This window comes from Rothia sp. LK2588 (assembly GCF_040946465.1).
In the GTDB taxonomy this organism is placed as follows: Bacteria; Actinomycetota; Actinomycetes; order Actinomycetales; family Micrococcaceae; genus Rothia.
In genome coordinates this window covers 230,338-344,390 of sequence record NZ_JAYWLS010000002.1, presented here as the reverse complement: position 1 = coordinate 344,390, position 114,053 = coordinate 230,338, and the positions used below count along the sequence as shown (strand labels likewise).

Genomic DNA, 114,053 nt, shown 5'->3' with positions numbered 1-114,053 from the left:
GAGCGGAGGGAAGACCTGGCCGGTGTAGGAGAACAGGTACAGCGGCACACCCCAGTCGCCGATGTGGAACAGGGTGATGTAGTTCTGCCCCTCGGGCAGAATCTCGGAGAGACCGCGGAAGGCGTCGGTCATGAGCGCGGCCGGGATGGCTGCGCCGACCCACATGTTCGCGCCCAGGCGCTTTGCGGCGGTGGCACCGATCATGATGGGCATGAAGTTCAGCACCGACAGCGCGGCGGCCAGCAGCAGGAACCAGAACGGGAACTGCATGCGCCACTGGTTGAGCATGTCGGCGTTGGCAGCGGCGTCACCGAGCTTGGGGCCGTTGACGAGGTCTTTGTTGACGATTTCGCCGGCGAAGTTGGTGTACTCACCGAAGAAGTGAAGCTGCTGCAACAGCACGATGAGGGTCAGGATCATGGACGAGCCGAGCAACGCCCACAGGATCGGACGGAACGAGTCGGAGAGGACGTCGAACATGCGGGTCAGCGGGCTGGCCTTTTTCTCCTCGGTGGCGACGGCCGCGTTGCGGCCTGCACCCTTGGCGGCGGAGCTTTCGCCCACGTTCTCCATGCCGGGCAGCTTGACCATTTCGTTGTAGACCGACTCGACCTTGTCGCCGAGCACCACCTGGGTCTGACCGGACTGTTCGAGGATGGAGAGAACGCCGGGGGTCTTCTCGATCTTCTCTTTGTCAATGGCGGCGCGGGACTTCGGGGTCACACGCAAGCGGGTTGCGCAGTGAGTGAAGTGCGAGATGTTCTCGGGGCCACCCAGACCCTCGAGGATGCTCTCGCCCATAGCTTTATTGCTCATGGCTTTCCATTTCTGAGTTTGCGGTGGATCGCGCCCGGTCTTTTAACACGAAAAAAGACCCGAGATGCACGTTCTCCCGAGACCCACCCGTTATACAGGTGTGCCAATGTCCACCCGGTGGGGTGTTCGGGTGCCTCAGGGGAATCCGCCGGGGCTTTCGCCACGGTCAGGCCCTGCGGCCGTGTACCTCAGGTCTTGCCTGCTGACCAGTAACAATCCTGTGTGTAACTTCGGCGTCTCACACTCACCTCGGGGGGCGAGGGCTCAACGCGTTCGGCTCACACTATACTCCGCGCGATCGCGTGTGCGCAACAGGCCGCTAAGAGGGGCTGCACCGGGGCGCCTCGCACTCTGTCGAGGCGTCCTTGGCGCGCCGGTTAACGGGCCGCCGCAGCCGCCGCGACCACCTCGGGGTGGCGGCGGGTCATCCAGCGGTTGTGCAGGTGAAGGTTAATCTCCAAGGCGATGATTCCGGCCAGCCCCAGACCCAGCGCCCAGAGCCCCAGCGAACCGGTGGGTAGCTGGAAGCGGTGGTAGTCGGCCAGGAGGGGCACGAAGAGGGAGACCACCAGACCCGCGTACATCAGCGCGATCAGACCCAGGCGGTAGGGCTTGAGGGGGCGGATGACGGTGGTGATGTTGTAGACACCCATCAGCACCAGCGTGATGAAGGTGGCGGCCTGCACCTGCTCGTCCGTCACAGAGCCGCCCAGGGAGCGTCCTACAAAGTTCACCGCGACCAGTGCCGCAACAATGAGCGCCGCCGCCGGGATCGCGTAGTGCAGCGCCCTCGAGAGGAACCCGGAGACGTACTTGCGGGTGTTGGGGAACATCGTGATGAAGAAGGCAGGGCCGCCGACGATCAGCAGGTCTGCGGTGGAGTACTGACGCGGCAGGAAGGGGAACTTCCAGCACAGCACACCCAGGATCACGCCGAGCATGATCGCGAAGGCGGTCTTGGTGAGGAAGAGGTTGGTCACCCGCTCGATGTTGGCGATGATCTTGCGGCCCTCGGCCAGCACCGAGGGCAGGCGGTCGAAGCGACCGTCCAACAGCACCAGACGGGAGACGGCCTTGGTGGCCGGCGCCGCGTTGCCCATTGCGATGCCGAGGTCTGCGTGCTTGAGCGCCAGGGCGTCGTTGATGCCGTCACCGGTCATCGCCACGGTCTTGCCGTGTTCCTGCAGAGCCTGCACCATGCTCTTCTTCTGCTGCGGGTTCACGCGGCCGAACACCGAGTGGGCCAGTACCGCCTCGGTGAGCTCGGGGCCTTCGTCGGGCAGTTGAGAGGCATCGATAGCGGTGGCGTGCTCACCCATACCCGCCTGCTTGGCGGCGGCGGCCACGGTCTGCGGGTTGTCACCCGAGATCACCTTGGTTTCGATGCCCTGAGAGTGGAAGTATCCGATGGTCTCGGGGGCCTCGGCGCGCACCTGTTCGCGGAAGGTCACCAGGCACTGCGCGGTGGCGTGGGAGGGCAGACCGGGCAACACCGCGCCGGAGGCATCGCGGTTCAGGCCGGGAGCGTGGCTGATCACCATGGTGCGCAGGCCGGACGCCGCCAGCGACTGGGCGCGCGCGAACTCGGCGCTGTCGCGGGGTAGCAGGGCCTCGGGGGCGCCGAGAATCCACGCACCGGAGTCGGCGAACTCCACAGCGGAGAAACGCGCCGCCGAGTTGAAGGGCACCTGCCCGGTGGGCTGCGCCTCGGGTGCGCGGTCGAAACCGTGGGCCAGGGCCGCGGCGGTGGGATTGGCGTTGGCGTCTGTGCCGAACCAGGCCAGCGCGGCTTCACCGGCGGGGCTAAGGCCGGCGTCCTGATCGGCCTCGTTCAGCGGCATGAGGCCGTTGAAGCGCACCCCGCCCTCGGTCAGCGTGCCGGTCTTGTCGAAGCAGATCACGTCGACGCGGGCCAGCACCTCGACGGCGGGTTGCTCCTGAATGAGCACCTCGTCTTGGGCGAGCTTCACGGCGGCCGCGGCGAAGGAGAGCGTGGTCATTAGCGCCAGACCCTGCGGGATCATCGAGGCGATGGAGGAGACCGCCACGAGCATCGCCGACTGCCAGTGGTTGTTCTGCAACGCGTAGGCCCAGCCACCGGCGGCGACCATCTGGCCGTTGAGCACGATCGCGATGATCGGGATTAACGCCCAGGTGATCCAGGTGACCACGCGGTCCAGGGCCGCGCGTAGCTCCGAGTTGATGGTGGAGAATTTCTTGGCTTCGCGGGAGAGCTTGGCCGCCCGAGACTTCGCGCCGACGTGGGTGAGGCGGGCCCGACCGGTGCCGCCGACCACCGAGCTGGCCGAGAACAACTGATCACCGGGGGCTTTGGCCACCGGGTCGTTTTCACCGGTCAGCAGGGACTCGTCCAGATCGAGTCCGTCGGAGGTCAGCACGGTGGCATCGGCGGGCACCTGATCCCCGCGGCGCAGCTCGACGACGTCGTCTTGCACGAGCTTGTCGATGCCGAGCTGGGTGCGGGCGCCGTCACGGATGACGGTGATGGGGTCGCGGCGAAGCAGAGCAATCTGGTCGAGCTTCTTCTTCGCCGAGTACTCCTGCACGAAGCCGACCACCACGTTGGCGACGGCGGCCAGCAAGAACAACAGGTCCATCCAGCTACCGATGATGATGACCACCACGCCGCAGAGCCCGAGTACCAGGTTGAACAGGGTAAACAGGTGGGTGCGGATGATGGTCAGCGTGGAGCGAGAGGTCGAGTCGTCTTGCACATTGGCTAACCCGAGCCGGGCACGATCTTCGGCCTCGGCAGTAGACAGCCCGGTTTCGGCCTCAGTGGCGATGCGTGACGGTGATGCAGTATTCACGGCGTGGCTCCAGGGGGTCGGTGCGGGCTGTTCTATTTTTCTAGGCTAGTGGGAGGCGTGGGGGAGTACCTCATACCACGGGACGATTCCGCCCCACCGCCCGGATGAGATCCGGGCTCAGTGGGGCGGCGAGGGGGTTACTTTTCGTCGAGGACGTCGTCGATATCGTTGGCTGCTGCGGCCACCTTACGGCGTTCCTTCACGATCTCGAAAATCACCGGAAGCACCGAGACGAACACGATCACGATGACGATCGCCTCGACGTTATCGCGGATGAAGGGGATTGACCCGAGAAAGACGCCGGCGAAAGTCAGGATCAGCACCCACGACAGGGCGCCGGTGATGTTCCACTTGGCGAAGTCGCGGTAACGGTACTGGGCGATGCCTGCCGCGAGCGGAACGAAGGTGCGCACCACGGGGACGAAGCGGGCCAGCACCAGCGCCTTGCCGCCGTACTTGGCGAAGAATTTCTCGGCGGCGGCGAGGTTCTGGGTGTTGAGGACGCGCCCGGTCGGCTTGAAGAAGCGGCGGCCGAACTTGTGGCCGAGAAAGTAACCGACCTGGTCGCCAAGCACCGCGGCGATGCACAGGCATAGGAGCATGATCCAGAGGTTCAGGTGCAACTGCTGATGCAAGAGGCCGAGGGTGAAGAGCAGGGAGTCACCGGGCAGGAAGGGGAAGAGTACACCGGACTCGATGAATACCATCAGGGAGACGACGCCCAGGGCCCAGGGGCCGGCATTGTGGAGCAACTCTTCGAGGTTGATGCCGAGGAGTGCAACGGGGGTGTGGACGAGGTCTAACTGGGTAGACAAGCTCAACAGGTCGCTCATGAATGCCTTTTCGCTGGGATTTCATCGATGGAGGGCGGGTTCTTGGAACCCGTATAGTCTGAGGCGATTCTACCCGCCGCCGACTGAAGCTTTGCTGAAAGGGAAAGGCTGAACAGCTGTGGGTTTGACTACGGTACTGTCGCTGTTGCCCACATAGACTGGTGAGCATGAGCAACACCGAGACCCAACACCTGCACACCGAAGCCCAGGAGCTTTTGGGCAAACTCACCGGCAACCCCGCCGCGCAGTTTCACCCCGGTCAGTTCGAGGCCATCGAGGCCTTGGTGGCCCAGCGCCGCCGGGCCCTGGTGATCCAGCGCACCGGCTGGGGCAAATCCGCCGTCTACTTCTTGGCGGCTTTGCTCATGCGCCGCCGCGGGGCTGGGCCGGCGCTGATCGTCTCGCCTCTGCTGGCGCTCATGCGCGATCAGGTGGAGGCCGCCGCCCGCGCCGGGGTGCGCGCGGCGATGGTCAATTCCGCCAACGTCACCGATTGGAACGAGATCAAGACCCAGATCGATCACGGCCAGCTCGACGTGTTGCTCGTGGGCCCTGAACGCCTCAACAACCCCACCTTCCGCGACGAATGGTTGCCGCAGATCATGCGGGATCTCGGCCTGCTCGTGGTCGACGAAGCCCACTGCATCTCCGACTGGGGCCACGACTTCCGCCCCGACTACCGCCGCATCCGCTCCATCATCGCCTCACTGCCCGCCAGCGTTCCGGTGCTGGCCACCACCGCCACCGCCAACGAGCGGGTGGTGCATGACGTCACCGAGCAGCTGGGTGTGAGCGATAATGGCGCACCTGCCCAGGAGGTGTTCGTACTGCGCGGCCCGCTGTCCCGCTCGTCGCTACGGCTGGGAGTCCTGAAACTTCGGGGCGCGCAGACGCGGTTGGCCTGGCTCATCGAGCACCTCAATACCCTGCAGGGTTCGGGGATCATCTACACCCTGACGGTCTCCGCCGCTCAAGACACCGCCGCGGCGCTACGCGAGGCCGGGTACAACGTGTTGCCCTACACCGGTGGCACCGACGCTGAAGAACGCCGCGAGGCCGAAACAGCCCTCAAAGAAAACCGGGTCAAGGCGCTGGTGGCCACGAGCGCCCTCGGCATGGGCTTCGACAAACCCGACCTCGGGTTCGTGGTGCACCTGGGCGCGCCGTCCTCGGCCGTGGCTTACTACCAGCAGGTCGGCCGTGCCGGACGCGGTGCCATCGACGCCGACGTCCTCTTGCTACCCGGCGCCGAAGACCGCGATATCTGGGAATACTTCGCCACCGCCTCGATGCCTACCGAAGAGAACACCGGCCAGTTGCTGAACGCGCTACGGGAAGCCACCGAGGCCGGGCAGAGCCTCTCGGTGGCCGCGCTGGAGACCCGGGTGGACGTCCGCCGCTCCTCGATCGAGCTCCTGCTCAAGGTGCTGGCTGTGGAGGGCGCGGTGGAACGCGTTGACCGCGGCTGGGTGGCCACCGGCGCGCATTTTACCTACGACGCCCCGCGCTACGAGCGAGTGGCCGCCGCCCGCGTTCACGAACAAGAGGCGATGTTGGCCTACGAGACCACTGACGACTGCCGCATGGTCTTTCTCGCCCGCGAACTCGACGACACCACCGCCACCGCCTGCGGACACTGCGATAACTGCGCCGGCCCCTGGTACCCGAGCCAGGTCAGTGAGAACGCCGCCAGCGCCGCCCACCAGAAACTACAGCAGGCCGGGGTGCCGATCGACCCGCGCAAGATGTGGCCCACCGGCCTCGACCGCTTGGGAATCACCGAAAACGGCAAGAAGCTACCCGCCCGCATCCCCGCCGAGGAACAGGCCGCGCCCGGGCGGGCCCTCGCGCGTCTCTCCGACCTCGGCTGGGGCAACCGCCTGCGCGAAATCTTCGCCGCCGATAAAGCCGGCAACCCGCGCGACGGCGCGATTCCCGCCGATCTCGGCAAGGCCTGTGTACAGGTGCTGGGTGCGTGGGACTGGAGCGAACGCCCGGTAGCGGTGATCTCGATACCCTCCCCGGTGCGGCCTCGGTTGACCTCATCATTGGCCCGCGGCCTGGCGCAGGTGGGTCAACTACACGACCTGGGGGAGTTGCAGATGCAGGCCGAACCCACGCACTTCGGCGGCAACTCGGCCTTCCGCTGCGCCGGGGTGTTTCACGCCTTTGCCCTGACCGATCAGCAACGCGAGTACCTTTCCGCCACCCCCGGCCCGGTACTGCTGGTCAGCGAGGAGGTCGACTCCCGCTGGACGTTCACCGTCACGGCCCGCCAGCTTCGCCAGGCGGGGGCGACCGCGGTGTTGCCCTTCGCGCTCGCCGCACGGTAGGGGGTAGAGATGGAATTTCCGAACTACCGTCGCACGAGTACTCCGGTGAACCCCGTTCACGAGCAGTGGATGGATCTCGCCCTCGAGCAGGCGCGGCGTGCCTTACCTGCCGGGGACGTCCCCATCGGGGCCGTCGTGGTGGACGCCGCCGGTCAGGTGATTAGCGCCGGCTTCAACCGCCGGGAGGCCGACGCCGACCCGACGGCCCATGCCGAGGTGCTGGCCATCCGGCAGGCGGCAGCCGCCCGGGGGAGCTGGCGGTTGGACGACTGCACCCTGGTGGTCACGCTGGAACCGTGCATCATGTGCGCAGGGTCGATCTTGCTGGCCCGCCTGCCGCGGGTGATTTTCGGTGCCTGGGAGGAGAAAACCGGGGCGGCCGGTAGCCTCTATGACGTGCTGCGCGACCGTCGCTATCCGCACGAGGTCGAGGTGATCACCGGCGTGCGGGTGGAGGAATCGGTGCGATTACTTCGCGAGTTCTTCGCCGCTCACCGGGGAGAGTGACCGGGGCATGGGGTATCTTTTTATCTAGTTCGGTGCGTCTACCCGCTAGGCTGAGGGTGCGCACATTGCCCACGAATGTCACCGGAGATCTGCTAACCCATGACCGAGCCTCGCGAGCCTGCGGCAGCCGCCGACGCTTACGCCTACCCTGAGCCCGCAGTCGGCGCCAGAACGCGCCGTCCTGGCCGCACGAACAAGACCCAGTTCAAGCTCTTTCAGGCCGCGCTGGAGATCATGAGCGAGAAGGGGCCCACGGCAACCACCGTCGAAGAGGTCGCGGTGAAGGCCGGGGTGTCGAAGGGCACCGTCTACTACAACTTCGGGTCGAAGAAGACGATGGTCGACCAATTGCTGCAGTACGGCGCCAAGCTACTCCGTGACGAGATTCGGGCCGGGGCGCAGAAGACGGATCCCCGCGAGGCCCTGCGCGGTGGCGTCTATGCGGCCTTTAAGTACCTCGAGGAACACCCGGGTTTCGCACGACTGTGGATCGCCGAGGTGTGGAAGGGCCCGGAGTCGTGGAGCGAGAGCATGGTGGGTGTGCGCCGCGACCTGATGCACGAGGTGGAGTCGATGGTGAACGCCATTCCCTCCCGCTACACCGTGGACACCGCGCAGGACCCGGCGGCGATCGCGGTGGCTATCTTCGGCGCCACGTTCATGCTGAGTATGGACCGGGAGGTTCACCAGGCAAAGCGCTCCGCCGAGGACGCCACGCGTGCGGTGATGCTCACAGTTGACGCTTACATCGCTCGATAGATTTGAGAACTGGCGTGCGAGCCGGTAAAGTAACTGCAGTTGGTGACGTGTCCGAGCGGCCGAAGGTGCAACACTCGAAATGTTGTGTACGGTAACCCCGTACCGAGGGTTCAAATCCCTCCGTCACCGCCACTGCTAAAAGACCCCGGTTTCCGGGGTCTTTTTCTTTGCCCAGAACAGACCCGCCGTCAACTGTGGTGCGGCAGTTGCGCTCTGGGAAGCTGGCCGCGTGACAGGGTGAAACTAGTGGTAGCTTGAAGGTATGCGTACTACTGTTCTTAACCACCCCCTGGTGGACCACAAAGTATCCGTCCTGCGTCAGAAGGACACCCCCTCGCCCATCTTCCGCCAGCTGGTCGGTGAGCTCGTCTCCCTCCTCTCCTATGAGGCCACGCGCACCATCCGCACCGAGGAACGAGAAATCGAGACCCCGGTGGCTAAGACCACCGGCAAGATGCTGACCAACCCGCGCCCGCTGGTAGTTCCGATCCTGCGTGCCGGTTTGGGCATGCTCGAGGGCATGACCCAGCTGATCCCCACCGCCGAGGTGGGTTTCTTGGGCATGGCTCGTAACGAAGAGACCCTGGACATCGTCACCTATGCGGAGCGTCTTCCCGAGGACCTCACGGGTCGCCAGGTGTATGTGCTGGATCCGATGTTGGCCACCGGCGGCACCCTGATCGAGGCCATTAAGTTCCTGCGCAAGCGCGGTGCCGAGCACATCACCTGCCTGTGCATCATCGCGGCTCCGGAAGGCATCAAGGCCCTGGAGGCCGGCGTGGAAGGCATGGACAACGTGGACCTCTTCTTGTGCGCCAAGGATGAGCGACTCAACGAGAAGTCGTACATCGTGCCCGGTCTGGGCGACGCGGGCGACCGCCTCTACGGTTTAGCCGACTAAGAATGTAGAAAATCCCCTCGACACCCCTTAATAACTGACAAAGTGCTCTGACACATATTCGTCATCATCAACCTCTGTAGGTTGTACGCGGCGGAAACCGTGTCGAGCGCGGGGCGTCGAGGGGATTCTTTTGCAATTTTTTAGAAAAGCGATGGTGTGGCTGTGACGAGGCGACACGTGGTGATCCAGCTAAAAGAGCCGGAAATTCTTGACTTTAAAAATTCTCCTGTTCTTTTCAGCGAATATCCGGACAAAATGTATATTCAATACGCTATATGAAGCTCTGCTTCTGAATAACTCTGCAAAATGTGAATACTTATTCATCATTTAATGAGACGCCCGAGGTGTCTCAGGCCATATTGTTGAGCAATCGGCGCGCCGAAAACTGCAAAAAGTCGTAATTGTTACTTGATTTATGTGGCGATTCAGATAACGATTAAAGGTGTACATAGATACAATCTCCATCGTGAGAAATCAAATCTCACACTGATAAAAAATTTATCAGCGGGGTTACACACACAAGCGGAAGAACAGGTAACAAAATGTCCGGTGCTCCTGGATATGTGCATATCTCGCAGCGTAAGAGTTCTGTTGCTCAGCGCTCGTTGGCTCAATCTGTCTCCGCTCAAAGCTCCCACGGCGTCAAACACCCCGCCAACCTGCGTCCGATGACCATGGCCAACGATTCCACGCAGAAGCGTAGCGGGGCCCACGAAAGCGAAGCCCGCGGGTTCGTTCTCTACGTCGGCCTCTCCGAAGAGGCCGCCGCGGCCAACGGCACCTCGCTGGTGCGCATCGTCCAAGACCTGCGCGCCTACGCCCACAACCTGGTGCCGGAGGTAGACTCCTACGCCGCCGTCGCGCTGGCACCGGCAGATGCAGAAGGCACCGACCTTGAGGTTGTTCGCAATGCTCTGGGCGATCCGACCGCCGTGCATCATCAGCCCGAGACGATGACCGCATCGCGTAGCTCCTCCGAGTCGAAGCCGGCTCACACCGTGGGCGTGCTGATCGACCTCTCGCGCCGCGAGGTCTTCCTCGACGGTGAGATCCTCAACCTGACCTACAAAGAGTTCGAGTTGCTGAACTACCTCGTCGAGAACGGCTCCCGCACCGTCAACCGCGAAGAACTTCTCGATAGCCTGTGGCGCGATGCCGAGGAGATCCCGAACGAGCGCACCATCGACGTGCACATCCGCCGCCTTCGCTCGAAACTGGGTCGCCTCTCCAACACCGTGCGCACCGTGCGCGGCCAGGGCTACCGATTCTACGAGCACCCCGAGGTCGTTGTGTGGGCGGCCCCCGAGTACTCCATCTAAATCTCTCCGGCCTCACCGGAACCGTCGGTTATGGCTTTAGTATGCTGAGGTTATGACTCAGCTGACCACCGAAACCGTCGGTACCGGCCCGCGCCGCGTAGCGTTCCTCCACGGGCTCATGGGCCGCGGCAAAAACTTTACGACCGTAGCCAAAGCCATCGGCGACGACTTCACCAGCCTGCTCGTCGATCTGCCCAATCACGGTTCCTCGCCCTGGACCGAGACCTTCGACTACGACGAGATGGCAGAGATGGTGGCGCAGACCCTGCAGGCCGACTTCGCGGCGTCCGGCCCTGTGGACGTCATCGGGCACTCCATGGGTGGCAAGGTGGCCATGCGATTGGCTCTCCACCACCCCGACCTCGTGCGCCGTTTGATCGTGCTGGACATCGCGCCCTCGTCCTCCCGCGGCAACTTCGACCACCTCTTGGGCAGCATGCTCGCGCTCCCGCTTAACGAGATCTCCACCCGCGGGGAAGCGTCCAAGGCTCTGGCCGAGGCGGTACCCAACGAGGGCGTGCGCGGGTTCTTGTTGCAGAACCTGAAGAAGACCGACGAGGGGTTCGCCTGGCAACCCAACCTCACACTGCTCTACGACTCGCTCGGCACCGTCATGGGGTGGGAAGAAACCCACGAGAGTTTCACCGGGCCGGTGCTGTGGGTGGCCGGTGAGAAGTCCACGTACATCACCGAGGCTGACCTGCCGGTCATGCGGGCCCTGTTCCCGCGCGTGCGCAAGCTGACGCTCAAAGGCGCCGGGCACTGGGTGCATTCGGAGAAACCCGCCGAAACCGAACAACTCATCCGCGTTTTTCTAGGATCCGAGGAGGGCAACAATGGCCGCTAACGTGCAACGACATGACGCCAAGACCCTGATCATCATGCGCCACGCGGAGGCAGACTGGGGCATGGACGACTTCAACCGCCCTCTGACCAAACGTGGGGCGGACCAGGCCTCGGCGGCGGGGCAATGGTTGTTGACCAGCGGGAACGTGCCCGAGATGATCGCCTCATCCGCGGCGTTACGCACCCGCCAAACCACCACGTGGGTCTCCCACGCGCTGGGGGAGAAAGCGGCCACGGCATCCCTCGACGAGCGGCTCTACAACGCGCCGGCGTCCGCGATCACCACCGCGATCAACCACGCACCGAACACGGTCAACTCGCTCATGGTCGTCGCGCATCTGCCGGGCGTGCAGGACGCCGCGATGCAACTCATGCACCCCGATTCCGACTACGAGGCGGTCATGGATATCTCCTACGGATTCCCGCCCGCCTCGATCGCGGTGTTCGAGGTGCTCTCGGACTGGGACGAACTTGTCGACGGTCAGGCTCGTCTGATCGCTTTCAAGACCTTCTAGAGGTACTTCTTCGCGAAGCGCTCGACCTGCGCCGGAGGACCGCTGTAGAGAATCGTGCTGTCGGCATCCACGTCGATGACCTCGGGCAGGCGGTGCCAGGTACCGGAACCGTCTTTGTACGAGGTGATCGAGACGTTGAAGCGGTCGAAGATCTCCTGCGGGGTGAGCTTCTGCCCGACCAGCACCTCTGGGGCCGTGGACATCACGATCACGTTATTGCTATCGATCTGGATGTATTCCTTCAGACCGCCCTGCAGCAGGTGAGCTACGCGGCGGCCCATATCTTTCTCAGGGTAGATCACGCGAGAGACGCCCAGCTGCTGCAGGATCACGCCGTGCTGATCCGAAACAGCCTTCGCCCACAGGTTCTCCACGCCCTGGCGCACGAGCCACGAGGTGGTGAGAATGCTGGACTCCAGGTGGGTTCCGATGGCCACGACGATCTGGTCGAAGTCGAGGATGTCGAGCTGTTCGAGCACCTCCGGGTTGGTGGCGTCGGCGGCCACCACGTGGCTGAGCTGATCGTTGAAGGCCTGAACGATCTTCGGGTTGGAGTCGATGCCCAGCACCTCGGCGCCGTCCGACATCAGCTCCAGTGCGATGGACTGGCCGAAACGACCCAGGCCGATCACAGCCACCGACTTTGCGGTGGAGACGTTCTCGGAGTCGAACAGATGCAGTCTTTTCTTCTTAACCAATGATCGGCCTTTCTTTGGGAAGTTCGTAGAGTACCGGCTTGCGGCGGTGGGCGAGGGCGGCGGCGACGGTGATGGGGCCGACGCGTCCTAAGATCATCAAGATGATGAGCGCGATTTTGGCGGCCTCGGGCAGAGCCGCGGTGATACCGGTGCTCAGACCCACGGTCGCGAACGCCGAGACCACTTCGAAGATGACTTGGTCAGTGGTGAAGTTGGTGAGCACCATGAGTACGAAGGTGCTGCAGAAGATCAACGCCACGCTCAACAACACGAGCGTGATGGCCTCGCGGTGGACGCCGCGGTCGAGTCGCTTGCCGAAAACGTTCACCGCGCCTTCACCGCGGATCTCGGTGAGGGCGATGAAAAACAACACAGCGAAGGTGGTGATCTTGATGCCGCCGGCGGTACCTGCGGGGCCGCCGCCGATGTACATCAGCACGTCGATGATCATCAGCGTGGCCGGGTGCAGGTGGGCCATATCGATGTTGTTGAAACCGGAGGTTCGGGTGGCCGCCGACTGGGCGAAGCTGTTGAGGATCTTCGTGGCGGGGTCCATGGCACCGAGGGTGTGCGGGTTGTTCCACTCCATACCGGCGATCGCTAGGGTGCCCAGCGGGAGCAACACCGCGGTGCCGACGAGAACAAGTTTGACGCCCATGCTCCAACGCCGCGGAATGCGCCAGTATTTACGGAGCTGCACGAGCACGGGAAAACCGAGGCCTCCGATGATGGTCAGCAGGCTCAGCGGGATAAGGATGAAAGGGTCGTCATGGAAACCCATGAGGTTGTCGCTGTAGAGCGCGAAACCGGCGTTGTTGAAGGACGACACCGAGTGGAAAACACCGTGCCAGAGGGCGCGGAGGGGGTCGTAGTGGTAACGGATCATGAAGCGCGCGGTGAGGATGATGGCCCCTGCGAGCTCGAAGAGGAGCGAGGTCTTGATAATTCCAAAGACCGCGGCGCGGATATTGAAGATTCCGTTGCCGCGGACCTCGGCGGAGGTCTTGAGCTTGGTGTTCAATGAGAGGTTCTGCAACAGCGAGGCGCCGATTGCGGTGGCCAGCGTCATCACGCCGAGGCCGCCGATCTGAATGAGAACCATGATGATGAAGAGGCCGAACGGGGACCAATAATTGGGGGTATCCACCGTGGAGAGACCGGTGACGCAGGTCGCTGAGACTGCAACAAAAAGGTCGTCGAGCAGATTGTTCGACGACGGGACTTGATGCGAGAAAGGCAACAAGAGCAAAATCGTTCCGCACAGTATCACGACGGAAAACCCGGCAAAAACACTGAGCTGCGGATTTACTTTTTTCACAGAGAACAATCTAATTTTGTTCGACACCTTAAGCAATTGCACCTGCGGTGTGTGGCGTCACGTGTCACATTGACGAGGTGACTGCGCGCTCGCGGTTATTGTTCTCGCGACGGTTGTTATCAGTCTGTTATCACCAAATGAAAAAGACCCCCTGTTTCTCCTAGTCAACTAGAAGAAACAGGGGTCTTTATGCGGCGGAGACGGGGGGATTTGAACCCCCGGTCGAGTTTAATCCCGACCCTTCATTAGCAGTGAAGTCCATTCGGCCGCTCTGGCACGTCTCCAAACCCTGTGCGACGGTAGCTCGTCAACAGGCGCTACAGCCAACACAGTATTCACCATACTAGCGGCTCGGCGAGGGCAGGTCAAAGCGTTGGCACGGGGAGGGTGGTGCTTTGTCCACCTATTTTTTCCTGCCTCCGCTCACTCTTTTACTTACCATGCGTCACGTCCCTACCCCCATCGAGGGATAGGGGTGCCGTTCAAAAACTCAAGTGCAGCCCAGTCAAATGATGTGAAATTTCGTTCTGAACGCTTGTGCTGATAGCGCCTTTTGCTCTACTCTGTAATACAAACTTGTGGGGCGCGTCACTGATGTTGCGTCCTGGCTCGGCTCAAAAGGGCGGGTACACACAGATATGACCTGATAACTCCAGGAGGTAAATGGGCATGGCGTCGTCATCTCGTACAGTAAAGGCCGAAGGGCCTTTTCTGGATCGCATTGGAATCCCCGGTGTACTCAAGTGGGGCTTTTTAGGCCTGTTGATTTTTCAAATTGGCCTCGGTGTGGAGGCTAACTTCATTACCCCGCATCTAGTGAAGGTGCTGGGTAGTACTGAAGCCACTGTTTCATTCATCATTACCGCGTACTCTCTGGCTGCTCTCATTGCCAGCTATCTCTCCGGTGTACTTTCCGACTTGATGGGGCCGAAGAAAGTTATGATGATCGGCTTCGTGATGTGGGCGATTTTCCAGGTAGCCTTCCTTCTTTCTCTGGGCACGGGGAGCTACTGGCTTGTTGCACTCACCTATTTCTTCCGCGGTTTTGCATACCCACTCTTCTCCTTCTCCTTCTTGGTGTGGGTCAATATCACCGCACTGCCATCAATGGCGGGGACCTCTGTAGGGTGGTTCTACGTGATGTTTACCGGCGGTCTACCCACTATTGGCTCACTGGTGGCGATTGCCTCGATTTCTGCATTCGGTGGTGGCACTGCAGGAGAATATGGCGCCATGTGGGTCGCGCTGGCTTTGGCTGTGATCGGTGCGCTGATGGTCTTTCTCGGATGTCGTGCAGAGAACGGATCGCGTCGTATCGCCCCAGCTGACGAGTCCACTTCGCAGGTACTGTTCTCTGGGGTGCGTTTACTCTTCTCGAACAGCAAAGTGCTTCAGGGGTTCTTGATTCGCCTGATCAACACTGCTCCTCAGTTCGGTATGTTCGTGATTTTGCCCGTTGTAATTGCCGATGAATTGGGCTGGGGGCAGTCGCGCTGGTTGCTTATGACCACCTTCATCTTTGCTGGCAACATCCTCTTCAACGCGTTCTTTGGCAATGTGGGTGACCGCATCGGCTGGGTCAACACCGTACGCTGGTTTGGCATCTTTGCCTCTGCTTGTGGCCTGTTGCTCTGGTGGTATGTGCCGCATATGGTTCCAGCCGGTTCAACCTGGGGTTACGTAGTCTCAGTGATTGCCGGCGTCGTCTTCGGTATCTGTCTGGCAGGTTTTGTGCCTATGGGCGCGATCATGCCGGCAAACGCGCCTGATCACCGCGGTGCTGCCATGGCTATGTACACTACCGCCGCGGGTGGAGCAGCGTTCCTTGGTACTTCGGTGGTCTCTATCGTGCTGTCGATTACTGGCGCGTTGGGCATGAGCGCCTTTGCGCAAAAGTCAGCCGTCATTTGGGTCTTTGTGGCACTGTACGCTAGCGCGTTCGTTATGGTTGGAAACCTGCGCACCGAACAGGATGACCCGGTGAAGCGACAACAGATGCGTGAGGCTGACACTCAGGCGTTGGCGATTCAAGCGGCCAACGAGCGTCGGGTTCACATTAACAATCAATAATCAAATATGAAAGGCTCGTATGTAATAGCATACGAGCCTTTCATATTTGCGTGGGTGAACTCCCGTTATGAACCTATCCGTTCTAATACCGCATGTGCTGTATGTTCATCGGTGACGAGTGCATTCAAAATCCCAATTTTGGCGGCAGTTATGATTGGGTGCACCTTTTCGTTACCGACTGCCACTGCCACCACGTGGGGGATGCGCCGTAGATCCCCTAGAGGTATGCGAATGGTCCGGTCTGAACCGGGGAAAGCGAGACTTTCACCATCGGCATCGAAGAAGTGTAGGCAGATATCGCATTCGGCTTCATGGAGTGCCTGCTTAGGGATTGCAGATGCGAGAGACGTGCGCCCAGAGGTCCGTGATCCGATCCCGACCAGTACGCCGGTGGCCGTGGACCACAAGTGTTGTACCTGTTGGTAGGAGACATCATTCTGTAGAGCTTCATACAGTGAGGTTGAAGGCATGACACCCGCAAAGAGTGGGATGTAAGTGCTCCCTGTGTTTTGGGCGAAGGCGCGCGCTATCTCTGAAGTTTGATACCAAGCTTCGGGCTCAGCGAGGCCACCCACTGCCGGGGATACCACCACCCCGGGTAGCTGTGGCAGTTTCATTCGGGAAACGTTGTACATTGCTACGCCTGAGGAAATGACTAACCCGTCTCCGACCGATAAGTTCATATCGCTTATTGCTTGAGAAACCATGGGCTCTAATCCGGCGCCCAGCTTGCTCTGCGAGTTTGCGGTCTGTAAACCCGGGGCTATGTAACAACGTTGTACCCCTAGAGCTTCCGCCAGGCGGGTAGAGAGTTGATTGGCTGGGCCGGAGCTTGGGTGGATTACCTCGATTTTAACAATTCCAACCTCGCGAGCTTGGGAGAGCATTCGAGAAACCGTAGGGCGGGATACTCCGAGGTGAGTGGCAATTTCAGACTGGCCCTGATCTTCTTCGTAGTAGAGGCGCGCGGCGGCGTAAAGATTCTCTGGGTCGTAAATGTCTTTGATGGGACTCATTGAAACAGCAATTCTAGGCGGAGGAGTATTCAGATCTAAGAATAACTGCACTGACACCCATTCTGTTGTGAACATACGTGCTTGACAGATGTTCTGGTGTGACGCAGAATAAATTCAAACACTGACATTGAACCTAAGGAGCGTCCCCATGAATGCCGCACTACCTGCTGAAATGCAAGCCGTCGTCGTCAAAGGCCCCGAGAACTATGTTCTGGAGACCGTACCTACCCCAACACCCGGTGAAACCGACATGATCATCAAGATCGATGCCGTGGGTATCTGCGCCTCCGACCTCAAGTGCTACCACGGTGCGGCCAAGTTCTGGGGCGATGAAAACCGTCCGCAATGGGCCGAGAGCGAGCGCATCGCCGGCCACGAAATTGCCGGTACCATCGTCACTGCCAACGAGGAGAGTCTCGCTGCCCATAGCGAAGGTAAGCCCTATCAGCTGGCCGTGGGCGATCGCATCGTCATCGAGCAAATTGCCCCCTGTGGCACATGCCGATACTGCATTCGAGGCGAATACTGGATGTGTGGGCCCCACGATATGTTTGGCTTCAAGAAATGGGACGGTGGCATGGCCGAATACATGCTGGTTCCCTCGCTGGCCCGCGTTCATAAGATCTCCAAGGACGTCCCGCCGCAGCACGCGGCTTTTGCCGAGCCTCTCTCGTGTGCGCTCCATGCGGTAGAACGCGGCAACATCAAATTCGAGGACGTCGTCGTGATCGCCGGTGCCGGACCGATCGGTTTGTCGGCACTGATCGGTGTCCGCCAGAAGAACCCTCTGAAGATCGTCGCCTTGGATATGTCTGATGACAAGCTTGCGCTCGCTAAGAAACTCGGTGCCGACGAGGTCATCAACATTAAGAACGAAGACGCGGTACAGAAGATCAAAGATATGACCGACGGCTACGGTGCCGATGTTTACATCGAGTGCACCGGTCACCCCTCGGCCGTCCCGCAGGGGTTGAACCTTTTGCGCAAACTCGGTACCTACGTCGAGTACTCCGTCTTCGGTTCCGATGTCACTGTTGACTGGTCGATCATCTCTGATGACAAAGAACTCAATGTGTTGGGTGCGCACTTGGGACCGCACACCTGGCCGACCGCGGTGAAGATTATCGAATCGGGTGTGTTGCCGTTGGATGAGATCTGCACCCATCAGTTCCCCCTGGATCAGTTCCAGGCTGGTCTGGACACTGTCGCCGATTCTCAAGGCGATTCCATTAAGTGCAGTATCGTCCCCGGGCTGACCGAAGCTGTCAACCAGCTCGCTAAGTAATCCGCGATCCCACACTGTCGAGAGGTACACCTGTTATGACCAAGCTGTTCAACGATCCTGCCGAGTTTGCTGAAGACCAGCTCGAGGGATTTCTGGATCTCTATTCAGACCGACTGGTGGGTGTGCCCGGAGGTGTTATTTCCTTGCCACCGAAAGAACCGCAGGTTGCCGTCATCGTCGGCGGCGGTTCAGGGCATTACCCCGCTTTCGCGGGACTCGTCGGCCCGGGGTTTGCCTCGGGCGCGGTGGTAGGAAATATCTTCACCTCACCTTCAGCCGCGCACGTTTACTCGGTGGCCAAGGCGGCAGACCAGGGCAAAGGCGTGGTCCTTACTTTCGGCAATTACCAGGGCGATAACATCAACTTCGGTATTGCCGCGAAGATGCTCAATAACGAGGGCATCGATACCCGCATTGTCGTTGTCAAAGACGATATTGCCTCCGCCCCCGAGTTCGACAAGCGCCGGGGCATCGCCGGTGACTTCACCGTTTTTAAAGCGATGGGAGCGGCTGCCGCGGCGGGAAAATCCCTGGATGAAGTTGAGCGCATCGGTAACCTCGCCAACGAGCGAACCCGCACCCTCGGGGTGGCCTTCTCTGGATGCACCATGCCCGGTGCGGCCGACCCTCTCTTTAGCGTAGCCGAGGGGCAGATGGGCGTGGGCTTGGGCATTCACGGTGAACCCGGCATTCGCGATGAAGCGCGTACGTCCGCGGATCAGCTGGGCACAATGCTCACCAAAGCGGTGTTAGCAGATGCACCAGAGGACGCCGGCGCCCGGGTAGGTGTTATCATCAACGGCCTGGGTACCACGAAGTACGAAGAGCTTTTCTTGCTCTACCGAACTATCGCGCGTCAGCTTCGCGAAGCGGGATACGAGATTGTCGATCCTGAAGTGGGAGAACTGGTGACCTCTCTCGACATGGGCGGTGTCTCGTTGACCGTGTTCTGGTTGGACGATGAGTTGGAGACTGCGTGGAAGGCACCCGCTTACACCTGCGCCTACCGTAAAGATCCCCGCCCCCTTGGGACGCAATCGAGTTACACCGCGAAATCCGCCACCGTGGCTGAGGAAGACCTCGTCGCGGCCTCGCCTGCGGCTGCGGCGCTGGCAGAAAAGGTTCGAAAAGCCGCCGCCGACGTCGCCGCGTTAATGCGTGAACAGGAACAATACCTGGGCGAGATTGATGCCTATGCCGGCGACGGTGACCATGGACGTGGCATGGTGCGGGGCGCTGAAGCCGCCGTAGAAGCTATCGAACAGGCTCCTCAAGATGCCGGTCCTTCTCAGTTGCTCAAGCTGGCAGGCCGTGCTTGGGCCATGATGGCCGGTGGCACCTCCGGTGTGCTGTGGGGTGCTTCACTCGAAGCTGCTGCCAACACCTTGGACGATGCCGCGGAACGCTTGGCCCCCGAGCAGGCAATTGTAGCTGTGCAAGCCTTCACCGACTCGATGGTCACTTTGGGTGGAGCGGAAATAGGAGATAAAACGCTCCTCGACTCACTCTTACCCTTCGCCCAGTCACTAGCAAATGCTCAGGACGACTTGCCTGTTGCTTGGAAACAAGCTGCTGAGGTGGCCGTACAGAAGGCTGAGGAAACCGCTGCCCTCAGCCCTAAGAAAGGTCGCGCGCGCCCGCTGGCCGAGAAGTCAGTGGGGCATCCCGATCCGGGTGCAACCTCGATGGGCATGATTCTTCGCCAACTAGGTACCTACTTTTCCTAAAAATTTATCGCTGAAAGGAAGAACAATGGCCGATGGACTCCGTTTGATTGTGGGCTGCGATGACGCTGGTTTGACCTATAAAACCGCTATCAAAGAACAGCTTGAAGTAGACGACCGCGTGGCATCTGTACAAGACGTGGGGGTCGGTGCCGATGAGCATACCCCCTATCCTTCCGTAGCCATCGCAGCGGCTGAAAAGGTTGCCGCAGGAGAAGCCGATCGCGCCATCTTGGTGTGCGGTACCGGACTCGGTGTGGCGATTTCGGCGAATAAGGTCAAGGGTATTCGTGCAGTTACCGCACACGACTCTTTCTCCGTGGAGCGTTCTATCCTGTCTAACAACGCACATATCCTCTGTATGGGTGAGCGCGTTATCGGCAAGCAATTAGCGTTGCGCCTGGCCGACGAATGGATCGGTTACCACTTCGATGAGACCAGTGCCTCGGCGGACAAAGTCAAGGTTCTTACCGAGTACGAAGGTTGCTAGAAACAATCCTGAAAGGACCGAGCATCATGGTCAAACTCAACCAAGCTAATCTCCAAACCATTAAGGATGAAGGACGCGTCTCTTCGATCCCCACCTACGACCGCGCCTCGCTGAAGCCCTCTATCGTGCACTTTGGCGTAGGTAGCTTTCACCGCGCTCACCAGGCGCGATACCTGGATGAGCTGCTCAACACCGGTGAGACTGACTTCGCGATTGCCGGGATGGGCATCATGCCGCATGATCAAAAGATGCGGGACGTGTTGCAGGAACAAGATTATTTGTACACGCTCATTTCCCGTGATTCTGAGGGTAATGAGGACGTACGAGTGATCGGTTCGATTGTCGATTACATCTGGACCCCGGAAGACCCCGTAGCGGCTGTTGAGTATCTGGCCCAGGAAGCCATCAAGATTGTCTCTTTGACGGTCACCGAGGGAGGTTACAACTTCAACCAGGTGACCCACGAGTACGACCTGACCACACCCGCGGTGGTCGAAGATCTGAAAGACCCGGAGCATCCCCGTACCGTATTCGGGCTCGTTGTGGCGGCGCTGAAGTTGCGACGTGAGCGAGGCATTCCGCCGTTCACCGTCATGAGCTGTGACAATATCCAGGCAAACGGCGAGTTGGCCGCGAAGATGTTTACCGCGCATGCCCGTGAGCTGGACCCCGAGTTGGCCGGGTGGATCGAGCAGAACGTCTTTTTCCCTAACTCCATGGTCGATCGCATTACCCCGGCCACTACCGATGAGGATCGTAGTTACGTTGCCACGCATCTGGGCATTGAAGACGGCTGGCCGGTAGTGACCGAAGATTTCATCCAGTGGGTGTTGGAAGATCGTTTTGTCGATGGGCGTCCCTCCTACGAGAAAGTGGGGGTTCAGGTCGTAGACAACGTCGAACCGTACGAGAAGCTCAAGTTGCGCATGCTCAATTCTTCGCATCAGGGCTTGTGCTACTTCGGTTACCTGGCCGGTTACCACTACGTGCACGATGCCGTAAACAACCCGCTCATCCAAGAGCTTCTGTTGCGCTATATGCGTGAAGAAGCGATGCCGACTCTCGATGAGTTGCCGGACACCGACGTAGAACAGTACGCGCAAACCCTCATCGAGCGTTTTACGAACGAGGCCGTCAAAGACACCGTGCCCCGCCTCTGCGCTGAGTCTTCTGATCGCATTCCCAAGTGGCTCATGCCAGTTGTACTCGACAACCTCAAAGACGGTGGCAAAGTCGCGCTTTCTGCCGCGATTGTGGCGTCATGGGCACGCTACGCCGAGGCTAAAGACGAGCAGGGTGAGCCGATCGATATCGTTGACAACGCAAAAGAAAAGGTGCTCGTTGCGGCCCAGGCGCAACTGGGAGATGACGAGCTTGCCTTCCTACGCGACAGGGATTTCTTCGGCGACGTGGTTAACGACGAACGTTTCACAGCCCCGTATCTAGAGACCCTCCGCTCCTTGCACGAGGTAGGTAGCATCAAGACCCTCGAGAAGATCCTGGGTAAGTAAGTATGGCTGAGTTTGTTCTAGGCGTAGACTCATCCACACAGTCCTGCAAGGCCCTCTTGGTCGATGCGGCAACGGGGGAGATCGTGGACGAACGCCGCGCCGTTCACCCGTCCGGTACGGAGGTCGACCCTAGTGCCTGGGTGCAGGCGCTAGACGAGGTCACCGAAGAATTGTTGCCCCGTGCTAGCGCTGTGTCTATAGCGGGTCAGCAACATGGCATGGTACTACTGGACGAAGACAACCAGGTAGTGCGTGACGCCCTCCTGTGGAACGATACGCGTTCTGCAACCGAAGCTAAGGAGCTGACAGCCTTCTTGGGTGGCCCGCAACGCGCAGCTGAACTGATTGGGAGCGTCCCGCTGGCCTCCTATACGGCGACGAAAGTGCTGTGGGTACGCAAGAATGAACCTGAGAACGCCGCTCGAGCTACCAAAATTGCGTTGCCCCACGACTACCTCACCCTGCAACTGAACACCTCCCAAGAGCTCTACACCGACCACGGTGAGGCCTCCGGGACGGCGTACTACAACACCGCACGACGGCAGTGGGAGAGCTCCATCGCGGCGTGGGCCATCGGTCATAGCGTGGAGTTGCCTCGGTTGGCTGAACCTGCCGAGGCGGTCGGGAAAACCGCTACAGGTGCGCTGATCGCTCCCGGCACCGGTGACAATATGGGCGCGGCCCTCGGGCTTGACCTGCGCGATGGCGACGCCGTGGTTTCTATGGGCACCTCGGCCGTAGCAATGATGTTATCGGATTCCGCCCCGGCCGATTATAAGAACAACGTTTCCGGTTTCGCCGATGCCACCGGTAGGTACCTACCGTTGGCGTGCACCCTCAACGGTGCGCCCGTCATGGACTTCGCCGCAGCCACCTTAGGGGTCGACCATGACGAGCTAGCGGAGCTAGTGCTCTCAGCGTCACCGGGTGCTCAGGGCGCCGTCTTTTTGCCGTATCTGAACGGTGAACGTACTCCTAACCTGCCGCACGCCCGTTCCCACCTGGGAAATATTGGTATCGGCATCCAACGCCGGGACGTAGCTCGTGCGATGGTGGAAGGTTTGGCCTGCTCCGTGCGGGAGGGGCTGGAGAAGATCGTCGCTCAACGGGGAGCCGAACCGCGTAGGATCATCTTGATCGGCGGGGGAGCGAAGTCTCGGGCTTTCCGCGAGGTTCTGGCGCAAGTGCTGGGAATCGACATTTATGTTCCAGAACCGGCCGAGTTTGTGGCATTGGGCGCCGCTCGCCAAGCGGCCTGGGTCCTTTCGGGCCAGACGAATCCTCCGCGCTGGCGTCAGCCCGAGATGATGAAGGTATCGGCTGAGAAGCGGCCCTCGATCTATCGAAACTACATTAATTACCGCAACAAGCTTTACCCAGAGGTGGCTTCATGAGCATAGACGAGAAGAAGATAGCAATCATTACCGGGGCCGCCTCGGGGATTGGTCTAGCTATAGCCCACTATCTTGCCCAGCGTGACGTTGTGGTTGCCGGCGTCGACCTGTCAGATTCGGTTCACGAGGCGATGGGGGAGCTACCCGGCGAGGGACATCGGGGGATCGTTGCAGATCTTACGGAGGAGGGCACGGCATCGCAGGTAGTGGAGGAGGTCGAGAAATCTCTCGGCCACCCCCATATCCTCGTTAATTCTGCCGGTGTGGTTTTTCTCGCGCCTTCCGAGGAAATATCGAGTGAAAGCTGGAATAAGACCATCGCGGTTAACCTGACGGCGTCTTTCTTCATGGCTCAGGCAGTAGGTCGCTCCATGTTGGAACGCGGATATGGGCGGATCGTCAATATGGCATCCCAAGCGGCTGTGATCGGACTCGACCAACACGTTGCGTATTGCGCATCGAAGGCGGGGATCTTAGGTATGACGCGCGCTCTGTCGTTGGAGTGGGCACCGCGAGGAATTACCGTGAATGCGGTTTCACCGACTGTAGTGGAGACTCCCCTGGGTAAGAAGGCTTGGGCTGGAGAGAAAGGTGAAAAGGCCAGAGCGGAGATCCCGGTCGGTCGATTCGCGCAGCCTGAAGAGGTCGCGGCTCTGGTGGGCTTCCTTGTCAGTGACGACGCGGCGATGATCACCGGTTCGAACTACCTGATAGACGGTGGTTTCACCGCAATTTAGCTTGAGAGCAGGATGAAAAGAAGAGAGGGGGTGCATGCCCCCTCTCTTTTCGCTACGGCTGCAACGCCCGCAACCGGTGCTGGATCTCCTGCGTCGAGACATAAAGCTCGCGGTAACACGAGTACAACTCCTCGTAGACCGGCAGTTCGCGGGGTTCGATCGTAGTGGCGACCGGGTTCCATTCCTCCAGCGAGCTCACCGCGCCCAAGGTCTGCGCTACCATGAACGCGTCTCCGTACGAGGCGCCGACCGTTTCGCGGCGGAGCTGCTGGGCGCGTCCGGTGACATCCGAGACGATCTGGGGCCACAGATCCGAGGTCACCCCGCCGCCGGCGGCCGAGATGGACTCGATGCGCGCTCCGGCCGACTCCATGACCTCGATGTTGTGCCGCACGGCGAAGGCCGTGGCTTCCAAAAGCGAACGGTACATATGGCCCCGGCCGTGATGCAGGCTGAGCCCGACCATCACCCCGCGGGCGTCGGGATCTTGAATCGGCGTGCGTTCCCCGGCGAAGTACGGCAGGGTCAGCAACCCCTCCGAACCGGCCGGGACGCTGCGCGCGGCGTCCACGAGCGTGCCGTAGTCGCGCTCGCCCGAGATGTCCCGGAACCAATTCGTCAGCGCGCCGGAGGTCGCCAACCCACCGGCCATGTTGAACGTGCCGCGGCGGGTGCCTGTGGTGCCCCACATCGAGGCGTGCCGGGTGCGCTCGGGGGAGTTTGCGATGAGAAACAGGGTGGTTCCGTACATGAGAAACAGCTGGTTGTTCTCGATGGCACCCACCGACTCCTGCTCAGCCCAGGCGTCGATCGTGCCGAAAATAACGGGGATGCCCGCCTGCAACTCGGGCAGCTCGGGCACGGTGACGGTCTCCCCGCAGATCTCGTGGCTGAACCCCAACCGGGGGAGCTCGGTGCCGGGTGCGAGGCTCTCGACCATCGCGGCGTCCCATTCGAGGGTGGCGGGATCGTAGAGCGGGGTGCACTGGCTGGCCGAGTGACGGTCGAGCACGTACTCGCCGGTGATCTTGCGGATGATCCACGAGGCCGGCATGTAGAAGCGCGTCCCGGTCTCGAAGACTGCACGGTGACGCCGCGCGAACCAGGCCAGTTTGGGCCCACCCGCCTGGCTGGTCAGCTGCGAGTCGTACCGTTGCAACAGCGCGTCTTGACCGTAATCCTCGGCGAGTTCGGCGATCTCCTCGCGGGCGCGGTAGTCGATGCCGTAGAGGGCCGCGGGGCCCACCGGGTTATCGTGGACGTCCGTCACGCCGATGCAGGGCCCCATCCCCGAGACGCCGATTCCCCTGATGTTCACCTCGTTGCGGCGGAAGAGCTCGGCGTACAGAGTCTTGAACTCCTGCCACCAGATGCCCATATCCATCTCGACCCGGCCTTCGGCCCCGCGAACGACCTTATGTTCGTGAGTTGCCGAGTCGAGGACGGTCCCGTCTTCGGTTACCAACACCGCCTTGGTGCTGGAAGTGCCGACGTCGAGTCCGAAAAAAGCTGTAGTTCCCATACCTTCCATTGTGCCCCAAAGCACATCGTGGCGGGGGCGGCATAGAAAAATCCCCGGGCTGAGTAAAGCCCGGGGACCGTAGCGCGGATGGTAAGGGATTTGAACCCTTGAGACGGGGTTACCGCCTACTGGTTTTCAAGACCAGCTCCTTCGGCCGCTCGGACAACCATCCAACTCGACTTACTTTACTGGATTTTCGGGGTCTAAACCAAATTATTCACCGTCAACTCGCCCCTCGTTGAGCCCGAAATAACGCGCCAGCATTGCGTGCACTGCGGCGGTGAACAGACAATGGGGAGAGGTATTAACGATCAAGGAGTTGACATGCGCGCAGTAGTTGAAAACGAACACGGTGGCCCCGAGGTGCTCGAGGTGACCGACCAGCCGCGCCCCACTCCGGGGCCGGGTCAGGTGCTCATCAAGGTTGCCGCAGCCGGTCTGAATCGGGCCGACGCGATGCAACGCCGCGGCATGTACCCCACCCCGCCGGGGGCGTCCACCATCTACGGCCTCGAGGTGGCAGGCACCGTGGAGGAGCTCGGCCCGCATGCCCCCGCTGAGCTGCTCGGCCAACAGCGCGTGGCGCTCTTGGCAGGCGGGGGATACGCCCAGTACGTCACCGTGGACGCCCGCCACACCCTGCCGGTGCCCCGCGGGCTGAGCCTGGAGCAGGCGGGCGGGCTCATCGAGGTGGCCGCCACCGTCTACTCCAATCTCGTGACCACCTGCGGTCTGTCGACCAACCTGGCCGACAACCAGGGCAAGACCGCGCTCGTGCACGGCGGCGGGGGTGGCATCGGCCTGCATGCGATCCAGCTGTTGCAGAACCTGGGCATCAAGGTCTTCACCACCGCCTCCAGCCCGGAGACCTGCGCCTACCTGCAATCACTCGGCGCCGAGGCGATCAACTACCGCGCTCAAGACTTCGAAGAGGCCGTCAAGCAGATCGCGTCCGAGGGTGTGAACTACATTCTGGACGTTGTCGGCGGTTCCTACCTGCAACGCAACCTCTCGACGCTGGCAGACGGCGGGCACCTGACCATCATCGGCCTGCAAGGTGGAGCCCGCGCCGAGGTGGATCTGGGTCAGATGCTCACCCGGCGACTGAGCCTGCACGCTACGGCTCTGCGCTCGCGGACGGCCGAGGATAAAGCGAATATTATCGCCGGTGTGACCGATGTGGTCTGGCCATTAATTGAAAAGGGCCTGATTGACGCTCACCTGGATCGAACTTTCGACCTCGAAGAGGTGCGCGAAGCCCACGAGTACTTCGATTCGGGCCAGCATCGCGGCAAAGTGGTGTTGTCTGTATCACACTAAATTAGTCGCAGGTGGCGCGGGGCACGGCGGCTATTAATCTTTGATAAATTGTGAATCACATTACCTATGTAATGCGATGCACATTTTACACATTCAAAGGATTTCCCCATGAGCAGCGTAGTCTCCGGGAACTCTGAGCCGCTCACCCCGCACGACCGGCGGTTGCCCTCAGAAGACTCCCACCCCGACCGTCCTGCAGCGTACGTCGACCCCGCGACGTTGGACGCCGAACACAAGAAGTGGACCCCCAAGAAGATCGCCATCTGGATCGCTATCGCTCTGCTGGGCGGGTTCAGCTGGGTGATGGTTGCGCTCGTGCGCGGAGAGACCGTCAACGGTATCTGGTTCGTCTTTGCCGCGGTCTGCTCCTACCTCATCGGTTACCGTTTCTACTCGCGGTTCATCGAAGCCAAGCTGGCCCAGCCCGATGATCGCCGCGCCACCCCCGCAGAGTACGACGCCGACGGCAAGGACTACGCACCCACCGACCGCCGCGTGCTCTTCGGCCACCACTTCGCCGCCATCGCCGGCGCCGGCCCGCTGGTGGGCCCCGTGCTGGCGGCACAGATGGGATACCTGCCGGGCACCATCTGGATCATCGTCGGCGTGATCTTCGCCGGCGCGGTACAGGACTACCTGGTTCTCTTCTTCTCGATGCGCCGCGGTGGACGCTCGCTGGGGCAGATGGCCAAAGAGGAACTGGGCACCGTGGGCGGGTACGCCGCCATCCTGGCTACCCTCGCCATCATGATCATCATTACCGCGATCCTCGCCCTGGTGGTCGTCAACGCTCTGGGCGAATCCCCCTGGGGTGTTTTCTCCGTCGGCATGACCATCCCGATCGCGCTCTTCATGGGTATCTACCTGCGTTACCTTCGCCCCGGTAAGGTCGGCGAGGTCTCCATCATCGGTTTCGTACTGCTCATGGCCGCCATCATCGCCGGCGGTTGGGTCGCCGAGACCGATTGGGGTGTGCAGTACTTGACCCTGGATCGCGTGACCCTGGCCTGGGCCGTCATTATCTACGGTTTCATCGCCGCAGTGCTGCCGGTCTGGTTGCTCCTGGCGCCGCGCGACTACCTCTCGACCTTCATGAAGGTCGGCACCATCGTCCTGTTGGCCGTGGGCATCGTAGTGGTTCGCCCCGAGATTTCCGTGCCGGCTGTCTCTGAGTTCGCCGGTCGTGCCGACGGCCCCGTGTGGTCCGGTTCGCTCTTCCCCTTCCTCTTCGTGACCATCGCCTGTGGCGCGCTCTCGGGTTTCCATGCCCTGATCGCCTCCGGCACCACCCCGAAGATGGTGGAGAAAGAGCGCCAGACCCGCTTCATCGGTTACGGCGGCATGCTTATGGAATCCTTCGTGGCTATCATGGCGCTGGTCGCGGCCATCACCGTTGACCGCGGCATCTACTTCGCGATGAACGCCGGCACCGGTGCCACCCAGGGCACTGTCGAAGGCGCGGTCGCGTTCGTGAACTCGCTGGGCCTGACCGGTGTGAACCTCACCCCCGAACTGCTCAACGATACCGCCGCTCACGTGGGTGAACACTCGATCGTCTCCCGCGCCGGCGGTGCGCCGACCCTGGCGGTGGGCATGGCCGGCATTATGCACAGCATGATGCCCAGCCTCGACCTGATGAGCTTCTGGTACCACTTCGCGATCATGTTCGAGGCGCTGTTCATCCTCACCGCCGTGGACGCCGGTACCCGCGTGGCTCGCTTCATGCTCTCGGACACCCTGGGCAACTTCTTCCCCAAGTTCCGCGACCACAACTGGCGCGTGGGAGCCTGGCTGACCACCGCGATCATGGTCGCCGGCTGGGGCGGCATCCTGCTGCTGGGCGTGACCGACCCGCTGGGCGGAATCAACACCTTCTACCCGCTCTTCGGTATCGCCAACCAGTTGCTGGCCGCCGTGGCGTTGGCTGTCTGCCTGGCCATCGCCGCCAAGCAGGGCAAGTTCAAGTACCTGTGGATCATCGCGATCCCGCTGGCCTTCGACCTGGTCGTGACCGTGGTCGGCTCCTGGCAGAAGATCTTCAGCAGCAACCCCAAGGTGGGTTACTGGGCCAACCACAACGCCTTCAAGAACGCGCTGGAATCCGGTGCCGATCACTTCGGTACCGCCAAGAGCGTGGAGGCGATGGAGGCGGTCGTGCGCAACACCTTCGTGCAGGGCACCCTCTCGATCGTGTTCGTCGTGCTGACCCTCATCGTGGTGGTGACAGCGATCATCGAGGTGTTCCGCGCCAAGGGTGGACGCCACCACGTCTCGAACGAGAACCCCTACGTGGAGTCTCGACTCTACGCCCCGGCCGGCATGCTCGAGACCCCCTCCGAGAAGGCCCTGGAGAAAGAGTGGCAGCGCTTCTACCGCGAGCACCCCGATCAGCTCGTCGGCTCCGCCAGCCACAGCGGCCACTAACCTGAACACACCTCGCCCCGTGCGGGGTGCGCCAGAGCTGCAGCGGGCGTCCTGTATAGTCAGGGCGCCCGCCGCGCTATACTGTCCACGACGAAAGGTCAACGATGCAGACCATCAAAGAACTCTTCGGCAAGTTCGTCTGGTTCGCCAACGGTGTGCTGGGCGCAGACCGGTACCAGAAGTACCTTGCCTATCACCGTCAGTCGGGGTGCGACCATGCGCCGATGACCGAGAAGGAATTCTGGCGCGATTACACCGACCGCATGGAAAAGAACCCCGGGTCGCGCTGCTGTTAGCGCCACCCAAAACGAGGGAGATACGTGGGACTGAAGGACTTTCTGCAGAGCCGCCGCGACGACGCCGAGCTCGGCCGCGGCGTGTGGCGGCGCGCCAACGACCGCTTCAACCGGGGCATCGACCGGTTCCACCAGATCCTGCAGCAGCTGCCCGATGACCGCTCGCTAGAGCTTGTGGTTCCCGAGGCGAATCGGTTGGCCGACATGATCGAGGAAGTCCGCACTATTTGCCGGCGCGCGCAAACCATCGCACCCAGCGCCGGCACCGATATGCCCTATTCACCCACAGGGGTTTACTCCGACCTTCACCGCAGCCTGTCGAAGGCGGGCAACGCGGTGGCGCTGTGCGCCGAGGCGCTCGCGATGACCCGCGTGGCTTCGGACGACGCCGCCCAGCAGTCCCGGCAGGCGGTCATGACCCAGCGCGTGGATCGCGTGGCCGAACATCTTGAGGACGCTGAGCGGCTGGTCTCTGCCGCGGAGAAACAGCACGGTGGCGCTCACTAGGTAGCCCACGCAGACCGCCCATAAGGGGACAGAAACTAACCGGTTTTCGGTTGTTTGGCAATGGTAGATTCGATTGCTATGGGTGCACTGTGCGCTTTTTCAGCGCCCGGTGCAAAGAAGTCACCGCACGAACTATCGAACCATCGCACCGCCAGGGTATAAAAATCTATGAATCGCTACGCACACATCGACGCACTGCGCGCCTTCGCCGTTTTGCTCGTCGTTTTTTCGCACGCCGGCCTGACCTTCGTGCCGGGCGGCTCGGGCGTAACCATATTCTTCGTGATTTCCGGTTTTATCATCACCCTGTTGCTCTTGCGTGAGCGCGAGAAGACCGGCGGGTTCGACATCGGCGGGTTCTACATGCGCCGATTGATCAAGATCGTGCCGCCGCTGGTGTTGGCGTTGATCGTGCCCACCGTGATCTATATGCTTCTCGGCGGCGAGGTCAACATCGTCGACTTCCTGGGCCAGATTTTCTTCTTCTTCAACTGGCGCTACCTCGATTCCACGGTCACCGTTTTGCCCGGTTCGCACGTGACGTGGTCGCTGGCGATCGAGGAGCAGTTCTACCTGGTCTTCGCGCTGATCTGGCTTTTTGCGGTGAAGTCCGAGCACTACCTGAAGATCGTGACCGGCATCAGCGCGGTGACCGTGGTGTACTCGATGCTGGCTCGCCTCTTCTTGAGCCTGGACGGTGTGAGCGTCGACCGCATCTACTTCGGCACCGATACCCGCGTTGAGGCGATTGCGGTGGGCACCCTGATCTCGGTGTGGTTCTTCAAGAACCGCGACTCCCACCACGTGTTGGGGCAGCAGTTGCGCGGCTCCCGCTTCGCCGATAGCCGCAACTCGGTGGAAGGACGCGCGGTTCCGCTCCTCGGCCGCGACTGGGTGCTGGTGGCCGCGGTGCTGCTGTACCTGATCTCGTTGGTGATCCGCGATGAGTTCTTCCGCGATACCATCCGTTACACGATGCAGGCCGGGGCGGCCGCGGTGCTCGTGCTGTGGGGTCAGGTGGCGGCCCGCCAACCCCTAGGTAACTTCGTGATGAATGTGATGCGCTGGCGTTTTCTGCAGGTTCTGGGCCTGGCCAGCTACTCGATCTACCTGTGCCACGATGTTCTCTACAAAATCATCGAACACTCGGTGGGCGAGATGCTTCCGCGCCCGGTGGCGGTCGCGGTGATGGTGGTGCTGGGCACCGGCCTGGGTATTGCCATCTGGAAGTGGGTCGAACTACCCGCCCTGGCGTTTAAGGATCGTCACTTCGCTTCGGCCAATACCCGCGCCGAGCTGGCGAAGAAGGAGTTCGGCAACCCCGAGGAACGGGACCCGATGCCCGCCGGCGAACCGGTGGAGATCGAAAACCTCTCCGATGTGCAGGCCGAGGAGATCGAAGAGATCGAGTTGCGCCGCGCCGAGTAGGCTCGGACGGCTCAGACCAGACCCATCTGCCGTGCCTTCGAGATAGCACCGGTGCGGTTCTCTACACCCAGTTTGGCGTAGATGTGTACCAGGTGGGTTTTGACGGTGGCCTCCGAGATAAACAGCTGCTTGGCCAGCTGGCGGTTGGTCGCGCCGGTGGCCAGTGCCGTCAGGAGTTCTTTTTCGCGCGGGCTGAGGTCCACCGCGGGCGTGCGCATGCGGTCTAAGAGGGCGGTGGTGATCTCGGGGGAGAGCGTCCGCTTACCAGCCACCGTGTTTTGCACCGCCGCGCGCACCTGCTCGGGCGGGGCGTCCTTTAACAGGTAACCCATCGCGCCGGCCTCTACGGCGGCGACGATGTCGTTGGGCGTATCGAAGGTAGTCAGCACGAGCACGGGCGGGCCGCCGGCGGCGGTGATCGCGCCGGTGGCTTCGATGCCGTTCATCGGTTTCATCTGGATGTCCATGATGACGGCGTCGGGTGCGTTGCCTGCGGCGGTGAGTTCGCCGAGCACCTCCAACGCCTGGGAGCCATCGGACGCCTCGGCGATCACCGACATGTCGTCGAAGGCGTCGAAAACCGCGCGGAGCCCGGCCCGAACGATGGGGTGGTCGTCGACCAATAAGAGATTAATGCTCATGCTGTTCCTTCGTGGCTGGGGCCGGGGTCGCGGGGATGGAGACGTTGATGACGGTTCCCTCCCCGGGGGCGGAGTCGATGCTGAGCGTGCCACCGAGTGCGGTGGCCCGTTCGCGGAGCGAGGTGAACCCGTAGCCTCCCGTTTCGCCGGCGGCCTCGAGCTTGGCTGGGTCGAACCCGCGCCCGTCGTCGAAAATATCGAGGGTGGTTTGCTCTTCCCACAGTCCCAACGTGAGCACCGCCGAGTGTGCCTGGGCATGGGCGCGGACGTTGGCCAGAGCCCCCTGGGCGATCCGCGCCAGCGCCTGGGCGATCTCGTCGGAGGGCTCGTGGGTGGTGGAGTCGGCACCGAACGGCGCCTCGGGGCCGTCTAGCTGGAAGGTGCAGGTCAGCTCGCGGCCACGGGCGCGCTCTAACTCCTGGGTCTCCTCGCACAACCGGCGCAGGGCCGGGGCCAGGGAGCTGGTCAGCGAGGGGGAGGAGAGATCGCGGATGAAGCGGCGTGCCTCGGCGAGGTTTTCGGTGGCCACCTGGTGGATCACGCCGAGCTGCTGGGCGGCCTGTTCGGTGTGGTGCGCGGCGAGGTTCGCTTCGGTGGCGCGGGAGATCAGCACGATGGAGGAGAGACCCTGGGCTAAGGTGTCGTGGATTTCGCGGGCCAGCCGTTCTCGCTCTTCGATGCGGCCCGACTCGTGTTCGCGCAGGGCCAGTTCGGCTTGGGTGGCGCGCAGTTTCTCGGCGGTGCGCTGATAGGTGCGGGCGTCTTCGTGCAGGGCGCGGTAGGCCAGGGAGACGATGATCGCCAGCATCGCACCCAGGATGGGGCCGATGATCGCGCCGGGGGAGAGGTGAGCGGTCGTGGTGGCGGGTACCGCGATAGATATCGCGGTCAGCGCTACCGTGACCGCCAAGGCGATCACCAGCGGCAGCAGGTGGATGGCCAAAAAGACGATCGGGAACATCAGCCAGGTGAAGCTGAGGTGCTGTACTAACAGCAGGGCCCACAGCAGGGTGATGACTCCCAGCCATAGTTGCGCCAGGTGGGGACGGGCGTCCATCAGGTTGGCCCCCTCGTAACCGCCGAAGCGGCCGGGGGCGAAGCGGTTCTCGGCGACCGTACCGGCCAGGTAACACAGCCCCAGCGCGGTAGCCGGCAACAGGATCGTGCTGGCTGGGCCACCGTCGCGTAGGGCCATGACGGTGCCGATCAGCAACAACAGCGCGAACATCACGTGCAAGCTGATCCTCAGTACCTGCAACACGGACGATCCGTTGCGGCCGATTCCGATGCGTGGGTTGCCCATGTGCCTCCTGAGCTGCCGTGGCGCCCGCCCGCAGGTCAGGCGGGGCGAAAATATAGCCATGCTAGCGCATTCTCTACGCGGTGTCTGCGGGGGTACATCAACCTTTCGGTTGATTCGGGTTCAACCTTTTACGCGATGTGCTTCGGGGCCCGTTTCAGAAGAATTGATAGTGACGCAAATTCTTGACGACATCTTCTTCTGAAAGGCAGAGACCGTGTTTCTTGGGATCAGAGATATTTTCTTCGCGAAGGGGCGCTTCGCCCTGATCGCCTCGGTGGTGGGGTTGTTGACCCTGTTGCTGGTGATGCTCACCGGACTGACCGGTGGCCTGGGCAACCAGAACACCGCCGCTCTCAAGTCGCTCAATGCCGATCGGATCGTCTTCGGTGCAACAGGCTCGGGCGAGCCCGAGGTTTCCTACACCTCGTCGGTCATCACGGAAGGGGAACTGAAGCAGTGGCGCGAGGACGCCGCCATGAAGAAGGTCGAGCCGGTGGGCATCTCGCAGACCAAGATCGAAACCACCGACCATGCCGGTTCGGTCGCCGTCTTCGGTGTTCCCTCCGATAGCGGCCTGGTCGAGCAGACCGCCGGGGGCGTGGTGGCCGGTACGGCGACCCCCGCCGACGACGAGGTGGTGCTGGCGTCCTCGACCGCCGAGGACCTCAAGCTCTCCACCGGGGACAAGGTCAACGTGGGTGGCACGGACTTCACCGTGGCCGGTATCGTGCGCGACACCTACTACTCGCACACCCCCGTGATCTTCGCTAATACCGCCGGCTGGACCAAGCTCAGCCACCAGGCCCCGCGGGACGGCGGCGCCGACCAGCAGGTTGTGGGCACCGTGCTCGCGGTGCAGGCCCCGGAGGCCACCGACGATCAGTTCACCCACCGTGCCGACGCCACCGACACCCGTGCGACCACCGTGAAGGAATCTTTCGATGGCCTGGCCGCCTACAAGTCGGAGCAGGGTTCGTTGAAGGCGATGCAGGGCTTCCTCTACGGCATCTCGGCGCTGGTGACTATCTCCTTCTTGACGGTCTGGACGATCCAGCGCACCCGTGACCTGGCGGTGCTGCGTGCCCTGGGCTCGACCACCGGGTACCTGTTGCGTGACGCGCTGATTCAGGCCGCCATCGTCCTGGCGGCAGGCGCCATCGCCGGTGCGCTGATCGGCTGGGGCCTGGGCGCGCTGGCCAGCGGAACCGTGCCCTTCGCGCTCACCCCGCTGACCGTGATCGGCCCCGCCGCCGGCATCTGGGTGCTGGGCATCCTCGGTTCGCTGATCGCGACCGCTCGTGTGACAAAGATCGACCCCATGATCGCTCTGGGAGGCAACTAATCATGAACGACGTTTTGAAATTACAAGAAGTTACCCTCGAATACCCTGATGGTGTGGACGCCGCCGGCAACCCCGCCGTCCTCAAAGCCCTCGATGAGGTCACCTTCACCGCACAGCGCGGAACCATGACGGCGATCGTCGGCGCCTCGGGCTCGGGTAAGTCGTCGCTGTTGTCGGTGGCGGCCTCGCTGATCACCCCGACCTCGGGTACCGTGGTCGTGGACGGCACCGAGATCCAGTCCATGAGTAACAAGCAGCGGGCGGCCCTGCGTGCCGAGAAGATCGGCATCATCTTTCAGCAGCCTAACCTGTTGCCCTCGCTGACCGTGGTCGAACAGCTGACCATGGTGGCGCATATGAACGGCCTGCGCGGAGCCAAGCTCAAGCAAGCTAAGAACCGCGCGATGGAGTTGCTGGACCTGGTGGGGCTCGAAGCCGCCGCCAACCATAAGGCGCACCAACTTTCGGGCGGGCAGCGTCAGCGGGTCAACATTGCCCGCGCTCTGATGGGAACCCCCTCACTGCTACTGGCCGACGAGCCAACCTCGGCGCTGGACGCCGAACGCTCGGCCTCTATCGTGGCCCTGTTGGCGCGGATCACCGGCGAGTTCGACCTCGCCACTGTCATGGTCACCCACGACCTCGAGATGACCGACTCTGTGGATGCCGTGGTCCAAATGGCCGACGGACGCGCCACGATCCTGAAATAGGGCACGCCGGCTACCGAGCGACCCTCCCCATGCACGACCGCCCGCCGCTGAAAATAGCGGCGGGCGGTCGTTTTATGGAAAGTTTTGGGCCTACGACCCCGCACCATTGGGGATGGGGAAGACGCCGCCTACGGGGGTGTAACAGCGGCGGGCGGGGTCGGGTATCTAGCCTGAGTAGGAAGAATTCTGTCGTGTTCCTACTAATGCGGCCCAAAACCAAGCGGTAATGGCGGTGAGAGCAACCGTACCTAGCACGGATGCGTCATCTTGAAACAGTGAGCGGTAGAAGAGCCATAGTCCTGCCGAGGGGATAAGCAACAAGACATACAGAACCATGAATGAGGGGCTGAATCCGGTTTCTGATGAGACAGGGGGAAGGTCTGAGTACTCCTCAGGCATGGGGAGATCCTCCAAAGGCGATGTGCGAATTTTTTGCGAGAGTGATTTCAGGATAACGACAAACGGCCCACAACCGTGGCCTTACTCGCCGTAAACTGAGAAAATTCTGGGTAAATTTAAACAAAAATCCGTCCACCGCAACTGCGGTGGACGGATCACGCTGAGCCCCCAGTCGGATTTGAACCGACGACCTTTTCTTTACGAGGGAAATGCTCTACCCCTGAGCTATGGAGGCGCACGCGCTGGGCGCGAACGAAAGACACTGTACCAGAACTGCCCGCGCGCGGGCTACTTCACCACCGCAGTCCGGGATAAGACCCCCCCGATGAATGGCTACCCTCCTGACGAATCGTGCCCAAGACTCTCGGCACCGGTGTGGAACTATTAAAGGTGAATACGACCGACCGGAACCTCGAGAGAACCCTTTATGAATAACCAGCTCACCCGCCGCTCCGCCCTCACCGTCACCGCCGCCGCAGCAGCGTTCGTCCTCGCCGCGTGTAGCGAGAACAAGAATCCGGACGCCGGAGGGTCTTCGAGTTCCGCTTCGTCCACCGCCTCGGCATCTTCGGCAAGCTCCGCGTCCGCCAGCGCCCCTGCCAACGAAGTCCCCGCCGCCCAGCTCGAAACTAAGCTCCGCGACCAAGACGGTTACCACCTGAATAAAAAGCTGGAGGGTGCACCCACCGTGACCCTCTACACCGACTTCCAATGCCCCTACTGCAAGAAGGGCGAACCCGCCTATGAGCGTGCCGCCCGCGAACTGGAGGGCACCATGAACGTGACCGTCAAGCACTTCCCGCTACCCAGCCACCAGTACGCCGTGCCCGCGGCCTGCGCGGTGCAGGCCGCCGAGGCGCAGGGCAAGCACATGGCGATGTCGCAATTGGTCTTCGCCCGGCAAGACGAATGGAAGAACGCCTCCGACGACAAAGCCGTCTTCGCCGAGCACTTCGCTCAATACGCCCAACAACTGGGGCTAGACGAGGCGAAATTCCGGAAGGACTACTATTCCGATCAGAATTTTGAGACGATCAAGAAAGACTTCGAGACCGGTCAGAAGCTGGGAGTGAACGGAACCCCCAGCTTCGTGGTGAACGGTAAAGTACTCGCTCACGTCGAGTCCTCTACCCCCACCGAGACCATGGTCGAGGAGTTTAAGAAGGCCGCAGGCCTCTAACTGGGCGCTCGCCGGACGGGCGCCTCGGCCAACGGCCTCACTACGCCGTAGACGGGAATGCCCCGTCGCCGAAGAAGGAGGGCACCGTGAAGATTGCGCTGGGACAAATACTCGCCACTCGCGACGTCGAAGAGAACCTGGCGATGCTAGACGCTGCCGCCGAACAGGCCGCGGCCGGGAACGCGAGCGCCGTGGTGTTCCCCGAAGCCTCGATGCTTAGCCTCGACGGCTCGCTCCTGGAACTGACCGCCGCCCATCACGAGGAGTGGGAGACCGGGTTGGCCCAGATCGCCACCCGGCACCAGATCACCGTGATCGCCGGTGGCTTCGCCCCCGCAGATGGTCTGGCCTCTGAGGAGTCCGCCGAGCCCGAGGACGACGACGATCGTGACGCCACCCCGCGCGTCGTCAACCAGATCCGCGTGGTGCGCCCCGGCGGCGAGCACAGCTCCTACACCAAGATCCACCTCTACGACGCGTTCGGCTTCCAAGAGTCCCGCACCGTCGCCCCCGGAGATGCGCTGGGACTGGTCGATATCGACGGCGTGCGCGTGGGGCTGACCTGCTGTTACGACGTGCGCTTCCCCAAGCTCTTCGCCGAGCTCTCCCGTGCCGGCGCGCAGGTGATCCTGGTTCCGGCGTCCTGGGCTGGCGGGGAAGGGAAGGTCAACCAGTGGCAGTTGCTGACCTCCGCCCGCGCCCTGGATTCCAATACTTTCGTGGTCGCCGTCGACCAGGCCGACCCGCGCACCTTGAACTCGGACGCCGACTGGACCCGTCCGCTGGGCGTGGGGCACTCGCGGGTGGTCTCGCCCTTCGGCGAGACCGTCGCCGAACTGGGTGCCGCCGCGCGCCTTGAAATCGTTGAGATCGATCTCGACCAGGTGGAGCGCGCCCGCACCGCGATCCCCGTATTAGACAACGCCAAGCTTGGATACTAGGAGAAGAACCATGGCAAACATCGTTATCATCGGCGGACACGGCAAGGTCGCGCTCCTCTCGGAGCCCCTGTTGGTACGGGCCGGTCACCAGGTGACCGCGGTGATCCGCAACCAGGAGCAGTTCCCTAGCGTGGAGTCCACCGGCGCCAAGCCGGTGTTGCTGAACATTCACTCGGCCTCCACCGCGCAGCTCAAGCAGGTCTTCGAAGAGGCCAACGCAGACACCATCGTGTGGACCGCGGGCGCCGGTGGCGGCGACGCGTCCCGCACGCTGGGCGTGGACCTGCACGCGGCCGTCCGTTCCATCGACGCCGCGACCGAGGCCGGCGTGAAGCGCTACGTGATGGTCTCATACCTGGGTTCGGGCGCGGGACACCGCGTGGACGAAGACCACAGCTTCTACGCCTACGAGACCGCTAAGGCCGTGGCCGACGCCTACCTGCGCGACTCGGATCTGCAGTACACGATTCTGGGTCCCGGCACCCTGCTGGAAGAGGACTTCGACGGCATCGAGGTGAACCTGAACCCCGAGAACGCCGGCACCTCCCGCCAGCTGGTGGCCGAGGTGATCGCCGCCTGCATCGCCGACGATTCCACGATCGGCAAGGCGATCCCGTTCAGCAACGGCTCGGACGAGGTCGTCGCCGCGGTGGCAGCTGCACCGCAACGCTCCAACTTTCGCAAGTAAGGAATGATGATGGGACTTTTCTCCCGCGACAGTAACCCTCGAGGTAGCCAACCGCACGGTGCGGGGCAAACCCCCGACGCGCAGCTGAACGCCGTGGTGCACGGGCACGTGCAGGGCGTGGGCTTTCGCTACTGGACCAAGGGCGAGGCCACCCCGCTGGGCCTGACCGGTTACGCCAAGAACCTCGACGACGGCACCGTGGAGGTGCTCGCCCAGGGAACCCGCGAGGCTTGCCAGCAGCTGCTGGACGCCTTGAACTCGGGTAACACGGCCGGCCGCGTGGATCACGTGGACGCCGAGATCGTCGAGCCCGGCGAGACTCGCGGCGGTTTCGAAACCCTCTAACTTCCTTGATAATGGTGCGTCGGCGTCTGCAGAGGCGCCGGCGCACACCCATGTTCTGATCGGCGATAACCCCATGCACTCACGCACCGTCCAGCTCTCTTTTTCTGGCCTGCCCGCGCGCATCTGCCCCGACGGTTTCTCGGCCTCGGGCCACATTCTCGAGATCGGCGGGGCCGAACAGTCACACGTGGACCTGGCCGACCCGACCCTGATCTTCTACGAGTACCTGCGCCGCATCGGGCACGTGGTAGACCTGGTCGGCGCACCGGGGGAGCCGATCACCGCCGCCCACCTGGGCGCGGGAGCACTCACGCTGGCGCGCTATATTCAGGCCACCCGCCCCGGCTCCGAGCAGGTCGCGGTAGATATCGAACGCGAGTTGCCGACCCTGGTGACCGACCACCTGCCTCTGCCCACCGGCACCCGCCTGCAGGTACTCATCGACGACGCCCGCGCGGCGGTGCCTCAACTGGCCCCGGCGCTGGGTGGACGTGCCCCGCAGGTGATCATCCTTGACATCTTCTCGGGCTGGGACGCCCCCGAGCACCTGCGACAGCCCTCGTTTTACCGCGAACTGCGTGAGGTGCTCGCCGACGACGGCCTGCTGGCGGTCAACGTGGGAGACGACCCCGGTCTGAGCTTCTTCCGCGCTCAGGCACGCGCGATGCTGGGTGTCTTCGAACACGTGTGGTGCCTGGCGGACTCCTCGATGCTCACGGGCAAATACCCCGGCAACCTCATCTTGGTGGGTAGCTCCATCGCGTTGGACGACACCACCCGGCAGCGGCTGCAGGCGGCCGGGCCTCACCCGGCGTCGGTGTTGGATTCCTTCGAGTTGACCGAATGGTTGGGCGCGACGTCCTCCGGTGACTGAAAACCGGTGATCGTGGGGAGGGCGCCGGTGGTAACGTCCTCGCTGTAGCTGAGTTCGACGTCTTCGCCGGCCGGGGCCTGGGTGCGGGTGATGCCGATGCTGGCGGTGATCAGCAGAACGATCGCCGCCCACCGCAGCGCCGAGGTCGGTTGGTCGAGGAGGGTGAGCCCGGCGAGCTCTGCGAAGGCCGGCTCAAGACTGAGCAGAATGCTAAAGACGTTGCGCGGTAGCCGTCGCAGGGCGGCCAGCTCACAGGAGTAGGGCAGCACCGAGGAAAGCAGACCCACCGCCAACGCGAAGAGCAGAAGCGAGGGGTCAGCGAAGGCGGTCAAGGTTCCGGGTAAGCCCAGCGGCGCCATGAGCAGCGCACCCACGCCCAGGGCCACGACCAACCCGCCGGAGCCGTCGATCTCCTGGCCAACCTTGTGGCTGGCGAGGATGTACAGCGACCAGAAACCGCCGGCGATCAGGGCGAACACCACGCCGAGCGGGTTGATGTTCTCGGCGGCCACGAAGGCCTCGTACCCTAAGAACCCGAGGCCGACCGCGGCCAGGGCCGACCAGAGCAGATCGATCCTGCGCCGGGAGAGAACCACCGAGAGCAACAGCGGGCCGGCGAACTCCACCGAGACCGCCAGGCCCAGCGGGATCATCGAGAGCGCATGGAAGAATACCCCGTTCATCGCGCCCATCGCCAGACCGAAGAGCACCGCGGCCCGCCACTGCCGGGCGGTCCAGGTGTGCACGCGCGGGCGCACGATCAGCGCCAGGATCAGGCAGGCCACGCCCAGGCGCATCATGGTGGTTCCCCACGACCCTAGGTGCGGGAAGAGCTGCACCGCGAAGGCGGCCCCGAACTGCAACGAGATGCAGGAGCCGATCACGAGCAGGACGCCGGCGCCGGTTCCCGAGGTCGAGGTGCGGTGGTGAATGGTCATGGCTGCGGCTCCTGGGTATGCGGGGTGTGCGGGGCTGGGGTGAGGGGCCTGAAAGAGGGTATTTAGTTAGCTTGCCCTACCTTGTGCGGGTGCGTCTAGCTCAGGGCGAATTCCCTGGAAAACTGGCATACGAGGTGATTTACTGGAGGCATGTTTGATTTCAAGAATCCCTTCGACAACGATGGAAATCCCAAGCCCGCATTAACTAAATCTCTGGACACGGTGTTGCGCGTGCAGCGTCCGCTGGTTCTGGCGATGGTCAAGAACCTGCGCGAGAAGCACCCCAACGACACCCCCGCACAGCTGGCGGCCCGCCTCGAGTCGCAGTACCTGCGCGACGTCACCGTCGGTGGTGGCGCGATCGGCGCCTCGGCGTTCGTGCCCGGCATCGGCACCGCCACCTCGGTAGGTCTCTCGGCGCTGGCCGTGGGCGGTTACCTCGAGCGCACCGCGATCTTCGCGCAGTCGATCGCCGAGTTGCACGGCGTTCCGCTGGAGAACCCCGAGGCCGCGCGCACCGTGGTCATGGGCATCATGCTCGGTGAAGACGGCGCTGGCCTCATGAATACCCTGATGGCTCAGTCGTCGAAGGCTTCGGGCATCACCAACAAGTGGGCGTTGATGACCGGCAAGCAGCAGGAATCCGGCAAGATCTTCTCGGTCGAGCGCACCATCCGCAACATGTTCGTCAAGCGTTTCTTGACCCGCCAGTCGGGTGCCCTGCTGGGCCGCGCACTGCCCTTCGGCATCGGTGCTGTGGTCGGTGGCGGTGCGAACCTGGCTCTGGGCCGCAAGGTTGTCGAGTCTGCCAAGGAAGCCTTCGGCGAGCTGCCGGTGACCTTCCCCGAGTCGCTCTCGCTGACCCCGCGTGCGCCGAAGTTCCAGGACAAGCGCCCCGCCAGCTCGGACGCCGGCATGAACCACGACACCAACGGCGTGATCGAGGGCGAAATCAAGGAGTAGCCCTCCCGGCGCTGGCTGACCCGGCGACACACCCAAGCCCCTGCGTTCCGTACCCCGAAAATCACCCTGTACCTCACTAGTTGTGTACAGCGTGATTTTCGGGGTACGTTTGCGTCCGGCCCGCGTCCGGTCCCCGCCCGCACCCGCGTCCGCCTCTGGCCTACCGCTGACCCCATCCCCGGAACTTCTTCGAGCCCGCCACGAAAGCCTTCGCGGCGAAGCGGGCGCCGCGGGCCGAGGCCGTGTTCTGGGTGGCGATCCGCTCCAACTCTTCAGCGCTGGTGGCCTCGACCGGTTCGATCCGGTCCAGATCCTCAGTACCCTCGGCGGCGTCGGCAGGTGCAGCACCCTCGGCCGGCACCGGACACGAAGCCGGGAAATCTTGCGGAAACTCCCCGAGCTTCTCGTGCGCCTGTTGAATCAGCTGAGCGGCAAACTCCTTGCGCGCCTTGGTGGTCTCCATGACCGAGCTACCCGAGCGAATCAGCTGCTCACCCGACTTCACCAGCAGAAACATCTGCGGGTTGCGCGCGCCGATCTGCGCCACGGCGGCGATGGCATTCAGCGGAGAAACACCCTTCTCACCCTCCTCGCGGGCGATGGGCTGGTCCAGGGTTCCCAACAGGGCATGGATGTCGCCGCCCAAGATCTCCGTGGCGGCGGCGTCCGCAGATGCAGGGGCGCGGCCGTGAAGCAGCGCCAGGGCGTGCAGGTAGGCCTTGATGCTCTGCGACGACCCCACATGCGCGGCCGTGCTCACACCCTCCGCCGTCTTCTGCGTGTAATTAGAAATATTCTGGACGACGCCCGCCTGGCTCGCCGCCCGCGTCAGGTTGGCCACGCGAGAGTTGCGGGTGGCGGCGTTGAACGCGCCCGGGATCATGTGGTTGATGCCGGTCTCCGCGCCGCCCACGAGCACGAAATCGCGGCTGAACTTCTGGTCGATCCGCTGTGCGATCTGCGCCGGAGACTCCGCGGGAAAACGCTGGCGCAACGCCCTCACGCGGCGAACGGCCAGGGGCTCCTGCGCCTGCTCATGACTCTCGTCGGAGCCGGGGTTGGGGCGCTGTGCTGGGACGGTGCGGTCTTGATCGGTCATGGCTTTATTTTATCGGCGGGGGCGCCGGGGTGGCAGGGGAGAGCGCCGCGCGTAGATTGCCCCTTTATGCCCCGAAACATACAGGACGCCGGCGGCAGGAGGGCACGCACCCACCCGCCACCGGCGTCCTGTTAGGTTTTTGCTTCTACTTCGCGAACTTCAGCAGCTCGGGAGCGATGCCGATGTAGGTAGCCGGAGTCAGCTCCTTGAGGCGCTTCTCGGCGTCCTCAGACAGGCCCAGCTCGGCGACGAATTCCTTCAGACGTGCGGCGTCCACGCGGTGACCACGGGTCAGCTCCTTCAGACGCTCGTAGGGGTCTTCCATGCCTTCCACACCGGCGATGGCCTCGGCGCGCATGACCATCTGGATCGCCTCGGCCAGCACCTCCCAGTTGTTGTCGAGGTCTTCGGCGATGACGTCCTCGGCGACGTCCAGGCGAGCCAGGCCCTTGGCGACGTTCGAGATCGCCAGGATCGAGTGACCGAAGGCCACGCCGATGTTGCGCTGGGAGGACGAATCGGTCAGGTCACGCTGCCAACGCGACTGAATCAGGGTTGAGCCCAGGGTGTTCAGCAGCGCGTTGGAGATCTCCAGGTTCGCCTCGGCGTTCTCGAAGCGGATCGGGTTGACCTTGTGCGGCATAGTCGAGGAACCGGTCGCGCCCGCCACTGGGATCTGGCGGAAGAAGCGGATCGAGATGTAGTTCCAGATGTCGGTGCAGAGGTTGTGCAGTACCTGGTTGAAGTGCGCGATCGAGGAGTAGAGCTCCGCCTGCCAGTCGTGGTTTTCGATCTGGGTGGTCAGCGGGTTCCAGTCCAGCCCCAGGCCGGTCACGAACTCCTCGGAGACCTTCAGCCAGTCGGCGCCGGGCACGGCGGCGAAGTGGGCGGAGAAGGTGCCGGTTGCACCGTTGATCTTGCCGAGGAACTCGGCGTTCTCCACTGCCTTGACCTGGCGGCCCAGGCGGTAGGCGAAGACGGCGAGTTCCTTGCCGAGGGTGGTGGGGGTGGCGGGCTGGCCGTGGGTGCGCGAGAGCATCGGGGTGTCGCGGGCGGCCTCGGCCATGGTGTTCAGCTGCGCGACGAGGTCGCGGGCGGCGGGCAACCACACGTTGGTCACGGCGTCTTTGATGCCCAGCGCGTAGGAGAGGTTGTTGATGTCTTCGGAGGTGCAACCGAAATGCACTAGCGGCTTCAGGTGCGCCAGACCCAGCTTTTCGAGGCGGCGGCCGATGAAGTACTCCACTGCCTTCACGTCGTGCACGGTCACGGCTTCGATCTCAGCCAACTCGGCGGCGGATTCTTCGGTGAACTCGGTGACGATGTCGCGCAGACCGGACTTCTGCTCGTCGCTCAGCGGTTCGAGACCGGGCAGAACCTTGTTATCGCAGAGGTAGATGAACCATTCGACCTCCACGTGCACGCGGTCGCGGTTGAGCGCGGCTTCCGAGAGGTAGTCGACGAGCGGCTCGGTGGCCGCTTTGTAGCGTCCGTCGAGGGGGCCGAGGGCCAGGTGGGCGCCGGCAAGCGAGTGGCGGCCGTTGGGCAAGGTGGTGCAGTTTTCACGATGAGACATGCCTCTATTTTTGCACGTCTTGGCAGGACGCGCCCGGCGGGTTCGTCGGTTGCGTGCGGTTGGGTGCGTCTCCGCACGGGGCCGCGGTTCGGGAACCTGGTAGGTGTGGTGGGTCGGGGAGGGGGGGGGCACCGGGTGACGTGGCGGCCCCCTCGCTCGGTGTGGATAGTGCCCGAGACCGTCATTTTTGCCCGAGGTTATCCACAATTTTCGGTTTTCGCACCCGTGCAGACCCCTAATCCGCCTAGCCTGAAACCACCTTTGCACACCCATCACCTAGCGCTATCTATCGACCCCCGAGGAGTGATCCGTGAGTCTGACCCTGTTCGATCTGACCTCATTCGCCGCCTCCCAGGGATTAGGCAGCGCCCTCAGTGGGCCGGTCGCCGCTCGGTTTCTGGAGTTGGCGCAGGCCGTGCGCGGCTTCGCGACGGAGACCGCCGCCGAGCTCCGTGCCCTGCAGGAGCGCAGCGCTGAGTGCTCGCGGGCCCTGCGTGGCTGCCGCGACGAGCACTGGCAGGGCGCGGCAGCGAGCGCCTATGAGCATCAATTAGAAATCGCCGAACACCGACAGAGCGCGGTGACCGACGGTTTCACCGAGGCCGCGGTGCTGGTCACCTCCGCCGGGGAGGCGCTCGCCGCTGAGATCGAACAGCGGGCAGCCTCCGTTGCGGCCGCAGGTTCCGCGGTGGATCGGGCCGTCAGCACGCTGGCGCATGCCGACCTCGCAGACCTGACTGAGGTTCTTCAGGATTCGGCGGTCAGGGTCGCTCAAAACCAACTCTTGGCGCTCGCCGACGATTCGCAGTTGCAGGCGTTGGCCGATCAACTCGGTGCCGGGGTTCTGTCATGAGCCCCGTCCAGACCTTTGTGCCGGGAGAGGCCATGGGCGGAGGCCGTCTGTCCGTAGACACTCTCTCGCTGACGACTTTCGCCGCGGCTTTGACCGAGGCCGGCAATAGCAACGCCGCCCTCGCCGCGGAGACCGCGCCCCTCGCCACCCTCGTCGCGGTGGTGCTCGGGCTGGATCCCACGGGAAGTGGTGCACAGGCCGCCACGTTATTGGGTGAGCTCGCTGTGGAATGCGGTGAAAGTTCGCTGATCCAACAGGGCTTAGGGCGCGGGGTGGGGGCCGCCGCGCTGGCCTACGACGAAGCCGAGCAGATCGCGAACCGATGGTTGAACTATGTGTCCATCGCGGCCCCCGAATACCTCTACGATGCCGCCGAGATCGCCTCACCCGAGGGCGCCGGCCCGTTGGCCGAAACCGATAGCGCGAAGACCACCGCCTCCTCCTACCTGGCGGCGCGGTTGCTCTTTGGCGCCGCGACCTATCTCGATGTCAAGCTCAACGGCGAAGAATTTGCCCGGCAGCGGGCGGCCTCCCGCGCCGACGCAATGGGAGTGGGGAACTCGCTACGGGAATGGTCCGGAATCGGACTGCACGGGTTCGCCGGCGCGCACGGGATCAACCGGCCGTTGGCTACCGATAGCGTTCGCGTGCATGACCTCAGTGCCGAGAGGGGCGCCGAGAATCCCGCAGCTCGACAACGCGCAGAACGAGCGGGCCAGTTGGTGGTTCCCGAAAGCGCCGCGGATTTCGCTTTCAACCTGGACGTCATCGGTCAGATGGAGAGCAACCTCGACGACGAACACGTGCTCGAAGGCCAGTGGCAAGAGAGGGACGGCGTGTACTTCCAGAGGGTCACGGACGACTCGGGCGCGGTGGTCGCGGTGTTCGCCTATCTGCCCGGCACCGACGTCGATCACCCCACCTCGCACATGGGTTCTGTAGCCTCGTGGTCTTCGGCGGCGGCCGCCACCGCGGCAGACCCGGATGACTCCCTCGAAGACTCCACGGCTCAGCTCCAGCTTGTGGACGCCGGGCTCGACGAGTTGGGTCTGGCCGGTTCGGTGCCGGTCTACATCGGAGGATTCAGCCAGGGTGGCATGACGGCAGCGGCCGCCGGGAACAACAAGCGTTTCCGGGCCAAGCACAACGTGCAGGGGCTCTATATTCAGGGCGCGCCCGTCTACGATGACCCGCTACCGACAGATATCCCGGTGACCGTGGTGCGGGACCGCAATGATCCGGTGCCCCGGTTGCAGGGCAGGAGTCACGAGAAGCTATGGGCGAAGAACGTGTCGGTGATCGATACCGACTATGTTGCCGCCTCGCGAGGACCTTCCCTTGCCACATCGGCGGGTGCCTCGACGCCGGCCACAGCCGAACCGAAGCCGGGCGTCCCGCAGGGTGTGCGCGGCACACATGGTTCCCGTGAGTATGCCGCCGCGCTTGCGCAGCATGGAGAGAAACCGATGAGTTACCTGGCGCCGGTGGCTGAAGACACCGTGTCTCTGAAGAGTTCGGTGACGGCTGCAGACGGTTCGACCTGGTCCCCGGAGGCTCAGCAGGCCGAGGCCATCGTGTACACCGCCGGCAGCACCGTCTCCGCAGGGTATTCCATCGTGGAAACACTCGGCGACCACAGCAAAGACCCGCGCCTACAGGCCCTGCCGGAGATCCCGGAAGAATTCCAGTTCACCGCGGCCCATTACGAGGAGCACCTCGGCCCCGTTCTGCGGGAGCATCCGCACGCCACACAGGCCACCGCCTCCGCGATCACCCTCATCACAGGTACCCAATTGCCGCTGGCCGAGCATTACAACCGACGCTTTGAAGAGACCGCGGCGCGATACGAGTACATCCCACCCGCCCCAGCCACGGGATAGACCCCGGCAGGCGGAGACTCAACGGGCGGCAACCAGCTCCTCCCAGTGGGTCGTGCCACGCGGGGAAAGCAGCTCCCGCTTCATCTCCCAGAGCGGACGCCGGGCGAAACCTGCTCGCCCCAAGCCCACTGTGCCTTCGCCCAGCTTCTGCTCTATCGCGGCGATGGTCGTGGCGATCTGCCGCTTCTCGTGGGGATATTGGAAAAGATCAAAGGCCGTGGCGCTATCAGCCGGGGTGAGGTCGGTCAGGAGCATACCTGCCCGGGCATACCGCGGGCCGTCGAAGGCCGCGTGCTCCAGCAGTTTCAACCCGGCCTTCGTCAACACCACCGGGTCTGCGGTGGGAGCCTGCAACCTGACCTGCACCGCCGGAAACACCAGATCTGCCCCGTAATAGCTGGTGGCGCAGAAAGCGGAGAGGTGCTTGGCGTGCTGGCTGTCGCGCACCAGGCGCTTGGCGGCTCGCTGCGCGTACACGCTCATGACCTGCGCCATCTCTTCGCGATCGACAATCGGGGTAGAGAACGAACGCGAATAGATGAGCTGATCCTTGAACTTTCGTTCTTCCTCCAGGGGGATGCATGAGATCCCGCGCAGCTCTAGCACGGTGCGCATCAACACCACCGAGAACCGCTTGCGGATCATCGGGATATCGGCCTCGGTGAGATCAGCGATCGTCAAGATGCCCATCCCCGCCAGTTTCTTGCGGGTGCGGGACGCCACGCCCCAGACTTCGTCCACCGGCAAGGCCTGGCACAGGGCGCTCCGCCTGGCCTGCGGTAACCGGTCCCACACACAGACCCCGCGCAATACGGGGACTTTCTTGGCGGTTTTATTCGCTAGCTTCGCCAGGGTTTTGGAACGGGCAACCCCCACGCACACTGGCACCCCGATGCGGCGGGCGAGATCGTCTTTGATGGCCCGGGCAATGTGCACGGCCTCGGCGGGAGAGACCGGGATCGTCAGGAACGCCTCGTCGATGCTGTACTGCTCGAAACCGTGGGCATATTCGCGTAGCACCGCCATGACGCGGGAGCTGATGTCCCCATACAACTCATAGTTAGAACTGCGCGCCACCACGCCCCGCGCCAGGGCCTGATCCCGCACCTTGAACCACGGGTCGCCCAGACGGTAACCCATCGCCTTGGCCTCGGCAGAGAGCGCTACCAGGCAACCGTCGTTATTCGACAACACCACCACCGGCCGGTTCTTCAGCGAGGGGTCGAGGATGCGTTCGCACGAGGCGTAACAGGAGTTGATATCGGTGTGGAAGTACAACAGCGGCTGCTTCGCATCGTTTTCGGTTGAGCGGCGCTTCCACGCGGGCGGGGCGGGGAACGCGAAGGGATCGTGAAAACTGTCGGCGGTCAGAAACTCAAGCGACACGGTGCAAGCACCTCGTAACCACCCCGAAGATTTCGAAGTCGGAGTGCTCGAAGATGGGAATAGGCGGGTAGCGGTGGTTTTCGGGCACCAACCACCCCGCGCCCTGGGAGTCGATACTGAGACGTTTCACGGTGAACTCACCGTCGAGGGAGGCCACGATGATGGAACCGTCGTGGGCTATCAACGAGCGGTCGACGATAATTTCGTCACCGTCGCAGATGCCTGCGTTGATCATGGAGTCACCATAGACGCGCAGGATGAACGTGGCAGCGCGGTCGTGGATTAACACCTCGTTGAGGTCTAACGAGGTAGCTGAATAGTCCTGCGCAGGGGAGGGAAATCCTGCCGGAACTCCAACCTCGGAGCTGGGGTACACCGCTGGCACTGTTCCCTCCAGCGGTGCGATGAGTAGAACTTGCATGCCTTAACAGTAGAACACGCGTTCTAGAAAATGTATTATTTTTAGAAAATATATTCGAAAAAATCAGAGAGCGGTCCGCTTCTTCCGTGTCTTCGGGCCGCGCACTAAGGTAGGAGACATGACAGCTAGCACCGACACCCCTCAGCCCCGTCCGGTCTTCTCCACGCTTCCGAAATACGCCGCGGGAAAGCCCCCGGTGCCGGTTGCGGGGCTGACCCAGTACAAACTTTCCTCGAACGAGAACCCCTGGGGCCCCGTCCCCGAGGTGTCGCGGGTGTTGGCCGACTTCGACCGCGTCCACCGTTATCCCGATCCGCTGTCCACGCGTCTTCGCGAAGCCCTGGCGCGGCACCTGCACGTATCCGTCGAAGATATCGTCACCGGAGCCGGTAGCCTCGGGGCCCTCACGCAGATTCTTGCTACGTTCGCCGGTGCCAATGCCGACGGTTCGCAAGACGAAGTCGTCTACGCCTGGCGGTCCTTCGAGGCGTACCCCATCTGCGTGGGGCTGGCCGGGGCGAAGAGCGTGCAGGTGCCCAACCGCGCCGACGGTGCGCACGACTTCGAGGCCATGGCCGCAGCGATCACCGACCGCACCCGCGTGGTGCTGGTCTGTAGTCCCAACAACCCCACCGGCCCGGCCGTCACCGAGTCGCAGATGCGCCGGTTCATGGCTCAGGTGCCCGAGCACGTGGTGGTCGTACTCGATGAGGCCTATTTCGAGTTCTGCCTCGCCTCCGAGACCCCGGCCGGGGAGGAACCCCCGGTCAACGGGTTGAACCTCTACCCCGACTACCCCAACCTCGTGGTGTTACGTACCTTCTCCAAGGCGCAGGGGCTGGCCGGTCTGCGCGTGGGGTACTCGATCTCCCACCCCGAGCTGACCCAGTACCTGCGGGTGGCGGCAACACCGTTCGCCGTGACGTCCTTAGCGGAGGACGCCGCCATCGCCTCCCTGGAGCACCACGAGACGGTCATGGAGCGGGTGAAACACCTGGTGGCCGAGCGCTCCCGGGTAGTCGACGGGCTCCACGATCTGGGGTGGTGGGTCCCCGAGACCCGCGCCAATTTCGTCTGGCTGGCCCTGGGGGAGCACACCCAAGCCTTCGCCGAGCTCGCCGAGCAGCACGCGCTGGCGGTGCGAGCCTTCGGGAACGAGGGGGTGCGCGTGAGCATCGGCGAAGACGAAGCAAACAGTCGATTTTTGCAGGTCTGCGCGGAGTTTCACCATGCCCCGCGAACACCCGGCCGTAGTTAGCCTCCGGCGGATAGCGGTACAGTAAAGAGGAGGCGCCGGTGACTATCCGTTCGAAGAACCTTTGAAAAATTAGGTATATTTTTTCAACGATAGCGCCTCAGCGCGACGACTTGGCACGGAGAATAGCTTGACCACATCTAACGCATCGAACCACAACCCTTACAGTATTCCCCCGCAGCTGCAGCTGATGGATACCTCCGGGCAGATCTGCACTGACGAGAAATTCAGTCCCTACGTAGCAGACATCGACGCCGAGAAACTCAAAGAGCTCTATCGCCTGATGTATGAGACCCGTCGGTTCGACGACGAAGCCACCGCCCTGCAGCGCCAGGGTCAAATGGCACTGTGGGCCCCGTCGCGCGGGCAAGAGGCGGCCCAGGTGGGCTCCGCGCTGGGGTACGCTCCCAATGACTACATCTTCCCCAGTTATCGCGAACACGCTCTGGCGCACGCCCGTGGAGTGGATTTCCGCGACCTCATTCGTATCTTCCGCGGCGTAGATACCTGCGGTTGGGATCCGAAGAAGCACAACTTCCACCTCTACACCCTGGTGCTCGCCGCCCAAGTACCGCACGCCGTCGGATACGCCATGGGGCTTACCTTCGACCGCGAGATCGAAGAGAAAACCGGTGTTCCTCAGACGGGGCAGGGACAGGCGACCGTGCCCGACGCCGACGACGTTCCCCCGGCCGTAGCGGTCTATTTCGGCGACGGATCCTCCACCGAGGGTGAGGTACACGAGTCGATGGTCTTCGCCGCCTCCTACAACGCCCCGGTACTCTTCTTCATTCAAAACAACCAGTGGGCCATCTCCGTGCCGTTCAAGACCCAGTCGCGCGTGCCCCTGGCCACCCGTGCTGCGGCCTATGGTTTCGAGGGGTTACGCGTCGACGGCAACGACGTGCTGGCGGTCGCCGCGGCCACCCGCTACGCCATGGAAAAGATCCGCGCTGGCGAAGGCCCGGTTCTCATCGAGGCCGAGACCTACCGTCTTGGCGCCCACACCACCGCCGACGATCCCACCAAGTACCGCACCGATGAAGAACTCGACGAGGCGGGCAAGCTTGACCCCATCGTCCGGCTAGAGAAACACCTGCGCGATACCGGCGCGGCAGATGACGCCTTCTTCGCCGAGGTGGCCGCCGGCGCCGACGAGTTGGCAGCCGGCGTCCGCGAATCGGTGCTGGCCTCCACCGCCGAGGAGCTCGAAACCTACATGAACCACGCATACGCCGAACCACACGCTCAGCTCGAGGCGGACCGCGCCTTCTACCGCGAATACCAGGCCGGCTTCGAGGACGGAGAATAACCCATGACCGTAGAGAATCTTCCCCTCTCCAAAGCCATCACTCGCGCCCTGCGCTACGAGATGACCGCCAACGAGAAAGTCGTGATCCTCGGTGAGGACGTCGGCAAACTCGGCGGCGTGTTCCGCGTGACCGACGGTCTGCACGCCGACTTCGGCCCCCGCCGCGTCATGGACAGCCCGCTGGGAGAAGCCGGAATCATCGGCACCTCGATCGGCATGGCCCTGCGCGGTTACCGGCCCGTTCCCGAGATCCAGTTCGATGGCTTCGTCTTCCCCGCCTTCAGCCAGATCACCTCTCAGCTCTCCCGCATCCACTGGCGCTCCAACGGTGCGTACCAGGTGCCCGTAACCATCCGCCTGCCCTACGGCGGAGCGGTGGGATCGGTGGAACACCACTCCGAATCGCCCGAGGTCTACTTCGCGCACACCCCCGGTCTGCGCGTGGTGACCCCGGCCTCTTCCCACGATGCCTACTGGATGCTACGCAAGTCCATCGAACACCCCGACCCGGTGATCTTCCTCGAGCCCAAGCGCCGATACTGGCTCAAAGGAGAGGTCGACTTCTCCGACGAAGACTACAACCCGTTCCAGGCGGCCGTCTTGCGCGAAGGGTCCGACCTCACGCTGGTGACCTTCGGCCCGCTGGTGCCCGTGGCGCTCGCCGCCGCCGAGGCCGCCGCCGAAGACGGTCACGATGTCGAGGTGATTGACCTGCGTTCGATCTCCCCGCTGGATATCGACACCATCGCTGAGTCGGTGCAGAAGACCGGCCGCCTCGTCGTCGCCCAAGAGGCCACCCAGTTCGTCTCGGTCGCCTCCGAGATTTCAGCGGCGATCACCGAACGGTGTTTCTACTCGCTGGAGGCCCCGGTGCTACGCGTCGGCGGTTTTCACATGCCCTATCCCGTCCCGCGCGCCGAAGAGGATTACGTGCCGGGCATCGACCGTATTCTTGAGGCCGTCGACCGTTCGTTCGCCTACTAAACGCGGGCGCCAAGTAGCAAGGAATTCACGAACATGGCAGAAATTTTTGAGCTCCCCGACGTGGGCGAGGGCCTGACCGAGGCCGACATCCTCTCGTGGAAGATCACCGAGGGGCAGACCGTGGCGGTCAACGACGTGATCGTGGAGATCGAGACCGCGAAGTCGGTCGTCGAGCTGTCTTCCCCCTACGCCGGAACCGTCGAGAAGATCCATGTGGCCGAGGGTGAGACCGTTGAGGTCGGCGCCGCGCTGATCACCGTGGGCGGCGGCACCGGTGAAGAGTCAGGCCAGGATGCCCCCGCGGCGGCCGGTCAGTCAGATTCGGCTTCCGGCGGTGCACCAGGCGCCTCCGAACGGGCCTCCGGTGAACAGGGGTCTGAACAGAAGGCGCTGGTAGGTTCGGGCCCGCGGCCAGACCCCGTCAAGCGTCGTCCTCGTAAGCGTCCGGCCGCCGTTCCGCAGCGCCCGGAGCCGGCCCCCGTGCCGCACCATACCGCGCCGGTGCAGCAGAGCGCCGAACAGACCGAGCGCAAGTTGCTGCGTGGCGGGCTCAACAACCCCCTGGGCAACCTCACCGAGCGTGCCTCGGCGCTGATCGAGGGCGGGCTGCGCCGATTGCCCGGTACGGAGAAAGACCCGGTGGCAGACGGCCCGGTCGCCTCCATTCCGCGCCGCGTGGCGCTGGCGAAGCCTCCGGTGCGGAAGGCCGCTCAAGACATGGGTATCGACCTGGCGGATGTGCAGGCCACCGGCGAACACGGCCAGGTCACCAAACGCGACCTGCTCAGCTACGCCGCCCACGTGCGGGAGTCTCAGGACGAACAACCGGTGCAGTCCAATTCCTTCTGGATTCCGAAGGGAGCCGGGGGAGACCGCCTGGAGCGCATCAAGGTGCGCGGGGTGCGCAAGGCGACCGCACAGGCGATGGTGAACTCGGCGTTCACCGCCCCGCACGTCTCGATCTTCGTTGATGTGGACGCCACGCGCACCATGGAGTTCGTCAAGCGGTTGAAGAAGTCGCGCCACTTCGAAGGCGTGAAGGTCACCCCGTTGCTGATCCTGGCCAAGGCCGTGATCTGGGCGACCGCGCGCAACCCGCAGGTCAACGCCACCTGGACCGACCAGGAGATCCTGATCAAGCACTTCATGAATCTCGGCATCGCGGCGGCGACCCCGCGCGGTCTGATGGTTCCCAACATCAAGGACGCCCAAGACCTCTCCCTCCTGGAACTGGCGGAGGCCCTGAACGAGCTGACGACGCGTGCCCGCGAGGGTAAGACCCAGCCCGCGGAGATGAGCCAGGGCACTATGACCATCACCAATATCGGCGCCCTGGGCATCGATACGGGAACCCCGATCATCAACCCCGGTGAGGTGGCCATCGTTGCCTTCGGCACGATCAAGCAGAAGCCCTGGGTCGTTGACGGTGAGGTGATCCCGCGCTGGGTGACCACCCTCGGCGGTTCGTTCGATCACCGCGTGGTCGATGGCGACCTCTCGGCGCGGTTCATGGCGGACGTCGCAGCCGTCCTCGAAGAGCCCGCCCTGTTGCTGGACGAGTAACCTCGCCCGACACAAGGTAACCGCACCCTTAAACCTCTATGCCCGCCCACTGGATTCAGTGGGCGGGCATAAAGACGTGGCCCCAGTAAAAACTGAGGCCACGAGGTACGTCTAAGGCATAAATCCCTTGCATGCTACTCCGTCAACTATCTCCCCCAAGAAGTTGACCGAGCAGTGAAACTCCGAAGAGCCTCTCTGCAGGGGAATTGGCTAGATACCTTATCGCTGAGAGAGTTAGGTTTTGGCTCCGTCCCCCAACATCACCAAAACCGATTATCCGAGTCCCCCGACTCGTCATCTCTCAACTTATTACTAAGTATCCCAAAATAGTTGAACAATGTATGTCCCTAAAGGGGTTTACAATTCATGCAGGAATGGCCTACAAGAGGCACAGTTCCGAGGTTATAAGCCCTAGAAACGCTCGATCGCGCCGGTGCCCTGAGCGATTTCGATAGCCGAGGGCTCGTCTTCTTCGCAGTTGCCGTCGTGCACCAACATCACGGCGATCGGGTCGTCTTTCGGGAAGGCGCGGATCGTGATGGTACCGCCGGTCGCCGAATCCAAGAGATCCACCGCGCAGGTGGTCAGCGAACGCACCACCGCCGAGGGCAGGGGCTCGCCGCGCTCGTCCAAAATATCCACCTTGGCCCCGCGATGGCGGGCGGCGAAAGTAGCCTGCAGAATCTCCTGGTTGACCACGTGGCGACCGCGAATGGTGTCGCGCAGCTGCGCCTCGGTGAAGCGGAAATCGTCGATCTCCGCGCGGGTGACCGGCGAGGGGTTGTAGGCGATGCGGTGCAGCATATCTTCGGTCAGGCTACGCACCTCCGCCACACGCTGAGCGGCCACCGACGAGACACCGTGTTCTTGCTCCTGGCCGAGCTCGGCGTTCTGAAGCAGCACGCGAGACTGCCGGGCCTTGTGCAACGACTGATCGATCTGCCGTTTGAAGATGTGGTTGGCGGCCAAGATAGCGGCGGGGATCAAAAAGATCGCCAGGATCGTCATGCGCGGGGTGTAAATATCCAGGTGCCACTTGAGCATCAGCAGAGTGGAAATCACGAACAGCACCCATGCCGAGACGAAGTGGTTGCGCTGAATCATCACGCTACAGACCATCACCACGATGGTCAGCGGCATCGCCAGCGTGGCGGGCGTGAGGTTGTGCGGAACCACCCCCAACATGATCTGCACGTTCAGCAGGGTCACCAGGATGACGGCGGGCACCAACATGGCGGGCATATTCAGCGACCCCGAGGGGAAGAACACCATGATGAAGCTGAGAAAGATGTATGCCAGCAGGGGAATCCAGGTTCCCGGAGTCGGCGTGGCCACGGTGTTATACCAGACCAGAAGCTCGATACCGGCCACGATGAAGAACGCCGCCAGGCTCAGGCGGAAGAACGGCGTGACGAAATATTGATCGGGCATTATTTCTCACCCGGCCACTGCACCACGACCACGGTGCCGCGGTCGGGGGCTGACTTGATGGTGACCTTGCCACCGGCTTCTTCCATCGAGCGGATCATCGAAACGCGCACGCCCATACGCCGCAGGTCGAGGTTCTTCATATCGAAACCGGCCCCGCGGTCGGAGACGGTACAGAAGATGTAAGGACGAGCCTCGTCAGACCTCGAGGAATTGGCAGCCCGGCGCATCTCGGTGCGCACACTGATCTGCGTGGTGCGGGTTCCGGAGTGCCTCGCCGAGTTAGAAACCGCCTCGGTGACCGCGTGGGTGAACGCGCGGGCAGCGGCATGCGGGATCTCGGAATCGGGGTCGGCCTTGGGGAGGTTCGAACCACCGTCCTCAACGAAGCGCAGGCGCGAATTCCACGGGGCCACGCCCACGGCAATCTGTTCGGTCAGCGACTGGAAGGTCGAGATGCCTTCGGGGGAGACGCGGTTGGTTTCGTCCTCGATCACGGTGATGGCACGACGAGCCAGCGCGCGCGTGCGGTCGGCGATGGGGCCCTCGACGCGGCTGGCGTCCAACAGCGCGGCCATCACGTTGTCGTGGACCAGCTTGTCGAATTCCTGTAGCGAGACCGACTTGTCTTTAGAACGGTTGAACTGCAACTGGGCGCTGAGCGTCTCGGTGTACAGCACGTCGGAGTTGTCAGCGTAGTAGCGGGCCACGCTGAAGAGGAAGGTGAGCATGATCGAGAAGATCAGCAACAACAAGACGTGCGGGATAACCTCGTCGAAATAGAACTTGATGCCGGTTTTCGCCGAGGCGCCAAAGATGCTGATGAGCAGGGCCAAGGGGAACCCGATAATGTGCCCCACTGCTTGGGAGACCGTGCCCAGGGTGAGCGGGGTGAGCAGGCCGTAGAGACCGAAATAGGTGCACCAGGGGATCACCGAGATGCCCCCGACCTGCGCCGCGAACGGGTAGGTCAGGTAGGCGGCGTAGGCGATGATGATCGCCGGGGTCACCACTACCGGGTTGAACTCGCGCCGAATCCCCTTGTAGATGAGCAGCATGTTCGACCCGACCATGAGCACGGCAAAGAGCAGGTGCCACGAGGCAAAGTTGATGCCCTGCATCGCCATCGCAGCGGCAGACTGAAAGATGATCGCGACCCCGAAGCAGGCGAAAAAGACCTCGAGGGTACAGAGCAACATGAAGCTACTTGGCCCGGCCAACTGCTTGTTAGCAGTGGTCGACCAAGGACCTGGGATCGACCGATGCGGTTTGCGCAGTGATCGCGCAAGGTCCTTGGTCGCACCTGTAGTGTGCTGCAATCTAGGATCCTCTATACCTGGTTATGCGTATGGGACGGGGGACTCCCAACAAAGGAGAGGGGTCTTAGACCTCGTTTTTAGTAATAACGCTCGGCGCTGTTGACGTCTTCCATCGTGTCGACGAGGCCGTCTTCAATCGCGCGGATGCGCAGGTCGATCTTGGTCGGCGCGGGGCGACCAACGCGCGCGTACTTCTCACGGATGCGGTCGATGTTGGTCTTCACAGCCGACTGCTTGATGCCCATGCGGCGGGCCACCTGAACCTGTGCGAAGCCGGACGCGTAGAGGCGCAGGGTCTCCTGCTCACGCGGCGAGAGAGCCGCGCGGGAGAACTCGTGGTCACCATCGATCGCCGCGGCGAGCTCTTTGGTGACGACTGCCTTGCCTTCGGCGATGTTCTTGGCCTCGGCCAGGGCGTGCTCCAGCGGTTCCGACTTGCGCACCAGACCCAGCGCGCCCGACTTGAGGGCTTCGCGGATGAGGGCGGGGTTCTCGCCGATGGAGAAGATCAGAACCTTGGTGCCTGCCTGATGCAACAGGTCAACGTTCTCGGACGGGCGGGAGCGGTCCTGCAGGGAGAGGTCCAGGAGCACGACGTCGCACTCGCGCTTGATCTTACCGAGGTCGGCGGTGGAGGGGTCACGGGGGTTGCGGCCCAACGCAACGAGCAGGTCGTTGACGGTGGGGGAGGCCGCTACCAGTTCTACACCTTCGGAATGCCCGGCGACGGCTCGCAGGCCTTCACGTACGACTTCATGATCATCAACAATGGCGACTTTGGTGTCAGTCATAATTTCCCCCAAGAAATTAGATGTGGTGCGGTAATGAGGTTATCCGGGCCGATGTGCAAGATCGGTCTGGTCTACATAAGAGTCGGTGACAGTTTACCGCGAATTAGTGGATATGAGAGCGGTTTGCCGCGGATGCTTCGCCGCCAACCGCCCCCAGAATGGTGTTTTAAGCCCGCCCGTCTGGGGTGGAAGGAACATTTTAGCAATGCCCCTAACCCTATCTGGCTTGCGATATTTTAAGTGATTTAGCGCAGTTTTCGGTGGTAGCGTGGGCCAAACAGGGCCCCCAAAATACTTCCGATTAAAACCAGCAACACGGTGATCAACGCACCAGGCAGTGCCTGCAGCGGGTTGGGTGTGAGCATGGCCTGAACGGAAAGTTGCGGGGTTCCGGTGGTGTTGCCGGTCAAGCCGAAGAACACGCAGATCGTCGCGATCACGATGGCCAGTACGTGCCACAACCAGACGCCGAAGCCCTGCTTTGCCGGGGCGTATCGGGCCATGCGGGCGGCGGCGTATCCGCCGAAGGCGAAGCTGAGCACAATGAGCGCGGCGGCAATGAGCAACCAAGCCCAAAGCGCTCCCGTGGCGGGTTGCCCGGAACCGATGAGGTCGTGGAAGGCCTGCTGGAAGGTGTCGTACTGGGGCAGGCGGAAGGCAGAGGTCAGCGCCTGCTGCAGGTAACCGCTGAAGGTCATTAGCGAATAGGCGGCTAGCCATCCCAGCAGCGCGGGGAAGAACTGGATGCGAGAGTACTTTTCTTTGGCCGCCGCCGCGCGGTCGTACTCTTCGGTGTGGTAGGGGTCTGCGGGCTGCTGCGCCGCGTAAGGCTGCTGGGCCGCGTAAGGCTGTTGCGCCGGATAGGGCTGCTGGGCCTGGTAGGGGTTGCCCTGGCGGCGCTGGGCGGTGATGCTTTCGGCGGGAATCCCGGACGCCGGGGTCTGGGGCTGTTGCGCTGTCGACGGACGGTAGGAGGATGCGGTGATTTCCTCGCGGCTGTACACCTCGGTCGGGTCGTCCTGGACCGTTGAACCGCGGGAGAACCCGCCGGAGTGGGCGGGACTCATGGGCTCGGTGGGGTCGTCCTGCGCGGAGCCGTGCGGGGAGGAGATGACTCGGGTAGGCCCTTCGTCGTCCCAGGCCGCGCGGTCGGTTCCGGCGGAATCGTGCCAGGGTTCCAGCGGTTCGGTGGGGTCAAGATCCTGATCGTTGCGGCCGTTGTTTTTGCGGTGGAAGCGATCGGAGATGGAAGCCAAGGTATGCCTCTTTCGTAATATTCTCGCGGGGGCGAGGGTGCGAATTAGTTAGTTTAGACCAGTCCCAGCGCCGCGGGGCTGTATTGGCCGTGTACGGGGCGGTGGTCGGGGTCGATCGTTTTGATGACGCGCGCCGGGTTGCCGACGGCGACCGAGTTGGCGGGAACGTCCTTGGTGACTACCGATCCGGCGCCGATCACGCTGTTCGCTCCGATGGTTACGCCGGGTAGGATCATCGCGCCGGCGCCGATCCAAACGTTGTCACCCACGATGATCGGCAGGCCACCCTCCCACTGGGCACGGCGGTCGGTGGGGTTCAGCGGATGGGTCGGCGTCAAGAACTGGACGTTGGAACCCACGAGCACCGCATCGCCGATGGTGATGGGTGCGGGGTCGAGCATCACGCAGTTGAAGTTGAAGAAGCAGTCGGCGCCGATACTGATGTTGATGCCGTAATCGACACGGATGCCCGGGCGCACCTCGGTGTGAGGCCCGATCGCGCCGAAGAGCTGCTCGAGCACCTCGCGGCGGGCAGGGTCGTTGCGGGAATAGAGTTCTTCATAGCGCGCGCAGAGGGTGAGGGCGCGGCGGTAAATCCGCTCGCATTCCTCGTCGGGAATATAGGGTTCACTCGCCGTCATGCGACGGAACATCTCACCGGTGGGCGCGGGCTGTCGGTCGGAATTCATGTTCTCAGTATGGCAGTTTTACCTGGGCAAACTCCGGCGATCAGCGGTCAACGCGGGGTTCGTGGCACAATCGTGTGTATGCAAAATCGCACGGATGAATCACATACTCCCAGTGACTGGCCGATGAGCGACCGCCCCTGGACCAAGAACTACGACTCCCGTACACGTTCTGAGATTGGCCTGCCCGAAACTTCCATGAGCCACCTGATGGAGGGGGCAGTGCGCGAGGTTCCGCAACGCGTGGCCCTCGAATTTTTCGGCGCGACCACCACCTATGGTGAGTTGGGCGGACAGATCCAGCGTGTGGCCGAGGGCTTGCGTCAGGCTGGCGTGGTCGCCGGTGACCGCGTGGCGATCATTTTGCCCAATTGCCCGCAGCACATCGTGGCGTTCTACGCGGTCATTCGTCTGGGGGCCGTGGTGGTGGAGCACAATCCGCTCTACACCTCCCAAGAGTTGCGCCATATGTTCGAAGACCACCGTGCCAAGGCGGCCATCGTCTGGGATAAGGCGGCAGAGAACGTCACCTCGCTCCCCGCCGACGTGTGTCCCAAGCATATTTTCGCGGTCAACATGGTCGAGGCGATGCCCCTGCATATGCGCGCCGCCCTGAAACTGCCGATCAAACCGCTGCGTGCCTCCCGCGATCAGCTCACCGCCCCGGCACGCGGCACCAAACCGTGGAAGTCGTTGCTGAAGAACGAGCGCATCGATCGCGAGCACCCGCGTCCTACCGCGCACGACCTAGCGCTGTTGTTGTATACCTCGGGCACCACGGGCGCGCCCAAGGGCGTGATGCTGACCCATCGCAACCTCGAGGCCAACGCGCGCATGGGTGAGGAGTGGATTCAACCGGGTGAAGACGAGGTCATCTACTCGGTGCTGCCTCTCTTCCACGCCTATGGCATGACCTTGGGTCTGTCGATCGCGGCGATCTGCCGTGCCCGCCTGGTGATCTTCCCGACCGTAGACATCGACTTGATGATCAAGGCGATGAAGAAGACCATGCCCACGATCTTGCCGGCCGTGCCCCCGGTGTATCGGCGTCTGTTAGACGCCGCCGCCCAGCGAGGCATCTCGTTGGAGGGCGTGCGCTATGCGGTCTCGGGCGCGATGAACCTGCCGCCCGAGCTGGTGGCCGAGTGGGAAGAACAGTCCGGCGGTTACCTGGTCGAGGGTTACGGTCTCACCGAGTGCGCCCCGCTGGTCGCCTGCAACCCGCTCAACAGCACCCGCCGCGCCGGATCGATCGGCGTGCCCTTCCCCGACGTCGACATCCGCGTGGTGGATCCGGAGACTGAGAAGGACGTCCCGCTCGGCGCCGAGGGCGAGCTGTGGGTGCGCGGCCCGCAACGGTTCCGGGGATACTGGAAGCGCGAAGAAGAAACTCTCAAAACCATCACCCCTGATGGCTGGTTGCGCACCGGCGACATCGTGCGCTTGGATCACGACTACTTCCTCTACGTGGTGGATCGCATCAAGGAGGTCATCATCACCGGCGGCTTCAATGTCTCCCCGACCGAGGTCGAGGTGGCCCTGCGCGCCCATGACTCGGTGCAGGACGTCGCTGTGGTGGGCTTGCCGCGCAAGGGCGGGGGAGAGATGGTGGTCGCCGCCGTCATCCCTGCCGAGGGCCGTGCCGTCGATGAAGCTGAGTTGCGGGAATACTGTTACGGCCAAATCACCCGGTATAAAGTGCCGCGCAAGATCTTTGAGGTGGAGGACCTGCCGCGGTCGATGTTGGGCAAGACCCTGCGTCGCGAGGTGCGGCAGCGGCTGGAGGAGAAGTACGGCGAGCAGGCCTAGCGGTGTTGACGGGTGCTACCCCGATGCTGAAATATTAAGAAATGTTACATTGTGACGGTTTGCTCGTAGTAAATGTTGAGCTTTTTAACGTTTCTGCGGCGAAGTTAGCTTAGGCCGTGCGCACATGTTTCAATTGGAGAGCCTTAATCTGCGTGCGCGCGCGTGCCGCTCCAACCTTCAAGGCTTCACACTAGAAATTCAGCAGAAAGATTCATAGCCGTGAAAAAATTTCTTGCCACCCTGGCTGTAGCACCCCTCGCCCTCGGCCTGGCCGCCTGCTCCTCGTCGCAGACCTCCGGCGCTTCCGACGATAAGACCGTCAAGATCGGTATCGTCGGTGAAGACCCCGTCAACGACAAGCTCAAGGAAGTTGCTGCTGAAAAGGGCATTAACGTCGAGTACTCGGTCATGACCGATTACAACCAGCCCAACCCCGCCCTGAAGAGCGGCGACACCGATATGAACTGGTTCCAGCACATCGCCTACCTCGCTGACTACAACGTCAACGCAGACGATAAACTGAACATCGTTGGCCCCACCGTCATCTACCCGATGGCTCTGTTCTCCAAGAACCACAAGTCCCTGGGCGAGATCCCTGAGGGCGGTAACATCGCCATCCCCGACGACACCGTGAACGAGGCCCGCGCGCTACTTCTGCTGGAGGCTAACAACCTGGTGAAGTTCAAGAAGGACGTCAAGCAGCCTACCGTTGACGACGTCGACACCGAGAAATCCAAGGTGAAGATCACCCCGGTCAACGCTCAGCAGACCGTGACCTCCATGGAGTCCACCGACGGCGCCGTGATCAACAACGACTTCCTCAAGGACGCCGGCCTGAACCCCAAGGACGCCCTGGCTCAGGACGACCCCTCCAACGAGTACGCCAAGCCCTACGTGAACCTGTTCGTCTCGACCGATGAAAACAAGGACAACGAGACCTACAAGGAAGTCGTAGACATCTTCCACTCGCCTGAGGTTCAGGAAGTCGTCAAGCAGGAGACCGCCGGCACCGCCGTTGAGGTCAAGACCGACGTCAAGGAACTGCGTGACACCCTGAAGAAGACCGAAGAAGAAGCACGCAACAAGTAAAACTTTTTCGCGATGAAGCGGTGACCGTAGCGTTTGGTGCGCCCCCTCTGCCCGCAGAAAATCAGGCAGATCGAGCACGCCAGGTGCGGTCGCCGCTTCGTGGCGTCACAAAGCCCCACAGTACATTCAACGGGAGCGCTTTTATATGAGCATTGCAGCAACGACGACCGACCGCACCGCCGGCGAGAGCATGGTGGAACTGCACAACGTCGTCAAGGAATTTAAGGTCGGCGGGAACACCGTGCGCGCCGTGGACGATGTCAGCCTCGACATTCGCCGCGGTGAGATCTTTGCGATCATCGGATACTCCGGTGCCGGCAAGTCGACCCTGGTGCGCCTGATCAACGGTCTGGAAACCGTTTCGGAGGGCACCCTGACCGTCGACGGTTTTCAGATCTCTGGCCAGAGCGAGTCGGGCCTGCGCAAGGCCCGCACGAATATCGGCATGATCTTTCAGCAGTTCAACCTCATGAACTCGCGCACCGTGGCCGCCAACGTGGAATTCCCGCTGAAGATCGCCGGTTGGGACAAGGCCAAGCGCCGCGCCCGCGTGCAGGAAATGCTCGAGTTCGTGGGCCTGGGTGACAAGGCCAAGAACTACCCCGACCAGCTCTCGGGCGGCCAAAAGCAGCGCGTGGGTATCGCCCGTGCGTTGGCTACCTCGCCCTCACTGTTGCTGGCGGACGAGTCGACCTCGGCCCTCGACCCGGAGACCACCTCCGAGGTGTTGGAGCTGCTGAAGAAGGTCAACGAAGACCTCGGCATCACTGTCGTGGTCATCACCCACGAGATGGACGTCGTCTCCACCATCGCAGACCGCGTGGCCGTGATGGAGAAGGGCAAGGTCGTCGAGATGGGCAACGTCTACGACGTCTTCTCCAACCCGCAGACCGCCGTCGCCAAGCGCTTCGTCGCCACCACCGTCAAGCAGGCTCCCACCGACCACGAGGCGGCAGAGCTCAAACAGCGCCACCGGGGTTACCTGGTCAACATCGAAATCACTGAGGGTAATACCGGCATCGGCAAGGTGCTCTCGTACCTGGGTAACCGGGGCGTTCAGTTCAACATCGTTCAGGGCGGCCTGGAAACCCTGCAGGGCCAGAGCTACGGCAACCTGACCCTCGAACTGCTCGGCGAGGTCACCAGCGTCGACGCAGCCATCGCCGAACTCGGCACCGTAACCCGCGTGAAGGAGGTGCGCTAATGACCGCGCTCACCACAACCGGCGTGCTCACCGCCGCCAACGAGGTGGACTGGAATAAGTTCATCCCCACCAAGCTGCTCCCGGCGATCCAAGACACCCTGTACATGGTCTTCTGGACCATGCTCATCGCGGGTCTGTTGGGCCTGGTCATCGGCGCCCTGCTGTACACCACCCGCCAGGGCAACATCTTGGCCAACCGCCCCGTCAACATCTTCTTGAACGTGTTGGTGAACTTCGTTCGCCCGATTCCGTTCATTATCCTGCTGGCGGCCCTGGGCCCGTTGACCTCGGCGGTCGTGGGTACGCGCCTGGGCGTGAACGCGGCGATCTTCGCGATGAGCTTCGCGGCGACGTTCGCGATTGCCCGTATCGTTGAGCAGAACATGGTCTCGATCGACCCCGGCGTGGTCGAGGCGGCGCGCGCGATGGGTGCCTCGAAGGCGCGCATCCTCTTCACCGTGATGATCCCCGAGGCTCTGGGACCGTTGATCCTGGGTTACACCTTCCTCGTGATCGGCGTGGTCGATATGTCGGCGATGGCCGGATACGTGGGCGGTGGCGGCCTCGGTAAGGTCGCACTGGTCGACGGCTACCAGCGCTTCAACGATTACATCACCTGGGCCGTGGTGCTCATCATCATCGTTCTGGTGCAGCTGATTCAGTTGGTCGGCAACCTGCTGGCCCGCAAGGTCATGCGCCGCTAGGGCTTCGTAACCTTCGGTTGCAACGAAACCCGCCCGGTGGCGTCCTTTTCTCAGGACGCCACCGGGCGGGTTTTGTGTGTCTCCGTCGCCTTCTGCCGGTCGGGGAGGGGGGGACTTACTTCCGAGAGATCCAGGAGGAATCGTAGAAGTCGTCGTCATCGCGGCGGCGACCTCGGGCGAGGTCTTTCTCCAGCTGCCGGTCGGCGTAGTCGGTGGGGCGGATGACCGAGTCGTCATCGTCTTCCGGGGTGTAGACCGACATTGCCACCAGCACATAGAGGATTGCGGCGGCCAATAACAGGAGCATGGTGATCTCCGACCACATGGTGATGTAGTTCTGCAACACCACAGGGTCGCCGCCGCCGTACTTCTCGGGGATGACCGCGATCGTGATCACGCCGCAGATGACGCCGGCCAGCACCAGCGCGTGGCCCACCCAGAACCAGCGCGCCCGGCGGGGGCGCACCTTTGGGCGGCGTAACCGTAGCGGGGAGATGAAGGGCTCGGGTTCCGGCTTCGGTTCGGGCTCCTGCCAAAACTCGCGGTAGTACTCGCGTTCTTCGGCGCTCATCTCGTCAAAGCGCAGGCCGTATTTACCGCTGGGCTGGCGCTTGGGGGCTTCGTGCTCAGCCATCGCTACCATCGGCCTGTGCTGCCCGGGCCGCCTCGACCCAGCGGGTGATCTGTGCGCGGAACTCGGGGTCTTCGAAGGAGTCGAAGTAACCGTTGCCCTCCGGGCGGCTCTCGGCTTCGCTGTCGGTCAGGATCATGGTCACAGTTCCCGCCGACTGGGCCGCGGTGGCTCCCGCTACCGAATCCTCGAAGGTGAGCGCGCGCTCGGGGGTGCCGCCGAGCTCCTGCACGGCCTTGAGGTACATGTCGGGGGCTGGTTTGGGGTCCTCGACGTCGTCGGCCGAAACCTGGGTGGTTACATACTGTTGGTAACCGTAGTTGCTGAGCTTGAATTCCAGGGTCTCGCGGTCTGAGTTGGAAGCCACGGCCACCGGCAACACGGTAGCCAGCTGCTCCATGACGTCCTTGGCGCCGGGGATCAGCTCGATACCGCTGGCGAAGATCTCACCGGCCACGGTGCGCAACTTGGTATCGACGATCTGTTCTTGTCCGCGTTTGGTTGCGTCGGGGGCGTCGGCGCCGACGAGGGCCTCGACGAACACCCGCCGCACCTGGTCGGTGGAGGAGCCGTGCAGAGCTTCGGCCAGTTCGTCGCTCCAGGTCAGATCGAGGTCTCGGGCGACGATCTGCTGGGCCTTGCGCCAGAGCGATTCGGAGTCGAGGAGGATGCCGTCGCAGTCGAAGACGACGCTGGTGGGAAACCAATCGGAGGCTACGGAGGTAGTGAACATGGTTTCATTCTTTCACAGGTGCATTTGCGATAATGGGTGACGATGACTTCTTATGACAACACCCCGCCCTGCCCGCCTCCCTCAGACGCCGCTGCCGCAAAGAACTCCGGCGCCGCACAGATCATCCCGCCGGCGCGCGTGGTGTTGGTGCGGCACGGGCAGACCGACTGGAACGCCGAACACCGCTTTCAAGGGCAGACCGATATCCCGCTCAACGACACCGGGCGTCAGCAGGCCCAGTTGGCCGCCGAGAACCTCACCGCCTACGCCGAGCAGGTGCGTGCCGAAGACCCCGAGTTCCGTTGGGATTCTGTGGTGACCTCTCCGTTGTCCCGGGCCAACGAGACCGGTGCGATCATCGCCGAGGCGTTGGGCCTGAGCGTGGACGGCACCTACGACGGCATGAAAGAACGCTTCTTCGGGACCGCCGAAGGCGTGCAGGTCACCCGCGACAACTGGCAGTCGATGGACGAACACTTCGAGAACATCGAGCCGATGGAACAGCTCCGCGCCCGCGGGGTGGCGGCGTTGAACACCGCGCTGACCGAACACCGCGGTCAGAACCTGATCATCGTGGCGCACGGAATGTGGATCGCGCAGGTCTTGGAGGAGCTGACTGGTGAAACCCACGCGATCCCCCAGAACGCCGCGGTCACCGAGTTGCCCCTGCACCTTTTACAGCACGAAACCAGCGAGGACTAAACCATGACTACTCCCGATATGACCGGCAGCCTGACCCTGATCCGCCACGGCCAGACCGAGTGGAACCGCAACCGGCTGATGCAGGGGTCCTCCGACATTCCGCTCAACGACACCGGACGCCAACAGGCGGTGGAAACGGGGCAGCGCCTGGCGGAGCTCGGCCTGGGCTTCGACGTGTTGGTCTCCTCGCCGCTGGTGCGCGCCGCCGAGACCGCGCAGATCGTGGGCCAGCAATTGGGTCTGGAGGTCGCCGGCACTTACGAGGGCCTGGTTGAACGGCACTACGGCGAGGCGGAAGGTCTGGACATCTCGGTAGAGGCCCGCGCCGAACCCGACGCCTTCTACTCCGGGGTGGAATCCGAGCGTAGCGTGTACGTGCGCGGGGTGCAGACTCTCCGCGAGATCGTCGAAGAGTACCCGGGAAAGCGCATCATCGCGGTCTCCCATGGCTCGTTGATTCGCCGCGTACTCACCGCCTCCCACGGCAAAGAATGGGCAACCCCGGTTCCCAACGCGCAACCGCTGGAGATTCCGCTGGAAGGCCTCTTCGCCTGGCGCGAGGAGGACGAACCGTGCCTACGCGGCAAGCGCTAGGAGAGCGGGCGTCCGGCTGGCGGGTGCTGGGGTGGACGCTGGGCGCGCTCTACCTGTTAGCGGTGGGGTTCATCGTCTTTTGGCCGACCCACGTCGATGACAACTCTTCCGGGCAGTGGCTGCGCCATCTCTTGGCCCACGGTCACGCGACGGGTACCCTACCGCATTGGTTCACCTACACGACCATCGAGTGGGGCACGAACGTGGCGATGTTCGTACCGGGTGGGTTCTTGGCCTGCTTGCTCGTGCGGCCCCGTGTGCGAATATGGGTGCTCGCGTGGGGTGTGCTGGCCTCGTGTGTTATTGAGTGTGTTCAGCTGTTTTTGCCAGACCGGACGTCCTCGTTATGGGATATCGCCGCAAATTCGCTGGGAGCCGCCTTGGGATGGGGGCTGGGTATGGCGGTGGTCCGTCTGAACCGGTGCGATCAACGGGATCTGGGTATGCGGTAAGCTGTGGGTTGAGTGCGTTTTTGCATTGACGAAACCACACAAACCCACATAACATCAAGAGTGCAAGTATGCGTACTCCCCCTTACCCCTTTAACAGTCCAAGGTGATGAGCCACTTATGTTCGCTGAAGAACGTCGCGCTGAAATCGCGAAGCTCGTAGCGTCTGCGCGCCGCGTCAACGGTGCCGAGTTAGCGCGCCGCTACGAGGTAACGATGGAAACCGTGCGTCGAGACCTTGCTGCCCTCGAAGCTGAGGGCAAGCTACGTCGCGTGCACGGCGGAGCGGTCACGGTGGAGCAATCGACCTCCGTCGAATCCTCCATCGCCCTCCGACAAAACCTCAATACTCCCGAGAAACAACGGATCGCCCTCAAAGCCTACGAATTGCTCCGCGATTCAGACGTGGGCGCGGTGGTCCTCGACGCCGGAACCACCATCGAGATCCTCGCCGACCGCATCGCCGCCGACGACTTCTCGCTGAAGTCCGGCGCCGATCGCCTGATTATTACCCACGCCCTACACATCGCCGTGAAGCTCGCCGAAGCCGACGGGATCGTCCTGGATCTCGTGGGTGGCACCCTGCGCAAGATGACCTGGGCCGCCATCGGCGCGCGAGCCGCCGAACACTTCGCCTCCATCAGGCCCGACGTCGCGTTCATCGGCGTCAACGGTCTCGACGCCGAATTCGGCCTCAGCACCCCGGGGTTGAACGAGGCGATCGTCAAGACCGCCATCGTCAAATCGGCCCGTCGCGTGGTTCTGCTGTGCGACTCGGCCAAGTTCGGCCGCGAATCTCTGGTTCGCTTCGCCGATCTCGAAGATATTGACACCCTTATTACCGACAAGGCCCCCGAAGGCGAACTCGCCGCGGCCCTGGAAGAATCAAACGTAGAGGTTCTGATCGCATGATTGTTACGCTGACCGCCAACCCCAGTATGGATCGTACGGTCGAACTGCCCTCCGAGATCAAGCGGGGCTCGGTGATGCGCGCGAACCGGGCCGTCCAAGACCCCGGTGGCAAGGGCGTGAACATCGCCCGCGCCCTGCAGGTCTCCGGCTTCGACACCGTAGCGGTTTTGCCCGGTGACGACGAAGACGCCGTGCTCGCCTGCCTCGCCGAAGAAGGCGTGCGCTACACCAACATGGCAGTGGGCGCCCCGATCCGCTCGAACATCACTATCGTCGAGCCCGACGGCACCACCACCAAGATCAACGCCCCCGGCGAACCGCTGGACGTCGCTGCCCAACAACAGCTGACCCGTCTGCTGATCAACGAAACCAACGGGGCCAGCTGGCTGGTACTCGCCGGCTCCCTGCCCTTCGGCGTGCAGAGCGACTACTACTCCGTGGTAGGCCGCGCCATCCGTGAGGCGCTGGGGGAGCGGGCACCGCTGATCGCCGTGGATACCTCCGGCAACGCACTGCGGGACGCCGTCAACGGCCAAGACGGTATGCCCAACCTCATCAAGCCCAACGCCGAAGAGCTCGCCGAGCTCGTGGGCCGCCCCGACTCGTGGGAAGAGCTCGAAGGCAACGTAGACCTCACCGCCCGCACCTCGGCCGAACTGGTAGAGCGCGGCATCGACACCGTGCTGGCTACCCTCGGTGGCGAAGGCGCGGTACTGGTGACACGAGAGGGCGCCTGGCACGCCAAGCACGCACCGGTGAAGGTGCGTAGCACCGTCGGCGCCGGGGACTGCTCTCTGGCCGGTTACCTGATCGCCCACGAGCAGGGCAAGTCTGCGCCCGAATGCCTTGTGCAGGCAGTGGCCCACGGTTCCGCCGCGGCATCGTTGCCGGGAACCCAGGTTCCTGTCCTCTCAACAACCCACCCCGAGATGGTCACGGTTACCCAACTCTCGATATAGCATTACCTCTAATTATCTCCGTCGGGTAGCGCCACTTGTCGCCTCGATGAAGAATCACCAGCGGAAGGGCCGTTATGCCCTCCGGGAAGGGGAGAGCACATGGCTTCTCTCATTAACACCCAGCTTGTCAGCCTCGACGAGAACCTCGGCTCCTCACGTTTCGACGTCATCCGTCATCTCGCGGAAAAGATCACCGCTGCCGGACGCGCCACCGACGTCGAGGAGCTCTACGCGGCCGCGCACGCGCGCGAGTCGAAGACCGACACCGGCATTCCCGGCGGCATCGCGATCCCGCACTGCCGCTCGGCAGCGGTGACCGAACCGACCCTGGCCATGGCGCGCCCCAACCCCGGCGTGGACTTTGGCGCCAAGGACGGCCCGGCAGACCTCATCTTCTTCATCGCCGCACCCGAAGGTGCCGACCAGTCGCACCTGAAGATCCTCTCGACCATGGCGCGCTCGCTCATGAAGAAGCAGTTCACCACTGCTCTGCGCGAGGCATCCACCGAGGGCGAGGTTGTTGACCTGATCAACCAGGCGCTGGGCGTGAAGACCGAACCGCACGCCGCCGAGGCAAACGCGGCGTCCTCGGCAGGTGCTACCGCCGGTGCGGCAAGCTCCGTTGCCGTCGGCTCCGTTGCCGACTCGGCCGCTGAGACCCGCGAGAGCTCATCGGAGGCCGCACGCGCCACCGGCGCTCAGGGTGGCGCTCGCAAGAAGATCGTCGCCGTGACTTCCTGCCCCACCGGCATCGCCCACACCTACATGGCTGCCGACGGGCTGAAGTACGCCGCCGAAGAGCTCGGGTACGACTACAAGGTTGAACCGCAGGGTTCGGCCGGTGGCGACAAGCTCACCGCCGCCGACATCGCCGAGGCAGACGCCGTCGTCTTCGCGGTGGGTGTGCCCGTGCGCGACCGCGAACGCTTCGCCGGCAAGCCCTACGTTGAAGGCCCCGTCAAGCGCGGCATCGACGACCCCAAGCAGATGATTCAGGACGCCCTCGCCGAGGCCGAGAACCCGAACGGCAAGCGCGTCGCGGCCGGCTCCGGAATCTCTTCCGCGGAATCCGTGGATGAGAACGCAGGCTGGGGTACCCGCATCTACAAGGCGCTGATGACCGGTGTCTCGTACATGATCCCCTTCGTGGCAGCCGGCGGCATCATCCTCGCTATTGGCTTCATGCTCGAAGCGATCACCATGCCCAACCTCGGCCAGGTTGACCCCGCGGCCGTGCTGGAAGGCAAGACCCTCTGGAACCTGCAGGGCACCCCGATGAGCCTCTACCTGGGTGCGGCGTTGCACACCATCGGTGGATTCGGTCTGTCGCTCATGGTTCCCGCACTGGCCGCCTACATTGCCTACGGCCTGGCCCAGCGTCCGGGTATCGCACCGGGCTTCATTGCCGGTTCGGTAGCTGTGCTGACCAACGGCGGCTTCCTCGGCGGTATCGTCGCCGGTCTGCTCGCCGGTCTCTGCGCACACTGGCTCTCATTGCCGAAGATGCCGCGCTGGCTGGCGTCCATGATGCCTGTGGTGGTCACCCCGTTGATCGCCACCCTCTTCGCCGGCGGGCTGATGTTCTTCGTGCTCGGCGGCCCGATCGCCTGGATCATGAACGGCCTGCAGGGCTGGCTGACCTCGATGTCCGGCACCTCGGCGGTGCTTCTGGGCATCATCCTGGGCCTGATGATGGGCTTCGACCTGGGTGGCCCGGTCAACAAGGCCGCCTACCTCTTTGCCACCGCCGGTCTTTCTGCCGGCACCGAGGCTAACAAGCAGATCATGGCCGCCGTCATCATCGCCGGTATGGTTCCGCCGCTGGCCATGGCGCTGGCTACCCTGATTCGTCCTCGCCTGTTCTCGCCGATGGAGCGCGAAAACGGCAAGGCCGCCTGGTTGCTGGGTGCCTCCTTCATCTCTGAAGGCGCCATCCCCTTCGCCACCGCAGACCCGCTGCGCGTGATCCCCTCGTCGATGATCGGTGCGGCCGTAGCCGGCGCCATCTCGATGGGAGCCGGTGTGGCTTCCCCGGCGCCGCACGGTGGCGTCTGGGTGATCGCGCTGATGGAGAACTGGCCCATGTTCATCGTGGCGGTTCTGGCCGGTACCGTGGTCTCCGCGCTGACCTACGTGGTGCTCAAGTCGCTGACCGGAGCCAAGCACCGCGACGGCGTGGCCACTGAGGCCCACGACTCGAAGGTAGCCACCGAGCAGGCCGCCGTCGCCCGCTAGAATAGACCACCTGCATCAGAGAAATGTTGCGTTAGGGATTAAGGAAGATTCATGACTGTATACAACGGTGTTGGCGTTTACGCCGGTCGCGTGATCGGCGAGGTGCTGCAGATGCCCGAGCCCATCAAGGAACCCAAGCCGGGCTTGAAGCTGGCCGAGGGTGAGACCGCCGAGTCTGCCGCGGAACGCATCCAGTTCGCGGCAGAGGCCGTGAAAGCAAACCTGCTGGAACGCGCCGAGAACGCTAGCCGCGATGGCAAGGCCGTGTTGAAGTCGACCTCGCAGATGGCCACCGACCGCGCGTTGCTCAAGGGCGCGAAGAAGCTGGTGGAGTCGCAGAACATGGCTCCCGAGCGCGCGATCTGGGAGGCTGCCTCCGACTTCGCTGCGCAGATGGAGGCCCTGGGCGGATACATGGCCGAGCGCGTGACCGACATTCACGACGTGCGCGCCCGCATCGTCGCCGAGCTGACCGGTCAGCAGGCGCCGGGCATCCCCGTCCATGACAAGCCCTTCATCCTGGCAGCCGTGGACCTCGCTCCGGCGGATACCGCGACCCTGAACCCCGAAGAGGTCATCGCGCTGATCACCTCCGACGGCGGCCCGCAGGCGCACACCGCCATCCTGGCCCGCGGTCTGGGTCTTCCCGCCATCGTCGCCGCCAAGGGCGTGACCGAGATCGAGAACGGCACCCGCGTGTACATCGACTCCAACGAGGGCATCATCGATACCGAACCGTCGGTGGAGCAGGAAGAGGCCGCGCACAAGTACGCGAACCGTCAGCCGCTGCCCGAGTTCGACGGCAAGGGCATGCTCGCCGACGGCTTCGAGGTTCCCCTCTACGCCAATGTGGGCGACGGCAAGTCCGCCGAGAAGGCAGCCGGCCTGAAGGCCGAGGGCGTGGGCCTATTGCGTACGGAATTCGGTTTCTTGGGCAACGACACCGAACCCTCGGTGGAGACCCAGGCCGAGACGTACAAGTCGGTCTTCGACGCGTTCCCCGGTCAGCACATCGTGGTTCGTACCCTGGACGCCGGCGCCGACAAGCCCCTGCCGTTCCTCAACGTGAAGGAAGAGGAGAACCCGGCTCTGGGCGTGCGTGGCTTCCGCACCGACTGGACCGTTCCCGGCGTATTGGCCCGTCAGCTGCAGGCCATCAAGCAGGCTTCGGACGGCTCCGACGCAGACATCTGGGTCATGGCACCGATGATCTCGACCACCTCTGAGGCGCGTACTTTCAAGAATATGCTCGACGAGGTGGGCCTGAAGACCCACGGCGTGATGGTGGAAACCCCCGCCGCCGTGGTGAACTCCGAGGCGATCCTCGGCGAGGTGGACTTCGTCTCCATCGGCACCAACGACCTGACTCAGTACACCATGGCCGCCGACCGTCTGTTGGGCGACCTGGCTCACCTGAACAACCCGTGGCAGCCGGCAGTGCTGAAGATGATCAAGCTGACCGTTGAGGGTGCTCAGCGTGCCTCCGAGACTCACGGCACCAAGAAGTACGTCTCGGTCTGCGGTGAGGCTGCGGCTGACCCTGCTCTGGCCGTGGTGCTGGTGGGTCTGGGCGTCGACACCCTGTCGATGAACGCCGGCGCGATTGCGGCGGTCTCTGCCGTGCTCAAGTCGGTCACTCGCGAGCAGGCTCAGGAGATCGCTCAGCTGGTGCTCGCTGAGATTTCGTCGGCCGAGGCGAAGGCTACCGCGCGCAAGCATCTGCCGATCCTCGACGAGCTCGGACTGTAATCGGGGTTATCAAAACCGCCGTTTCCTCGCGGTTCAGACTGTAGAGGTGCGATAATGGCACCGGGTATGAATTAGACTCGTAGTGGAAACAAACAGGTTCCCCTACACGATCAAGGAGATAACTATGGCAGAACGTATTGCCACCATCGCCAGCCGCGTTGGCCTCCACGCACGTCCGGCAGCGATCTTCGCTGAGGCTGCAGGCGACCTTCCCGTTGAGGTCACCATCGCCGCTGAGGGCGAGCCCGCCGATGAGGCCATGGACGCAGCTTCGATCCTCTCGCTGATGTCTCTGGGCGCTAAGCACGGTGACCGTGTTGTACTGCGCGCCGAGGGCGAAGGCGCAGACGAGGCTCTGGATTCGCTGGTGAAGATCCTCGAGACCGACCACGATTCTGAGTAATCTCGGCGTTTAGTCGTTTCGCAAAACCCCGTTGCCCGGTTGGGCGGCGGGGTTTTCGCGTGTGTGGGGCCGCTTGTGGGGCGGCCTTTCGGCGGGCACGGTCCCGAACACGTGCCCACCCCCACCTGCCCTTTTCGGGCCAGGAACTGTATTCGTTCCCGCGGGGTCGCTAAACTGATATTCGATAGAAATCTATGCGGCGCGATCAGAAACGCGCCCGGTGGAAGATGAGGCCCTTGCGAGAATTTAAAGCACGCTTTGCTACTGAACAAGAGATCGCTCAGTGGGACGAGCACGTCACCGCCAACCCGAACGGCGGCAACCTGTTGCAGTCGGCGTCCTTCGCCTCGGTGAAGGCCAAGCACGGTTGGAAGCCGCTCTACCTCGTCTACGAGGGCAACACCGTCGTTGAGGGCGAGACCCGCGATTTCGCCAGCTACAACTTGGTTCTCGAGAAGTCCGTGCCGGGCCTGGGCAAGGTCTGGTACATGATCAAGGGCCCCGACGTCTACGACATCGAAGACATCCCCGCGATTATGGACGCCAACAAGGCCTTCATCGACGACAACAAGCTGGGCGTGTTCCTGGTCAAGATCGAGCCCGACATCATCGCCGACGACCAGACCCAGGCGTTCCTGGCGAAGACCGGCCTGAAGAAGTCTTTCAACATCCAGCCCAACGACTCCACCGCGGTTCTCGCCACCGACAAGAGCGAGGACGAAGTGCTGAAGTCGCTGCACTCGCGTGGACGCAACGCGGTGCGTCGTTCCGCCCGTGAGGGTTGCGTGGTCGAGCGTGTTGAGCTGACCGAAGAGAACATGAAGAAGATGTACGCGCTCATGGACACCGTGGGCCAGGGCAACGCGAACGTCAACCTGCGCTCCTACGACTACTACCGCGATTTCTGGACCACCTTCGCCAAGGCCGGTCAGGGTCGCCTGTACTTCACCTACGAAGACGGTGAGCCGTCGGTGGGCGCTTACGTGATCAACTACGGTAACAAGGGCACCTACAAGGACGGCGGTTCCAAGCCCCGTCGCAAGCAGTACGGTGACTCGCACCAGGTGCAGTGGACCGCGTTGACGGACCTCATGAAGGAACACCACATCGTCTCCTACGACTTCTGCGGTACTCCTCCGAAGGATCAGCTGAAGAACAAGGATCACCACTACTACGGTCTGGGCCTGTTCAAGACCTCGTTCACCAAGAACGTGATCGACTACGTGGGCGTGTGGGATCAGGTGCTCTCGCCGGCGAAGTACCAGGTGTGGAACCGCCTGGCGGAGAAGGTGCAACGAGGACTGTGGGTTCGTAAGACCGGCCAGCCGTTCTATTAAAATTCGCGGCTGGTTCTCACCTCGGCGTCAGCCAAGGTGACTAGTCTGATGAAAGGTTGCCCCGGTTCGATTCTCGATTCGAACCGGGGCATAACAACAGGTCAAGACCGGAAAGGGCGGCGTATCGGTGAAGACGACGGAGAACACCCTCCAGCAGAAGGCGTACCCTTCTGCCTCTGCCTTCGATACGGCCGCGACCTCTGCTCAGGACGCGGCGCCCTCCTCGGCCTTCGGCGCCACCGTGGCGTTGCCCCAAGCGCCAACAACCTCGGCACCGACATCCCCGGTGTCTCCAGTGTCAACACCTTCGGCTGGAACGCCCCAAACCACATCCCAGCCCGCCGCGCCAAAGGGTAGCTCACCCCAGCACGGCGCAGCGTTGAACAGTACGGTCCAGAACGGCGCGCCCCAGCAGAACGCAGCGCAGAAGAGCCCATTCCAGAACAGCGCCACGCAACCGTTCGCGCCGCAGTCAGACCCCTTCGGTCAGCCCATCACTGTGACCCAGCCGAAGACCTCGGGCGCGCCCACGACCACCGTCGCCCCCGCCACGGGCACAGTCTACGAGCACACCCCGGCGGGTCTGTTGCCGCGGCTGACACCTACGGATCATGCCCCGGGTGGCGCGGCGACTCCTGAGAGCGCCAGCCCCTTCGGCCCTGATACAACTGCTGAGCAGGTTCAGGCTCCGAAGCAAGAACCCCCTGCCGCCACCAGCCCGTTTGAGCCGGCCGCCGAACCGCAGTCTGCGCCGCCACTGACGTCCCTCATGCCGGTGGTGACCCCGGCCGTCGAGGTGAAACCGGGCGTGCAGCAGGCGCAGTACCCTTCAGCGGATTCTGCGGCGTCGGTGCCCAAGGCGGCCCCCGGACCGCGCAAGTCGAGCCCCCGCTGGATGCGCTCGTCGATCAAGTCGTTTGTGCACGCCGATCAGTCGCTCACCAAGCCCATGCGTGGTTTGGCGCGTCTGTCGCAACGCCAGTTCACGTTCACCAAGCAGGCCCGGGAGCGCGAGGCCTATGTGCGCGAGAAGGAGCAGGCCCGCGAGATCCTGAATTTCTCGCTGCGCCTGGCCGAGACGATGTTCCACTACGGCGCCGATACGGTGGACGTAGACTCTGCGATCGTGACCGTCTGCGCCGCCTACGGTCTGGACGACGTCGAGGTTGATATCACCAACCAGTCGGTGCTCATCAACTACGTCTCCGACATCGACACCGTGGACGATTCGACCCGCGTGATGACCACCATCGGCGGCGACGAAACGGAGCAGAAAGAAGAGCGCTTCAGCCATACCGTGATGCGCGTGGTGCGCTCGTGGTCGGAGAACTACACGGCTCTCGGCGACATCTACAAGCTGATCTACGACATCACGAGCAAGGGCCTGCCGCGGCATAAGGCGGAGCGCCGCCTGCACCAGATCAACACCGCCCGTAAGCCCTATTCGCCGTTGGTTCTGATGCTGGCGAATATGGCGACGGCGAGCTTCATCACGATGGGTATCGGCGGTTCGCTTTCGGCGGGTATCGCCGCCGGTCTGGTGTTCTTGCTGATCTACTTTGTGGATCAGATGATCACGCGCCTGAAGATGCCGAGCTTCTTCCACATGGCGGCCGGCGCGGGCGTGGTGACGTTCGCGGCGATCTATATGTCTGATCCGCACTCGATTTTCGCGAAGGCCGGCATCGTGGTGGCCGCCCCGCACATCGTGGCGGCGGGTCTGATCATGTTGCTCCCGACGTCCCGCCTAGTTTCTACGGTGCAGGACGCCCTCAACGGCTTCCCGCTCACGGCGGCGGGTAAGTTCGTCTCCACGGGGATGTCTTTCTTGGGCATCGTGGTGGGGCTGGCCTCTGCTGTGGCGGCGTTGAGCGTGTTAGGTGTGCCGGAGCTGGATATCACCGCGACGGTGTTTGAGCCGCCGAATATCTGGGTGAACTACGTATTCATGGTGGGCGCCTCGGTGGCGACCGCCGTGACATTGCACGCCCGCTGGCAGAACCTGCTGTGGGTGGTGTTGATTTCTACCTGCGGTATCTGGGCGTATAACTGGTTCACGATGCTCTTCGGCCCCGGCGCGGGGCGAGCCAACACGGCCGTGGGCGCGCTGGTGCTCGGTCTGATCGCCACGTACCTGGCGTACAAGTTGAACGCCCCGGCGGCGATTTTCTACGTGCCCGGGTTGACCTTCTTGCTACCTGGTTTGTCTATATTCCGTGGCTTGTATATGTTCACGGTGGAATCTACCGCCACCGGTGTGCCCGGCATGGTGACCGCGGTGGGCGTGGTGCTGTCGATGGCCTCCGGCGTGGTCTTAGGCAACTACGTGATGCAGTATCTGATTCAGCGCTTCCTCGCCCCGAAGAACGACGAGACTCCCATGACGGCCCAGATTCAGGCGCTGGATCGGTAACAGATGCCCCTGAATCAGGGCAGTTATCCTTCAGCCTCAGCTGTTGAACCCGTCGCCGGAGCCCGAACAGCTAAGTCCGGCGTCAGGAATACTCTTCGCGAGTTTGTGGCGGCCCCGCAGGCGGCCACCGTGCCGGTGCGCGGTGTGGCGCGAGTGGCGCAGCGTCAGTTCGTGATGGCAGCCCAGCTGAATCACGAGCGCTTCGTGACCCGCAAAGAAGAGGCACGCGAGGTGTTGCACTTCGTGGTGCGTCTGGGCGATACGATGTTCCGCTACGGGGCAGACACGATGGATATCGAGTCGGCGATCGTGGCCGTGTGCTCCGCCTATGGGTTGCAGGGTGTGGAAGTCAACATCACCAGCCAGGCGATGACGGTCAACTACGTCTCCGATATCGAGGTCGACGAAGAGAACAAGTTCTTGTACGCAGCCTTTGGTGCGCGCACTTCTGAGAACTTCAGCCACACGGTGGTGCGCGTGGTGCGTTCATGGTCAGAGAACTATGCCGCCCTGGCCCAGGTGTACAAACTAATCCACGAGATCACCGAGAAAGATATGACCCGCCGCGGGGCCGAGCGTCGCTTGCAACAGATTAATGCGAGCAAGAAGAAATATCCGCCCGGCGTGATTTTCGCGTTCAACCTGCTCATGGCGGTCTCCTTCACCCTGGGCATTGGTGGGAGCGTACGCGCGGCGGCCGTGGCCTTTTTTACCTTCATCGGGGTGCACTTCGCGATGCGGTGGGTGGGCGCTCTGAAACTGCCCGGGTTCTTCTCGATGATGGCCGGCGGCGCGATGATCACCGCGGTGGCGGTACTGGTCAGTCACCAGGATTCGATCTTCGACGACATGGGGTTCATCGTTTCGGGCCCACACATCGTGGGCGCCGGATTGATTATGCTCATGCCCACCGCCTCGCTGTTCTCGGCGGCCCAAGACGCGATGACGGGTTACCCGTTGACGGCGGCGGGCAAACTGGTGACCACCGGGATCGGCTTCTTGGGGTTGGTGTCTGGCATCGCGTCGGCGCTGACAGTCACCGGTCACCTGTACGCGGCGTCCATGGACGTGCAGCAGGCCGTGTTCAACCCGCCGCCGCTGTGGCTGAACATCGCGGGCATGGCGATGGGATCGGTGATGGTTGCCGCGACCACCCAGGGCGGTTGGCGGACGCTGGTCACGGTCGCGTTGGTCTCGGTGTGCGGGCAGGGCGCGTACTACGGGCTGAGCGCGATGACGGGCGTGGCGCCGGGCAAGTTCAACACGGCGCTCGGCGCGTTCACGGTGGGTGCGCTGGCGGCTCTGCTGGCTTATCTGCGGCGGGCACCGCAGTCCATTGTTGCGGTGCCGGGCATCATGTTTCTGCTACCGGGGCTGACGGTGTTCCGCGGCCTCTACTCGCTGTTGGTCGACGGCAACGGGCCGGAGGCCTATACCAGCCTGTACGCGGCGGCCTCGAATATCGTGGCGATGACGGCGGGCGTGGTGATGGGCATCTGGCTGATGATGTTCACCATTCAGCAGGTGCGTGCGGTCTTTAGCTCAGGGCCCAGTTCACGGGAGCGGCGCCCTGTTGTTCCAAGAGTTCGTTGACGCGGGAGAACGGGCGGCTGCCGAAGAAACCGCGCGAGGCCGAGAGCGGCGAGGGGTGTGCAGACTCCACGCAGGGGTAGTCGCCGAGGAGCGCCTTGGCGTTGCGGGCGTCCCTGCCCCAGAGCAGGCCGACCAGCGGGGTGCCGCGTGCGGCCAGGGCCTGGATGGCGCAGGTGGTCACAGCCTCCCAGCCGCGGTTGCGGTGCGAGCCGGCGTTGCCCGCGCCCACCGAAAGCACCCGGTTCATGAGCATCACGCCTTCGTCGGCCCAGGCAGAGAGGTCGCCGTGGTCAGGGGCGGCAATGCCGAGGTCTGCGTGGAGTTCCTTATAGATGTTCTGCAACGAGCGGGGGATGGGCCGGACGTCGGGGCGCACCGAGAACGAGAGGCCCATCGCGTGCCCCGGGGTGGGGTAGGGGTCTTGGCCGATGATGAGCACCTTGACCTCGGCCATGGGGCGTTTGAACGCGTTGAAGATGTCGGTGGCCGGCGGCAGGGTGTGGCGGCCGGCGGCGTGTTCGGCGCGCAGAAAGTCGCCCATGGCGCGGATGTTCGGTTCGACCGGGGCTAGCGCCTGCGCCCAGTCGTCGGCCATGACGGTGTTCAACGGTTGTGCGGGCACGGGCTCTCCTGAGACTCGAAGGCAGGTACGTGCACTAGGATATCGTGAGCGGTGAGATCGCATCGTAGAGAGAGGAGCCGGCGATGGAGCGAAGCGACAGCGAAGAACACCCCGGGCAGCGGTCTCGGCTGACCGAGGTAGAGGCCGGTATTCTCTCGATCGAGAAGCGGCAGTGGAAGTATCCGGGCACCAAGGAGCAGGCGATCCGCGCCGAGCTGAATATGGCCCCGATTACCTACTATCAGCGGTTGAACCAGATGATCGACGACCCGAGGATTATCGCCGCCGAGCCCGCGCTCACCCGTCGGCTGCGTGATTTTCGAGACCAATAGCGCACGCAGCATCGCGCGTGTGTACCCTAGACATGAATACCCCCTGCCACCGATGGAGAGATACGTGAACGAGTACCCTCGCGATGAGTTCGATGACGTACCCGAAGACTCTTCACGCCGCGGCGTGTATCGCGGTAAGGTGGTCAACCCGCGGGCGAGCATGAAGGGCCTGTGGGCCATTCTCGCCGCGGGCACTCTGGCGTTGCTGGTGGGCACGGTGATGTTTGTGGTGCAGCCGCGCACCCTCGCTCCGGACGCCGGCCTCAACTCGCCCGGCAACAAGTCGGCCAACGAGTGGGCGGGTAACGGCCAGCCCTCCGCTTCGCATCAGCCCAAGGACCCTTCGGAGGAGGTCACGGTGCAGGTCTTCAACGGTGGCACGACCCCGGCGGTGGCGAACCAGGTGCAACAGGTTTTGAAGCAGCGCGGTTTTCAGGTGAAGCCGGTCAAGCCCTGGGACGGCCACGCGTTGAGCTCGTCGGTGGCGTATTACTCGAACGGTTTCGTGGGTGAAGCCGGCGCGTTGGCCGACGACATCGGCGTGCCGTATATCGACTCCGACAACGAGGCAAAGACGGACGTGTACGTGGTGCTCGGCCCCGATTACCTAGGCGTGGACGAGGCTCGTGCGGCGGCCGCTTCGGCCTCGGCGACTCCCTCGGACGCGGCGTCCTCCGCGCCGGCGTCCAGCGCGCCCGCTCAGTGATCGAGTGAGCTGATCCGAGATCTGTTCGGGTCGCTGCGGGCCCTCTTGGCGTGAGCGCTCGCTCCGCTGTGCGCGATTAAACCCTCTCGGTGCTAAAAAGGTTTGCAACGGCGTGAGCCAAGTGTAAAAATTGAGTTAGCACTCTCGGCGCCATACTGCTAAATCGTAGTGCTAGGTTTGGCGGGGCGTTGAGGGAAACACTTTCCTTTCGCAGGTGAGGCGTTGCGTTGCCGTGCAGAACGCGGTGGCGAGGGCGTCGTCCGTCGCGGGCATCGGCGAGAGAAAACAACTCTTAGTCCAGGAGGGATTAAGCTCATATGGCAAAGCTTATTGCTTTTGATGAAGAAGCACGCCGCGGTCTGGAGAAGGGTCTCAACACCCTGGCAGACGCGGTCAAGGTAACTCTCGGCCCCCGTGGTCGCAACGTTGTGCTGGAGAAGGCTTGGGGCGCTCCCACCATCACCAACGACGGTGTGTCCATCGCTAAGGAAATCGAACTCGAGGATCCTTACGAGAAGATCGGCGCCGAGCTGGTCAAGGAAGTCGCCAAGAAGACTGACGACGTTGCCGGTGACGGCACCACCACCGCAACCGTGCTGGCTCAGGCACTGGTTCGCGAAGGCCTGCGCAACGTTGCCGCTGGCGCTGACCCCCTCTCGCTCAAGCGCGGTATCGAGAAGGCCGTTGAGGCCGTGACCGCCGAGCTGCTGAGCTCCGCTAAGGAAGTCGAGACCGAAGAAGAGATCGCGGCTACCGCATCTATCTCGGCTGGCGACAAGGAGATCGGTAAGCTGATCGCCGAGGCCATGGAGAAGGTCGGCAAGGAAGGCGTTATCACCGTCGAGGAGTCCAACACCTTCGGCCTCGAGCTGGAGCTGACCGAGGGTATGCGCTTCGACAAGGGTTTCCTCTCCGGTTACTTCGTGACCGACGCTGACCGCCAGGAAGCTGTGCTCGAGGATCCCTACATCCTCGTGGTGAACTCCAAGATCTCGAACGTGAAGGACCTGGTTCCGGTTCTCGAGAAGGTCATGCAGTCGGGCAAGCCCCTGCTGATCATCGCCGAGGACGTCGAGGGCGAGGCTCTGGCTCTGCTGGTGCTGAACAAGATGCGTGGCTCCATCAAGTCGGTTGCCGTGAAGGCTCCCGGTTTCGGTGACCGCCGCAAGGCTCAGATGGCAGACATCGCTATTCTGACCGGCGGCCAGGTGATCACCGAAGAGATGGGTCTCTCGCTGGAGCAGGCAAACCTGGATCTGCTGGGTTCGGCTCGCAAGGTTGTTGTGACCAAGGACGAAACTACCATCATCGAGGGCGCTGGCGACCAGGCCGCTATCGAGGGTCGCGTGGCTCAGATCCGCGGCGAGATCGCTAACTCCGATTCGGATTACGACCGCGAGAAGCTGCAGGAGCGCCTGGCTAAGCTGGCCGGCGGTGTGGCAGTGCTCAAGGCAGGTGCCGCTACCGAGGTTGAGCTGAAGGAGCGCAAGCACCGTATTGAGGACGCCGTGCGTAACGCTAAGGCTGCCGTTGAAGAGGGCATCGTTGCCGGCGGTGGCGTGGCCCTGATTCAGGCTGGCGCTAAGGCATTCCAGTCGCTGCAGCTGGAGGGTGACGAGGCTACCGGTGCGAACATCGTTCAGGTTGCTATCGACGCTCCGCTGAAGCAGATCGCTCAGAACGCTGGCCTGGAGCCGGGCGTTGTGGTCTCGAAGGTTCGCGAACTGCCCGAGGGCACCGGTCTGAACGCCGCTACCGGCGAGTACGAAGACCTGATGGCCGCTGGCATTAACGACCCGGTGAAGGTGACCCGCTCTGCTCTGCAGAACGCCGCTTCGATCGCCGGTCTGTTCTTGACCACCGAGGCTGTTGTTGCCGACAAGCCCGAGCCGGCTGGCGCTAACCCCGCCGCAGGCATGGACCCGGGCATGGGCGGCATGATGTAAATGAGCAAGAATTTTCCGCGTCAGCGGGAGTAAAAATTCTTGCGAATCCGAGATGAGTTTGCGAAGCGTAGCGAGCAAATCATCGAGGTGCGGAGGTTGGGGCGCCCGCGCAGCGGGTGCCCCTCTCCAGCTCAGACATTAAGACGAGGACGCCGCACCCCGGCTTGGCGAGAACTCAAGGGTTTTCGTGGAGCTAGGGTGCGGCGTCTTTCTGCGTTGTTAGGACCTTGCGTTCCGGGATTCTTCCACGCGCTCGATCAACCCGACCACGTTCGAACGGGTGCGCTCGATTCTCTCTTCGACCGAGAGTGATTCGTCCATCTGCCGGATGCCTTCGGGTTTCTTCTTGCCGGTGACGTAGGCGGTGCAGTCGAGGTCGGTGCAGATGTAGGTGCCGAGGCTGCCGTAGTTGTCTTGGGATGATTTCGAGGTGGGTATCGAGAACATCGAGACACCGGTGGATGAGTGCAGCGTGAGGCAGAACTGGCACATGCGGGCCCCGCCTTTGGTCGGGGCCTTTTTGCGTGTCATCACGAGGCCGCGGACTCCCGAGGAGGTCTCGGCGACGAGGTATGCCTTCTGCGGTGATTTGGGGTCTGACCAGGCGAGAAAGATCCGCTCTTCCGTATCGGCGTTGAGCACTTCTTTGGGAATGTTAATTCTTTGGGCCGCACCTTTGGTGCAGTTGACGAAGCTTTTGCGCAGGGTTGATTCGCTGACGGGGCGCATGGGTATATACCTTTCGAGGGTCCCCAATGATGGGGTATGAGGTGAATAGATAGACCGTTGGAGGGAGACTTCACCGAGATTGTTTCTGGGCAGGGTTGACCCCTGATGGGTGAAGTTCTCGCTAGATGTGAGCGCGGCTCACCGGTGGTCTATCTATTGCTTGCTTGCATGGAGCAGACGACCTCCTGTCGCCCTCGCGGGCTCTTGAAACGTTCAAGGTACAGAGCCATGGTATCTGATCTGGCGGCGTTGTTAGTTATGCTCGTGCGTGGTCGCGGGGCGAGCGACGTCCCCGCGCGGATGGCCGAGAAGATGTTGCAGCTGGGCGGGGTGAGCGTGCCGGGTGAGGGTGAAACCCGCGAGAACCGCCTCGAGGCCCTTGGCGCGCTGCTGGGCATGACGATGGGGCACCGGGGTCGGTGTGGCTCACTCGGTGTCGGGTGTTTCAGGACGCCTGCCGCTGGCCGTGGAGTCGGCGTTGGCTGGGGGAGCGGCGATGGTCGCCGCCGACGTGCCCATGGCGCTGACCGGGGTCTCTGACCCCAAGACCTGGGGCGTGCAGGATTGGCTGAGCGACGCTATTCCGCACGCGGTATATGGTGCTATGGTCGCGGGGATTATTCGCAAGGGTCTCTAGGGGTTGTCTCGTGAGAGGCGTGGGTTCTTGATAGTTCCTTCATCGCGTTGCGCATAACCCTGTCGCAGGTATGAGTCCCGACATGCGCGACGTGCTGTAGTGCCTCGTAGTGCAGATACCTATTGCGTGGGTTTACTATCCGACTGGAGGTAGCGTTATACGGTGCCTTCACATTGAGCGCTTCTAGCTGGCACGGCCGCTGTTATGAACTAGATGTGGGTTACTATGGTGACAAGTTTGCGGGAGGTTGCCTGCACACACCACTTTCACCACAGAAGGCATCATGAAAAATACAGAGCCTCGTTATGAGACCAAAGTTGTCAAAGCTATCAAAGGGACGAGAGCTTCAACTATCAAAAAATGGGAAAGTCAGGGTTGGGAACTGATCGGTGAAGAAGCCGGAAAGATTCAAACTACCCTTACCTTTCGGAAGCCTAAGAAACCTATCTCCCCGCTCATGATTGTCGGGCTCATTGTTATGGTGTTGTTAGTGGCCGGTATGGGCATTGTTGGTGCGATGTTTGAAGATAAGGGAGCTAAAACAGAAGCTTCTCCGAGTGCTTCTGTCTCGACCACAGATTCATCCATAGCGGCCCCTCCGTCTACTTCTCCTTCGATCATGTCTCAAGAAGCCAGCGAGCAACCGGTTATAACCGTCAAAAATAACGATGATTTCGCAGAGCTCGTTCAAACTAAAGGAGAATGTAGCCCAGAATTCTACCATTTTGTAAAAAAATATCAAGGGCGTGTTATTGAATTTGATGGTTATATCGCTAATGTCACCGACTTACAATACCACTCAGATGTGTTAGTTACTGCTGGTGATTATGACCTGAACACGGTTCGGGGACCTAATTTCAAGTTCCAAATGGTTGATATTCCTGAGGCGATGAATTTCCCTAAAGGTGAATCCCCAGGGGTCTTTGATTTTGGGGATGAAATGCATTTTAAATCAGAGATTACAGGTTATCGGGATGATCCCTGCACTATTTACTTAAGCCCTATATCTACTCAAGTGCGATAATATTCTTAAAACAAATTCCGCTCGGCATTGCCGCGGTCAAAGAAGCTTGCACTTAATAGAAGAGGTAGGTGTGCATGATGAAGAGTGCAAAGAAATCCAAAATATTTGGCATCACGTTGTTGTAGGTTGCCGGCATTATTTTTCTGGCGACGCGTCAGCTGTACATCAGCCTGGCTCTCGCCGCTCTGGGTATTTTCCTCTGGATATCCGGTGGTAGCTTTCGGGAAATACCCGAAGCACCTGTAGGCGCATCAGGTCAAAAGATACCTCCGCAAAAGATTAAAGAGTATCGCGAGAATAATCCTGGTTCTACGATTACTCAGGCTATACGCGCCCTCAGGGCATCGTAACGGCCTGACACTAAATAGCCGCACCCCGGGCAGCAACCTCTATATTAGGCCCCTGACCGGGGTGCGGATTTATCACTCGCCGCGAGCGCGAGAGCGCATGCCCTCAGGCGGGTGCCTGCGCTCGCCGGCTTCTGAACTGACCGGTCTGAACTAGACCGCGACGTCCTCTTCCAGCATTGCCGCGCGATACGAGAGGATCTTGCGCTTGAGCACGTGGGTCTTCTCCCATGCGGCGCCCAGCAGCAGGATCAGCACGGCGAGCACCGTCCAGCCGGCGAGAATGCCGAAGCCGGGGGCCGAGTCGGCACCGGGGAAGTACTGGGTCTGGCGCAACGCCTGGATGAAGCCGGAGCCGATCCAGAAGTTATGGAGCCAGCCGAAGAACGCCGGCTGCAGAACAGGCTCGAACACGCCGCCGCTGGAGGTGAAGTTCAGCGCCACGAAGATGGCCGAGAAGGTCAGCGTGCTCCAGCGGCGCACGATCGGGTGTAGGCCAATGGTCACCGAGAGCACGATCAGCATGTACAACACGGCGATAAGCCAGGTGGCCCACTCGTCACCCTGGAACATGTTCATCGCGAAACGAGCGAACAAGAAATCGACGGTCGCCACCAGCAGACCGAGGGGCACCATCAGACCCACGCGGCGGCGATAAGAATACGAGTTGCCGGCCACGGCAATGGCGATACCCAGCGAATATGCGGAGACGCTGAGAACCACCAAGAAGAAGAACGCGTTCTGCCCGGCAGTGTCGTGCTCGTTGAGGGGGACTACCTCGTGAATTGTTATGGGTGTGTGGGTTTTCTCCGAAACGGCGGAGAACATCTTGACCACCACGGTGTTGAGGGTCTCTGAGTAGGCGGGGGCGGTCAAGAGTTGACCGCCGTCCTTACCGGGGATGTAGGCACCGGCAACGTCTAGTCGCTTGATCGCGTCTTCGGCGAGGGTTTGCGAGGGGTAGACCTTCACGTCGATGCGATCACCGAGGGCGGTCTGAATCTGGTCGGCGGCCTGGGTGGCCTGTTCGTTCTGGGCCACCACCGCAACGGGTACGTGATGAGGCTCGGGTTCATGGAAACCGGCCAAATAGGCGACGGTCATGAAAAGACCCATCAATATAGTGGGTAGTAGGTGGTTCAAAAAGGACGACAGAGGTAGCTTGTCAGAAGCAGAGTGGGAAGAAGTCATATCGGCGATATTAGCAGTTTACCTGTCTATCTAGGATAAAATATTCTTAAATTTGAGGAGGATCATATGCACACACCGCACCACCAAGAAGCTCTCACCACAGACCTCGCGCACGAACTTGCGGAATTTTCCCTCGGGCTCAGCAGGGCGCTGCGTCAAGACCACGCGCCGTCCTCCGCTTTGTCGATGATGGAGGTCTCCGTTCTTTTCTCCGTGTACGAACATCCCGGCACTACTACGGCTGAGCTCGCCCGGCAACACCGCATGGCCCCGCAGTCCATGCGCCCGTGGGTGGTCGAGTTGCTGAACAAAGAACTGATTGACCGCACTCCCGACGAACACGATCGCCGCGCTCACCGGTTGAGCGTCACCGAGTTAGGCAGAGCCTCCCTGGCCAAGGAGAAAGAGCGGCACATGGCCAAGCTGACCTCAAACATCGATCAGCACTTCAAAACGGCAGATCAGCAACGCTTTCTTGAGGTCGTTCGCGAACTGAAAGTATTGTTGCGCGCCGACTAACTCGTACCTGTCGCAGGGTTAGGCAACAAGGTGCACGTACTCGTTGAAGCGATACAGGCTCATACCGAAGGTGCCCACCGCGAAGAGGAGAGAGACCAGCGTCCACGCGCCGAAAACCTTGGTCGCGTGCCGGTCTTCCTCCGTCTCGATAGCGAACAAGAAGAGGGTGACACCCAGAAACGACAGACCCAGCAATGCCCAAGCGATGCCTGCCATCAACACTGTATGGGCGGCCACGAGGTAAAACTCCTGGGTGAGAGCCTGCGGCGAACACAGCACCAAGAAGATCGCACCCAGCACGGTCATCGTCACCAGGGCGGCCAGTCGAGCCGAAGACACCGGGGTGCGGTCTCTCTTGTGCGCGCGGAAAACAGACCAATAACCTCGGCCGGCTACGACCAGCAGAACGAACCCCAACACGGCTAACGTCGGGATCAAAAACTCGGGAAGGAACGGCAGAAGTTCGGCTATGTTCTTCAACATAGGGGGGTAAGGACTTTCTCGACGGGGCCGCAAGAGGGGCTTGCGGAGGTAAGGGGATACTGCTAATCACTTAGGATACAGAGCGGTTAAATCCTCTGGGAAGCGCACCTTACCTAACCCGCACGCAACGGGAACATGCACGGCAAGTAAGCGTCAAAAGAACACCTAGCCAGAGACCTTGCGGGGGCTCAACCTTAGAAATAGCTTAGAAAAGAAAATCCCCCGCCCACTCCGCATGAGGTTTCCCGTGAAACTGTTCCCCGCCCTCAAGCCCCGCACTCTTCTCTATACCCTCGCCAGCACGTGCTGCCTGGCCGTATTCACCGCGCCCCAGGCGTCCGCGGCGAGCGCCACCCCGCCCGGCACCGAAGCCGGAACCGTGATGGCCGCCGTGGCCGCCACCACCGACGGCTGCACCCTCTCGCCCGATAGCTTCGGCGCCGCCAACTTCAAGCCCGCCTGCGACCACCACGACATCTGTTACTCCGCCACCAGCACCACCGACCGCCTGACCTGCGACGGCGTCTTCCGCACCGAGCTCTTTCAGGCGTGCGCTGCCGCCTATCCCGCAGGCGGCACGCGCACCACCTGTTACGGCGTGGCCGAAACCTACTACGGCGCCGTACGCACCTTCGGCTGGTACTACTACCGGGGTGCCGGGCGAGCCTAACGGAACACCTCTCTGAACACTGCGTGAAGAATCGCGGTACACGCGTAAAGCTTGCTCAGAGTCTGTGGCAGCCGGTCGAAGGCGGCAGGCGCACCCCGCTATCCTGGAGCATGGACCAGCCCCCCGGGGGGGGGCGTTCTGAATCGCAACCGCTCAGGCAGGAGAATACGTGGACCGCACCCGATCACCGCTGAAACCGCAGGCCTGGCTCTGGACACTCGTTGCCTTCGGCTTCCTCTGCCAAACCGGACTGAACATGGCCCGCCCACAGATGAGTTACAAGCTCATCGCCTTCGGTGCCAACGAAACCGTGATTGGCCTGGTCACCGCCCTTTATGCGCTCATTCCCGTCTTCGCCGCCATCGCCATGGGGCGCCTGGCCGGACGCACGCGACGGCCCCGCCTGCTCGTCGGCATCGGCGGCGGGTTGATCGCCATCGGCACCCTCGTGCTCACTCTCGCCGAAGGTATCCCCGCTATCGCCGCAGCCGCCATGGTGTTCGGTTTCGGTCACCTCATCTTCGCCATCGCCGGGCAGGCTTCGATCTCTCGGTACTCCACCGACGCCGACCTCGATCGCGGTTTCGGCTGGCTCACCGCGTCCATCTCCGCAGGCCAGTTGCTCGGCCCCCTGCTGGGTGGGTTGATCCTTGGGTTAAACCACGACCCGGCTCAGCGGTTGAACCTCATCAACCTCGCCCTCTGGATCGGTACCGGCTTCGGTCTGGCCTCCATCCCGCTCATGATGGTCAAGGTCAAACTCAAAGAGATGCCAGCGCTGACTAGCCAGATCCCGACCGTCACCGAAGAGATCCCCACCGTGGGGCAAGAATCCCCGCGCGTGACCATCAACGGGCAGAAGCAACCCGTGCAGAAACCCACCACCTGGCGGATACTCTCCACCCCCGGCGTACCCTCGAACATGCTCGCCTCACTGTCGATGCTCGCCGTGGCCGACATCTTGACTTCGTTCCTGCCGCTCGTCGGTGAGCGCGCCGGTGTTTCCCCGATGTGGGTGGGCGTGCTGTTGGCTACCCGTAGCGCGTCCTCCATCATCTCCCGCTCCATGCTCACCAGCCTCAGCCGCCGCTGGAACCGCACCCAGCTGGTCATCACCTCTCTGCTGGTCAGCGCGGTGACCGTGGCCGTGGTGGTCACCCCGGCGATCATCTCTCACGTGTGGCTGGCCTTCGTGCTGATGGCACTCGCCGGTTTCTTCGTGGGTATCGCGCAACCGCTGACCATGACCATGATCATCAAGTCGGTGCCCGAATCCTGGCGCTCGCCGGCGCTGGCGGTGCGCCTGACCGGTAACCGGGTGGGCCAGGTGATCATCCCGTTGGCCGCCGGCGTGGCCGCCGCGCCGCTGGGCCCGTCTGGTGCGGTGTGGTTCACCTGCGCCCTGTTGGGCATCTCGGGTGTGCAGCAGGTGGTTCGCTACGCGAAGACCGGCCCCACCGAGGGGGACCACTAACCCCTAGAATGGTGCACTATGCAGTGTGATTACTTCGACGCCGGAACCTGCCGTTCCTGCACCCTGATGGGCGTGCCCTACGGCACCCAAGTGGCCGAGAAGCAACAGGCTGCCGCCGACCTCTTTGCCGCCTACCCCGAATTGGAGTGGAGCGAGCCTGCGCTCAGCCCCGAGTCGGGGTTCCGAAATAAGGCCAAGATCGTGGTCGGTGGGAGCGCCGCCGAGCCGACCCTGGGCATTCTGGACCGCGCCGGAGGCGGTGTGGACCTCTCCGGGTGCGGCCTCTACACCCCGCAGATCACCGCCCTCATGCCGGTGCTGCGGGAGCTCATTCAACGCGCCGACCTCACCCCCTACAGCGTGCCGCGGCGCAAGGGCGAGTTGAAGAACATCCTGGTGACCGCCTCGGCCACCGGTGAACTGATGATCCGGTTCGTGTTGCGTTCGAAGAAGCTGATTGTGCCTATCCGCCGCGAGTTGGACTGGCTCTTCGAATGCGTGCCGCAACTGGCCGTAGTCAGCGCGAATCTTTTACGCGAGCACGTGGCGCTGGTTGAGGGCGACGAGGAAATCGTGTTGACCGAGCGCACCACCTTGCCCATGGACGTCAATGGGATGAGTCTACATCTGCGGCCGCAGTCGTTCTTCCAGACCAACACCGCCATCGCCGAGGCTATGTATAACCAGGCGCGGCAGTGGGTGGCCGAGGTTCAACCAGCCAGCGTGTGGGATCTCTACTGCGGGGTCGGTGGGTTTGCGCTTCACGCGGCGGACGCCGCGCCCGACGCTGTGGTGACCGGTATCGAGATCAGCGCTGAGGCGATCGCCTCCGCCCAGCGGACGGTGGCCGAGAAGTCGCTGACCAATCTCAACTTCTCGGCGCAGGACGCGACCGAGTTCGCCGTGGCCGCCACCGAGCGTCCGGAACTGTTGATCGTGAACCCGCCACGGCGCGGTATCGGGCAGCAACTCAGCTCGTGGGTGCAGGGCTCGGGGATCGAAACGGTCATTTATTCTTCGTGCAACGCGAAGTCGCTGGCCAAAGACCTGGAGCAGATGCCCTCTTATCGCCCGGTGCAAGCGCGAGTGCTAGATATGTTTCCGCAGACCACCCACTATGAGATGATCATGCTTTTGCGGCGTGTGTGATCTGGTGATTTTGGTTAGACTGGGCTGACGAGGGATTTCTTATTCTGTGGGGCGCTGATAGTGGTGCACACCTGAGTAAAGTGTGACCGACCTCGCCCATGTTTTCAGGCTTGTCCGCTATATGGCCCATCTTTGCCCACTGTAGTCTGTACAATAATCAACAAACATATGCCTTTATGTGGGGTTAAATTAAAGAGGTACAAACTGTGAAAAACACGCCTCCGCGGTCTGATCGCCGGGTTCGTCGCACCCAGAAATCAATCGAGCTGGCTTTCGCCGAGTTGATGGCCGTCAAGGACATCAACTCCATCACCGTGAGCGAACTCGCCGAGAAGGCTGACATTCATCGCGCGACCTTCTACTCCCATTACTCGGACATCCCCGAGCTCTACACCCATATCCAGCGCTCGGTCGTGGAAGGCCTGCAGTCGATCGTCGAGCCCGACCCGGTACACGGTCCGAACCAAAACGGTGAAGAAGTCTTCGGCATGCTCGTGGATTACATCTACGGCCGCCAGAACATCTTCAAGATGCTGTTGACCCGTAGTAGCACTCGCGAATTCTACGAGGAGCTCTCCAAGCTCTTCGAGTCGCTGTACGCAGATATCTACTGGTCTGACCTCCCCGACACCGTCAGCAAGCACGACATCCGTGTGATGGCCCGCTACCACGTCAATGGTTGCATCTCGATCATCAGCTCGTGGGCGCAAGACGACTTCAAAGATTCGCCCGAGAAGATCATTTACACCCTGGGCGTGATCGACGTGCACTTCGACAAACTCATGCACGAGATCACCGCACCGGATTCGACCTTCTCGCAACAGTTCTAATACAACGGTTCCACGAGGGGGTGCGCGGCCTGCGCGCCCCCTTGAACTGCGCCTGTCTTTGCCCGGCATCGATTAAGTAGTAGGTTAGATAAGCTGAGCAGAACGAAGGAAAGGGAAGTAGATGCCTACCAGTGAGCGCACCCCCGCACCTTTCGTTTTCTCCACCCCGAACCGAAGCGTCATCGCCACCGGCGAGCTGACCCCGGTCGCCGAATCTGAGGCTCTGGCGCGCGCCCAAGAAGTCGGCACCGGTGTCGTCGGCTTGATCCCGTTCGATCCCGCGCGCGAGGCGTATTTGTACATCCCCGAACACCTCGAATTCGGAGAATCACTCACCGGAGCCACCGCCGAGCTGGCCCAACCGGCCGAGCTGGAACGCCTCGACAATCCCGCCTACCGCGCCGCCGTCGGTGCCGCCGTGGCGCGGATGAATAACGGGGAACTCGACAAGGTAGTGCTAGCACGCCTGCTCCGCGCTCGTTACGAGACCCCGTTGAATCTCAGCCAGGTTCTCTCTAACCTGTTGGACCAACAACCCCGCGCCTATGTGTTCTCGGCGCGCCTACCCGGCAGCGATAACTATCTGATGGGAGCCTCGCCCGAGCTGGTATTCCGAGCAGAGGCTGGTTCCTTCACCACCTTCCCACTGGCGGGCACGGCCAACCGTGCGATCGCCGGGGATCCCACCGAAGACGCCCAGCTCGGTGAAGAGCTCATGCGCAGCGCCAAAGACCGCGCCGAACACGCCACCGTCGTCGAAGATATCCGGGCGCGGCTTGCCCCGGTGGCCGAAGAATTGTTGGTGCCCGCCGTCCCGCAACTGGTAGCCACACCGCAGTTGTGGCACCTGGGCACCGAGATCACCGGACGCCTTGCCCCGGGGATGTCTAGTCTGGACGGCGCCCGCGCCATCCACCCGACCCCCGCCATCTGCGGTTCGCCCCGAGAGACCGCCCTTCGGCTCATCGACGAACTCGAAGACTTCGACCGCGGTTTCTTCGGCGGTCTCGTGGGTTGGATGGACCCGCAAGGTAACGGCGAATGGGCCCTCGTGTTGCGCTGCGCCGAGCTCTCCGAGACCTCGGCGACCCTCTTCGCCGGTGCCGGGATCGTCAAGGCATCCCAGCCCGAGAAGGAGCACGCCGAGACCGGCAGCAAACTCGGTTCTTTCGGTCGCGCGCTGGGCATCTCCACCGCGTCCTAAAACACTCCGCGCCGCCTTGACGTGAGATTGCTCGCGTGCGCCGTGAAGGGTTCGGTGACGGCAACTACCCCTGGCTACGATGGTGTTCATGACAGAGTTCCTCTTGCACGCCAAGACTCCCGATCTTCCTCAACTGGAATTTTGCTACACGACCCTCGAGGATGAGCTAGCCCAATTCATGCTGTCTGATCTGCAATCGGTCTATGACAGCCGCTATGAGTCCCAGGCCAACGCCCCGCACGAGAAGAAAGAAATCAACTCGGTGCCGGCTGAAGATTTCACCGCCGAGGCCACCGGCGCGTTTTTGTTGCTGCTCAGCGAAGGTCAGGCCGTCGGCGGCGGGGCGATCATGAAATGCCGCAACCCCATCGCCGAAGAGAACTCCGCCGAATTCAAACGCATCTGGACCCACCCCGACTACCGCGGCAAGGGAATCGGCAAGTTCGTGCTCAACGAACTGGAATTCGAGGCCGTGCGGCTGGGTTACGATCACATCTTCTTGACCACCGGCCCCGCCCAGCCCGAGGCCGTGGGTCTCTACCAGTCGCTGGGGTACATTCACCTGCCCGCCGACTCCGACGACGAACACTTGCACCACGCGTTCAAGAAGCCGCTGGCCGAGCACCGCGCCCTGCACGAGGCGGGTCAGCGCACACGCGGCGAGATTTCCGACTCCTAGCCCCATGTTAGGTACGCTGAAGACCATGAGCACAACAGAACCCATCATCGCCGCCGCCGACGGTTCGGCACTGGGTAACCCGGGGCCGGCCGGCTGGGCCTGGTTCATCGACGAGAACACTTGGGCCAGCGGTGGCTGGAAACGCGGCACCAACAACATGGGCGAGTTGCAGGCCGTGCTCTCCCTCTTCGAAGCCACCGCGCACGTGCCCGAACGGGAACTGCGCATCTTCTGCGACTCCAAATACACGATCGACTCGATCACCAAGTGGATGCCGGGGTGGAAGAAGAAGGGTTGGAAGAAGTCCGATGGCAAGCCCGTGCTCAACCTCGAACTCATGCAGGCCCTGGACGCCGCTTTGGTCGGGCGCAACTATACCTTCACCTGGGTCAAGGGCCACGCCGGGCACGAGATGAACGAACGGGCCGACGAGCTGGCTCGCGCCGCCGCCACCGCCTATAAGAACGGCACCACTCCGGACGCCGGCCCCGGCTTCTCCGCCACGGGCGGCGCGGGCGGTTCGGGTGCGGACAAGAAACCCGCCGCGCCGACCACAATTCAGACCACAGCTCAGACCGGTGCGCCGACCACAGTTCAGAAACCCGAGACAGCACAGCCCGGTGCCGACCAGTCCAATCCCAAACAGCCCGGCCCTAAACAACCCGGCCCCGAACAGCTTGAGGCCCGGCTCAACGACCCCGCCTTCACGGCCGAGGCGGCTAACCTCGAACCGCTGTTGGCTTCGGGTTTCGAGTGGATCACCCCTGCCGGACGCACGGTGGATCGGGCCACCGTCATCGAATTGCGCGCCAAAGCCTTTGCGGTCAACGGCACCCCGAAGGTGCTGCGGGTGGAGGCCGGGGCCTCCCACGCCGCGGTGTTGAGCGAGGTGCCCCTCGAACGCGGCGCCGTGCTACGAACCAGCGTGTGGAGCACCGCCAACCGACGCGGCACCTGGCAGCTGACCCTGCGCCAAGAAACCGCTACCGGCCGCTAATCCCGGTTTCGTAGCCCAGCCTGCAACACTGCCTCACTAGCCCTGCCTCATTAACCCTGGTTCACTATCCCAGGAACATCGCCGCGTTCGCCGACTCGGTCTCTGCGTAATTAACACCGGCCCGCGACAGCGCCTCGTTGATCTGCGCGATCGAGGCCTCAACCTGGGCCTGGGTGGCCCGCCAATTCGCCAAGACGCTCTGGAAATTCACCGACGCCGAGCCCGTCCACGACCCCTCGAGATCCTGCAACGAGGCCGTCAACGCGTTGACCTCCGCGGCGATCGTCTCGACCTGCCCGCGGGCGGTCGCGCTCTTGGAAGCGATCAGGTCTGAATCAACGACAAACTGTGCCATGACTAAACTCCTTGAAGCCAAAAATGGGTGGGGCGCACCGACCGGTCACGCCTCGCCGGAATCACCCGGCACTGCCCAAAGTAGACTCTCGAGCGCGGCGATAGGGCAGAAAAAGAAAATCTGTGGATAACGGCGGGCATAAACCCCGGTGATTCCGTTAATCCACAGATTCTCAAAACACAATCATTCAAACCAGGCGAGGAACCGCGGCCTGTGCGCGCGGCGGACTACACCGCGGCGATCGAACCGGTTTGGGCGTCCTGCCCCCGGTGGGTCGGGATCTTAATGGCGAAGGTTGCACCACCACCGGCGGTCTCCAGAATCTCCACCGTGCCCTCGTGCTGCTCGACAATCCCGGCCACGATCGACAGGCCCAGGCCCGTGCCGCCGGTCTCGCGGGTGCGCGAGGTATCTGCCCGGTAGAAGCGCTCGAACACGCGCTGGCGTTCCTCCCCGTGAATGCCGGGGCCGTGATCGCGCACCTGAATCTCGGAGAATACCCTCCCCGTCTCGTCGGTGGAGGTACCCACCGCCAACTCCAGCGGCGAACCCTCCGGGGTGTAGCGCAGGGCGTTGGTAATCAGGTTCGCCACCACCTGCCGTAGGCGCATCTCGTCGCCGAACACGGGCGCGGACGCCGGCTCCACGCCGTCCGTCAAACCCACCACCTCGACCTCGCGATCGGGGGAGGTCGCAAAAGCATCGTTCGAGGCGTCATGTGCGATGGCCAACAGATCTACCGTGCGGTTCTCGGTTTCCCGCCGCTCGTCGATACGGGCCAGGGTCAACAGGTCTTCCACCAGCTGGCCCATGCGCTTCGACTCCGCCTCGATACGGCTCATCGCGCTCGCCACCGCCTCATCGGTTTGTAGCGCGCCCTGCCGGTACAGCTCCGAGTACCCTCGGATCGAAACCAGCGGTGTACGCAGTTCGTGCGAGGCGTCCCCCACGAAGCGCCGCATCTTCACCTCGGAGCGTTTCTGCGCGTCGAAGGCGGTCTCGATGTGGGAGAGCATGGTGTTCAGTGAGGTCGAGAGGTGCCCGATCTCGGTGTAGGGGTTGTAGTCGTCGATGCGCTGGGAGAGGTCGCCGGCGGCAATGCGGGCCGCGGTCTGCTCTACCTCCGCCAGCGGTTCGAAGGTGCGGGTGACCATCACCCAGCTCAACGCGATCGAGGCGAACAGTGTGGCCAATCCGAAGGTGGCCGTCAACAGCGCCACCAGCGCCACCGCAGCGTTCATCTGCGTCAGCGGCGTGGCGATCAAGACCGAGTATTCTTTGCCGTTGATATCTACCCGCACCGGCATCACACGCCACTGCTTGATGTTCGACTTCGAGGCCACCGAGGTGCCGGTTCCCGAGTACTTCTTCACTAGCTCGGCGTTCCACCCCTCGATCTGAGGCGACGTATCCTCATTCGTCAGCGAGGTGATCGAGGTGATCGTCTGCCCACTGTCGTCCAGCAAATAGGCCTGGAAGCGCATGAGCGGACCGTCGGAGGGTAGACGCTTGTTGTTGATCATGTACGAGGTCAGTGTGGTCGCGTTCGAACGCATCTCGTCGTCGATCTGATCCGTCATCTGCCCGCGCAAGGCTGAAATCGCCACCAGCGAGGTCACCGTAATTGCCAGTGCCAGCAACATCGCGGTTAAAAGAACCAACTGGGTGCGCAAAGAAAGCGCGCCCAGCTGGCCAAAAGTTTTCTTGAGCTTATCCACGACTACTTCGCGGTGCGCAACAGGTAACCCACACCGCGCTTGGTGTGGATCAGCGGCTGCTGATCGGGGAGGTTATCGATCTTGCGGCGAAGGTAAGAGATGTAAGACTCCACGATCGAGGCGTCGCCGTTGAAGTCGTACTCCCACACGTGATCCAGGATCTGCGCCTTCGAGAGCACCCGGTTCGGGTTGAGCATCAGGTAGCGCAGGAGCTTGAACTCGGTGGGGGAGAGATCGATCTCGCGGTCGCCGCGGAAGACCTCGTGGGCGTCGTCGTCGAGCACCAAGTCGCCCACGCGCAAGCGGGAATCGTCGATCTCGTTGGACTGCGTACGACGCAACACGGCGCGAATGCGTGCTACCACCTCGTCCAAGCTGAAGGGCTTGGTCACGTAATCGTCGCCGCCGACGGTCAAGCCGGTGACCTTGTCTTCGGTGCCGTCCTTAGCGGTGAGGAACAGCACGGGGAAGTGCCGACCTGCCGCGCGCAACTTGCGGGTCACGGCAAAGCCGTCGAGGTCGGGCATCATCACGTCGAGCACCGCGAGATCGGGGTGCTCGGTCTCTGCCTTCTCCAGTGCCTCGCGACCGTTGGACGCGGTCACCACCTCGAACCCGGCGAATCGCAGTGAGGTCGCGAGGAGTTCGAGGATATTCGGTTCGTCATCGACGACGAGGAGTTTTGCTTCAGGCTGGTTCGTATTCACAGTGTTCATTGTGCACCCGCTTTCTGAGAGTCGGCTGAAACTTTATCGCGAAGATTCTGGCCGTTGACTTCTGGGGCGACGCCGGTGCGCGCCGGCTACAGCGATCGCCGCGATCAGCATGAGGAACCCCAATGGCAGGAGAAACAGGCTCAACCGGGTGAGCAGAATCGGGGCGGAACCGGTTGCCCACGTCATCAACAACATGGCCACACCTGCGACCACAGCGACCACGGTGCAGATCACCCCGCATGCCCCCAGCACGCGGATGATGGCGGGTTCTCGGCGTTCGGTGGTGTTCAGGGGCATGTCGATTCTTTCTGCTGGGTCTGTGCGGATAATTCCCAGCTCACAATACTCCTTTTGGGTGCCCGCATTAACCCACCCCATCGTGCGCAAAAGCGCCCGACTCGGCAACAACCGCGCCCAATCCCTGTTTTAATAGGAGGTATGTCAGACAAGGATTCTTTGAAGACGGCGGATCAAGCCGCCTCTCAGGCTGAGGCATCTGCCGCAGAGCCCACCCTCGGAAAGCCCGGCAAACGTCGCCGCACCGCTAAGGTGGACGTCACCCTCGCCGAGGCTCAGGACGTGGCCCGCGCGGGAATCCTCGAAATCACCACCGAAGCCGCCATCGGCTCGGTGCATCACCTGCGCGGTGAAGAAGAACGCCTCACCACCCACCTTTTCGAATGCACCCTGCCCGGTTACCGCGGTTGGTTCTGGTTCGCCACGCTCTCCCGGGCACCGCGGTCCAAGCAGGCGACCATCTGCGAGGTCGGCCTGATTCCCGGTGACGACGCACTGCTGGCCCCCGAGTGGGTGCCGTGGTCCGAGCGTCTGAAGCACGTGACTGAGGAAGACCTCGAACAGCTTGACGACACCGAAGAGCTGGCCGAAGAACTTAAAGAGATTCGCGCGGCCCGATCGGCGGAAAAGGCCAACGAACCGCGCGAGAACGCGGACGAGTCGGAGAACTCGACCAAGCAGTCGGAGGACTCAACCGAACAAACGGAAGTGTCCGCCGAGTAACCTCACCCTCCAGAAGGTGCCGGAGCGCGTGCGCGCCGGTTATCCTTCGTGCTCGATCACGAAATCGATGCACTTCAACAGCGCCGAGACGTCCTCGGGCTCGATCGCGGTGAAGGTCGCGATACGCAATTGGTTGCGGCCGAGCTTGCGGTAGGGCTCGGTATCGACCACCCCGTTGGCTCGCAGGGTCGCCGCGATATGCGCGGCATCGATGCTCTGGTCGACGTCGATCGTGCAGATGACGTTGGAGCGCTCCTCGACTCGCGCCACGAACGGCTCGGCGTGTTGGTGTTGCTCCGCCCAGCGATAGACGCGCGCGGCGGAATCGGCGGTGCGGGCGGCGGCGAACTCCAGCCCGCCCTGTTCGTTCAACCAGGCGATCTGTTCGTTGAGCATGATGAGCGTGGCCAGGGCCGGGGTGTTGTAGGTCTGGTTCTTACGCGAGTTCTCGATGGCGGTCACCAGATTCAGCGAATCGGGAATCCAACGATCCGAGGCGGCTATCTGCTGGGCCCGCTCGATCGCTCGCGGCGAGAACAGCGCCACCCAGAGACCGCCGTCCGAGGCGAAATTCTTTTGCGGCGAGAAGTAGTAGACGTCGGTCTCGGCGAGGTCCACGTGCAGACCGCCCGCGGCGGAGGTTGCGTCGATCACCACCAGCGCGTCGTCATCGATTCCTTCCGGTCGCCGCACCGGGGCGGCCACGCCGGTCGAGGTCTCGTTCTGCGGCCAGGCGTAGACGTCGGTGCTGGCCTCCGCACGGGGAACCGGTCGGGTGCCAGCCTCGGCGGTGATGATCGTGGAGGGTTCCAGGAAAGGTGCCTTGTCAGTAGCCTGGGCGAACTTCGAACCGAACTCGCCGAAGCTCAGGTGCTGGGCCTTGGAGCGCACGAGGCCGAAAGCCGCGGCGTCCCAGAAAGCGGTGGCGCCGCCGTTGCCGAGGATCACCTCGTAACCTTCGGGTGCGTTGAAGAAACGGCGTAGACCCTGGCGGATCTCACCGACCAAGTTCTTTACCGGTGCCTGGCGGTGGGAGGTGCCCAACAGGTTCTGTGCCGCGGCAGCCACGGCCTGAGCCTGAGCGGGGCGTACCTTGGAGGGGCCGGCGCCGAAGCGGCCATCGGCGGGGAGCAGGTCTGCGGGGATCTTCAGGTAGTCGCTCATCGGTTCTCCAATTCATCGGGTGGCGGGGACGGGGGGCGGTCACAGCGTCACGCTCGGGGCGCTAGGCGGTGGCTATCCCTCTCACCATTGTGCGTGGTCGAGTCTGAAACTCGCCCTTCCATTACGGCAAGATTTCGTTATCTGGACGATTTACCGGCCGGCTTTCCTTACAATGATTGAAAGCTGAAATATTTGCGCGTTCGGGGCCGAAGGCTCTGCACGCACCGTACGAGGCCCACAGACGGAGAGAAGAACGGTACGAGAGCATGACTGACCTCATTGACACCACGGAGATGTACCTTCGCACCATTTTGGAGCTGGAAGAAGAGGGCATCGTTCCCATGCGCGCGCGTATTGCCGAGCGCCTGGATCACTCCGGCCCCACCGTCTCGCAGACCGTGGCGCGCATGGAGAAGCACGGCCTGGTGACGATCGCCCGCGACCGCTCTTTGCAACTCACCGATGAGGGGCGGCTGCGTGCGGTGGAGGTCATGCGTAAGCACCGCCTCGCAGAGCGCCTGCTCGCCGACGTCATCGGCCTCGACATCGCCTATCTTCACGACGAGGCGTGCCGCTGGGAGCATGTGATGAGCGAGCGCGTGGAGCGCCGCCTGATGGAGCTGTTGAACCAGCCGAAGTACTCGCCCTACGGCAACGCGATTCCCGGGTTGGAGGGCCTGGGGTTAGAGAGCGTCGAGGACGACCAGCGCACCGTCACCCTGGCGATCGCGGCCCGGGACTCTTCGGCAGACGACCGTTTTACCGTGTCTCGCTTTCCGGAGTACCTGCAAACCGATGTGGAGTTGTTGCAACGCCTCGGAGATGCGGGGATCGTCTATGGCTCCTCGATCTCGGTATTGGACGACGGCGAGGGCTTCGTGCGCGTGGCCGCAGATGGCGAGGACGGTTCGTTGCGGCTGGCCCCGGAGGTCGCTGAGGCGATCGTGGTGAAGCGCTAAGGAAAGTCTGTGTCTCCGGTGAACCCCCGTGCAATGGTGCACGGGGGTTTCGTACTTTTCGGGGCGGGTGGAGAGTCCGACATTGTAGGCCGTGCGTGTAGCTTGGGGGACAGGTTGTCGGGTGCTTGTTGGGGCTGTGATGTAGTCGACTTAAACTTTTTGTTACCAAAAAGTGATGTTGTTCTGTGTGGGATTCTGACCGCCACCTGAGTGATAAAACCCCTGATAAATCAAGGAAGTGCAGAAACTGAAATAATAAGCCGTCTGTGTGCACTGTGGTTTTTTGCGCAAAATTCATTGCGAATGTGGGTTTGCGGAGTGCGTTTTTGTTATCAAAGCGTGACATTTCGGGATGACCGTTGTAGCGTATTCCTCGTGCCAATCACTGGTCGGAGAGGCACCCTCTGAACAGATGCCTAGTTCTGCCACTGTTCATCCAGAAGAGGTCAACTACATCAATTGCTTTTTGGCAGAAGCGGGGGACCCAAACTTTTTTTGGGTTCTTTTCTATGGAGAGCCCTTGGGGTGAAGCTACGTGTTTGATCGCGTGGCCGAGTGAACCTTCTACTCGAACCCGACAGCTTACCTCGTGAGGCAAATGGAGGATATTACTATGAGCAACGCTCGTCACATGGCAGCTAAGAAGAACAACATCGCCCGCAACGCAGGCATCGCAGCAGTTGCAACCGCAGCTCTGGCAGGTTCGGTAGCTCCCGCAAACGCTTTCGCAGTCGCAGACACCTCGGCATCGGCATCGACCTCGTCGTACGCTCCCTCGCTGACTTCCTACGACGCAGCTTCCTACACCACCGCTGGCGCACAGGCCCAGACCACCACCGCTCAGACCGCTGGTGTTTCTGCTCAGTCCACCAGCACCAAGGACTTCACCGGTAACCTCTCCGGTCTGCGCGCAGGCATCGTGTCTGACGCACTGGCAGGCCAGGGTGGCGCCTACGTTTGGGGTGGCGAGTCCTTCAAGGCTTGGGACTGCTCGGGCTTCGTTTCTTACGTTCTGGCTCAGAACGGCATCAACGTTGATTCCTACACTTACACCATGAAGGATCAGCTCACCCCCACCTCGAACCCCCAGCCCGGTGACGTTGTGTTCACTAACGGCTACGCACACGTGGGTATCTACCTGGGCAACGGCAAGATGATCTCGGCTCTGAACCCTGCACAGGGCACCCAGATCACCGCAGTTGACGGTGGCGGCTTCATGCCCGTCGACGGTTACTACACCGCACGCTAAAGAATTAACCTCTGCCTCGCGTAGAGGAGGGAGCACCCCACGGTGCTCCCTTTTCTTAAGCCATTCTGCGCTCTGGTCGATCTCGCGCGGAATCACCTAGCTTGGCCTCATCGCTCCTCAACGGGTGCTTGAGGCCCCTCATAACCGAAGTCTTTTTCATCAGACACTCGGTGATGCGACCCCAGTACGACCAGCAGTGGGTCGCATTTTTTATGCCCGCAGAACATCGAGGGCACGAGCCGATAGGATGAGGATATGCCTACTCAATTCGAAACCCCCACCAGCAGCTCAGACCAAGAATTCACGTTTATGGCCATCGGTATGGTCGCCGGGGCAGTTCCCGGGATCATCGTGGGTCTGGTGATCGCCATGTTTATCGGCCACGCGGCGATGTGGGTCTCGATCACCGGAGGCATCGGCATCATCATTGGCCTGGTCATCGCCAAGATGCTCTACGCCAAGAAGCGCAACAACCGCGCAGATGCGGTCTCTTCGAGTGAGACTCTCCGATAACCCAGCACGCGAGGCTCCTGAACTGGGGCCGCTAGCGCGCTGACAGCTTTTCGATCTCCTCGCCGATGTTCCGGCGTGCCGGCTCCTCCCACTTCTGCCGCGCCGTTTGCGTGGTAAAGAGATGCTCGCGGCGGATAAAGCTTTGCAGGATCTCCCTGCGGGCCGCCCGAAAGTCGGCTTCGGAGACGTGGGCGTACTCTTGCCGTACCCCGGCCACGTACCGCCGATACCGCGGCGCCGGGGCGGCCAAAATTGCCAGGTCGGCATCGAAGAAGGCGGCAATATCGCCGGTGCTCAGGCCCGCCTCGCGCTGCAGGCCGCCCGGCTCGTCCTGCGCGTGCGTGGCGGAGGCCTCGATCAGCTCGGCGACCGTGGCCACCTCGGCGGGGGTGAGCGTCCTATCGGTCACCAACGGGGTGAGCACGTCCCGAGCGAACTCCGCCGAGCGCGCCTCGTCCTGCCCCGGGACGCCCTCGTACACCACATCGTGTAACCACGCGGCGAGCTGAACCACTTTCGGCACCCTCGCGCCGGTGGCGGAACCGTAGAAGGAATCCAGTGCGGTGAGCATCTCGAGTAGATGTGCGCTGTTGTGGTAGCTACGGTGGGTTTGTTCCCATTGGTCTAAGAGGTGCTCGCCGAGATCGTGCTGGCCTGGCAACAACGCATCCCAGCGGCTCAACAGGGTGCCGCGAATCTTGCTCGGCCGTTCTTTCAGCGGCACCCGCAATCCTGAGGCCACCAGCGCACGGGTAAGTTCGTTCCCGCTGACCGGACGAGCCCCGGCAGCCACCAGCCGGTCGTAGAGTTCGGCGGGAACGTCGTAGTGGTCGAGGTCGAAGGCGCGCGGGGAGAGATGCTGCGCCCGCGCGAAGTCGTGTAGCTCGGCGTAGGTGCTGTCGGAGACCAAGTGAGAGAAAACGGTGCCGTGCGCGGGCCAGGTGGGCGGGTCAATCAGAATGGCCATAGGGTACCTCGTCTCTCGGTTCGCTGTGGTTCGTGCCGGTTCGTTATACTGAAGTGGTCTTTCTCAAGGCGCGCCCTCGTAGCTCAGGGGATAGAGCACCGCTCTCCTAAAGCGGGTGTCGATGGTTCGAATCCATTCGGGGGCACACTCTTAGATACACCCAGAATGTTCCTGGAATCCTGCGTGTCCCACCACTATGTGCACGCGGGATTACAGGAACATTGTGCGTTAAATAAGGGCCTAACCTCGCTGACCGGGTAGCTCGCCTCGGGAGAACGCGGCGAACTTCGATCGCACCAGGCGGTAGGCCATGTACACCAGCTGCGCGATGCAGGCGGCAAAGAGAATCCAGCGTAGCGACATCAACAGAGACACCAAGCCCACCGGTCCGGCAGGGTTGGCGATCACCACATCCAGCAGAAAACTGCCGGCCAGGAACACCACCGCGTAGGCCACCGGGATCGCACCCATGGCCACCGCCACCGGACGCTCAAACCGGGATCCACCGATCATCCCCAGCCACGCCGCGGCGAAAATCAGCGGCAAGACCAGCCCCGAGGAGCGGTGCACGAACTGGTACTGCACGATATCCGTAGCGCCGAGACCGGTGGCTACCGCGCGAATGCGCTCGGCATCGAAGGCGAACATTAGCTCGGGCATCTGCTGACCGGAACGCTGGGCGAACTCACCCAGCAGCCAGAAGTGGTAGTAACCGAAGAGCAGCATCGCGATCACAAACGCCACGCCGGCGAACATGAAGGAGCTCGAGCGCTCCGGCTCGGCGGCCAACTCGCCGCGGCTCGGGGTGCGGCGGGCGGCGTCCTGAACGGGGGAGGCCGCGCGTGAGGAGGCGCGGGAGGCACCTGCCGGGGCGGACGTCGCAACCGGCTTCTTCGTCGGCGCCTCGGTGTTCTCGCCGTACAGGCGCGCCTTCTGGCTCTTCGACAAACTCATGGCTCTCCTCAACCTCTCACACGATCAAAACCCGCAGACTCACAGGTGTCTCCATCATATCGAGCACCCTCATCGCACCCCCAGCCGAGGGCGAAACACCCCTGACTCGAAAATGTGTTCGGGCTAAAATGGGGAACGCGATGGATTATCTTTTTGACGACGAAGACAGCTTTATGCCCGCCCGCCCCGCCGGCGCGGGGCAACTCGAGGCGCCCGGCTACGATGATTTCATGCCGCCTGCCTATCAGGTCGGCGGTTACGGCATGGACGACCCCTACGCGCCCGCCTACACGGCCTTCGAGGAAGCCGAACGATCCACCGACCACCTGACCGAGGGCCTGAACGAGCAACAGCGCGAGGCCGTCGTGCACTCCGGTTCACCCCTGCTGATCGTCGCGGGGGCGGGGTCGGGTAAGACCCGCGTGCTCACCCATCGCATCGCGTACCTGTTGGCTACCGGGCGTGCCCACCAGGGGCAGATCCTGGCCATCACCTTCACCAACAAGGCGGCCGCCGAGATGCGTGAGCGCATCGAGGCGCTGATCGGGCCACGCGCGAAGCAGATGTGGATCTCCACCTTCCACAGTTTCTGTGTGCGGGTGCTCCGCCGCGAGGCCAAAACCCTGGGGCTTAAATCGACGTTCACCATCTACGATTCGGCAGACTCCCTGCGGCTGATCACGCTGGTTACCAAGTCTCTGAACCTGGATCCGAAAAAATTCGCGCCCAAGGCCATGCAGAACAAGATCAGCCAACTCAAGAACGAGCTGACCGATGCCGAGGACTTCGCGCGGCAGATGAACCCCGCCAGCCCCTGGGATCGCGCGGTCAACGACGTCTTCCGGGCCTATACCGAACGGCTGCGCGCGGCCAACTCGCTCGACTTCGACGACCTCATCGCCACCACCGTGCACCTGTTCCGCGCGCACCCGCAGGTCGCTGAGTACTACCGTCGCCGGTTCCGCCACGTGCTGGTCGACGAGTACCAAGACACCAACCACGCCCAGTACGCCCTGGTGCGTGAGCTGGTCGGTGGCGCGCCCTCGCAGGCCGAGCCCGGGCCAGAACAGACGCCCTACCCCAGTGCCGTCCCTCCGGCCGAGCTAACCGTGGTGGGCGACTCGGACCAGTCCATCTACGCTTTCCGCGGGGCCGACATCCGCAACATCACCGACTTCGAATCCGACTACCCCAACGCCCGCACCATTTTGCTGGAGCAGAACTACCGCTCCACCCAGAACATTCTCTCGGCGGCCAACGCGGTGATCGAGCGGAACAAGGGCCGGCGACCCAAAAAGCTGTGGACGGCATCGGGTGACGGTGCCAAGATCACCGGGTACGTGGCCGAGTCGGAACACGCCGAGGCCCGCTACATCGCCCAAGAGATCGACCGTCTGCGGGACGACCACGGCGTGGCCCCCGGAGACATCGCCGTCTTCTACCGCACCAACGCGCAGTCGCGCAGCCTCGAAGACATGCTCATGCGCATGGGCCACCCCTACCGCGTGGTTGGTGGCACCCGCTTCTACGAGCGCAAAGAGATCAAAGACGCGCTGGCGTACCTGCGCATGCTCAACAACCCCGATGACGACATCAACGTGCGTCGTATTCTCAACGAGCCCAAGCGCGGCATCGGGGCCAAGAGCGAGGCGGTCGTCGCCGCGTACGCCGAACAGCAACGCGTCTCGTTCATGACTGCCTTGCGGGCCGGAACCGAGGTGCCCGGCATGGGTGCGGCCGGTGCCAAGAAGATCGCCGGCTTCGTGCAACTGGTTGACGACCTCGCCCAGATTGCGGCGACCGAGTCTGCCGCGACCTGTCTGGAGGCTGTGCTCGAGCAGACCGGTTACCTGCAGTCACTGCGTGAATCCACCGATATTCAGGACGAATCTCGGGTGGAGAACCTCTCGGAGCTGGTGGACGCCGTGCGCGACTTTGAGACCGAAAACCCCGGCGCCACCCTTGAGGACTTCCTCGAACACGTCTCGCTCGTGGCAGACGCCGACCAGATTCCGAACAAGCCCCGCCCGACCGACGATGAAGAGGGCCCGACCGCGGCGCAGATCGCCGCCGAGGTGGCCGAGGCCCGTAGCCAGGGTGTGATCACCCTGATGACGCTGCACACCGCCAAGGGTCTCGAGTTCCCGGTGGTGTTCTTGACCGGTATGGAACACGGTCTCTTCCCGCATCAGCGTGCCCTAACCGACGAGAACGAAATGAGCGAGGAGCGTCGCCTGGCCTACGTGGGCCTAACCCGCGCGATGGAACGCCTGTACGTGACCCGCGCCGAGAACCGCTCGATGTGGGGCCAGTCGCAGTTCAACCCGCCCTCGCCCTTCCTCGAAGAGATCCCCGAGGAGCTCATCGAGTGGAAGCGTCTCGGTTCCGGGATGGGCATGCGCATGGGTGGCCTGGGCGGTTTCGGCGGTGGAGGTTATCCCGGCACCGGGTACTCCTCCGGCGGTTGGGGTTCGCCCGTGCACTCGCGCCGCTTCGACGAGGCTGGCGGCGGGCGTTCTGCCCCGCGCGGGCCGTCGACCGCGGACGTCAACGGTTCGGCTTCCTACGGACTGGCGGCTGCCACACGGGGCCAGAAGACCGCGCGCGTGCAACAGAAGAAAGAGATTCCTGCGTTGAACGTGGGCGATCGCGTGCAACACACCAGCTTTGGCGAGGGAACCGTCACGGCCCTGGAGGGAGCCGGGGATAAGACGGTGGCCAAGGTGAAGTTCGCGACCGAAGAAAAGCGGCTCTTGTTGCGCTACGCACCGTTGAAAAAACTCTAACTCGGGCATAATTGAAGGGTCTGTTTTTCAAAATTCAACAGATTTTTACTGAGGAGTGAACAACAATGACACCCGGTGACAGTACGCCCGAAGATGGCACACTCCAGTCGACCGCGTCGCAGTTCGCACAGGCAATGGATCGCGTCAGCGATCAATCGGTTCAGCTACAGGAGATTCCCAACCTCACCCTGATCCGCATCGAGATCGACCCCAACTCGCGGGCGGCGGTGCGTTTGCAGAAGGTATTGGGTGTCAGTTTCCCGCGGCATGCAGGCGAGGTCACCGGCGACCGTCGCGCGATGCAGGTTCTCTACAGCACCCGACAGATCGTCGCCTGCCTCTGGGTGCACGACGACATCTTCTTGGTGGTCTCCCGCGTGGATCACGTGAAACTCGGCCGCGCTCTGGATTCCGCTTTAGGTACGGACAAGGGCCTCATCTTGGATGTCTCATGGAACCGCTCTGTCATCGAGCTCTCCGGCCCGGACGCCGCAGACGTGCTCTCCCGCTCGGTCTCGGTGGAGGAGGTTCCCGAGTATTTCGACGTGGGGATGGCCCTGCGCGCGAACGTCGCCGATTCCGAATTGATGCTCTGGCGTGTGGACACGGACCAGTACCTGTTGGTGCCGCGTTCCTCGCACACCGGTTCGGTGATGGCGACGATGTTCGATGCGATCTACGAGGTCAAAGAGAGCTAGCGCTCGCGGTCTTTGACCGCTCGACGCCCTTGAGGCGTGAACAGCTGTGCGCTCCCGGTGTTTTGGCCGCCCTATAAGTTAGTGAACTAGCCGGGTTTTCGGTAGAGTTGCACCTGACAGAAGAGTTGTGGTCTTCATCTCCGCGTGAAGGTTCTCAAGACTCTAACTCGGGTGAAGCTCGCGATTCTTCGAAAGAAAAGAAAGCCAACCTCTACGTTGGCACACTTCAACGAAGAAGGATTACAGTGGACCTGTTTGAATACCAGGCACGCGACCTGTTCGAGAAGCACGGTGTACCCGTACTTGCCGGCATCGTGGCCACCACTCCCGAAGAAGCCAAGGCTGCAGCCGAGAAGATCGGCGGCGTCACCGTTGTCAAGGCCCAGGTTAAGGTGGGCGGCCGCGGTAAGGCTGGCGGCGTGAAGGTTGCCAAGACCGCAGATGAAGCGTACGAATACGCTCAGCAGATTCTCGGTATGGACATCAAGGGCCACACCGTCAACCGCGTGATGATCGCCCAGGGCGCAGACATCGCCGAAGAGTACTACTTCTCCATCCTGCTGGATCGTTCCAACCGCACCTACCTGGCCATGTGCTCGGTTGAGGGTGGCATGGAGATCGAGCAGCTGGCCAAGGAGCGCCCCGAGGCTCTGGCGAAGATCGAGGTCAACCCCACCGAGGGTCTGAACGAGGCTAAGGCCAAGGAGATCGTCGAGGCAGCAGGCTTCCCCGCTGAAATCCAGTCCGACGTCGCCGCCGCTTTGGTGAAGCTGGGCGAGGTCTACGAGAAGGAAGACGCTACCCTCGTTGAGGTCAACCCGCTGGTCAAGACCGGCGACGGCGAGATCCTGGCCCTCGACGGCAAGGTCTCCCTCGACGACAACGCAGAATTCCGCCAGGAAGGCCACGCGGCTCTAGTCGACAAGTCGGCAGAGAACCCGCTGGAGGCTAAGGCCAAGGAGAACGACCTCAACTACGTCAAGCTCGACGGCCAGGTCGGCATCATCGGTAACGGCGCAGGTCTTGTGATGTCCACTCTGGACGTCGTTGCCTACGCCGGTGAGAACCACGGCAACGTCAAGCCCGCTAACTTCCTCGACATCGGAGGCGGCGCGTCCGCTGAGGTCATGGCCAATGGTCTGGACGTCATCCTCAACGACGAGCAGGTCAAGTCCGTCTTCGTGAACGTCTTCGGCGGCATCACCGCCTGCGACGCCGTGGCTAACGGTATCGTCAAGGCCCTGGAGATCCTGGGCGACAAGGCAACCAAGCCGCTGGTCGTGCGTCTGGATGGCAACAACGTTGAAGAGGGTCGCAAGATCCTCAACGAGGCCAACCACCCGCTGGTTCACCAGGCAGAGACCATGGACTCCGGCGCCGACAAGGCAGCCGAGCTGGCCCACAACGCTTAATTCGCCGTTTTAGATTTATAGAAGGTAAATAACATGTCTATCTTTTTGAACAAGGACTCCAAGGTCATCGTTCAGGGCATCACCGGCGGCGAAGGCTCCAAGCACACCGCACGCATGCTCGCTTACGGCACCAACATCGTTGGTGGCGTGAACGCCCGTAAGGCCGGCACCACCGTTACCCATACCAACAAAGAGGGCAACGAGGTTGAGCTGGACGTCTTCGGTTCGGTCTCCGAGGCCGTCGAGAAGACTGGTGCAAACGTCTCGATCGTTTTCGTGCCCCCGGCTTTCACCAAGGACGCCGTGATTGAGGCTATCGACGCCGAGGTTCCGCTGGTCGTCGTCATCACCGAGGGTGTTCCGGTACAGGACTCCGCCGAGTTCTGGGCACACGCAAAGTCCAAGGTGGATGCCAATGGCAAGCAGATTACCCGCATCATCGGCCCCAACTGCCCCGGCATCATCAGCCCCGAGCAGTCCAACGTGGGCATCACCCCCGGCAACATCACCGGCAAGGGTAAGCTCGGCCTGGTCTCCAAGTCCGGTACCCTGACCTACCAGATGATGTACGAGTTGCGCGACCTGGGCTTCACCACCGCCATCGGCATCGGCGGCGACCCGATCATCGGCACCACCCACATCGACGCTCTGGAGGCCTTCGAGGCTGACCCCGAGACCGAGGGCATCGTGATGATCGGTGAGATCGGTGGCGACGCTGAGGAACGCGCTGCAGAGTTCATCAAGGCCAATGTCACCAAGCCGGTCGTCGGTTACGTGGCTGGCTTCACCGCTCCCGAGGGCAAGACCATGGGTCACGCCGGCGCTATCGTCTCCGGTTCCTCGGGTACCGCTGAGGCTAAGAAGCAGGCTCTGGAGGCCGCAGGCGTGAAGGTCGGCAAGACCCCGTCTGAGACCGCTCAGCTGATGCGCGAGATCTTCGCCAACAAGTAAGACGGCTTTCGCCGTAGAGCAGGACGCCGGTGGTGCGCAGGTAGCGCGCCACCGGCGTTTTTGCGTGCCCGCTATTGGTGAAGGACTTGAAAGCGGGCGCTTTTATCTGAGGCCGCAAAGAATGTGGCCGGACCGCCTTTTTATTAATAGAAATAACAAATTGATTCATTTTTTCTGGGCAACAAATTATTTATAAAATGTCGTTCTTTATCTGAGTATATGTAGCTATTTTGGGGGACAATTTATCCGCTCTATGATGGGGATCTGAGTGCTAAACCGGGGAAAGTCTGGGGTGGCCTGTGAATATATTTCACTCCGCAAGATAGTGAGCTTTTGAAGCGTTTAAAATCTACTCCCTCAAAAGTTTCAACACCTGTAGTCTTAAGTGCTGAATTTACAATTCGCATCACTTTCACTTACAGAGTTAGGGGAACTCTATGACTACCACTGTCTCGCGCCGCGCGGTAGCCAAGGGAGCAGTTTGGGGTGCTCCCATCGTCCTGGCCTCTGCCACCATTCCTGCCTATGCCGCATCTCAGAACAAGCTGGGCATCCAGTACGGCGTGTACGTCTCCACCCAGTACAACGGCGGGTACGTAGGGTACGCCACCAGCAACAACACCGGCACCATCAACGCCACCAGCCCGGACGCCTACTTCGCCTCCAACCCGACCCCGGAGAGCGACATCAACTGGAACGACGCCACCTCGCGCCCGACCAATTCCACGTCCTTCGTCAACGGTGAGGGTTCTTTCACCCCGGTCACCAACTCCCAGAGCGGTCAGAACGGTGCCTACGCATCGTCCAGCGGTTTCTGGTGGTCGGTGCCCACCACCGACATCGCGAGCGGCTCCAACTACATCTCGCGTTCGACCGCGACCCTCGCATCCGGTGCAACCTTCGTGACCGTGGTAGAATACACCGTTCCCGCCGGCGCCGAATGGTCCGTCAATAACGCCACCATCAACGGCCAGCTCTGGAGCCCGAAGAACACCAAGCCGCTGACCGGCACCACCGCTGAGGCTATTTCATCGGCGACCCAGTCCACCTACCTGTCGATCGCGCAGACCGCCGGTAGTTGGACCGCCGACATTCCGGCGGTGACCAAGAACGCCGATGGTTCCTTCACCTTCCGCGGCACCATCACCTACAAGACCACCAAGTCATACACCCTGACCCAGACGGGCACCAAGTACTACGGCCAGACCAACTTCATGCCCGCCCAGCTCAAGTTCTCGGATGCCTACGGTTGGACTTCCTACAGCCAGACCTCCTACATCCAGAACGCCACGATCACCTACTCGGGCAACGGCATCACCGACACTCTCAGCCTGACCGGTCTCAGCACTACCTCGACCATTCGCCCCTAACCGATAGCGAACCAAAAAAGCCGGCGCGCCCCGTCTCAATGGACGGGGCGCGCCGGTTTTTAAAGCTGTGCGATATAACGGGGCAATCGGTTAACTCACCGAAGTGCCGAACGCCAGGCCCAGCAGGTAGGTCACCAGGGCCGCACCCATGCCGATCGCGATCTGACGTAGGCCGCGCTTGAAGGGGGAGGCCCCCGAGAGCAGGCCGACAATGCCGCCCGTGAAGCCCAGTGCCACCGAGACGAAGATTAGCGACAGTACGATGCCCAGCATGCCCGAGGCACCGAAGATGAACGGCAGAATCGGGATCAGCGCGCCCGAGGCGAAGAAACAGAAGGACGCCGCCGAGGCGCCGATGTCGGTGCCCAGCGCCGCGTTGTTGCGCTCGTCGTCCGGGTCTTCGGCGGGGTCGCGCCACGAGAGCGAGGGGTCGCAGTCGCAATCGAGGTAACCGAAGCGTTCGAGGGCGCGGTGGTGGGCGGCCTCCTCGCTCATGCCGCGGGCCTTGTAGATGAGCTCGAGCTCGTTACGGTCGATGTCGAGCTGGTCGGCCACCGAGAGCGTGACCTGCGTGGGGGAGGAGGCGTCCAGCATCTCGCGCTGGGAGCGCACCGAGACGTACTCGCCGGCGGCCATCGAGAGCGCGCCCGCCAACAGGCCGGCGATGCCCGAGAGCAAGACCATCTGCTGCGAGGCACCCGAGGCGCCGATACCCATGATGAGGGCCACGTTGGAGACCAGGCCGTCATTGGCGCCGAAGACCGCGGCGCGGAAGTTGCCCGAGAGCTTCTCGCGACCGGAGGTCGACAGCGCGCGGATGATCTCCTCGTGGATCGCCTCATCGGCCGCCATGGCCTCGGTGGCGTCGGGATCCTCGGCGTAGGGGGAGCGCTGCTCGGCGCGCTGGGCCAGCGCCAAGACGAACACCGAACCGAAGTTCTTGGCCAGTAGGTAGAGGAATTTCGACGAGATCGAGGGCCGCGGTTCGGGGTCGGCGTGCTTGCCCAGCAGCGCCCGCCAGTGGTTTTGGTGACGGATTTCGGCCAGGGCCACCTCGCGCAGAATTTCTGCCTCTTTCCCCTCGGCGCGGTCGGCCAGCGCCGCGTAGATCTTTGCCTCGGAGATTTCTTCGGCCAGGTAGCGGCGCCAGCGTTTGATCTGCGCCTGCGTGGGGTTCAGCACCGCCTGGTGGACGTCGGTGTTGAGGTTCTGAATGTAGCGGCGGCGATCCTCGGTGGTGACGATACCGGTGCGGATGACCTCGGCGTTGGCGGCCATTTCGCGCTCGAGCCGCATCGCGGCGGTGTCGGTCGAAGGTTCGTTAGCGATGTCCAGGGAGTCTTGATTGCGATCGGGGTGGCCTGTGGGCTGGGCGCTACGGCTTGTCATTCAAGCTCCTGAGTCTGTGTTGCGGGGCGGACGCGCGAGGCGGGTATCGCGGACGACGAGAGTTAATCTTAGGTCAGGCCAGGAGAGGTTCCAAGAGCTACCCCCTGGGAGAACCTGGGGTGATTTTGACCATCTTCGGGCTCAACAACGCACCAAAAAACCGGCCCGCACGGGTGGTGCGGGCCGGTGGTGGGGGGGGGAGGGGGCGTCTTACTTGACGTTGCCCTCGCCGTCTTCGAGGTGAGCGCGCAGGAACCACTGGAACTTCTCGAGCTCGGCGGTCTGACCGATGAGCAGGTCTTCGGTCACCGGGTCGACGTCACCGATTTTGGCGATGGCCGCGCGGTGGTCTTCGATGATTCCGATGTAGACCTCGTTCAGCGCACGAATGTGCTCGATGCCGGTGGCGCGGTCAACCGGGTAGTCCTCCCAGGTGCGCTTCTTGACCAGGTCGCCAGGCAGACCGTTGGGGCTAACACCCAGAGCAGCCATGCGCTCGGCGAGATCGTCGGCGAAACCGCGTGCCAGCTCCACCTGGGGATCGAGCATCTCGTGGATGCCGATGAAGTTCGGGCCGACCACGTTCCAGTGGGCGTGCTTGAGGGTCAGATGCAGGTCGTTGATGGCGTGCAGACGCAACTGCAGGGTTTCGCCGACCTGGTGGCCTGCTTCGTTGGTGAGACCCGGCACGGTGTATTCAGAGTTCTGGGCTGACATTGGAATTCCTTTCCGTCGATTGCTGTACTGCTTACAGCTTATCGACTTTGCGCAGGAACTTCCAGGGTTATTACGAATTATTCATAATAAACCCACCCGAGGGGGCGCGCTACGAGTTGAACGCCTTCAGAATTGCCTCGAGGGAAAGGTCCTCGTGGCGAACCTGGGCGTCACCGGCGTCGGCGGGTACCTCGACTTCGCCGGGCACCACGATGACCTTCATGCCGGCGTCCGTGGCGCTACGAACGCCCGAGGGGGAGTCTTCGATCGCCACGCACTGCGTGGGATCCACGCCGAGGTGCTGGGCGCCCAGCAGGTAGGGCTCCGGGTGCGGTTTCGAGTGGGTGGTCTGCTGATCGCCAATCACCGTGGCGAAGACGCCCGGGGCCTTCTCAGCGGTGCGCTCGGCCACCGAGGTGGTGGCGTTGGTGACGACCGCGCAGGGAATTCCAGCCTGCTTGAGTTGGTCCAGCAACGGGCGAATGCCGGGCAAGAAGTCGTACTCGGCGTCTGCGAAGTACTCGTGC

At 62.4% G+C, this 114,053-nt stretch carries 106 protein-coding genes, 5 tRNA genes and 1 riboswitch (2 of these 112 only partly in view); of the genes, 72 read left to right on the top strand and 39 right to left on the bottom strand.

Annotated elements, in window-relative coordinates:
• The 3 genes from VVR12_RS05945 to VVR12_RS05935 form a co-directional block, all read right to left on the bottom strand.
• Positions 1–816, bottom strand: the beginning of a protein-coding gene (locus VVR12_RS05945; RefSeq protein ID WP_368550247.1) for a glucose PTS transporter subunit IIA. It extends 1,467 nt beyond the left edge of the window; the window shows 816 of its 2,283 coding nt (coding positions 1–816); its start codon is at positions 814–816; the stop codon falls past the left edge of the window.
• A gap of 377 nt (positions 817–1,193) precedes the next feature.
• On the bottom strand, positions 1,194–3,647 hold the full coding sequence (locus VVR12_RS05940) for an HAD-IC family P-type ATPase (protein ID WP_368550246.1): 2,454 nt from the start codon (positions 3,645–3,647) through the stop codon (positions 1,194–1,196).
• A 137-nt stretch (positions 3,648–3,784) separates the two neighbouring features.
• On the bottom strand, positions 3,785–4,480 hold the full coding sequence (locus VVR12_RS05935) for a VTT domain-containing protein (protein ID WP_368550245.1): 696 nt from the start codon (positions 4,478–4,480) through the stop codon (positions 3,785–3,787).
• A gap of 167 nt (positions 4,481–4,647) precedes the next feature.
• Here VVR12_RS05935 and VVR12_RS05930 point away from each other — a divergent pair, with 167 nt between their 5' ends.
• The 8 genes from VVR12_RS05930 (at position 4,648) to VVR12_RS05895 (ending at position 11,660) form a co-directional block, all read left to right on the top strand.
• Entirely contained in the window at positions 4,648–6,813 is a 2,166-nt protein-coding gene (locus VVR12_RS05930) for an ATP-dependent DNA helicase RecQ (RefSeq protein ID WP_368550244.1), read from the top strand.
• Positions 6,814–6,822: 9 nt separating this feature from the next.
• Entirely contained in the window at positions 6,823–7,320 is a 498-nt protein-coding gene (tadA, locus tag VVR12_RS05925) for a tRNA adenosine(34) deaminase TadA (RefSeq protein WP_368550243.1), read from the top strand.
• 99 nt (positions 7,321–7,419) lie between these two features.
• A complete protein-coding gene (locus VVR12_RS05920) occupies positions 7,420–8,079 on the top strand; it encodes a TetR/AcrR family transcriptional regulator (protein ID WP_368550242.1) in 660 nt (219 codons plus the stop codon).
• A gap of 41 nt (positions 8,080–8,120) precedes the next feature.
• Positions 8,121–8,211: transfer RNA gene (locus VVR12_RS05915), tRNA-Ser, on the top strand.
• A gap of 130 nt (positions 8,212–8,341) precedes the next feature.
• On the top strand, positions 8,342–8,980 hold the full coding sequence (gene upp, locus VVR12_RS05910; RefSeq protein ID WP_368550241.1) for a uracil phosphoribosyltransferase: 639 nt from the start codon (positions 8,342–8,344) through the stop codon (positions 8,978–8,980).
• 542 nt (positions 8,981–9,522) lie between these two features.
• Positions 9,523–10,299 carry a winged helix-turn-helix domain-containing protein gene (locus VVR12_RS05905; RefSeq protein ID WP_368550240.1) on the top strand — a complete coding sequence of 259 codons (777 nt, stop codon included), beginning with the start codon at positions 9,523–9,525 and terminating at the stop codon, positions 10,297–10,299.
• Between the two features lie 52 nt (positions 10,300–10,351).
• On the top strand, positions 10,352–11,146 hold the full coding sequence (locus tag VVR12_RS05900) for an alpha/beta fold hydrolase (RefSeq protein WP_368550239.1): 795 nt from the start codon (positions 10,352–10,354) through the stop codon (positions 11,144–11,146).
• Positions 11,136–11,660 (top strand): histidine phosphatase family protein, encoded by a 525-nt coding sequence (locus VVR12_RS05895; RefSeq protein ID WP_368550238.1) that lies wholly within the window; start codon positions 11,136–11,138, stop codon positions 11,658–11,660. The genes VVR12_RS05900 and VVR12_RS05895 overlap by 11 nt, the downstream gene beginning before the upstream one ends.
• On the opposite strand, the gene VVR12_RS05890 is transcribed toward VVR12_RS05895, so the two are convergent.
• The 3 genes from VVR12_RS05890 to VVR12_RS05880 form a co-directional block, all read right to left on the bottom strand.
• Positions 11,657–12,358, bottom strand: a complete 702-nt coding sequence (locus VVR12_RS05890; protein WP_368550237.1) for a TrkA family potassium uptake protein — start codon at positions 12,356–12,358, stop codon at positions 11,657–11,659. The two genes, VVR12_RS05895 and VVR12_RS05890, sit on opposite strands and share 4 nt — an antisense overlap.
• Positions 12,351–13,598, bottom strand: coding sequence for a TrkH family potassium uptake protein (locus tag VVR12_RS05885; RefSeq protein WP_368550236.1), 1,248 nt, complete (start codon positions 13,596–13,598; stop codon positions 12,351–12,353). Before VVR12_RS05885 ends, VVR12_RS05890 begins: the two co-directional genes overlap by 8 nt.
• Before the next feature lie 273 nt (positions 13,599–13,871).
• Positions 13,872–13,960 (bottom strand) — tRNA-Ser (locus VVR12_RS05880).
• 385 nt (positions 13,961–14,345) lie between these two features.
• On the opposite strand from VVR12_RS05880, the gene VVR12_RS05875 reads away from it, so the two are divergent.
• A complete protein-coding gene (locus VVR12_RS05875; protein WP_368550235.1) occupies positions 14,346–15,746 on the top strand; it encodes an RbtT/DalT/CsbX family MFS transporter in 1,401 nt (466 codons plus the stop codon).
• A 65-nt stretch (positions 15,747–15,811) separates the two neighbouring features.
• Here VVR12_RS05875 and VVR12_RS05870 read toward each other — a convergent pair whose 3' ends face one another.
• On the bottom strand, positions 15,812–16,762 hold the full coding sequence (locus VVR12_RS05870) for a sugar-binding transcriptional regulator (protein WP_368550234.1): 951 nt from the start codon (positions 16,760–16,762) through the stop codon (positions 15,812–15,814).
• 148 nt (positions 16,763–16,910) lie between these two features.
• Between VVR12_RS05870 and VVR12_RS05865 the strand changes: the two genes are divergently transcribed.
• Genes VVR12_RS05865 through VVR12_RS05840 form a run of 6 tightly spaced genes read left to right on the top strand, consistent with a single transcriptional unit; the run spans position 16,911 to position 23,903 of the window.
• Positions 16,911–18,047, top strand: a complete 1,137-nt coding sequence (locus tag VVR12_RS05865; RefSeq protein ID WP_368550233.1) for a zinc-binding dehydrogenase — start codon at positions 16,911–16,913, stop codon at positions 18,045–18,047.
• A gap of 35 nt (positions 18,048–18,082) precedes the next feature.
• Complete coding sequence (locus VVR12_RS05860; RefSeq protein ID WP_368550232.1) at positions 18,083–19,774, top strand: dihydroxyacetone kinase family protein; 1,692 nt, start codon at positions 18,083–18,085, stop codon at positions 19,772–19,774.
• Between the two features lie 25 nt (positions 19,775–19,799).
• A complete protein-coding gene (locus VVR12_RS05855; RefSeq protein ID WP_368550231.1) occupies positions 19,800–20,261 on the top strand; it encodes a ribose-5-phosphate isomerase in 462 nt (153 codons plus the stop codon).
• A gap of 26 nt (positions 20,262–20,287) precedes the next feature.
• The gene (locus VVR12_RS05850; protein WP_368550230.1) at positions 20,288–21,772 is read left to right on the top strand and encodes a mannitol dehydrogenase family protein; all 1,485 of its coding nucleotides are present in this window, start codon (positions 20,288–20,290) and stop codon (positions 21,770–21,772) included.
• A gap of 2 nt (positions 21,773–21,774) precedes the next feature.
• A complete protein-coding gene (gene xylB, locus VVR12_RS05845) occupies positions 21,775–23,166 on the top strand; it encodes a xylulokinase (RefSeq protein ID WP_368550229.1) in 1,392 nt (463 codons plus the stop codon).
• The gene (locus VVR12_RS05840) at positions 23,163–23,903 is read left to right on the top strand and encodes a GolD/DthD family dehydrogenase (protein WP_368550228.1); all 741 of its coding nucleotides are present in this window, start codon (positions 23,163–23,165) and stop codon (positions 23,901–23,903) included. Before xylB ends, VVR12_RS05840 begins: the two co-directional genes overlap by 4 nt.
• A gap of 52 nt (positions 23,904–23,955) precedes the next feature.
• Here the strand turns inward: VVR12_RS05840 and VVR12_RS05835 are convergent, their stop codons facing one another.
• Together VVR12_RS05835 and VVR12_RS05830 are read right to left on the bottom strand one after the other, a co-directional pair.
• A complete protein-coding gene (locus VVR12_RS05835; RefSeq protein WP_368550227.1) occupies positions 23,956–25,425 on the bottom strand; it encodes an FGGY-family carbohydrate kinase in 1,470 nt (489 codons plus the stop codon).
• Between the two features lie 84 nt (positions 25,426–25,509).
• Positions 25,510–25,597: transfer RNA gene (locus VVR12_RS05830), tRNA-Ser, on the bottom strand.
• 152 nt (positions 25,598–25,749) lie between these two features.
• Here VVR12_RS05830 and VVR12_RS05825 point away from each other — a divergent pair.
• From VVR12_RS05825 to VVR12_RS05805, 5 genes are all read left to right on the top strand, one after another.
• Positions 25,750–26,745, top strand: coding sequence for an NAD(P)H-quinone oxidoreductase (locus tag VVR12_RS05825; protein WP_368550226.1), 996 nt, complete (start codon positions 25,750–25,752; stop codon positions 26,743–26,745).
• A gap of 108 nt (positions 26,746–26,853) precedes the next feature.
• Positions 26,854–29,169 (top strand): carbon starvation CstA family protein, encoded by a 2,316-nt coding sequence (locus VVR12_RS05820; protein ID WP_368550225.1) that lies wholly within the window; start codon positions 26,854–26,856, stop codon positions 29,167–29,169.
• Positions 29,170–29,273: 104 nt separating this feature from the next.
• Positions 29,274–29,465: a YbdD/YjiX family protein gene (locus VVR12_RS05815; RefSeq protein ID WP_368550224.1), complete on the top strand. Its 192-nt coding sequence runs from the start codon at positions 29,274–29,276 to the stop codon at positions 29,463–29,465.
• A gap of 24 nt (positions 29,466–29,489) precedes the next feature.
• On the top strand, positions 29,490–29,972 hold the full coding sequence (locus VVR12_RS05810) for a dehydrogenase (RefSeq protein WP_368550223.1): 483 nt from the start codon (positions 29,490–29,492) through the stop codon (positions 29,970–29,972).
• Positions 29,973–30,140: 168 nt separating this feature from the next.
• Positions 30,141–31,400: an acyltransferase family protein gene (locus tag VVR12_RS05805; protein WP_368550222.1), complete on the top strand. Its 1,260-nt coding sequence runs from the start codon at positions 30,141–30,143 to the stop codon at positions 31,398–31,400.
• 11 nt (positions 31,401–31,411) lie between these two features.
• Here VVR12_RS05805 and VVR12_RS05800 read toward each other — a convergent pair whose 3' ends face one another.
• Both VVR12_RS05800 and VVR12_RS05795 read right to left on the bottom strand, forming a co-directional pair.
• Positions 31,412–32,041 (bottom strand): response regulator, encoded by a 630-nt coding sequence (locus tag VVR12_RS05800; RefSeq protein ID WP_368550221.1) that lies wholly within the window; start codon positions 32,039–32,041, stop codon positions 31,412–31,414.
• Positions 32,031–33,344, bottom strand: coding sequence for a sensor histidine kinase (locus VVR12_RS05795; protein ID WP_368550220.1), 1,314 nt, complete (start codon positions 33,342–33,344; stop codon positions 32,031–32,033). Before VVR12_RS05795 ends, VVR12_RS05800 begins: the two co-directional genes overlap by 11 nt.
• A gap of 214 nt (positions 33,345–33,558) precedes the next feature.
• On the opposite strand from VVR12_RS05795, the gene VVR12_RS05790 reads away from it, so the two are divergent.
• Positions 33,559–34,686: an ABC transporter permease gene (locus VVR12_RS05790; RefSeq protein WP_368550219.1), complete on the top strand. Its 1,128-nt coding sequence runs from the start codon at positions 33,559–33,561 to the stop codon at positions 34,684–34,686.
• A gap of 2 nt (positions 34,687–34,688) precedes the next feature.
• Entirely contained in the window at positions 34,689–35,396 is a 708-nt protein-coding gene (locus VVR12_RS05785; protein WP_368550218.1) for an ABC transporter ATP-binding protein, read from the top strand.
• A 562-nt stretch (positions 35,397–35,958) separates the two neighbouring features.
• On the opposite strand, the gene VVR12_RS05780 is transcribed toward VVR12_RS05785, so the two are convergent.
• Positions 35,959–36,030, bottom strand: a tRNA-Thr gene (locus VVR12_RS05780).
• Between the two features lie 192 nt (positions 36,031–36,222).
• Between VVR12_RS05780 and VVR12_RS05775 the strand changes: the two genes are divergently transcribed.
• The 5 genes from VVR12_RS05775 (at position 36,223) to VVR12_RS05755 (ending at position 39,823) form a co-directional block, all read left to right on the top strand.
• Positions 36,223–36,975 (top strand): DsbA family protein, encoded by a 753-nt coding sequence (locus VVR12_RS05775; protein WP_368550217.1) that lies wholly within the window; start codon positions 36,223–36,225, stop codon positions 36,973–36,975.
• 86 nt (positions 36,976–37,061) lie between these two features.
• Positions 37,062–37,916, top strand: a complete 855-nt coding sequence (locus VVR12_RS05770) for a nitrilase-related carbon-nitrogen hydrolase (protein WP_368550216.1) — start codon at positions 37,062–37,064, stop codon at positions 37,914–37,916.
• Between the two features lie 10 nt (positions 37,917–37,926).
• Positions 37,927–38,604, top strand: coding sequence for an SDR family oxidoreductase (locus tag VVR12_RS05765; RefSeq protein ID WP_368550215.1), 678 nt, complete (start codon positions 37,927–37,929; stop codon positions 38,602–38,604).
• A 9-nt stretch (positions 38,605–38,613) separates the two neighbouring features.
• The gene (locus tag VVR12_RS05760) at positions 38,614–38,949 is read left to right on the top strand and encodes an acylphosphatase (RefSeq protein WP_368550214.1); all 336 of its coding nucleotides are present in this window, start codon (positions 38,614–38,616) and stop codon (positions 38,947–38,949) included.
• Between the two features lie 73 nt (positions 38,950–39,022).
• Positions 39,023–39,823 (top strand): spermidine synthase, encoded by an 801-nt coding sequence (locus tag VVR12_RS05755; RefSeq protein WP_368550213.1) that lies wholly within the window; start codon positions 39,023–39,025, stop codon positions 39,821–39,823.
• On the opposite strand, the gene VVR12_RS05750 is transcribed toward VVR12_RS05755, so the two are convergent.
• Positions 39,754–40,761, bottom strand: a complete 1,008-nt coding sequence (locus tag VVR12_RS05750; protein ID WP_368550212.1) for a DMT family transporter — start codon at positions 40,759–40,761, stop codon at positions 39,754–39,756. The genes VVR12_RS05755 and VVR12_RS05750 overlap by 70 nt on opposite strands.
• A 150-nt stretch (positions 40,762–40,911) precedes the next feature.
• Between VVR12_RS05750 and VVR12_RS05745 the strand changes: the two genes are divergently transcribed.
• Positions 40,912–41,724, top strand: coding sequence for a di- and tripeptidase (locus VVR12_RS05745; RefSeq protein WP_368550211.1), 813 nt, complete (start codon positions 40,912–40,914; stop codon positions 41,722–41,724).
• Between the two features lie 160 nt (positions 41,725–41,884).
• Here VVR12_RS05745 and VVR12_RS05740 read toward each other — a convergent pair whose 3' ends face one another.
• Together VVR12_RS05740 and purB are read right to left on the bottom strand one after the other, a co-directional pair.
• Positions 41,885–42,823 (bottom strand): hypothetical protein, encoded by a 939-nt coding sequence (locus tag VVR12_RS05740; RefSeq protein WP_368550210.1) that lies wholly within the window; start codon positions 42,821–42,823, stop codon positions 41,885–41,887.
• A gap of 145 nt (positions 42,824–42,968) precedes the next feature.
• Positions 42,969–44,399: an adenylosuccinate lyase gene (purB, locus tag VVR12_RS05735; protein WP_368550209.1), complete on the bottom strand. Its 1,431-nt coding sequence runs from the start codon at positions 44,397–44,399 to the stop codon at positions 42,969–42,971.
• Between the two features lie 310 nt (positions 44,400–44,709).
• Here purB and VVR12_RS05730 point away from each other — a divergent pair, with 310 nt between their 5' ends.
• Both VVR12_RS05730 and VVR12_RS05725 read left to right on the top strand, forming a co-directional pair.
• A complete protein-coding gene (locus tag VVR12_RS05730; protein ID WP_368550208.1) occupies positions 44,710–45,252 on the top strand; it encodes a hypothetical protein in 543 nt (180 codons plus the stop codon).
• Positions 45,249–47,132, top strand: a complete 1,884-nt coding sequence (locus VVR12_RS05725) for a hypothetical protein (RefSeq protein WP_368550207.1) — start codon at positions 45,249–45,251, stop codon at positions 47,130–47,132. The genes VVR12_RS05730 and VVR12_RS05725 overlap by 4 nt, the downstream gene beginning before the upstream one ends.
• 18 nt (positions 47,133–47,150) lie before the next feature.
• Here VVR12_RS05725 and VVR12_RS05720 read toward each other — a convergent pair whose 3' ends face one another.
• Together VVR12_RS05720 and VVR12_RS05715 are read right to left on the bottom strand one after the other, a co-directional pair.
• The gene (locus VVR12_RS05720; RefSeq protein WP_368550206.1) at positions 47,151–48,518 is read right to left on the bottom strand and encodes a Y-family DNA polymerase; all 1,368 of its coding nucleotides are present in this window, start codon (positions 48,516–48,518) and stop codon (positions 47,151–47,153) included.
• Positions 48,508–48,894: a LexA family protein gene (locus VVR12_RS05715; protein ID WP_368550205.1), complete on the bottom strand. Its 387-nt coding sequence runs from the start codon at positions 48,892–48,894 to the stop codon at positions 48,508–48,510. Before VVR12_RS05715 ends, VVR12_RS05720 begins: the two co-directional genes overlap by 11 nt.
• A gap of 163 nt (positions 48,895–49,057) precedes the next feature.
• Here VVR12_RS05715 and hisC point away from each other — a divergent pair, with 163 nt between their 5' ends.
• From hisC to VVR12_RS05695, 4 genes are all read left to right on the top strand, one after another.
• Positions 49,058–50,197 (top strand): histidinol-phosphate transaminase, encoded by a 1,140-nt coding sequence (hisC, locus tag VVR12_RS05710; RefSeq protein WP_368550204.1) that lies wholly within the window; start codon positions 49,058–49,060, stop codon positions 50,195–50,197.
• A 187-nt stretch (positions 50,198–50,384) separates the two neighbouring features.
• Positions 50,385–51,506, top strand: a complete 1,122-nt coding sequence (locus tag VVR12_RS05705) for a thiamine pyrophosphate-dependent enzyme (RefSeq protein WP_368550484.1) — start codon at positions 50,385–50,387, stop codon at positions 51,504–51,506.
• A 3-nt stretch (positions 51,507–51,509) separates the two neighbouring features.
• On the top strand, positions 51,510–52,490 hold the full coding sequence (locus tag VVR12_RS05700; protein ID WP_368550203.1) for an alpha-ketoacid dehydrogenase subunit beta: 981 nt from the start codon (positions 51,510–51,512) through the stop codon (positions 52,488–52,490).
• Between the two features lie 33 nt (positions 52,491–52,523).
• A complete protein-coding gene (locus tag VVR12_RS05695; protein WP_368550202.1) occupies positions 52,524–54,053 on the top strand; it encodes a 2-oxo acid dehydrogenase subunit E2 in 1,530 nt (509 codons plus the stop codon).
• A 411-nt stretch (positions 54,054–54,464) separates the two neighbouring features.
• Here VVR12_RS05695 and VVR12_RS05690 read toward each other — a convergent pair whose 3' ends face one another.
• The 5 genes from VVR12_RS05690 to VVR12_RS05670 form a co-directional block, all read right to left on the bottom strand.
• On the bottom strand, positions 54,465–55,484 hold the full coding sequence (locus VVR12_RS05690; RefSeq protein ID WP_368550201.1) for a hypothetical protein: 1,020 nt from the start codon (positions 55,482–55,484) through the stop codon (positions 54,465–54,467).
• Positions 55,484–56,680, bottom strand: coding sequence for an ATP-binding protein (locus VVR12_RS05685; protein WP_368550200.1), 1,197 nt, complete (start codon positions 56,678–56,680; stop codon positions 55,484–55,486). The genes VVR12_RS05690 and VVR12_RS05685 overlap by 1 nt, the downstream gene beginning before the upstream one ends.
• Before the next feature lie 197 nt (positions 56,681–56,877).
• On the bottom strand, positions 56,878–57,591 hold the full coding sequence (locus VVR12_RS05680; protein ID WP_368550199.1) for a LuxR C-terminal-related transcriptional regulator: 714 nt from the start codon (positions 57,589–57,591) through the stop codon (positions 56,878–56,880).
• Between the two features lie 245 nt (positions 57,592–57,836).
• Positions 57,837–58,847: a hypothetical protein gene (locus VVR12_RS05675; RefSeq protein WP_368550198.1), complete on the bottom strand. Its 1,011-nt coding sequence runs from the start codon at positions 58,845–58,847 to the stop codon at positions 57,837–57,839.
• 53 nt (positions 58,848–58,900) lie between these two features.
• On the bottom strand, positions 58,901–59,536 hold the full coding sequence (locus VVR12_RS05670; protein ID WP_368550197.1) for a sugar O-acetyltransferase: 636 nt from the start codon (positions 59,534–59,536) through the stop codon (positions 58,901–58,903).
• Between the two features lie 78 nt (positions 59,537–59,614).
• On the opposite strand from VVR12_RS05670, the gene VVR12_RS05665 reads away from it, so the two are divergent.
• The 4 genes from VVR12_RS05665 to VVR12_RS05650 all read left to right on the top strand — a co-directional run bounded on the left by VVR12_RS05665 (position 59,615) and on the right by VVR12_RS05650 (position 64,339).
• Positions 59,615–61,342, top strand: a complete 1,728-nt coding sequence (locus tag VVR12_RS05665; protein ID WP_368550196.1) for a long-chain-fatty-acid--CoA ligase — start codon at positions 59,615–59,617, stop codon at positions 61,340–61,342.
• A gap of 219 nt (positions 61,343–61,561) precedes the next feature.
• Positions 61,562–62,431: a MetQ/NlpA family ABC transporter substrate-binding protein gene (locus VVR12_RS05660; protein ID WP_368550195.1), complete on the top strand. Its 870-nt coding sequence runs from the start codon at positions 61,562–61,564 to the stop codon at positions 62,429–62,431.
• 145 nt (positions 62,432–62,576) lie between these two features.
• A complete protein-coding gene (locus tag VVR12_RS05655) occupies positions 62,577–63,635 on the top strand; it encodes a methionine ABC transporter ATP-binding protein (protein WP_409349884.1) in 1,059 nt (352 codons plus the stop codon).
• Complete coding sequence (locus tag VVR12_RS05650) at positions 63,635–64,339, top strand: methionine ABC transporter permease (protein ID WP_368550194.1); 705 nt, start codon at positions 63,635–63,637, stop codon at positions 64,337–64,339. The genes VVR12_RS05655 and VVR12_RS05650 overlap by 1 nt, the downstream gene beginning before the upstream one ends.
• Before the next feature lie 115 nt (positions 64,340–64,454).
• Here VVR12_RS05650 and VVR12_RS05645 read toward each other — a convergent pair whose 3' ends face one another.
• Both VVR12_RS05645 and VVR12_RS05640 read right to left on the bottom strand, forming a co-directional pair.
• Positions 64,455–64,973 carry a hypothetical protein gene (locus tag VVR12_RS05645; protein WP_368550193.1) on the bottom strand — a complete coding sequence of 173 codons (519 nt, stop codon included), beginning with the start codon at positions 64,971–64,973 and terminating at the stop codon, positions 64,455–64,457.
• Positions 64,966–65,703 carry an HAD family hydrolase gene (locus VVR12_RS05640; protein ID WP_368550192.1) on the bottom strand — a complete coding sequence of 246 codons (738 nt, stop codon included), beginning with the start codon at positions 65,701–65,703 and terminating at the stop codon, positions 64,966–64,968. Before VVR12_RS05640 ends, VVR12_RS05645 begins: the two co-directional genes overlap by 8 nt.
• 42 nt (positions 65,704–65,745) lie before the next feature.
• On the opposite strand from VVR12_RS05640, the gene VVR12_RS05635 reads away from it, so the two are divergent.
• The 11 genes from VVR12_RS05635 (at position 65,746) to VVR12_RS05585 (ending at position 79,049) form a co-directional block, all read left to right on the top strand.
• On the top strand, positions 65,746–66,405 hold the full coding sequence (locus tag VVR12_RS05635) for a histidine phosphatase family protein (RefSeq protein ID WP_368550191.1): 660 nt from the start codon (positions 65,746–65,748) through the stop codon (positions 66,403–66,405).
• A gap of 3 nt (positions 66,406–66,408) precedes the next feature.
• Positions 66,409–66,999, top strand: a complete 591-nt coding sequence (locus VVR12_RS05630) for a histidine phosphatase family protein (RefSeq protein ID WP_368550190.1) — start codon at positions 66,409–66,411, stop codon at positions 66,997–66,999.
• On the top strand, positions 66,978–67,451 hold the full coding sequence (locus tag VVR12_RS05625) for a VanZ family protein (RefSeq protein ID WP_368550189.1): 474 nt from the start codon (positions 66,978–66,980) through the stop codon (positions 67,449–67,451). Before VVR12_RS05630 ends, VVR12_RS05625 begins: the two co-directional genes overlap by 22 nt.
• Positions 67,452–67,568: 117 nt before the next feature.
• On the top strand, positions 67,569–68,360 hold the full coding sequence (locus tag VVR12_RS05620) for a DeoR/GlpR family DNA-binding transcription regulator (protein WP_368550188.1): 792 nt from the start codon (positions 67,569–67,571) through the stop codon (positions 68,358–68,360).
• Positions 68,357–69,319: a 1-phosphofructokinase family hexose kinase gene (locus VVR12_RS05615; RefSeq protein ID WP_368550187.1), complete on the top strand. Its 963-nt coding sequence runs from the start codon at positions 68,357–68,359 to the stop codon at positions 69,317–69,319. Before VVR12_RS05620 ends, VVR12_RS05615 begins: the two co-directional genes overlap by 4 nt.
• Positions 69,320–69,418: 99 nt before the next feature.
• A complete protein-coding gene (locus VVR12_RS05610) occupies positions 69,419–71,554 on the top strand; it encodes a fructose-specific PTS transporter subunit EIIC (protein ID WP_368550186.1) in 2,136 nt (711 codons plus the stop codon).
• Between the two features lie 51 nt (positions 71,555–71,605).
• Positions 71,606–73,303 (top strand): phosphoenolpyruvate--protein phosphotransferase, encoded by a 1,698-nt coding sequence (ptsP, locus tag VVR12_RS05605; RefSeq protein ID WP_368550185.1) that lies wholly within the window; start codon positions 71,606–71,608, stop codon positions 73,301–73,303.
• A gap of 124 nt (positions 73,304–73,427) precedes the next feature.
• On the top strand, positions 73,428–73,706 hold the full coding sequence (locus VVR12_RS05600) for an HPr family phosphocarrier protein (protein WP_368550184.1): 279 nt from the start codon (positions 73,428–73,430) through the stop codon (positions 73,704–73,706).
• A gap of 236 nt (positions 73,707–73,942) precedes the next feature.
• Positions 73,943–75,043 carry a lipid II:glycine glycyltransferase FemX gene (locus tag VVR12_RS05595; protein WP_368550183.1) on the top strand — a complete coding sequence of 367 codons (1,101 nt, stop codon included), beginning with the start codon at positions 73,943–73,945 and terminating at the stop codon, positions 75,041–75,043.
• Between the two features lie 127 nt (positions 75,044–75,170).
• Positions 75,171–77,456 (top strand): threonine/serine exporter family protein, encoded by a 2,286-nt coding sequence (locus tag VVR12_RS05590; protein WP_368550182.1) that lies wholly within the window; start codon positions 75,171–75,173, stop codon positions 77,454–77,456.
• Between the two features lie 3 nt (positions 77,457–77,459).
• Positions 77,460–79,049 carry a threonine/serine exporter ThrE family protein gene (locus VVR12_RS05585; protein ID WP_368550181.1) on the top strand — a complete coding sequence of 530 codons (1,590 nt, stop codon included), beginning with the start codon at positions 77,460–77,462 and terminating at the stop codon, positions 79,047–79,049.
• Here the strand turns inward: VVR12_RS05585 and VVR12_RS05580 are convergent.
• Positions 78,994–79,644 carry a uracil-DNA glycosylase gene (locus VVR12_RS05580; RefSeq protein WP_368550482.1) on the bottom strand — a complete coding sequence of 217 codons (651 nt, stop codon included), beginning with the start codon at positions 79,642–79,644 and terminating at the stop codon, positions 78,994–78,996. The two genes, VVR12_RS05585 and VVR12_RS05580, sit on opposite strands and share 56 nt — an antisense overlap.
• Positions 79,645–79,754: 110 nt before the next feature.
• Between VVR12_RS05580 and VVR12_RS05575 the strand changes: the two genes are divergently transcribed.
• The 3 genes from VVR12_RS05575 (at position 79,755) to groL (ending at position 82,655) form a co-directional block, all read left to right on the top strand.
• Positions 79,755–80,003, top strand: a complete 249-nt coding sequence (locus VVR12_RS05575) for a DUF3263 domain-containing protein (protein ID WP_368550180.1) — start codon at positions 79,755–79,757, stop codon at positions 80,001–80,003.
• Positions 80,004–80,067: 64 nt separating this feature from the next.
• A complete protein-coding gene (locus VVR12_RS05570) occupies positions 80,068–80,709 on the top strand; it encodes a LytR C-terminal domain-containing protein (RefSeq protein ID WP_368550179.1) in 642 nt (213 codons plus the stop codon).
• 317 nt (positions 80,710–81,026) lie between these two features.
• Positions 81,027–82,655 (top strand): chaperonin GroEL, encoded by a 1,629-nt coding sequence (gene groL, locus VVR12_RS05565; RefSeq protein WP_368550178.1) that lies wholly within the window; start codon positions 81,027–81,029, stop codon positions 82,653–82,655.
• Between the two features lie 219 nt (positions 82,656–82,874).
• Here the strand turns inward: groL and VVR12_RS05560 are convergent, their stop codons facing one another.
• Both VVR12_RS05560 and VVR12_RS05555 read right to left on the bottom strand, forming a co-directional pair.
• Complete coding sequence (locus tag VVR12_RS05560) at positions 82,875–83,384, bottom strand: FBP domain-containing protein (RefSeq protein ID WP_368550177.1); 510 nt, start codon at positions 83,382–83,384, stop codon at positions 82,875–82,877.
• A 252-nt stretch (positions 83,385–83,636) separates the two neighbouring features.
• Entirely contained in the window at positions 83,637–83,795 is a 159-nt protein-coding gene (locus VVR12_RS05555) for a hypothetical protein (protein WP_368550176.1), read from the bottom strand.
• Positions 83,796–83,805: 10 nt separating this feature from the next.
• On the opposite strand from VVR12_RS05555, the gene VVR12_RS05550 reads away from it, so the two are divergent.
• Positions 83,806–84,021, top strand: a complete 216-nt coding sequence (locus VVR12_RS05550) for a hypothetical protein (protein WP_368550175.1) — start codon at positions 83,806–83,808, stop codon at positions 84,019–84,021.
• A 283-nt stretch (positions 84,022–84,304) separates the two neighbouring features.
• Positions 84,305–85,045 (top strand): DUF4839 domain-containing protein, encoded by a 741-nt coding sequence (locus tag VVR12_RS05545; RefSeq protein WP_368550174.1) that lies wholly within the window; start codon positions 84,305–84,307, stop codon positions 85,043–85,045.
• A 500-nt stretch (positions 85,046–85,545) separates the two neighbouring features.
• Here VVR12_RS05545 and VVR12_RS05540 read toward each other — a convergent pair whose 3' ends face one another.
• Positions 85,546–86,496, bottom strand: a complete 951-nt coding sequence (locus VVR12_RS05540; protein ID WP_368550173.1) for a hypothetical protein — start codon at positions 86,494–86,496, stop codon at positions 85,546–85,548.
• Positions 86,497–86,649: 153 nt separating this feature from the next.
• Between VVR12_RS05540 and VVR12_RS05535 the strand changes: the two genes are divergently transcribed.
• Positions 86,650–87,102, top strand: a complete 453-nt coding sequence (locus VVR12_RS05535) for a MarR family winged helix-turn-helix transcriptional regulator (RefSeq protein ID WP_368550172.1) — start codon at positions 86,650–86,652, stop codon at positions 87,100–87,102.
• Positions 87,103–87,120: 18 nt separating this feature from the next.
• Here the strand turns inward: VVR12_RS05535 and VVR12_RS05530 are convergent, their stop codons facing one another.
• The gene (locus VVR12_RS05530; RefSeq protein WP_368550171.1) at positions 87,121–87,585 is read right to left on the bottom strand and encodes a hypothetical protein; all 465 of its coding nucleotides are present in this window, start codon (positions 87,583–87,585) and stop codon (positions 87,121–87,123) included.
• A 247-nt stretch (positions 87,586–87,832) separates the two neighbouring features.
• Here VVR12_RS05530 and VVR12_RS05525 point away from each other — a divergent pair, with 247 nt between their 5' ends.
• From VVR12_RS05525 to VVR12_RS05495, 7 genes are all read left to right on the top strand, one after another.
• Positions 87,833–88,255 carry a phospholipase A2 gene (locus VVR12_RS05525; RefSeq protein WP_368550170.1) on the top strand — a complete coding sequence of 141 codons (423 nt, stop codon included), beginning with the start codon at positions 87,833–87,835 and terminating at the stop codon, positions 88,253–88,255.
• 169 nt (positions 88,256–88,424) lie between these two features.
• Positions 88,425–89,729, top strand: coding sequence for an MFS transporter (locus tag VVR12_RS05520; RefSeq protein WP_368550169.1), 1,305 nt, complete (start codon positions 88,425–88,427; stop codon positions 89,727–89,729).
• A gap of 18 nt (positions 89,730–89,747) precedes the next feature.
• Positions 89,748–90,878, top strand: coding sequence for a 23S rRNA (uracil(747)-C(5))-methyltransferase RlmC (rlmC, locus tag VVR12_RS05515; RefSeq protein ID WP_368550168.1), 1,131 nt, complete (start codon positions 89,748–89,750; stop codon positions 90,876–90,878).
• Between the two features lie 206 nt (positions 90,879–91,084).
• Positions 91,085–91,708, top strand: coding sequence for a TetR/AcrR family transcriptional regulator (locus VVR12_RS05510; RefSeq protein WP_368550167.1), 624 nt, complete (start codon positions 91,085–91,087; stop codon positions 91,706–91,708).
• 121 nt (positions 91,709–91,829) lie between these two features.
• On the top strand, positions 91,830–92,912 hold the full coding sequence (locus VVR12_RS05505) for an isochorismate synthase MenF (protein ID WP_368550166.1): 1,083 nt from the start codon (positions 91,830–91,832) through the stop codon (positions 92,910–92,912).
• 88 nt (positions 92,913–93,000) lie between these two features.
• Entirely contained in the window at positions 93,001–93,591 is a 591-nt protein-coding gene (locus VVR12_RS05500) for a GNAT family N-acetyltransferase (protein WP_368550165.1), read from the top strand.
• Positions 93,592–93,616: 25 nt separating this feature from the next.
• The gene (locus VVR12_RS05495) at positions 93,617–94,588 is read left to right on the top strand and encodes a ribonuclease HI family protein (RefSeq protein WP_368550164.1); all 972 of its coding nucleotides are present in this window, start codon (positions 93,617–93,619) and stop codon (positions 94,586–94,588) included.
• A 64-nt stretch (positions 94,589–94,652) separates the two neighbouring features.
• Here VVR12_RS05495 and VVR12_RS05490 read toward each other — a convergent pair whose 3' ends face one another.
• The 4 genes from VVR12_RS05490 to VVR12_RS05475 form a co-directional block, all read right to left on the bottom strand.
• Entirely contained in the window at positions 94,653–94,943 is a 291-nt protein-coding gene (locus VVR12_RS05490; protein ID WP_368550163.1) for a WXG100 family type VII secretion target, read from the bottom strand.
• Between the two features lie 227 nt (positions 94,944–95,170).
• Positions 95,171–96,661, bottom strand: a complete 1,491-nt coding sequence (locus VVR12_RS05485) for a sensor histidine kinase (protein ID WP_409349883.1) — start codon at positions 96,659–96,661, stop codon at positions 95,171–95,173.
• Positions 96,662–96,663: 2 nt separating this feature from the next.
• Positions 96,664–97,377 carry a response regulator transcription factor gene (locus VVR12_RS05480; protein ID WP_368550162.1) on the bottom strand — a complete coding sequence of 238 codons (714 nt, stop codon included), beginning with the start codon at positions 97,375–97,377 and terminating at the stop codon, positions 96,664–96,666.
• Positions 97,378–97,410: 33 nt separating this feature from the next.
• Positions 97,411–97,674 carry a hypothetical protein gene (locus VVR12_RS05475; RefSeq protein WP_368550161.1) on the bottom strand — a complete coding sequence of 88 codons (264 nt, stop codon included), beginning with the start codon at positions 97,672–97,674 and terminating at the stop codon, positions 97,411–97,413.
• Positions 97,675–97,815: 141 nt separating this feature from the next.
• Between VVR12_RS05475 and VVR12_RS05470 the strand changes: the two genes are divergently transcribed.
• On the top strand, positions 97,816–98,397 hold the full coding sequence (locus tag VVR12_RS05470; protein WP_368550160.1) for a DUF3027 domain-containing protein: 582 nt from the start codon (positions 97,816–97,818) through the stop codon (positions 98,395–98,397).
• Between the two features lie 39 nt (positions 98,398–98,436).
• On the opposite strand, the gene serC is transcribed toward VVR12_RS05470, so the two are convergent.
• The gene (serC, locus tag VVR12_RS05465; protein WP_368550159.1) at positions 98,437–99,561 is read right to left on the bottom strand and encodes a phosphoserine transaminase; all 1,125 of its coding nucleotides are present in this window, start codon (positions 99,559–99,561) and stop codon (positions 98,437–98,439) included.
• Between the two features lie 266 nt (positions 99,562–99,827).
• On the opposite strand from serC, the gene VVR12_RS05460 reads away from it, so the two are divergent.
• The 3 genes from VVR12_RS05460 to VVR12_RS05450 all read left to right on the top strand — a co-directional run bounded on the left by VVR12_RS05460 (position 99,828) and on the right by VVR12_RS05450 (position 102,282).
• Positions 99,828–100,520 carry an iron dependent repressor, metal binding and dimerization domain protein gene (locus VVR12_RS05460; RefSeq protein WP_368550158.1) on the top strand — a complete coding sequence of 231 codons (693 nt, stop codon included), beginning with the start codon at positions 99,828–99,830 and terminating at the stop codon, positions 100,518–100,520.
• 450 nt (positions 100,521–100,970) lie between these two features.
• A riboswitch (cyclic di-AMP (ydaO/yuaA leader) is annotated at positions 100,971–101,131 on the top strand.
• Between the two features lie 2 nt (positions 101,132–101,133).
• Complete coding sequence (locus tag VVR12_RS05455; protein WP_368550157.1) at positions 101,134–101,769, top strand: C40 family peptidase; 636 nt, start codon at positions 101,134–101,136, stop codon at positions 101,767–101,769.
• 255 nt (positions 101,770–102,024) lie between these two features.
• On the top strand, positions 102,025–102,282 hold the full coding sequence (locus VVR12_RS05450; protein WP_368550156.1) for a hypothetical protein: 258 nt from the start codon (positions 102,025–102,027) through the stop codon (positions 102,280–102,282).
• 31 nt (positions 102,283–102,313) lie between these two features.
• Here the strand turns inward: VVR12_RS05450 and VVR12_RS05445 are convergent, their stop codons facing one another.
• Entirely contained in the window at positions 102,314–103,249 is a 936-nt protein-coding gene (locus VVR12_RS05445; RefSeq protein WP_368550155.1) for a DUF4031 domain-containing protein, read from the bottom strand.
• A 72-nt stretch (positions 103,250–103,321) separates the two neighbouring features.
• Here VVR12_RS05445 and VVR12_RS05440 point away from each other — a divergent pair.
• Positions 103,322–103,394: transfer RNA gene (locus VVR12_RS05440), tRNA-Arg, on the top strand.
• 95 nt (positions 103,395–103,489) lie between these two features.
• Here the strand turns inward: VVR12_RS05440 and VVR12_RS05435 are convergent.
• Complete coding sequence (locus VVR12_RS05435; protein WP_368550154.1) at positions 103,490–104,203, bottom strand: hypothetical protein; 714 nt, start codon at positions 104,201–104,203, stop codon at positions 103,490–103,492.
• Positions 104,204–104,343: 140 nt separating this feature from the next.
• On the opposite strand from VVR12_RS05435, the gene pcrA reads away from it, so the two are divergent.
• The 5 genes from pcrA (at position 104,344) to VVR12_RS05410 (ending at position 111,420) form a co-directional block, all read left to right on the top strand.
• Positions 104,344–106,989: a DNA helicase PcrA gene (pcrA, locus tag VVR12_RS05430; RefSeq protein WP_409349882.1), complete on the top strand. Its 2,646-nt coding sequence runs from the start codon at positions 104,344–104,346 to the stop codon at positions 106,987–106,989.
• Between the two features lie 65 nt (positions 106,990–107,054).
• Positions 107,055–107,687, top strand: coding sequence for a sarcosine oxidase subunit gamma (locus VVR12_RS05425; RefSeq protein ID WP_368550153.1), 633 nt, complete (start codon positions 107,055–107,057; stop codon positions 107,685–107,687).
• Between the two features lie 245 nt (positions 107,688–107,932).
• Positions 107,933–109,099, top strand: coding sequence for an ADP-forming succinate--CoA ligase subunit beta (gene sucC, locus VVR12_RS05420; RefSeq protein ID WP_368550152.1), 1,167 nt, complete (start codon positions 107,933–107,935; stop codon positions 109,097–109,099).
• 33 nt (positions 109,100–109,132) lie between these two features.
• Entirely contained in the window at positions 109,133–110,050 is a 918-nt protein-coding gene (gene sucD, locus VVR12_RS05415) for a succinate--CoA ligase subunit alpha (protein WP_368550151.1), read from the top strand.
• A 437-nt stretch (positions 110,051–110,487) separates the two neighbouring features.
• Positions 110,488–111,420 (top strand): amino acid oxidase, encoded by a 933-nt coding sequence (locus VVR12_RS05410; RefSeq protein WP_368550150.1) that lies wholly within the window; start codon positions 110,488–110,490, stop codon positions 111,418–111,420.
• A 90-nt stretch (positions 111,421–111,510) separates the two neighbouring features.
• Here the strand turns inward: VVR12_RS05410 and VVR12_RS05405 are convergent, their stop codons facing one another.
• The 3 genes from VVR12_RS05405 to VVR12_RS05395 form a co-directional block, all read right to left on the bottom strand.
• A complete protein-coding gene (locus VVR12_RS05405) occupies positions 111,511–112,809 on the bottom strand; it encodes a VIT1/CCC1 transporter family protein (protein WP_368550149.1) in 1,299 nt (432 codons plus the stop codon).
• 210 nt (positions 112,810–113,019) lie between these two features.
• Entirely contained in the window at positions 113,020–113,526 is a 507-nt protein-coding gene (locus VVR12_RS05400) for a Dps family protein (RefSeq protein WP_368550148.1), read from the bottom strand.
• Between the two features lie 109 nt (positions 113,527–113,635).
• Positions 113,636–114,053: the 3' portion of an HAD family hydrolase gene (locus tag VVR12_RS05395; protein WP_368550147.1), read on the bottom strand. It continues 248 nt past the right edge of the window; 418 of the gene's 666 nt are visible here — the last part of the coding sequence; its start codon lies beyond the right edge, outside the window; its stop codon occupies positions 113,636–113,638.

Excerpts from the sequence above, each read along its gene's own strand:
- VVR12_RS05490 (WP_368550163.1), bottom strand. The coding sequence starts at position 94,943 with ATGGCACAGTTTGTCGTTGATTCAGACCTGATCGCTTCCAAGAGCGCG.
- groL (WP_368550178.1), top strand. The coding sequence starts at position 81,027 with ATGGCAAAGCTTATTGCTTTTGATGAAGAAGCACGCCGCGGTCTGGAG.
- VVR12_RS05560 (WP_368550177.1), bottom strand. The coding sequence starts at position 83,384 with ATGCGCCCCGTCAGCGAATCAACCCTGCGCAAAAGCTTCGTCAACTGC.
- VVR12_RS05575 (WP_368550180.1), top strand. The coding sequence starts at position 79,755 with ATGGAGCGAAGCGACAGCGAAGAACACCCCGGGCAGCGGTCTCGGCTG.
- VVR12_RS05785 (WP_368550218.1), top strand. The coding sequence starts at position 34,689 with ATGAACGACGTTTTGAAATTACAAGAAGTTACCCTCGAATACCCTGAT.
- VVR12_RS05410 (WP_368550150.1), top strand. The coding sequence starts at position 110,488 with ATGACTACCACTGTCTCGCGCCGCGCGGTAGCCAAGGGAGCAGTTTGG.
- VVR12_RS05760 (WP_368550214.1), top strand. The coding sequence starts at position 38,614 with ATGGGACTTTTCTCCCGCGACAGTAACCCTCGAGGTAGCCAACCGCAC.
- VVR12_RS05855 (WP_368550231.1), top strand. The coding sequence starts at position 19,800 with ATGGCCGATGGACTCCGTTTGATTGTGGGCTGCGATGACGCTGGTTTG.
- VVR12_RS05725 (WP_368550207.1), top strand. The coding sequence starts at position 45,249 with ATGAGCCCCGTCCAGACCTTTGTGCCGGGAGAGGCCATGGGCGGAGGC.
- VVR12_RS05905 (WP_368550240.1), top strand. The coding sequence starts at position 9,523 with ATGTCCGGTGCTCCTGGATATGTGCATATCTCGCAGCGTAAGAGTTCT.
- VVR12_RS05600 (WP_368550184.1), top strand. The coding sequence starts at position 73,428 with ATGGCAGAACGTATTGCCACCATCGCCAGCCGCGTTGGCCTCCACGCA.
- VVR12_RS05400 (WP_368550148.1), bottom strand. The coding sequence starts at position 113,526 with ATGTCAGCCCAGAACTCTGAATACACCGTGCCGGGTCTCACCAACGAA.
- VVR12_RS05765 (WP_368550215.1), top strand. The coding sequence starts at position 37,927 with ATGGCAAACATCGTTATCATCGGCGGACACGGCAAGGTCGCGCTCCTC.
- VVR12_RS05870 (WP_368550234.1), bottom strand. The coding sequence starts at position 16,762 with ATGAGTCCCATCAAAGACATTTACGACCCAGAGAATCTTTACGCCGCC.
- VVR12_RS05800 (WP_368550221.1), bottom strand. The coding sequence starts at position 32,041 with ATGAGCATTAATCTCTTATTGGTCGACGACCACCCCATCGTTCGGGCC.
- VVR12_RS05540 (WP_368550173.1), bottom strand. The coding sequence starts at position 86,496 with ATGACCGTCGCCTATTTGGCCGGTTTCCATGAACCCGAGCCTCATCAC.
- VVR12_RS05645 (WP_368550193.1), bottom strand. The coding sequence starts at position 64,973 with ATGGCTGAGCACGAAGCCCCCAAGCGCCAGCCCAGCGGTAAATACGGC.
- VVR12_RS05690 (WP_368550201.1), bottom strand. The coding sequence starts at position 55,484 with ATGCCCGATCAATATTTCGTCACGCCGTTCTTCCGCCTGAGCCTGGCG.
- VVR12_RS05650 (WP_368550194.1), top strand. The coding sequence starts at position 63,635 with ATGACCGCGCTCACCACAACCGGCGTGCTCACCGCCGCCAACGAGGTG.
- VVR12_RS05480 (WP_368550162.1), bottom strand. The coding sequence starts at position 97,377 with ATGAACACTGTGAATACGAACCAGCCTGAAGCAAAACTCCTCGTCGTC.
- VVR12_RS05815 (WP_368550224.1), top strand. The coding sequence starts at position 29,274 with ATGCAGACCATCAAAGAACTCTTCGGCAAGTTCGTCTGGTTCGCCAAC.
- VVR12_RS05835 (WP_368550227.1), bottom strand. The coding sequence starts at position 25,425 with ATGGGAACTACAGCTTTTTTCGGACTCGACGTCGGCACTTCCAGCACC.
- VVR12_RS05405 (WP_368550149.1), bottom strand. The coding sequence starts at position 112,809 with ATGACAAGCCGTAGCGCCCAGCCCACAGGCCACCCCGATCGCAATCAA.
- VVR12_RS05610 (WP_368550186.1), top strand. The coding sequence starts at position 69,419 with ATGGCTTCTCTCATTAACACCCAGCTTGTCAGCCTCGACGAGAACCTC.
- sucD (WP_368550151.1), top strand. The coding sequence starts at position 109,133 with ATGTCTATCTTTTTGAACAAGGACTCCAAGGTCATCGTTCAGGGCATC.
- VVR12_RS05450 (WP_368550156.1), top strand. The coding sequence starts at position 102,025 with ATGCCTACTCAATTCGAAACCCCCACCAGCAGCTCAGACCAAGAATTC.
- VVR12_RS05500 (WP_368550165.1), top strand. The coding sequence starts at position 93,001 with ATGACAGAGTTCCTCTTGCACGCCAAGACTCCCGATCTTCCTCAACTG.
- VVR12_RS05475 (WP_368550161.1), bottom strand. The coding sequence starts at position 97,674 with ATGCCCCTGAACACCACCGAACGCCGAGAACCCGCCATCATCCGCGTG.
- VVR12_RS05825 (WP_368550226.1), top strand. The coding sequence starts at position 25,750 with ATGCGCGCAGTAGTTGAAAACGAACACGGTGGCCCCGAGGTGCTCGAG.
- VVR12_RS05685 (WP_368550200.1), bottom strand. The coding sequence starts at position 56,680 with ATGTTGCTCTGTACCCTCGAGGTCTTTTTCGCCTGCTTCGGGGTCGCG.
- VVR12_RS05640 (WP_368550192.1), bottom strand. The coding sequence starts at position 65,703 with ATGTTCACTACCTCCGTAGCCTCCGATTGGTTTCCCACCAGCGTCGTC.
- VVR12_RS05865 (WP_368550233.1), top strand. The coding sequence starts at position 16,911 with ATGAATGCCGCACTACCTGCTGAAATGCAAGCCGTCGTCGTCAAAGGC.
- VVR12_RS05840 (WP_368550228.1), top strand. The coding sequence starts at position 23,163 with ATGAGCATAGACGAGAAGAAGATAGCAATCATTACCGGGGCCGCCTCG.
- VVR12_RS05470 (WP_368550160.1), top strand. The coding sequence starts at position 97,816 with ATGTCAGACAAGGATTCTTTGAAGACGGCGGATCAAGCCGCCTCTCAG.
- VVR12_RS05670 (WP_368550197.1), bottom strand. The coding sequence starts at position 59,536 with ATGAATTCCGACCGACAGCCCGCGCCCACCGGTGAGATGTTCCGTCGC.
- VVR12_RS05850 (WP_368550230.1), top strand. The coding sequence starts at position 20,288 with ATGGTCAAACTCAACCAAGCTAATCTCCAAACCATTAAGGATGAAGGA.
- serC (WP_368550159.1), bottom strand. The coding sequence starts at position 99,561 with ATGAGCGACTACCTGAAGATCCCCGCAGACCTGCTCCCCGCCGATGGC.
- xylB (WP_368550229.1), top strand. The coding sequence starts at position 21,775 with ATGGCTGAGTTTGTTCTAGGCGTAGACTCATCCACACAGTCCTGCAAG.
- VVR12_RS05460 (WP_368550158.1), top strand. The coding sequence starts at position 99,828 with ATGACTGACCTCATTGACACCACGGAGATGTACCTTCGCACCATTTTG.
- VVR12_RS05545 (WP_368550174.1), top strand. The coding sequence starts at position 84,305 with ATGAAAAATACAGAGCCTCGTTATGAGACCAAAGTTGTCAAAGCTATC.
- VVR12_RS05705 (WP_368550484.1), top strand. The coding sequence starts at position 50,385 with ATGGATACCTCCGGGCAGATCTGCACTGACGAGAAATTCAGTCCCTAC.
- VVR12_RS05425 (WP_368550153.1), top strand. The coding sequence starts at position 107,055 with ATGACACCCGGTGACAGTACGCCCGAAGATGGCACACTCCAGTCGACC.
- hisC (WP_368550204.1), top strand. The coding sequence starts at position 49,058 with ATGACAGCTAGCACCGACACCCCTCAGCCCCGTCCGGTCTTCTCCACG.
- upp (WP_368550241.1), top strand. The coding sequence starts at position 8,342 with ATGCGTACTACTGTTCTTAACCACCCCCTGGTGGACCACAAAGTATCC.
- VVR12_RS05585 (WP_368550181.1), top strand. The coding sequence starts at position 77,460 with ATGCCCCTGAATCAGGGCAGTTATCCTTCAGCCTCAGCTGTTGAACCC.
- VVR12_RS05860 (WP_368550232.1), top strand. The coding sequence starts at position 18,083 with ATGACCAAGCTGTTCAACGATCCTGCCGAGTTTGCTGAAGACCAGCTC.
- rlmC (WP_368550168.1), top strand. The coding sequence starts at position 89,748 with ATGCAGTGTGATTACTTCGACGCCGGAACCTGCCGTTCCTGCACCCTG.
- VVR12_RS05445 (WP_368550155.1), bottom strand. The coding sequence starts at position 103,249 with ATGGCCATTCTGATTGACCCGCCCACCTGGCCCGCGCACGGCACCGTT.
- VVR12_RS05805 (WP_368550222.1), top strand. The coding sequence starts at position 30,141 with ATGAATCGCTACGCACACATCGACGCACTGCGCGCCTTCGCCGTTTTG.
- VVR12_RS05750 (WP_368550212.1), bottom strand. The coding sequence starts at position 40,761 with ATGACCATTCACCACCGCACCTCGACCTCGGGAACCGGCGCCGGCGTC.
- VVR12_RS05875 (WP_368550235.1), top strand. The coding sequence starts at position 14,346 with ATGGCGTCGTCATCTCGTACAGTAAAGGCCGAAGGGCCTTTTCTGGAT.
- VVR12_RS05740 (WP_368550210.1), bottom strand. The coding sequence starts at position 42,823 with ATGACCGATCAAGACCGCACCGTCCCAGCACAGCGCCCCAACCCCGGC.
- VVR12_RS05435 (WP_368550154.1), bottom strand. The coding sequence starts at position 104,203 with ATGAGTTTGTCGAAGAGCCAGAAGGCGCGCCTGTACGGCGAGAACACC.
- VVR12_RS05615 (WP_368550187.1), top strand. The coding sequence starts at position 68,357 with ATGATTGTTACGCTGACCGCCAACCCCAGTATGGATCGTACGGTCGAA.
- VVR12_RS05535 (WP_368550172.1), top strand. The coding sequence starts at position 86,650 with ATGCACACACCGCACCACCAAGAAGCTCTCACCACAGACCTCGCGCAC.
- VVR12_RS05820 (WP_368550225.1), top strand. The coding sequence starts at position 26,854 with ATGAGCAGCGTAGTCTCCGGGAACTCTGAGCCGCTCACCCCGCACGAC.
- VVR12_RS05695 (WP_368550202.1), top strand. The coding sequence starts at position 52,524 with ATGGCAGAAATTTTTGAGCTCCCCGACGTGGGCGAGGGCCTGACCGAG.
- VVR12_RS05895 (WP_368550238.1), top strand. The coding sequence starts at position 11,136 with ATGGCCGCTAACGTGCAACGACATGACGCCAAGACCCTGATCATCATG.
- VVR12_RS05665 (WP_368550196.1), top strand. The coding sequence starts at position 59,615 with ATGCAAAATCGCACGGATGAATCACATACTCCCAGTGACTGGCCGATG.
- VVR12_RS05755 (WP_368550213.1), top strand. The coding sequence starts at position 39,023 with ATGCACTCACGCACCGTCCAGCTCTCTTTTTCTGGCCTGCCCGCGCGC.
- VVR12_RS05630 (WP_368550190.1), top strand. The coding sequence starts at position 66,409 with ATGACTACTCCCGATATGACCGGCAGCCTGACCCTGATCCGCCACGGC.
- VVR12_RS05455 (WP_368550157.1), top strand. The coding sequence starts at position 101,134 with ATGAGCAACGCTCGTCACATGGCAGCTAAGAAGAACAACATCGCCCGC.
- VVR12_RS05635 (WP_368550191.1), top strand. The coding sequence starts at position 65,746 with ATGACTTCTTATGACAACACCCCGCCCTGCCCGCCTCCCTCAGACGCC.
- VVR12_RS05655 (WP_409349884.1), top strand. The coding sequence starts at position 62,577 with ATGAGCATTGCAGCAACGACGACCGACCGCACCGCCGGCGAGAGCATG.
- VVR12_RS05700 (WP_368550203.1), top strand. The coding sequence starts at position 51,510 with ATGACCGTAGAGAATCTTCCCCTCTCCAAAGCCATCACTCGCGCCCTG.
- VVR12_RS05745 (WP_368550211.1), top strand. The coding sequence starts at position 40,912 with ATGTTTGATTTCAAGAATCCCTTCGACAACGATGGAAATCCCAAGCCC.
- VVR12_RS05930 (WP_368550244.1), top strand. The coding sequence starts at position 4,648 with ATGAGCAACACCGAGACCCAACACCTGCACACCGAAGCCCAGGAGCTT.
- VVR12_RS05935 (WP_368550245.1), bottom strand. The coding sequence starts at position 4,480 with ATGAGCGACCTGTTGAGCTTGTCTACCCAGTTAGACCTCGTCCACACC.
- purB (WP_368550209.1), bottom strand. The coding sequence starts at position 44,399 with ATGTCTCATCGTGAAAACTGCACCACCTTGCCCAACGGCCGCCACTCG.
- VVR12_RS05680 (WP_368550199.1), bottom strand. The coding sequence starts at position 57,591 with ATGACTGACACCAAAGTCGCCATTGTTGATGATCATGAAGTCGTACGT.
- VVR12_RS05580 (WP_368550482.1), bottom strand. The coding sequence starts at position 79,644 with ATGGCCGACGACTGGGCGCAGGCGCTAGCCCCGGTCGAACCGAACATC.
- pcrA (WP_409349882.1), top strand. The coding sequence starts at position 104,344 with ATGGATTATCTTTTTGACGACGAAGACAGCTTTATGCCCGCCCGCCCC.
- VVR12_RS05495 (WP_368550164.1), top strand. The coding sequence starts at position 93,617 with ATGAGCACAACAGAACCCATCATCGCCGCCGCCGACGGTTCGGCACTG.
- VVR12_RS05900 (WP_368550239.1), top strand. The coding sequence starts at position 10,352 with ATGACTCAGCTGACCACCGAAACCGTCGGTACCGGCCCGCGCCGCGTA.
- tadA (WP_368550243.1), top strand. The coding sequence starts at position 6,823 with ATGGAATTTCCGAACTACCGTCGCACGAGTACTCCGGTGAACCCCGTT.
- VVR12_RS05530 (WP_368550171.1), bottom strand. The coding sequence starts at position 87,585 with ATGTTGAAGAACATAGCCGAACTTCTGCCGTTCCTTCCCGAGTTTTTG.
- VVR12_RS05920 (WP_368550242.1), top strand. The coding sequence starts at position 7,420 with ATGACCGAGCCTCGCGAGCCTGCGGCAGCCGCCGACGCTTACGCCTAC.
- VVR12_RS05620 (WP_368550188.1), top strand. The coding sequence starts at position 67,569 with ATGTTCGCTGAAGAACGTCGCGCTGAAATCGCGAAGCTCGTAGCGTCT.
- VVR12_RS05795 (WP_368550220.1), bottom strand. The coding sequence starts at position 33,344 with ATGGGCAACCCACGCATCGGAATCGGCCGCAACGGATCGTCCGTGTTG.
- VVR12_RS05505 (WP_368550166.1), top strand. The coding sequence starts at position 91,830 with ATGCCTACCAGTGAGCGCACCCCCGCACCTTTCGTTTTCTCCACCCCG.
- ptsP (WP_368550185.1), top strand. The coding sequence starts at position 71,606 with ATGACTGTATACAACGGTGTTGGCGTTTACGCCGGTCGCGTGATCGGC.
- VVR12_RS05775 (WP_368550217.1), top strand. The coding sequence starts at position 36,223 with ATGAATAACCAGCTCACCCGCCGCTCCGCCCTCACCGTCACCGCCGCC.